Raw genomic sequence first — 88,380 nt, 5'->3', positions numbered from 1 at the left:
GACGCCGTTGACGCCGGAGACCTGGAGGTTGACCACGCCGTCGGGGCCGACCCGCTGGGCGGGGGCGCCGGTGCCGTCGCGGGTGTCCAGGAAGCGGACCGGGGTGGTCGGGGAGAAGGTCGAGCCGGTGGCCGCGTCGGTGTAGTAGCCGTTGACGTCTGCGATCAGGTCGACGTCGCCCGCGCTGTTGCGCAGGTTCACCTTGCCGTTGACGACCGGCACCGTCACCAGGTTCGGGACGGTCTGTCCGGCCTGGTAGTTGAGGTTGGAGACGTTCGGCATCGGCTGGCCGTCGGGGTGGACGGTGATGTGGCCGGAGCCGGTGGGGCTGACGGCGGTGACGTTCATGACGACGGCGGTGACGCCGGTCGCCGGGACGCCGTTGACGCCGGAGACCTGGAGGTTGACCACGCCGTCGGGGCCGACCCGCTGGGCGGGGGCGCCGGTGCCGTCGCGGGTGTCCAGGAAGCGGGCCGGATCGATCGGGACGAACCGGCTCCTGGTCGGGGCGGTTGCGGCGGTGACGGTGAAGGCGTCGGGGAGCGAGACCCCGTACACGCCGTCGAGTTCGATGCCGTAACTTCCGGGCGCCAGACTCCTGGTGTCGAACAGAACGTCGAGCGCGGTGCCGTCGGCGTTCACGGAGAGCGTCTCCATGAAGGGTGTGCCGGAGGAGCCGCCGCCCACCAGTTTCGCCTTGTTGCCCAGGTGCAGGCCGGAGCCCCGGATGACGGCCTGGACCCTTGTCCCGGCGGCGCCGGTGGACGGGCTGACCGAGGCCAGGGTGGGCCGCGGCGCCGGCCGCGGGCAGGACGAGTCGCAGGTGCCCTGCATGCTGTATTCGACTGGCAGGGCCGAGGTGCCGGGCCCGACGACCAGGACGGCCTGGCCGGCGTCGCCGGAGTTCGTCGTCTGGCACCGGGTGCCGAACCCACTGGAGTTGACGCACTGGTGGCCGAGGTAGCCGCGGTCCCAGTGGGTGCCGCTCAGCAGGTTGATGACGGGCTGCTGGCTGTAGGGGGTGCTGCTGTTGCCGACGACGTTGAAGGACTGCGAGGGCTTCATGTCGACCACCGCGCAGTAACCGGTCGAGTCCTCGGTGAACACCCCGCTGCGCTGCGGGAAGCCGTCGACCGAGATCGGGTGGGCGGTGCACTCCGGTGCCCAGCCGTCGGCGGTGCCGACCTTCCAGGCGTCGACGCTGGTGTGCAGGGGCTTGTCCTGGTACCCGGCCGCGAACAGGACCATGGTGTACGACTTGGAGCCGGTGACCAGGCAGCTGGGTCCCCACTGGGTGCAGACGTTCTTCCCGCCGGCGTCGAGCACGGCGGCGAGCACCCCGGGGCCGTACGAGTTCCTGCCCGGCCGCGAGCCGATCCAGAACTTGTCCGTGGCCGCGCCGTCGACCCGGACGCACCGGGCGTCCAGGGCCGAGGTCAGGTCGAACCGGAGCGACGGGCCGCCGACCGTCGTCGAGGACGGGGTGAGGCACGGCGCGCCCGGCGAGACGTCACGCCGGGTGAGCTTGTAGGTGTCGGTCTCCCAGGTCCGGATCGGTATCAGCAGCGCGGTGTACGGGACGCCTGCGGTCATGGTGCAGGACTTGGCCGAGTTGCCGGAGGCGATGAACGAGCACGCCGCGCCGCCGGCGCCGTCCACGACCGTGATCTCGGCGTTCAGCTGGTTCTTGAGGTTGCCGTAGTCGATCACCTCGGACGTGGAGTGCTGGCCGGCCGGCAGGCTCAGGCAGACGGCCTCCTGCGAGCCCTGGGGCATCGGGACCTCGACGCCCCAGGTGCCGTCGAACCCGCTCTGCGGCCAGGCGGTGCAGCCGGCGGTCTCCTCGGTCCGGTGGACCACCAGTCCGTAGGCCTTGGACGGGGCGCCGGTCAGCACCACGCGGAACGGGGCGGTGCCGGTCAGTCGGCAGATGCCGGTCGTGGCGCCGATGTCGCACTGCTTGGCACCCGAGGCGTCGGTGACCCGCCCGCCGACCGCCGCGCCGTCGGCGGGCGGCCGGTTGATCAGGTAGACGCCCTTGCCGGAGGCGGTCGGCAGGGTGAGGCAGAGCTGCTGGCCCGGCCCGCCGAAGGTGCCGGTGGCCGGCCCGGCCGCCAGACCGGTGTCGTTGGTCGCGACGCAGCCCCGGGTCTCCTTGGCCGAGTGGAACGCCATGCCGAACGCGCCGACGGAGACCGCGTACGGGTCGACGGCCCAGGTGTAGTCACCCGGCGTCAGGTCGCAGGACCCCTGAGGGCAGAGCCCGCCCTGCGGGGCACCGTCGGCGGCGTACAGCCGGCCGGGGACGGAGCCGACGTTCTGGACGACCGTCCCGAAGTCGTAACGCGCGGACTCCGGCACGCGCAGCGTGTGGCAGCGGGTGACGGAGGTCGGGTCCGGGGAGACGCCGAACGCCTGGGGCTCGACCAGCGTGCAGCCCTCCGGGCGGGACAGCCGCGCCGCGAAGAAGTCGTACGTCAGGGCGGTGCCGTTGTAGCGCTGCGCGGTGATCCGGAACGGGGCGGTGCCGGTGAGGCGGCAGTCGGGGGTGCTCCACTTGTCGCAGACCGGGGTGCCCGTGGCGTCGTAGACGACGGTGTCGGCGCCCCGGAGGGTGGCACCGGTGCGGAGCATGTCGCCGGCGGCGAGGCCGTTCACCTGGTAGCAGTCACCGGCCGAGCCGAGGGCCAGGGAACCCTGGAACACGGTCGGGGCGCCGAGGGTGAGGTCGGCGGGGCCGATCGTCCGGCAGGCCGTGGTGGACTGCAGCGGCAGGTACGAGAGCGCGAGTTCGGTCGGCGAGCTACTGGCGGTGCGGACCTTCAGCGTGTACGTGCCGGCCCGGGTGGTGGCGCACCGCAGGGCCTGGCTGCTGCCCCAGCTCGGGCCGACCGGGTCGTCGCAGGTCACGGTGGTGCCGTCGGGGGCGACCACGGTCGGGGTGACGGACCCCTGGGCGGCGGCGATCTGCACGAGCAGCAGGTCCTTCTGCTGTGGCAGGTCGATGCCGAAGGTCACGGTCGCGCTCTGGTCGACGGTGCAGCTCGCCACGGTGTTGGGCTGCAGCGTCGTCGGGCACGGGCCGTCCGGCTCGGCCTGCCGCAGCTCGTGGGTGAGGGCCTCCTGGTCGGCCTTCCGGTCCGGCTCGGCGGCCGCGGCACCCGCGGTCGAGGCACCCACGGTCGGGCTCGGGTCGGGCTTGGCGGCCGGGTCTGCCGAAGTGCCCGCCTGCTGCGAGGCGCCCGCCTGCGGCGAAGCGGCAGGTGTCGGAGCCGCCGCCACGGCCCGGGCCGGTGCGGCCTGGCCCATCAGCGAGGCCACGACGGCCAACAGGAGGGCCCCGGAGGCGGCTGCGCGGCCGCCTCCCCCTCGCCTTCGTCGTACTCGACTGCCGATCGGCAGTACGTTCATCTGCTCCCCCCACCTTGGACGGGTCGTGCTCACGGAAACCACACATGTGGTCGAGCGGGCGGAGTCTAGCGGGGCGCATACGGACGGTGCCACGGAAATCCAGCCCGCCGGCCAGGCATCCGCACGGTCTCGTCCTCGACAGCGGGTAGGGCTGAACTCGATTGCTCTTCAACGTCCATGACATCGCGGCAGCCCTGCCGTACCGTCCCTCCACGTGACCCTCGATCAGGCGTACGTGAACCAGCTCTTCCTCCCGGAGACCTACGCGCACGGCGTTCCGTACGGGCTCCTGCGGCGGCTCCGCGAGTCCGCGCCGGTCTGGTGGGTCGAGGAGCCCCCGGTCGGCGGCTGGCCGGGCGGGCCGGGGTACTGGGCGGTGCTGCGGCACGCGGACGTGAAGCACGTGCTGCGCAGTCCCGGGCTGTTCTCCTCGCACCTGGGCGCCACCCAGATCCGCGATCCCGACTCGCCGGCGGATCTGGAGTTCGCCCGGGCGATGATGCTCAACCAGGATCCTCCGGACCACTCCCGGCTGCGCCGGATCGTCGCTGCGGCGTTCACTCCGCGTGCGCTGGCGGAGTTGGCGGAGGCGGTCGACGGCCGGGTGCGGGAGCTGGTGGAGGAGGTGCGGCCGGATGGTGGGGCGGACTTCGTCCGGCTCGCCGCGGACCTGCCGGTGTGGACGCTGGCCCGGGTGATGGGTGTGCCGGAGCAGGACCGGGGGCTGCTGCTGGACTGGGCGAACCGGGTGATCGGCTACCAGGACGCCGACTACGCCCACTCCAGCACCGTCGAGCCGGCCGTGCTCACCGACCTCGGCCGGGCCGCCCTGGCCGACCGCCCCACCACCTGGACCACCCCGGAGGGCCGCCCGGTCAACCCCCGGTCCCGCGCCGCGCTGGCGGACATGTTCGCCTACGCCCACGGCCTGGCCCGGCGGCCCGACCCGGGCGGACTGCTCTCCCGGATGCTCGACGCGGGGCTGACGGTCGAGGAGTTCGAGACGATGTTCTTCCTCTTCGCGGTCGCTGGTAACGAGACCCTGCGCAACGGCCTGCCCGGCGGGCTGTATTCCCTCCTCACCCATGCCGACCAGTACCGCCTGCTGAGCCGACGGCCCGACCTGGCGGCTTCAGCGGTGGACGAGCTGCTGCGGTTCTGGCCGCCCGTACTGGACTTCCGGCGCACCGCCACGCGGGACGTCGTGCTCGGCGGGCAGCGGATCCGCCGCGGCGACAAGGTGGTTGTGTACCACGCCTCTGCCAACCGCGATGAATCGGTCTTCTCCGACCCGGACCGCCTGGACATTACTCGCACACCGAACGACCACGTCAGCTTCGGCTTCGGCCCGCATTTCTGCATGGGCGCACAGCTTGCCAAGATCCAGATGTCAGCCCTGATCCGGCGCGTCATCGCCGAGCTGCCCGACCTGGAGCTTGCTCCGGGCGCGGCGCCGATGCGGCTGGTATCCAACTTCCAGAACGGGCTGAAGAACCTGATCATCCGCTGGCGTTGAGGGGCGCCTTGAGGTGGTTCGATCCGTCGGGGTAGCCGTTCTCGCCATCGGGTAGCCGTAGCTCGCGCCGAGCCGGTCGCCGCCGCCCCATGCGTACGGCACCCCGATCTGCGCGGCCGGTCACCTCGGCGACCCGCCGCCCCGGCGCGGCGGTCGGCACGTGCGGCGCGGGGGCGTGCGGCGCTTTCGGGTTCGGCGTCTGCGCGTGCGGTGCGGGCTCCGCACTCGCGGCGGACCCGCCAGTGCGGGCGCCAGCCCCGCCCCCGAGGGCGATCCCCGGCATCCAGCCCGCCCCACGCCCGATCCCGCCTCGTGGTGCGGAAGTTGGGACTCCCTCATACGCCCTCCCGGCTTGTCGGCGTCTCGTCGGACCACCGGCATCCCGGTCCCGCACACCGGCCCGTCATCACCCGCGACGGCGAGTCGTGCACCGCATACGAAGCTGAACCCGTCCTGCGGACCGTCCCGTTCCTAGGGGAAAGGGCAGGGCCTGCGCGCTGCCTCCACCGCCGATTCCCTGGAGGACCGCAGTGCACCACCTCTCCCGCTCTTCCCGTGCTCCCCGCCCGGCGGCCAAGGCACTCGGCGCGGCCGCCTCGTTGAGCCTGGCGCTGACGCTCGTCCTGACCGCGTCCCCCGCCCTGGCCGCGCCGCCGGGCCCGACCGCGGATCCCGATCCCGTCCCCGGCCTGGTGGCGGGCGAGGACACCGCCACCCCGCAGCTGGTGACCGGGCTGTCCGAGGCGGCGCCCGGCGGTCCGGTCGAGGCGGCCCGCGCCCACCTCGCGGCCCACGTCGACCGGTACAGGATCGACCCGGGGCAGCTGACCGAACTCGCGGTCGAGAGCACGGCCGAGGGCCGGCACACCGTCAGGTTCCAGCAGTACCACGGCGGTGTACCGGTGCTCGGCGGGCAGTACCTGGTGCGCCTGGTCGGCGAGGGCGCCGATCAGCGGGTGGAGTCCGCCGGCGGCAAGTACTTCACCGGACTGACCGCGCCGACCACCTCCGCCGTACCGGCTGCGGCGCTGCGGGCAGCGGCGCTCGGCTCGCTCAAGGACCCGCGCACCCGGGCCGGGGCCACCGCGGAGGACCGCGGCCTGGTCGTCCTGCCGGGCGGCGCCGGGCGGCTCGCCCAGCACTTCACCGTGCGCACCACCGACCCGGCGACCGGCGGTCCGCTGATCCGCGAGGTCTACGTGGATGCCGCACTCGGTGTGGTCGCCCTCGCCCACAACGCCCCGGCGCCGTACCAGGTCGGCGCCGGAGCCGCCGGCGTCGCCGGTACCACGGCCGCTGCCACCGACGCCGCCCCTGGCGCAGCCGCTCCTGCCGCTGCTGATGCCGGGCCCTCGGGATCCGCCGCAGAGCCCGCCACCGGTACCGCCCCCAACCTCCGCGGCGGTACCGTCCCGGTGAACATCGCCCGTCAACCGGACGGGAGTTACCGGCTCGTCGACCTCACCCGGCCCACCACCATCAGCACATACGACGCGGCTGGGCAGGAGTTCTACCAGTTCATGGGCGGGCTGCCCGAGGGCAGCCTGCCGGTCGCCTCCCCGGGCCCGGACTTCCCAGCCTCGACCGGCGCCGGCGGCGCCACCGACGCCCACGTCAACGCCGCCGCCGTCTACGACTTCTACCGCAACCGGCTCGGCCGGGACAGCCTGGACGGCAAGGGCGGCCCGATCGTCTCCGTGGCGAACGCGAGCCACGACGGCAAGCCCTTCCCGAACGCCGCCTGGGACGGGGAGAAGATGGTCTACGGCAACGGCGACGACAAGCACCTCCCGTTCTCCGCGGCGCTCGACGTGGCCGGTCACGAGATGACGCACGGCGTCATCCAGCACACCGCCAACCTGGTCAACGCCGGGCAGTCCGGCGCGATGAACGAGGGGCTCGCCGACTACTTCGGCAACGCCATCGACGTGACCACCCGCGGCATCGCGATGGACGACCCGCGGGCCCCGCTGATGGGCGAGGCGCTCTGCCGCACCGGCACCCCGGAGGCCTGCGCCAACCGCCGGCTGGACGACCGCCGCACCACCGTGGACGACTACCTCGGCACCGGGCCCGACCTGGACAACGGCGGCGTGCACCTCAACTCCACCATCTTCAGCGGCGCGCTGTGGGACATCCGGCGCACCCTCGACCCGCTCACCGCCGACAAGCTGGTCTACCGCACGCTCACCGAGTACCTCACCCCGCTGGACGACTTCGTCGCCGGACGCAACGCGGTGCTCGCCGCCGGCCAGGCGCTCAAGCTCGGCAAGGCCGAACTGCGCAAGGTGGCAGCGGTGTTCGACGCGCACGGGATCAAGGCCGGCTGGCAGAGCCGGATCGCGACGGACAGCCACCCGCTGCTGCGCGACGCCACCGTCCTGACCGGACCGGCCGCGGCCGGCGGCCACTGGGTGATGGGCAACACCGAGAACAAGAACGGCCAGAGCACGACTGCTCTGTACACCGGCTCCACCACCGCCCCCGGCACCCCGACCCGGCTCAGCCCGGATGACGGGCGGATGCACAGCTGGGCCGCCACCGACGGCAAGTCCGCCGCCTGGCTGGCCATCGGGCCCGACGCCACCGGCACGTGGGGGACGGAGGTGCTGAGCAGCCCGCTGTCCGGCGGGCCGGTCCGCAGCGTGTTCCACTCGCCCAGCCAGTCGCCCACGAGCGTGCAGATATCCGGCGGGGACATCGCCTTCGTGGTGCGCGACAACAGCACCAACGTGGCCAGGGTCGTCCTCTCCCGCAACGGCGCCCCGCTGGTGGATCTCCCGCTGCCCGAGGGGCACTCCGTCGGCGGGCTCACGTTCAAGGACGGCCGGCTCGGCTGGATCGAGTCCTGGACGACCGGCGAGGCAGCCGTCCAGGCCCCGACGGTCTTCTCCCTCGCTACCGGTAAGGTCAGCGCGCAGTACCCGGTGAGCACCCCGAAGGGCGGCGCCGCGCCGTTCCTCGTGTCCCCGCGGCTCGCGGGCAGCCAGTTGCTCTGGCTGTCGCTCCCGGCCGACGACACCCAGGCGGCCAGCATCCGCTCCGGCGCAGTGGACGGCTCCGGAGCGACCGACCTCCTGCCCGCGGGCTCGAAGTACACCCCGGCGGATGTGGAACTCACCGCCTCCGACCAGGCGGTCACCTTCCTGAACCGCAGCCCCAAGCCGAGCAGCGGCTGGTCGAACGCCGCGCTCCCCAAGCTGTACCAGCTGCCGGTCACCGGCGGCACTCCCGTACGGGTCTCCTGCAACCGGGGCAGCCAGCAGCAGGCCGCCGCCGACCAGGGCAGGGGCGTGGTCTGGCTGGACGCCACCCTCGGCCGCACCGACGTCGTGGCCCGCGACCGCCCGGCTGGCTCCTGCTGATCCGGCCGTGGCCGGCGCCCGCGACGGCGGCATCCGCCGCGAGTGCGGGCGCCGGCCACGCCCAGCGGTCACCCGCACGCGCCGCCGTTGGAACGACCGGAGATCCGCCCAGAGATCGTTTGACGCTCCTTCGGATGCCGCCAACGATGGGCGCAGAAGCTCGACCGAAGTCCCCTGGAGGCCCTCGCGTGCCGCCCACGCACGGCCGGCGGCTTCCTGCGCATCCACGCACAGCAGGTCACGCGGATCGGTGTTGCGGGCGACCTGGGACTTTCGGAGATGGAGATCGACTTCCTGCACGGCAAACGGCCCTCCTCGAACCGGCCCCGTCTGGGGTTGGGGGGACATGTTTGCGTGTTTTCCCGGCCGTCGCTGGTAACGAGACCCTGCGCAACGGCCTGCCCGGCGGGCTGTATTCCCTGCTGTCCCACGCCGAGCAGTGCCGCCTGCTGTGTCGACGGCCGGACCTGATCGCTCCGGCAGTGGACGAGCTGCTTCGGTTCTGGCCGCCAGTTGTCGAATTCCGACGTACCGCGACCAGGGACGTGGTGCTGGCCGGGACAGTACCGCGACCAGGGACGTGGTGCTGGCCGGGACAGAGATTCGCGGTGGCGACAAGGTGGTCGTGTATCACGCCTCCGCCAACCGGGATGAGTCGGTCTTCCCCGACCCGGACCGCCTGGACATCACCCGCGCGCCGAACGACCATGTCAGCTTCGGGTTCGGAGCACACTTCTGCGTGGGAGCACGACTCGCCAGGATCCAGATGTCGGCCTTGATCGGCCGGGTCGTCGCCGAGCTGCCCGGTCTGGAGCTTGCCTCGGACGCGCCGCCGAAACGGCTGGTCTCCAACTTCCAGAACGGCTTGAAGGAACTGCGCATCCGCTGGGGGTAGGCAGGCGCCTCACGGGTTCCGACCGGACTCGGCGAGGTGGGCGGCGGTGGGTTCGGCGCGCCGGATGGCGATGGCGGCGGCGTCGTCGTTGAGGTGGTGGCCGACGTGAGCGAGGAGGTCGCGGCGGATGTGGTTGACGAGTGCCTCGGGGGAGCATCTGGTCCAGTGGGCGGCGCGATCGGCGAGCGGGTAGAACTCGCCGGTGTCGTCGCGTGCCTCGGTGACCCCGTCGGTGTACAGCAGCAGGGTGTCGCCTCTTTCGAACGGGAAGTTGTCGTTCGGGTAGCTCCCGTCGCCGAGGTCGTTCACGCCGAGGGGTGGAGCGGCCGGCACGGAGTCGACGGGCAGTGCGCGGCCGTCGCGCAGCAGGAGGGGCGGCGGGTGTCCGCAGTTGGTCATGCGGGCGACGGGCTCGTCGTCGGGCAGGTCGAGGAGGATCGCGGTGATGAAGTGCTCGACGATGTCGCCGCCCTCCTGGGCGAAGTCGGTGAGGTAGCGCCCCACGTTGTGGTCGAGCGTGGACGCCAGGTCCGCCAGGGTGTCGTGCTGTGCGGCGATGAGGCGGAAGGCGCTGACCAGCAGGGCCGACTCGCCGACGGCGGCCAGGCCCTTGCCCCGGACGTCTCCGATGACCATGCGGGTTCCGTCCGCAGTACGGGTGGCGGTGTAGAGGTCGCCGCCGATCTGTGCCTCCTTCTCGGCGGCGAGGTACATCGTGGCGATCTGAAGCGGCCCGATCTGTTCGGGCAGCGGGCGCAGCAGGGCGCGCTGGGCGGCCTCGGCGACCGACTGGGCGCGGGCGAGCTGTCTGGCCCGGCGTTCGCGGATGGCGGTGAACATGACGATCAGGACGCACAGGACGGTCAGCGCGGCGATCTGCGCGATGTGGTTGCTGGTGGTGAAGCCGCCGTGGAGGAAGGCGATGAGGACCTGGGCGGCGATGGCCAGGGCCGAGACGAGGGCGGTCGGGCGGGAGCCGGCGAACGAGGGGGTGAGGGCGGGGGCGATCACCAGGAGCGGGCCGAGGTGGATGGTGGTGGGGGAGTGGAGATCGACCACGGTGATCGCCGAGATGAGGGCGAGCGGGATCAGCAGCAGCGCCCCGCTCTGGTGCCCGCGCTGCTGGAGGCGGGCCGCGCGTGCTCGGACTTCCATGTCCCCACTGTGCTCCTGGGCGTCGGCGAGCGCAGCGTGTCGCACCGTGCGTGGTGACCGACGTGCCGGCCGTAGCCGCTCCGGCGCCGCCCCGGGTCGCTCCGCTGCACCGGACTTCGGCGGCGTGGAGTGGTGAACTCGATGTCACCGGTATGCGACACGTGCCGCGTGTTCACCTGGCTGGACTCATGGTGTCACACCTCGGACATGTCCGAAATGACGGTCAGCAAGGCTGTCGTTACGTTCATCGCAGGTCGGTCACCCGGCCGACGTCCGTGAGGCAGAGAGACGGAGAGGTAGTGACATGCGCACGCGCACATTGGTTGTGGCCGCCGCCGGAGTAGGCGCGGCGGCCCTTGCAACCACCGGCATCACCTACGCCCTGACCACCGGATCCACCCCGGCGTCCCCGCCTGTCCAGCGGGTGGCCCAGCCTGCCCAACCAGCCGCCCCGGCGCCCCCGGCTGTCCAGCCGGCGGCCGAGCCCGTCGAGCAGGCCGCCCCGGCCGCGGCCGCCCCGGGCGGCGGCGGCGAAAGCGGGGAGCAGCACGAGGGCGGCGACCGCCATGACGGCGGACGCGGCCACGGCCACGAGGAAGCGGGAAGGATCTACTTCAACGAACGCACGTACTCCGCCGACGCGGAGGGATGCATCACCGCCGCCAGCGGGCTGGGCTCCACCAGCTTCAGCATTTTCAACGACAGTCGGAAGATCGTCGAGGTCTACCGCGGCTTCTCCTGTGACAACGGCGGTCCGGTCGCCACCGTGGGCCCGTACGGCGCCACCAATGGCGTCGTGACCCGTACCGCCCACGGGGGCGTGTACGGGGGCCTGTTCGGTGGCGGCGCGGTGGGCAGCTTCCGGGTGATCGGCGACCGCTACGAGTGGTGACGACGCCGCCCGGAGCACGGCCGGCTCCCGGCCCCGCCGAGAAGACCGCGAGTGCTCAGAGGACCGCGAGCGGATTGACCGGGGAGCCGGTGCCGCGGGGGATGTTCAGGGGCGCGGCGACGAAGAGGAACTCCCATCGTGAGGTGCGCGCGCACGCCTCGGCCAGTGGTTCCAGGTCCAGGTTGTCGATCAGCGGCAGGCCCAGGGCGGTGATGGCCAGCACGTGGACCGGCGAGTGGACGCCGGCGACGGGGCTCGGGCGTACGTCGCTGTCGCCGTCGCTGCCCAGTGCCGAGGCCTGTGACTCGCTCGGCACGCGCATCGCGCCGGGATGCAGGCCCGCGCTGAGGTCGTCCGGGTCCCACGCGCCCAGCCGCCGCCGTCGGGCGAGGTGGCCCGTGCGGACCAGGAGGATGTCCTGGGGGCGGAGCGGGCTGCCCTGTTCCTCGGCGCAGGCCAGCAGCTCCGGGCCGCCGATCGGCTCTCCCGGCTCCAGCCAGGCACGGCCACGCAGGCGCGGCACGTCCAGCAGGACTCCTCGCCCCACCAGTCCGGGCAGCAGGTCGGTCACCGCGCCGTAGGCCGCACCCTGTGAGGAGAACACCTCCCGCGCCCGCACTCCCGCGAAGAGCAGTCCGCCGTACGCGATGTGGCAGAGCGCGTCCAGGTGTGTCTGCGCCTTGCCGTGGTAGTCGGAGGCGATGAAGTCCCGGTGGACGGTCGGCTCGGGGGCCGTGACGTCCGCCAGTTCGGTCATCTGGTGCAGTGCCGGCCTGCGGTTGTCGGGCCCCGGCACGCTGTCCCACGGCCGCCCCATGGCGACGACCTCACCCGTGCGTACGAGTCCGGCGGCCGCCACCCGTCGCCGCCCTTCGACCGGCCCGGGGAGACGGTCGCGGCGCAGCTGTCGGAACAGCGCGTCGAACTCGTCGCGGGTCATCGCCGGTCCGTCGGCACTGGTCATGGCGCTCCTCAACCCGTCCCCCGCTCTGCCGATGATGCGGTGACGGCCGCAATACCGCCACCGTGCTCGGGGGGTGTGAGCGGTCAGGTGAAAAACACCGCATAACGGGCAGAGTCCTAATATTGCATTGAAGGGTGCAGGTCCGCGGAAATGCGAGCGCTGTGGCGGTCATGACGGCTTCGGACGAGGCAGGGATCGGCCCCGTGCGGGCCCGTGAGCGGTTCATGCTCGGTGAACCGGTCGAGGGTGGCGTGCGGAACCTGATCCTGAGTTCCTGGCAACGCTGCCAGTCGATGGAGATCTCCCCGGAAGGGTCCGAGCTCCCGTACCGGCCGGACATCGATCTGGACGGCCGGCTGGTCCACGCGGCCAGGCCCGTGCTGGACCGGCTGGCATCCAGGTTCGCCGGCAGCCGGATGAACGTGGCCCTGACCGACGGGGACGGGGCGGTGCTGCAGCGCCGTTTCGGCGAAGCGTCCATGAGCAGGCAGCTGCCCGCGATCCAGAGCGTCCCGGGTTTCGTGTTCGCCGAGCGGTACGGCGGGACCAACGGCATCGGGCTGGCGCTCACGGAACGGCGGCTCATCCACATCTCCGGCGCCGAGCACTTCGCCGAGCGCGGCCAGTCGAACGCCTGTACGGCGATTCCCGTCCGCGACCCCCTCAGCGGACGGATCGAGGGTGTCCTCTGCTTCGCCTATCCGCCCGCCTACGCGGACCCGCAGATGGAGGACCTGATCCGCAGGGCCGCCATCGCCATCGAGCGGCGCCTGCTGGCGCAGACCTCGGCGCGAGAGCGTACCCTGCTGCACGCGTACCTCGACTCCAGGCGCCGCGCCCAGGCCGACCAGGCGGCCGGGGACGGGCGCGTGGTCGGGATGGGCGAGCTGCCCCGGAGCGGGCTGGACCGGCACGACCAGATGCTGCTCGAACAGATGGCCACCGAGCTGATCTCCTCGGCCCGCCGCACCGCGGTCGAGGTGGTCCTCTCCCAGGGCCGGCGGGCCACCCTGCTGAGCCGTCCGGTGACCAGCCCGTCCGGGGTGGAGGGCTTCGTCATCGAGGCGATCCTGTACGGCGACTCGCAGCCCCGGCTCGTCGCCCCCGACCAGGCCGACCAGGTTGACCAGGTCGACCAGGTCGGTCGGCCGGTCGGCCTCCCGGCGCCCGCAACGACCACCGCCGTCCCACCGCTCCGGACCTCCACGGGGGCAGCGGATCTCGAGGCCGAGGCCCCGTCCGCCCCCGCGCGCGGCGCAGCCACCAGGCTGCTGCTGCTGGGTGAGCCGGGCGTGGGACAGTACGCCGTCGCGGCTCGCCGCCGCCTGGAGCTGCTGTCCGAGGCCAGCACCCGCATCGGTACCACCCTGAACGTGACCCGCACCGCCTGGGAACTCGCCGAGATGGCCGTCCCGCGACTGGCCGACTACGTCACCATCGACCTGCCGGAGACCGTCCTGCGCGGCGAGGAGCCCACCGACGCCGCCAACGAGCTGCACCGCACGGTGGTCCACGGCATCCGCACCGACTGCCCCTTCTACCCGGTCGGCGAACGGATCGACCTCAGCCCCACCACGCCCCACCGCCGCTGCCTGGCCGACGGGCAGGCGGTGCTGGAACCCGATCTGCGCACGGCCGCCGGCTGGGCCTCGCAGGACCCCGAGGCGGCCGACCGCCTCCTCGCGCACGACGTCCACTCCCTCATCGCCGTCCCGCTGCTGGCCCGCGGCGTCCTGCTGGGCATCGCCGGCTTCTACCGCGCCCGGAACCCCGCCCCCTACGGGGACGACGACCGTTCGCTGGCCCAGGAGCTGGCCACCCGCGCCGCCATCTGCATCGACAACGCCCGCCGCTACACCCGCGAACACGCCATGGTCCTGGCCCTGCAGCACAGCCTGCTCCCGCGCGGCCTGCCCGAGCAGAGCGCCATCGAGGTCGCCCACCGCTATCTGCCCGCCGAGTCCGGGGTGCGCGGGGACTGGTTCGACGTCATCCCCCTCTCCGGTGCCCGGGTCGCCCTGGTCGTCGGCGATGTCGTCGGCCGCGGGTTGCACGCCGCCGCCACCATGGGCCGCCTGCGCACCGCCGTGCACAACTTCGCCGAACTGGACCTCTCGCCCGACGAGCTCCTCACCCACCTGGACAACCTCGTGGGGCGCCTGGACCGGGACGAGGACGGCGCGGAGCCCGCCGCCGGCAACGACGGCATCGTCGGCGCGTCCTGCGTGTACGCCGTCTACGACCCGACCTCGCAGCGCTGCACGCTGGCCCGCGCCGGTCACCCGCCACCCGCGGTGGTCCACCCGGACGGCACGGTCACCTTCCCCGACCTCCCCGCCGGGCCCCCGCTCGGCCTGGGCGGACTGCCGTTCGAAACCGCCGAGCTGCACCTCCCCGAAGGCAGCCAGCTGGTCCTCTACTCCGACGGACTCCTCGAAGACCACCGCCGCGACCCCGACGCGGCCCTCGACCGCCTGCGCACCGCCCTGGCCCACCCGAACCGCTCACCCGAGGACACCTGTCGCACCGTCATGGAGGCCGTGGTACCCGAGCACCCGGCCGACGACGTCACGCTGCTCGTCGCCCGCACCCACGCCCTCGACCCCGGCCGGATCGCCACCTGGGACCTGCCCGCAGACCCGTCCCGCGTCGCCGACGTCCGCGCCGCCGCCGCCCGCCGCCTGGACGACTGGGGGCTGGACGAGGTCGCCTTCGTCACCGAACTGCTGCTCAGCGAGCTGGTCACCAACGCCATCCGGTACGGCACCGAGCCCATCCAGGTCCGTCTGATTCACGACCGCGCCCTGATCTGCGAGGTCTCCGACGGCAGCAGCACCGCCCCCCACCTGCGCCACGCGGCGACCACCGACGAGGGCGGCCGCGGCCTGTTCCTCGTCGCCCAGCTCACCCAGGCCTGGGGCACCCGCTACACGGCCAGGGGCAAGGTCATCTGGGCCGAATGCGGTCTGGAGGCGTCCGACGGCGCCCCCGACCTCTTCGAGAGCCACTTCTTCGAGAACCACTTCGCCGACATTCCCGAAATCGAATGACCCGCCCTCCGGACACCAACGGCCACCGTGGCGTGTCAACACCCCGGCGGCCGGGCCGAGCTGGTAGGAACGGTGGTCCATGCACGACACCCCCGACCCCCTGGCGGGCCCACCCGCGCGCCGCGACCCACTCGTCCGCATCCGCGGTCTCGGCAAGCGGTTCGGCGGCACTTCCGCGCTGGCCGGGATCGACCTCGACATCCATCGCGGCAGCATCCTGGCCCTGCTCGGTCCGAACGGCGCCGGCAAGTCCACCCTCATCAAGACGCTCGCCGGGATCCACCACGCGGACCAGGGCGAGGTGACGGTGGCCGGGCACCCGCTCGGCACCGAGGCCGCTGCTCGCCGCATGGCCTTCATCCACCAGGATCTCGGTCTCGTCGAGTGGATGACGGTCGCTGAGAACATCGCCCTGGTCGCCGGCTACCCGCGCCGTCACGGGCTGGTCTCCTGGCGGCGGACCCGGGAGCGCTGCGCCGACGCCCTCGCCCTGATCGCCGGGCACCTCGACGCCGACGCGCGAATTGCCGACCTCGCCCCCGCCGAGCGCTCGCTGGTCGCGATCGCCCGCGCGCTGGCGACGCGGGCGGAGCTCATCGTCCTGGACGAGCCGACCGCCAGCCTCCCCGCCGCGGACTGCACCCGGCTCTTCGCCGTCCTGCGCACCCTGCGCGACCGGGGGCACGGCATCGTCCACGTCACCCACCGGCTCGACGAGGTCTACCAGGTCGCCGACACCTTCGCCGTCCTGCGCGACGGCCGTCTGATCAGCTCCGGCCCGCTCGCCGGTCACAGCCGCCGGCGCCTGGTCCACGACATCGTGGGCCGCGAACCGGTCAGCCACCGGGCCGCCCCGGTCGCCCCCGCCGAGGGCCCGGTGGTGCTGAGCCTCGACGCGGTGCGGACCCCGAACGCCGGGCCGGTCAGCCTCGGGCTGCGCGCCGGCGAAATCCTCGGCATGGTGGGCCTCACCGGCGCCGGCCACTTCGACCTGGGCCGCGCCCTCGCCGGAGCCCGTCGGATCGTCGGCGGGCGGGCCCTGCTCGACGGCCGACCGTACACCCCGCACACGGTGGCCGGTGCCGTCGACTCCGGCGTCGGCCTGGTCGGCGGAAACCGCCAGGAGGATGGCTGCCTCGCCGAACTGACGGTCCGGGAGAACTTCCTGGCGAACCCCCGGGCGGGCGGCCGGTCGGCGCTGCACTGGATCAGTCCCCGGCGCGAGCGGGCCCAGGCCGCCGCGCTGATCGAGCGGTTCTCGGTGCACCCCCGCGACAGCGAGGTGCCGATCGCCACGTTGTCCGGCGGGAACCAGCAGAAGATCATGGTCGGCCGGTGGCTCCGGGTGCACCGGCGGCTGTTGATCCTCGAAGAACCGACCGCAAGCGTCGACGTCGGCGCCAAGGCCGAGCTCTACCGCCTGCTCGACCAGGCGCGGGCCGACGGCCTCGCGGCCCTGCTCATCTCCACCGACTTCGAGGAGGTCGCCACCGTGTGCCACCGGGCCCTGGTCTTCGTCCGCGGGGCCGTGACCGCTGAGCTGGCCGGTGCGGCCCTCACCGTCACCGAACTCACCTCCGCCGCCTCGGCCATGCCTCCCGTCACCGGCGGTGACGGCGACGGGTGTGCGACAGGCCGATGACCGCGCCCCCCTTCCGTCGATTCCGGCCGGGCCGCCGGCGCGGGCACCTGATCGGCGGCTACGGCCTGCCGGCCCTCGCCGCCCTGCTGTTCCTGGTCTTCTCCGTCGCGCTGCCGAACACCTTCCCCACCCGCGACAACGTCTCCTCGATCCTGTCCAACCAGTCGGTCCCCGCCATCCTCGCGCTCGGTGCGACGATCCCCATCGCCACCGGCAGATTCGACCTGTCCATCGGCTACGGCCTCGGCCTCGCGCACGTCGCGGTGCTGTGGCTCATCGTCGACGGCGACTGGCCCTGGCCGCTCGCCTGCCTGGCCGTGATCCTGGGCGGAGCGGCCTTCGGGGCCCTCAACGGTGTCATCGTCGAGTTCGGGCGGATCGACTCCTTCATCGCCACGCTCGGCACCGGCAGCGTCCTGTACGCCTTCACCGGCTGGATCACCGGTGGCGCCCGGGTCCTCCCCGGCGCGGGCGGTCTGCCGGTCGCCTTCACCGACCTCTACGACTCCACGTTCCTAGGACTGCCGGTGTCCGCCTCCTACGTGCTCGCGCTCGCGGCCGTCCTGTGGATGGTGCAGGAGCGGCTGCCGCTGGGCCGGTACCTGTACGTCATCGGCTCCAACCCGCGCGCCGCCGAACTCGTCGGAATCCCCGTCCGCCGCTACAGCGTCCATGCCTTCGCCGGATCGGGCCTGGTCGTCGGTTTCGCGGGGGTCCTGCTCGCCGCGCAGCAGCAGATCGGCAACCCGAGCGTCGGCCTGGAGTACCTGTTGCCGGCGTTCGTCGGCGCGCTGCTCGGCTCCACCGCGATCAAACCCGGACGCGCCAACAGCCTGGGCACCGTGGTCGCCGTCGCCGTCCTCGCCATCGGTCTGGCCGGAATCGGGCAGCTCGGCGCCGACTTCTGGGCCGTGCCGCTGTTCAACGGCGCGACGCTGCTCCTCGCCGTCGGCCTGGCCGGCTACTCCGCACGCCGCCGGCTGCGCGCCGGTGGCGCCGGGCCCCACGGTCCGCTCACGCCGCCGTCGACGGACGTGGCATCCTCCCGGGACACACCATGAGGCGCGGCGCCGCGACCGTGCTGGCAGCAGTCGTGCTGACAACGGCCGGCACCGCCCTGGCCGGCTGCCAGCGAGGCCTGTCGACCGGGGCCGGGGGCCCCGTCGCAGGGCCGTCGGGGGTCGGCTGCCCGACCACCCTGGCCCGGGCGAAGGTGGACGTCCAGCAGGCCGAGCAGGCCACCACCGCCTGGAGCGGCCCCACCAGCGGCCCCGGGGCGGTCCCCGGCAAGTCCATCGTCTACGTCGCCCAGACCATGACCAACCCCGGCGTGGCGGGCGTCGCCAGGGGTGTCACGGAGGCCGCGACGGTCATGGGCTGGAGCGTGCGGGTGATCGACGGGCAGGGCACGCCCGCCGGAATCCAGGCGGCGCTCGGCCAGGCGGTGAACCTCGGGCCCTCGGGCATCGTCATCGGTGGCTTCGACCCGGGCCTGACCTCGCAACAGGTCGCGCAGGCCGGCACGGCACACATCCCGCTCATCGGCTGGCACGCGGTCGCGGCTCCCGGGCCGAGCACGAACCCGCCGCTCTTCAGCAACATCACCACCGACGTCGGGGATGTCGCACGGCTCAGCGCGGACTGGGTCATCGCGGAGTCCAACGGCAACGCCGGAGCCGTCGTCTTCACCGACGACTCCGTTCCGTTCGCCAGGACCAAGTCCCAACTGATCAAGGACGAACTCGCCACCTGCCCCGGCGTGAGACTGCTGGCCTACGAGAACATCCCCATCCCGGACGCGACCAGCCGTACTCCCCAGGAGGTCTCCGCCCTCCTCGCCCGCTTCCAGGGCCAGTGGACGCACTCCGTCGCCATCAACGACCTGTACTTCGCCGACGCCGCGCCCGCCCTGCGCGCGGCCGGCAGACCAGGCGACGCAGCCCCGTACAACATCGGCGCGGGCGACGGTGACCCCTCGGCCTTCCAGCGCATCAACAGCAGACAGTTCCAGGCCGCCACCGTCCCCGAACCCCTCACCGCACAGGGCTGGCAGATCGTCGACGAGTTCAACCGCGCCTTCGCCGGCCAGCCCGCCAGCGGCTACGTCGCCCCGGTCCACATCGCCACGGCCGCCAACAGCGGCGGAGCGACCTCCTGGGACCCGTCGGGCTACCGCGAGGCGTACCGGACGATCTGGGGCAGGTAGCGAGGGGGCGGTGCCCGACGGAGCCCATGTGATCAGTCCGAGTCAGGGCGGTCGTCGGGGAGCCGGTGGCCGAGAAGCACGGCGATGTCGTCGTCGAGGGTGGCATCGCTGTATGCGAGCAGATCCTGGTGCAGGCGGTTCAGGAGTTCGCGTGGCGGCAGGGCGGTCCAGTTGCGGACACGCTGGGTGAGCGGGTAGAAGGCTCCGGTTCGGTCGCGGGTCTCGGTCACGCCGTCGGTGTACAGCAGCAGCCGGTCGCCCGGACGGAAGGGCTCCACGTCGACGTGGTAGTCGCCGCCGAGCAGCACACCGAGGTTGAGAGGCGGCGACGGATCACACGGGGAAAGTTCGCTGACCCTGTCCCGGTTGATGAGCAGCGGCGGGGGGTGACCGCAGTTGACGATGCGGACCACGGGCTCGTCGCCGGGAATCTCGGCGAGCACGGTGGTGATGAAGCGTTCCTCGCTGTCGGGGAGCTGGGCGGCCCGGCGGCTCATGCTCCGCTCCAATCGACGCGCCACCGCGGGCAGATCGGGCTCGTCGTAGGCGGCCTCGCGGAAGGCGGCCAGCATCGCCGCGGCCGTCTCCACCGCGAGCAGGCCCTTGCCCCGGACATCGCCGATCAGCAGGCGCACACCGTGCGCGGTGCTCATCGCCTCGAAGAGGTCGCCGCCGATCTGGGCCTCCGCGGCTGCCGACACGTACAGGGTTTCGATGCTGACGCGGCCCAGGAGGTGGGGAACCGGACGCAGCAGCACGCGCTGCGCCGTCTCGGCCACCGAGCGCACGGTGGCCAGGGTGCGTTCCCGGCGCATTCGGTGGGCGGCCAGAAGGGCGCCCAGCCCCCCGACCAATGCCGTGGAGAGGTAGGTGGCCACGTAGTGGCGCTCCCACAGGTAACCCACGACGCGGCCCGCACAGCACGGAGTGCCCGCCAGCACGCCTTCGAAGATCACGGCGAAGACCGTGATGGCGCCGACGAAGGCGGGACCGTGGGCGAAAGCGGCGACGACGGGCAGGGCGATGAGCAGAAAGCTCACCGGCCACTGCACGGGAGTGATCGGTTCCAGCGCCAGGATGACCGCGACGTAGATGGCGGGCAGCCAGCGGATCCAGGCCGGCGGGGCGGGCGGCCGAGGCTCCGTCCCGCCCGGCTCCGGCGCATGGTGCCGAGCGGCTCCGCCGAAGCCCGGGAGCCTCACCGCGCGCTCCGGTGACGGTGTGCCCGGTCGAACGAGGAACCGCGGGGAACCGGCCGGGCACGGGCGGGAGAAGCGGACCGCCGAGGCCCCACGAACCGCGGATCCGTCAGCGTGCCGGGGAGCATCCGCCCGGACGGCGGCGGGAGTCCGACAGCCGCGGGGGGCATCGCGGCGCGCAGCGGTGTGACCCCGAACTCCCGGAGGCGGGCGTCATCCGGTTCGTGATCCGCCTGTGCATGCATACGTTCATCATCACGACATACCAGCCACTGCCGCCCGCCGACGGAGCCGAGCGCGCGACCGCATGGCGCCCGCGAAAGAGCCGGCGGGCCGACCCGTCCGGCGTCCGGCCGACCATCGGGCCGACTGCCGGGGCGATCAGCCCGCGCAGGTCGGGCACAGCCCCCGGTAGGTGACCTCCGCCTGCGACACGGCGAACCCGAAGCGCTGCTCGGCCGGCAGGTCGGCCAGCGGATTGCCCTGCGGCTGGACGTCGCGGATGGCGCCGCAACCGGTGCAGATCAGATGCTGGTGCGGGCGGTGCGCGTTCGGGTCGTACCGCTTGGCGCGCCCGTCGGTGGCCACCTCGACGACCTCGCCCAGGGTGACCAGTTCGCCGAGCGTGTTGTAGACCGTCGCCCGGGAGATCTCCGGGAGGCGCTCCGCCGCCCGGGCGTGCACCTCGTCGGCGGTCAGGTGCACGTGCTCGCCGTCCAGGACCTCGGCCACGACACGCCGCTGGGAGGTGAGGCGCCAGCCGCGCCCGCGCAGCCGCTCCAGCAGGTCACTCATATCGGTTCACCTATTCAGGTCAAGGGGAGGACCGGAGTTTACCAATTCACATCCGGTGCCTTCCGGATCCCGATCGGATATGTCTTTGGTGTCTTTCTTGACTTGGATTCCGTCCATCGTAGGATCGGCTCCGGCGCTAGCCTGGGTAGCAGCAGCACGTGACCACCGTCACTGCCGTGCGCAACGGCGAGCAGCGGCACCACGTGACGCGCCAGGACCAGACAGCAGCAGTAGGTGCCGTAGGTAGCAGAGAAGACACCGTGATCCGCCTTGTGAGGGAAGGATTCCCATGTCTGACAACCACGATGCAACCGGCGTAGAGGCGAACGCGGAGGGCTGCCCGGTGAACCACGGGCGGGCGTCGCACCCCACCCAGGGCGGCGGGAACCGCCAGTGGTGGCCGGAACGGCTCAATCTGAAGATCCTCGCGAAGAACCCCGCCGTGGCCAATCCGCTCGGTGCGGACTTCGACTACGCCGAGGCCTTCAAGACCCTCGACCTCCCGGCCGTCAAGCGGGACATCCAGGAGGCCCTGACCACCTCGCGGGAGTGGTGGCCGGCCGACTTCGGCTACTACGGCCCCTTCATCATCCGGATGGCCTGGCACAGCGCCGGCACCTACCGGATCAGCGACGGCCGCGGCGGCGCCGGCGGCGGCCAGCAGCGCTTCGCCCCGCTGAACAGCTGGCCGGACAACGCCAGCCTGGACAAGGCCCGCCGCCTGCTGTGGCCGGTCAAGAAGAAGTACGGACGCGCTCTGTCCTGGGCCGACCTGATCGTCCTGTCCGGCAACGTGGCCCTGGAGGGCATGGGCTTCCGGACCTTCGGCTTCGGCGGCGGCCGGGTCGACGAGTGGGAGCCGGACGAGGACGTCTACTGGGGCCCCGAGACCACCTGGCTCGGCGACGAGCGCTACACCGGCGACCGCGAGCTGGAGAACCCGCTGGCCGCCGTCCAGATGGGCCTGATCTACGTCAACCCCGAGGGCCCCAACGGCAACCCGGACCCGATTGCCGCCGCCCGCGACATCCGCGAGACCTTCTACCGGATGGCGATGAACGACGAGGAGACCGTCGCGCTGATCGCCGGCGGCCACACCTTCGGCAAGACCCACGGCGCCGGCCCGGCCGACAACGTGGGTCCGGCCCCGGAGGACGCCCCGATCGAGCAGCAGGGCCTCGGCTGGAGGAGTACCTTCGGCACCGGCGTCGGCGGCGACGCCATCACCAGCGGCCTGGAGGGCACCTGGACGCCCACCCCGGTCACCTGGGACAACAGCTTCTTCGAGACGCTGTTCGGCTACGAGTGGGAGCTCACCAAGAGTCCCGCCGGCGCGCACCAGTGGAAGCCCAAGGACGGCGGCGGCGAGGGCACCGTCCCCGACGCCCACGACCCGAGCAGGCGGCACGTGCCGATCATGCTCACCACCGACCTCTCGCTGCGCCTCGACCCGGTCTACGAGCCGATCTCCCGGCGCTTCCTGGAGAACCCGGAGGAGTTCGCCGACGCCTTCGCCCGCGCCTGGTTCAAGCTGACCCACCGCGACATGGGCCCGGTGGTCCGCTACCTCGGCCCGGAGGTTCCCGCCGAGCACCTGCTCTGGCAGGACCCGCTGCCGGAGGTCACCCACCAGCAGGTCGGCGCGGCCGACGTCGCCGACCTCAAGCGGCGGATCGCCGCCACCGGGCTGTCGGTGTCCGAGCTGGTCTCCACCGCCTGGGCCGCCGCCTCCTCCTTCCGCTCCAGCGACAAGCGCGGCGGCGCCAACGGCGGCCGCATCCGGCTCCAGCCGCAGGTCGGCTGGGAGGTCAACGAGCCCGACCGGCTCGCCACCGTGCTGCGCGCCCTGGAAGGCGTCCGGCAGGAGTTCAACGCGCAGGCCGGCGACAAGCAGGTCTCGCTCGCGGACCTGGTGGTGCTGGCCGGCGGCGTCGGCGTCGAGCAGGCCGCCAAGGCGGCCGGCCTGGCCGTCGAGGTGCCGTTCGCGCCCGGGCGGGTGGACGCGACGCAGGAGCTCACCGACACCGAGTCCTTCGCCGCGCTGGAGCCCAAGGCGGACGGCTTCCGCAACTGGGTCGGCAAGGGCAACCGGCTGCCGGCCGAGTACCTGCTGCTCGACAAGGCCAACCTGCTGGGCGTCAGCGCGCCCGAACTGACCGTGCTGGTCGGCGGCCTGCGCGTGCTGGGCGCCAACCACGGCAAGTCCACGCACGGCGTGCTCACCTCCACCCCGGGCGTGCTGACGAACGACTTCTTCGTCAACCTGCTGGACCTGGGCACCAGTTGGAAGGCCACCTCGGAGGACGCGCACACCTTCGAGGGTCGGGACGACTCGGGCCGGGTGCGGTGGACCGGCACCCGCGCCGACCTGGTGTTCGGCTCCAACGCCGAACTGCGGGCCGTCGCCGAGGTGTACGCGGCCGACGACGCCAAGGAGAAGTTCGTCGAGGACTTCGTCGCGGCCTGGGTCAAGGTCATGAACGCGGACCGCTTCGACCTCGCGTGATGCCGGTCGACTGACGGCGACGGCGGGAGCCCGGGGGCGCCACCCCCGGGCTCCCGCCGTCGCTACGGGCTCCCGCCGTTGCCACGGGTCCTTGCCGTCGCTACGGGGACTCCTCGCGCGGACTCCTCATCGGACCTCTGACGAGCCCACGCTCACCAACCCGGTCTCGTACGCCGCGACCACCACCTGGGCCCGGTCCCGCAGGCCCAGCTTGCCGAGGATCCGGGCCACGTGCGTCTTCACCGTCGCCTCGGACAGCCCCAGCCGGGCGGCGAGTTCGGCGTTGCTGAGGCCGCGGGCGAGCAGCGCCATCACCTCCAGCTCGCGCGGGGTCAGCGTGCCCAGCTCGCGGTGCGGGGCGACGGCGCCGGCCGGGTCGTCGGGGCGGGCGAAGCGCTCGACCAGGCGGCGGGTGATCGCCGGGGCGAGCAGCGCGTCCCCGGTGCGGACCAGCCGGACGGCGGCCGCCAGGTGCTCCGGGGTGACGTCCTTCAGCAGGAAGCCGCTGGCTCCGGCGGCCATCGCCGCGTAGACGTAGTGGTCGAGGTCGAAGGTGGTCAGCATGATGATCCGCGGCGGTTCCTGCGCGCCGTCCGCCAGGATCCGTCGGGCCGCCTCCAGCCCGTCCAGGCCGGGCATCCGGATGTCCATCAGCACCACGTCCGGGCGGCAGCGCCGGACGGCGGCGACGGCCCGCTCGCCGTCCTCGGCCTCGGCGACCACGTCGATGCCCTCCGACTCCAGGATCAGCCGGAACCCGGTGCGGACCAGGGCCTGGTCGTCGGCGACCACCACCCGCAGCGGCTGCTCGGTCATGAACTCTCCAGGGGTATCAGGGCCTTGACGCGGTAGCCGCCGCGCGGCCGGGGGCCGGTGTGCAGGGTGCCGCCGTAGACGGCGAGGCGTTCGCGCAGGCCGAGCAGGCCGCGTCCGTTGCCGGTGGCGGCCGCGCCGGTGGGGCGTCCGCCGGTGTCGCTGACCTCCACCAGCAGCCGGTCGGGGGCGTACTCGACGGTCACGGTGGCGTCGGCACCGCCCGCGTGCTTGACGGTGTTGGTGAGAGCCTCCTGGACCACCCGGTAGGCGGCCAGCTCGACCCCGGGCGGGACGGGCCGGCGCTCACCGCGGACGGTCAGCTCGACCGGCAGCCCGGCCTGCCGGACACCCTCGACCAGGGCGTCGAGGCGGCCGAGGCCGGGCTGTGGGCTGAGGTCGCCCTCGGCGGCCGGCGCGTCACCGGTGCCGGACCGGGTGGGGTCCGCGTCCACGGTCAACAGGCCCATCACCTGCCGCAGTTCGGTCATCGCCGCGCGGCCGCCGGTCTCCACCGCGGCCATCGCCTCGCGGGCCTTGTCCGGCGCGGTGTCCAGGATCTTGCGGGCGGCCCCGGCCTGGATCGTCATCATGCTCACGTTGTGGGTGACGACATCGTGCAACTCCCGGGCGATGCGCGCCCGTTCCAGCTCCACCGCATGCCGTAGCGCGGCCAGCTGCTCGCGCTCCAGGGCGGAGAGCCGCTCCCGCCCCTCGTCCACCCGGCGTCGCCACATCCGGAGTTCGTAGGCGACCGCGAACACCGGCACCAGGACCAGCACGGCCACCACGCCGTTGGGGAAGTGCGGCAGCTTGGCGTCCCCGAAGAGCACCACGAGGGCGGCGGTCGCGGCGGGCAGGCTCAGCAGCACGGCCGCCGGGCGGCGCCCGTACGCGGCGACGCTGTACGCGGCGACGATCACCGCCACGCCCGCCGAGTACGCGATGTCCTGCGACTGGTGCCGGACCAGCAGGGCGACCGGCAGCACCGTCCACAGCACCGCCACCGGGTGGCGGCGGCGCAGCACCAGCGGCAGCGGGACGAGCGGCACCAGCACCAACAGCCAGGACGGGGGCGTCCCGTGCGGGCCGCCAGCGATGGTGGCGTAGCGCCCGCCGGTGAGCGCCAGGAAGAGGGCCAGGGCGGCGTCGAAGACCTGGCCGTGCCGGGTCGGCCGGGGCGGGGGCGTCGGGTCCGGGCCGCCGCCCGGTCGGGCGGCGGCCGCGCGCAGCCGTCGCACCGTCGCATGGTTGATCACTGGGACATTGTGGGGGCCGCGAGCCCTTCGGGACAGCCCGGCGGGCGGCGGGCGGCCCGTACACCCGGCGACTACCTCGCAAGGATGACGGCACGCCAGGGTCCACCGGACGCGGTAGCGGGGTTGCCCCGGGCGGCGGACGCGCGGGCGTGCCGCCCGTTCGTACCGTCGTCCCCGTCATCAGGCGGGACGCGAGGAGGAGCAGGGACATGAGCAGCGATCCGGTGATCGGACTGGACGGGGTGAGCCGTCACTACGAGGGCGCCCGGGCGGCCCTGGACGGGGTCACGCTGAGTGTGCGGGCGGGGGAGTCGGTGGCCGTGCTCGGCCCGTCCGGCAGCGGGAAATCCACCCTGCTGAACCTGGTCGCCGGGCTGGACCGGCCGAGCACCGGGACGGTCACCGTGGCCGGGGTGCGGGTGGACGGGCTGGGCGAGGCCGCCTCGGCCCGCTACCGGCGGAGCACGATCGGCATGGTGTTCCAGTTCTTCAACCTGCTGGACGACCTCACCGTGGCCGACAACGTGGTGCTGGCCGGCGAACTGGCCGGCGTCCCGCGCGCCGAGGCCCGGCGCCGGGCGGGCGAGCTGCTGGAGGCCCTCGGCATCGACCGGCACGCCCGCGCCCACCCGGGCCGCCTCTCCGGCGGTGAGCGCCAACGCGTCGCGGTGGCGAGGGCGTTGATGAACCGGCCGACGCTGCTGTTGGCGGACGAGCCGACCGGAGCGCTGGACTCGGCCTCGGGCGAGGACGTCAAGGAGCTGTTCCGGGAGCTGCACGAGGACGGGCAGACCATCCTGCTGGTCACCCACGACCTGACGCTGGCCGAGGACTGCGCCACGCGTACGGTCCGGATGCGGGACGGCCGGGTCGAGTCGGACTCGGCCTCGGCGGTGACGGCATGAGAGAGCGGAGCGAGCTCATCATCGAGAGGTGCGCGTTGCGCGAAGCGCCTGCCGAGCGCAGCGAGGTGGGCGCATGAGCGCGCTGGGCAGGGTCGTGCGAGCGGGCGTGCGCAGGCGCCGGACCCAGTCCGTCGCGGTCGGGCTGGCCGCGCTGGTGGCCACCACCTGCTCCGTGCTCGGCGGCTCACTGCTGGTCGCCTCCCAGGCCCCCTTCGACCGGGCCTTCGACGGCCAGCACGGCGCCCACCTCACCGCGCGCTTCGACGGCGCCAGGACGGACGCCGCGCAGCTCGCCGCCACCGCGCACGCCCCCGGGGTGACGGCCGCCGCCGGGCCGTACCGCACCGTCACCGTCGACCCCGAGCCGGGCCCCGGCTACGACCTGCCGCCCGGGGCGAGGATGGCGCCGATGACGGTCACCGGACGCGCCACGGCCGCGGCCGGGGTCGACGACATCACCCTGCTCCAGGGGAGTTGGCCGCAGCGGCCGGGCGAGGTGGTGCTCGACGACAGGTACGGCGACCGGCCCCGGGACCTGGGCGGCAGCCTGCGCCTTCCCGGTCTGCCGGGCGCGCCGGCCCTGAAGGTCGTCGGCTTCGCCCGTTCCGTCAGCCGGACCTCGGACGCCTGGGTGGCGCCGGACGGCATCGCCGCCCTCACCGCCCCCGGCAGCACCCCCGGCTACGCGATGCTCTACCGCTTCACGGCCGCCGCGAGCGCCGACGCCATGGCCGCCGACCGGGCCGCCGTCGCGGCCGCCGCCCCCGCCGGGGCGCTCACCGGCGCGCAGTCCTGGCTCACCGCCAAGCAGGGCTCGGACCGCAACACCGCGCTGTTCCTGCCCTTCCTGGTCGCCTTCGGCCTGCTCGGCATGGCGATGTCGGTGCTGGTCGCGGGCAACGTGGTGGCCGGCGCGGTCGGCACCGCCACCCGGCGGATCGGCGTGCTCAAGGCGCTCGGCTGCACCCCCGCCCAGGTGGTGCGGGCGTACGTCGCCCAGGCGCTGGTCCCGGCCGGCGTCGGCACCCTGCTGGGGGTCGTCGCGGGCAACGCGCTGGCCGTCCCGGTGCTCGCCACCACCGGCTCGCTCTACGGCACCGGCACCTCCGGCCTCGCGCCCTGGGTGGACGTCGCCGTGGCGGGCGGGACCCTGGCCGCCGTCGCCCTGGTCGCCTGGGCGGCCGCCGCCCGGGCCGGCCGGTTGCGCACGGTGGACGCGCTCGCCGTCGGCCGTACCGGAGGCGGTACCCGGCGGGACGCCCTGGCCGCCCGCGCCGCCGCACTGGCCGCCCGGCTGCCGCTGCCCCGGCCGGTCGGCCTCGGCCTCGCCCAGCCGTTCGCCCGCCCGGCCTGGGCCGCCGGGATGCTGGCGGCGGTGCTGTTCGGCACGGCGGCGGCCGTCTTCGCGGTGGGCATGGGCGGGACGATGAGCTGGGTGCAGCAGGCGAAGACGCGGGACGCCGGGGACGTCACGGTGTACCCGACGCGCCCGGACGGCCCACCCGGGGCGGCGCCAGCGGCTGGGCTGCCCGTCCCGGCCGACCGGGCCGTCGTCACCGCGGCGCTGGACGCCCAGCCGGGCACGGCCGGCTACTTCGGCGTCGGCACCGAGGACGTCACCGTCCCCGGGGTGGCGGGCACCACCACGGTGACCGCCTTCGACGGCGACTCCTCCTGGGCGGGCTACCGGCTGGTCTCCGGGCGCTGGTACCAGGGCCCGGGCGAGGCCGTCGCCCCGTCCACCTTCCTGACCGAGGCCTCGGTCAGGCTCGGAGACCGGGTGACCTTCACGACCCACGGCCGGGCGGTCACCGTCCGGCTCGTCGGCGAGGTCTTCGACCCGCACACCCAGACCAACGAGCTCCTCACCGACGCAGCCGGCTACCCGCCGGGCACGGCCCCGGCGCCGGACTTCTGGACCGTCAGACTGAAGCCGGGCACCGACCGCGCCGCCTACGCCGGCGCCGTCGCCACCGCGCTCGCCCCCGAGCGCATGACCGCCGACACCGGCGGCCCGCACGGCTCCAGCGGTTCGATCGCCGCCCTGAACTCGCTCACCGCCACGCTCACCCTGCTGCTGCTCGTCGTCGCCGGCCTCGGGGTGTTCAACACCGTCGTCCTGGAGATCCGCGAGCGCACCCGGGACCTGGGCGTCACCAAGGCGCTCGGCATGACCCCGGCGCAGACCGTGGGCGTGGTGCTCGCCTCGGTCCTGCTGGTCGGGGCCGCCGGCGGCGTGATCGGCCTGCCGGTGGGGCTGCTGCTGCACGGCCTGACGGTGCCCGCGATGGGCCGCAGCGCCGGGCTGACCTTCCCGGCCTCCGCACTGGACGTCTTCGGCACCCCGGAGCTGGTTCTGCTCGGCCTCGGCGGTGTGCTGATCGCGCTGCTCGGCGCCCTGCTCCCGGCCGTACGGGCGGCGCGGGCGCGCACGGTGGAGGCGCTGCGGGCCGAGTGACGGCCGACGGGCGGGACCGGGTGGTGCTCACCCGGTCCCGCTCGTTCCGGGTGGTCCTTGCCCGTTCCAGGTGGTGCTGCGCCGTCCTTGGTGGGCTCAGGAGGTGTCCTCGTCCGCGCTCTGCTGCTCCGCGCGCTTCTCGGCGGCCCGGACCTGCTCGGTGAAGTCGTGGGCGTCGATCCGCTCGACCGAGGCCCCGTGCCGGGCGGCCAACTCGTCGGCCGGGCCCGGGGTGGACTCCTTGACCTCCAGGGCGAGCAGCGCGCCGCCGTCCGGCACCCGGGGCGAGAGCAGGATCAGCCCGGCGCCGCCCTCGCTCGCCTGGTGCTCCTCGGCCGCGTTGCCGATCACCGCACCCGCCGCGAAGCCCAGCAGCACCCCGACCGGCCCGCCGAGCAGTCCGATCAGGCCGCCCAGCGCGCCGGAGCCTACGGTGGTCAGGCCGGCGCCCCGGGTGAAGGTGTCCTTGACCTCCAGCAGGCCGTCGGCGCTGCGCTCCATCGCGGCCACCATCCGCAGGCCCGGCAGGCGTTGCGCCTCGTCGAAGGCGGGGCGCCAGGCACCGGCGTCCGGGAAGGTCAGCAGGACGACGTTGTGCTGCTCGCTCATCGCGCTCCGATCGGGGCCGGGGCCGGCTGAGGCCGGGCCTCCATCGTGGCCCGCGGTGCGGGGCGCTGCCACCCCGGCCTCCTCAGCGCTGCTCGTCGGCGGGGCGGTCGAACACCGGCCCGAGGCCCGCCGGGAGGCGTTCGACCAGCAGGGCGACGGCCTCCTCCGGGGTGGCGGCGCTGACGCGCTCGCCGGCTTCGTCCCACCGGTGGACGAGGTGGCCGCCGCCCTCCTGTGGATGGGCGTTCGGGAGGCCCTGGTCGGCCCAGGGGGTGTGGTCGACCGGCTGAAGTGCAGGTTGTGGTGGCTGGTCCAGGGGAACAGCCGGCGCAGCCGGGGCTCGGAGCGGGCGGCCCCGATGTGACGGCCCGTCAGGCCCCCGTGCGGGCCGCGTCGCGCAGCTTGCGCCAGGTGCGGCCGAGGGAGGACGGTCCGGTGCGTCCGGCGGCGGGCGCACCGGACTCCCAGGACCGGGCCGCCTCGGCGAGGGTCTCCGCGGACGGTGGGGTGGCCGGCGGGCCGCCCCGGTCGGGCCGGTCAGACCGGACCGACCGGGCGGCCCGGGCGGCGCGCAGGAGGTCCTCGGGACCGAGCGTGGCGAGCCGGGCCCGGGCGTGGTCGAGCAGGGTGGCGCAGGCGTCGGTGATCGCGGCCTCGCCGAGCGGGCGTGCCGGGAGGTCGAGGCCCTCGGCCAACTGCCGTTCCAGGGCGGCGCGCAGGTCCTGGACGGAGAGGTCGCGGACGGTCAGCGACAGGTGGGCGGAGAGGCCGCCGGCGCCGACCGCCCGGTGGGCGAAGCCGCGCGGGATGTAGAGCACGCCGCCGGGTTCGAGGACGCCGTGCAGCCGCAGTGGGGAGCGCTCGTCGTCCGGCAGTTCGCCGAGCTGCCAGTCGGCCGCGGTCGGCGCGTCGTGGACGTACCAGGTCTTGCGGCCGGCGGCCTGGAGGACGAACACGTCGGCGTCGTCGCGGTGCACCGCGAGGCCCTGGCCGCCGGCCGGGGTGACGAAGAAGAAGGCCTCTATCCGCCGGTCGAGCTCCTCGGAGAGCCGGGACACCAGGTCGCCGGTCGGGCGGTGCCACTGGTCGACGCAGCGCAGCAGCAGGGTCGCCCCGCGGCGCAGCTGGGCGAGGACCCGTGCCCGGTCGGCGAAGCCGTGGTGGGTGACGCCGTTGACCACGCGGGAGGTGGTGAAGGCCTCGGGCGGGATGGTGACCTTGTCGGAGCGGACCATCTCCAGGTAGGGCGTGCGCAGCAGCCCGCCGTCGAAGGCGGCGTCCAGTTCGTCGAGGTCGAACGGCGAGGCGGGGGCCGCGGGAGCCACCGGATCCTCCGGGGCCGCCGTGGCTTCCGCGGCCGCCGTGGCCTTCGGGGCCGCCGGGTTGTCCCGGGGGAAGAGCGCGGGCTCGCGCTGCCACTGGCGCTCGGCGAAGCTCCGGACGTCGCCGACCCAGTCGGCCAGCGTGGGCGATTCCATGGTGTGTCCCGTGGTGTCAGGGGTGTTCCGGGGCGCGGGAGCGCGGGGCCCCAGGGGTCCTCTACGAGCCGGGCGTCAGGCCCCGACCTGCGCCTCGAACCGTACGGAGAGCAGGGAGCGCAGCGGCACCTGCGCCTCCTGCTGCGGGCCGCGGACGGTGAGCCGGTTGTCCAGGGCGACGGTCAGCAGCCGCTCGGCCAGCGGCACGATCAGGTGCTTGGCCCAGCAGCGGGCGCCGTCGAAGCCGAAGGGCATGAACGCGGGCGCCTTCTCCGGGTCCGTGACGCCGTCCCAGCGTTCGGGGCGGAACTCCAGCGGGTCGGACCAGTAGTCGGGGTGGCGGTGCATCAGCAGGGGGAAGAGCGCGACGTCGTCCTCGGGGCGGATCTCGGGGTGCAGGGCGGTGTACGCCGCGCCGCCGTTGCGGTACAGCATCCACGCCGGTGGGAGCAGCCGCAGCGTCTCCCAGAGGATGGCGGTGAGGTCGGCGCGCTGCTCCGGCCGGTCCCGTTCCGGGCCCATCAGCCACAGGGCGTTGCCGGTCAGCGCGGCCACGCCGTCGCACAGGGTGGCCGTCGCCCGCCGGTACATCGCGACGGCCTGCCGGCGGTCCAGCGGGTCGTCGGCGTCGCGGATCAGCCCGGCCAGTGCGGTGCGCCCGTCCTGCTCGGCGGAGCCGGGCCAGCGGGTGGCGGCGCGGTCGACGAGCCGGGAGAGGGTGTCGGAGCGGGTCACGCCGCGCTTCGACAGCAGCGAGACGGGCAGCGGGTCGCCGGAGAACAGCCAGCGGCGCAGGTAGGAGGTGCCCGCGTAGGGCCAGGCGCCGGCCATCCCGCGGGCCGGGGGCGGCGGCTTGCGGCTGCCCGCCACGGCGTCCTGGCCCAGCGCCCGGATCGTCCGGGTCGCGCTGTCGTGGGGGATTTCGGCGCCCGCGGCGGGTTTGTAGACCGATCGCTCGGTGGAAAGCACGGGGCGGGCCGCGACGATTTCGGCCATCAGTCGGGAGTCCGAGACGCCGACCTTGGCCGGGTCGATCCGGAAGACCTTCTCGTCCCTGGCCAGCAGGTCCCGAATCGTCGGGGCGAACACGACGGTACGGCTGCGCGTGGTGGCCGTCGCCATTTCTTCCATGGGAATTCGGCCTCCAATGCGAAATACCCGGGAAATGCCTGGGAAGTGCGTTCGGTGCGGCGCGCGGGGAATTCCGGACGCGCCGCGGCGCCGGCGGGAGACGTGGCCGACCCTCGCTCCCGCCGGCGGCCGACCACGTCAGATGACGTGCAGCACCCACGCGTGGTTCGCGAGGTCCTCGTTCTTCTTGAACTTCTTGACGAGCGTCAGGATCATCTTCATGGTGAATCTCCATTCCGGTGATTGCGGGTGCGGCGAGAATGCCGCACCCGGGCCGTCCGAGTTATTCGGCATTCCGTTGCCGGGTGCCGAACGGGTTCATCTGTCATGGACCCTAACCGAAAGATCGCCGCTCGGACACCCCTTCGGCAGAGGATTATGCGATCTCTGCGCCTTGTTAGCGGTCTATTCGATGGTCGAATCGTTATAACCCGTGGAAATCAAGGTGGGCGCGGAGCGGGAACGCGAAAGGGCCCCGCGAAGCCGCGGGGCCCTGCTGCGCGTACGACGGGTACGGCGCGGTCGGTCAGGTGTCGAGCACGGTCAGGTGTCGAGCGCGGTGATCAGTTGTAGGTCGTGGTGACGGTCACGCCGCCGAAGCCCTGCTGGCCGTAGAGGCTGAAGTACACCCAGCCGGACGGCGGGTTGGCGATGGTGAGGGTCTCGCCGTTGTCGCCGTTGGTGGACTTGGCCTTGTAGGAGCCGGTGGTGGCCCAGGCGCCGCCGTTGTAGTACAGGTCGGCGTTGCCGGTGCCGCCGCTGGTGGTGATGGTCAGCTGCTGCACGCCGGCCGGCAGGTACAGGAAGCTGTAGCTGTAGTTCCCGGTGGTGGCGGCCACGCCGTCGCGGCGGCAGTTCTTGTCGAACTGCCGGGTGTCGGCGGCGGTGCAGAGCGGGGCCTTGGGCTGCTCGGTGGGCAGCGTGCCGCAGTTGTCGGCGGCGCAGGCCTTGAGCCAGGTGGCGAAGTCGGCGTCGTACTTGGTGCCGATGGTGGTCTTCAGGAGGGTGCGGGCGCCGTTCCAGTCACCGGCGCGGTACTTGGCGAGCACCGCGGTGACGTCGTCCGGGTGCGACTGGAGCATGTAGCGGACCGCCAGGTAGCCCCAGTTGTAGGTCCGGGTGGAGTCCGAGTTGTCGTAGGTGGTGTCGAACAGCGTGCTCAGCGCGTAGGTGCCCTTGCCGGCCTGGGCGACGGCGTCGTCGTAGTGCTGGCCGCGGTAGCTGTAGGAGACGTACTCGGCGAGGCCCTCGACCCACCAGATGGTCGGGGTGGTCATGCCGGCCTCGAAGTCGCCGTACATGTCGTAGCGGCCGTCGAGGTAGTGGGTGTACTCGTGGTTGAGGTTCCAGATCTGGAACTGGGGCCGCAGCCAGGAGGCCTCGTGGGCGATGAAGCGGGCCTGGTTGCCGGCCTTGGCCGGGTCGCCCTCCTCGTACATGCCGCCGTTGTCGACCTCGATCTTGTACATCTCCCAGGCGTACAGGCTGTAGTTGTAGTAGTCGTCGAAGACGACGACCTCGAGGTTGGTGTTGTTGTCGTTGGCGACCGGGCCGTTGTCCTTGACGATCTTGTGGAAGAACGCGTCCTGGTTGATCAGGCTGGTGCAGGTGTCGGCGAGCTGCTGCGCGGTCATCTCCTGGGCACGGATGCGCAGGTTGGCGTTGCAGGTGTGGTCGACGGTGAGCACCAGCGGGACGAGCTTGGCGGGCACGTCACAGGTGCCGTAGAGGGAGCAGTTGCCCTCGTCCTTCTTCTCCGTGAACCAGAGCAGGTTCATGGTGAGCGGACCGGTGTTGCCGACCAGCGGGTAGCGGTTGATCAGGTCCTTGAGGATCGGCCGGCCCTGGGCGCGCAGCTCGTCGTGGGCGACCAGGTTGCCGAGCTGGATGCCGATCCTGGTGACCAGGTCGCCGCCGTTGATCAGGCCGCTGTTGCGGGTGACGAAGGACGACGCGGTGGTGGCGAAGGACGGGTCGGCCTGGAGGGCGGAGACGAACTCCGGCAGGTCGAAGCCGCGCTCGATGACGGTCTCGGTGTTGGCGACGGCGGTGGTCATCGCCGCCGGCCAGCTGCCGGTGTAGTCGTTCAGCAGCCGCTTGACGACGCCGGTGTAGCGGGCGTTCTCCTGGGCGCTGTCGATCAGGGTGACGGCCTCGGCGAGGGTGGCGCCGTTGGCGTCGGTGACGTCCTTGCTGTGCGGGGCGGCGTAGAAGGCGTCCAGCGCACCGCGGATGGCGGTCTTGAGGCTGTCGCCGTACGCGCCCACGGCGTCCTTGTTGTACCACTGCGCGTAGTACCCGGCCCGCAGGAAGAGCACCAGCTGCCCGGCCGAGGTGGAGTTGTCGCCGGGGTAGGTGGCGGCGGTGTCGCGCAGGGCGTTGGCGACGGTGACCATCTGGGCCTCGTTGAAGGCGCCCTTGGCGTCGTTGCCGGTGAGCTGGAACAGCGTGTTGACGCAGTCGAGCCCGGAGCCCTTGACCTGCTGGACCAGCGCGGCACCGGACTTGCCGGTGAAGGCGGAGACGTCGCAGGCGGCGGCGGCCGCGAGCGACCGGGCCGACTTGGCGGCGCCGACGGTGCTGCCCGCCGTCGGGGCGGTCGCCTTGGCCTGCGGGTCCGAGGCGAGCGGGCGGTCGTCCTGCGGGGTGTCGGGCGACTTGGGCACGGGGATCGTGCGGGGTGTGGCCTTCCCGGCCGAGGTGGCGGGCTTGCCGGCCGGGGTGGCCGAGGGGGCTTCGGTGGCGTGTGCGGCCGACGCGAACAGGCCGAGTGAGAGGAGGAGGGCGGTGCCGAGCGCGGGGAGCCTGCGCACGCCGTCCTTCGCTATCGAGGAGGGACGCATCTGTGGGGGCCTCCGGGGCCGTTGAGGTGGGGGCGGCCGTGCTGCGTGGGGCGCACGGGCCTTGCTGTGTGACATGTAAAATGGCACAAGGCTGAACGCGGAGGGAAGCCCCCAAGAACGGATTGCCGGTCGGCGAGACCGAAACGTTGCCGGAGCGTGTCGGAACGCGTGTCAGAGCGCCTCGTCGTGGCGCGTCGTGGCGGGTCGTCGGGCGCGCCACCGGAACGCGTCGTCGGGCGGCGCGTCGCCGAAACGGACGGACGGACGGTCGGTCAGCCGCCCGACCGTGCCGACGGCGTGAGCGCCGCGAACTCCAGCGGCGCCGACGGATCCACCGACAGGTCCGCCGGAGCCGGCTCCGCACCCGCGCGGACCAGCAGGTCCCCGACCGCCGCCACCATCGCGCCGTTGTCGGTGCACAGCCGCAGCGGCGGCACCCGCAGCGCGATCCCCGCCGCCGCGCACCGCTGCTCGGCCAGCGCCCGCACCCGGGAGTTGGCCGCGACCCCGCCGACCACCACCAGGGTGCCGATCCCGTGGTCCAGGCAGGCCCGCACCGCCTTGCGGGTCAGCACGTCCGCGATCGCCTCCTGCAGCGCGGCCGCCGCGTCCGGCACCCGGGGCTCGCGCTGCGCCTCGACCCAGCGGGCGGCCGCGGTCTTCAGGCCGGAGAAGGAGAACGCGTACGGGTCGTCATGCGGCCCGGTCAGCGGGCGCGGCAGCCGGACGGCCGTCGGATCGCCCTCGCGCGCGGCGCGGTCGATCGCCGGACCGCCCGGGTAGGGGAGTCCCAGGATCCGGGCGACCTTGTCGAAGCACTCGCCGGCCGCGTCGTCCAGGGTGTCGCCGAGGTGGACGATCGGGTCCCGGGCCAGGTCGCGCACCAGCAGCAGCGAGGTGTGGCCGCCCGAGACGATGAGCACCACGCAGGGGTCGGGCAGCGGCCCGCCGTCCAGGGTGGCGGCGGCGACGTGCCCGGCGAGGTGGTGCACGCCGTACAGCGGGACGCCCAGCGAGAAGGCGTACCCCTTGGCGGCGGCCACGCCCACCTGGAGCGCCCCGGCCAGTCCGGGGCCGGCGGTCACCGCGACCGCGCCGACGTCCGCCAGGGTGAGTCCGGCCCGGTCCAGCGCCTCCCGGACCACCGGCGCCATCGCGTGCACGTGCGCCCGGGCGGCGATCTCCGGCACCACCCCGCCGTAGTGGGCGTGCTCGTCCATCGACGAGGCCACCGCCTGTCCGAGCAGCACGCCGTCGCGCACCAGGCCCGCGCCGGTCTCGTCGCAGGAGGACTCGATGCCCAGTACTACCGGCGACCCTGTCACAGTCACTCACCCTTGTCGGTCATTACACGGAACGACGACCATTGTGCCCGACGGGATGTGAGGAATAAGCAGGAGCCCATGCTTCGTTCTTGCAACTCATACGCAATAGTGTTGTTCCGGCACGATCACCACCTCCACCGCCGTCCAACGCGGTTCAACCCGCCGAAAGGGGCCGTGTCCTGATGGGCACCTACACGCTTCCCGACCTCCCGTACGACTACTCCGCGCTGGAGCGGGCGATGTCGGCCGAGATCCTGGAGCTGCACCACTCCAAGCACCACGCCGCGTACGTCAAGGGCGCCAACGACACCCTCGACCAGCTGGCCGAGGCCCGCGACAAGGAGCAGTTCGGCGGCCTGGTCGGCCTGCAGAAGACCTTCGCCTTCCACCTGTCGGGCCACGTGCTGCACTCGCTGTTCTGGCAGAACCTCTCGCCCGAGGGCGGCGAGCGCCCCGAGGGCGAGCTGGCCGACGCCATCACCGAGCACTTCGGCAGCTTCGAGGCCTTCAAGAAGCAGCTCACCAACGCCACCACCGGCGTCCAGGGCTCCGGCTGGGGCATCCTGTCCTGGGAGCCGCTCGGGCAGCGCCTGATCGTCGAGCAGGTCTACGACCACCACGGCAACGTCGGCCAGAACACCACCCCGCTGCTGGCCTTCGACGCCTGGGAGCACGCCTACTACCTGCAGTACCGCAACGTCCGCCCGGACTACGTCACCCGCCTGTGGGACGTCGTCAACTGGCAGGACGTGTCGGACCGCTTCGCGGCCGTCAAGAGCGCCTGATCCCCGTCGGGTGACAGCCGGCCCCGGCCCGGTCGGGCGGTCCGGGGCCGTCCCCTGCTGTGCTTGTCCTGTACGGGAGTTGACGCCCGACACAGCCGGTGCACCCCGCCGCAGGCCGTAAGCCACCCGCCGTTCGCCTGCCGGTCGCGTGCCCTCCCTACGCTCGCTCGGACCACCGCCGGTGACCGGCCGGCAACGGCCTCCCGGCCCTGTCCGCTGCTGTCGCCGCTGCTGCCGCCGCCACCGCCGTCGCCGCAGCCGCGGTTGCCGCCGCTGAGCGAAAGGGCGCCCGATGGCCCCGCGTCTCTCCCTCGTCGTCCCGATCTACAACGTCGAGCGCTACCTCCAGGAGTGCCTGGACTCGATCGCGGCGCAGACCTTCGGGGACTTCGAGTGCGTCATGGTCGACGACGGCTCGACCGACGACGGCCCGGCCATCGCCAAGGCCCACGCCGAACAGGACCCGCGCTTCCGGCTGGTCAGCCAGGAGAACCAGGGCCTGGGCGCCGCCCGCAACACCGGCTGGCGCCACCTCACCCCCGGCACCGAGTACCTGGCCTTCGTCGACAGCGACGACACCCTTCCGCCGCACGCCTACCAGCTGATGATCGACACCCTGGACGGGACCGGCTCCGACTTCGCCGCCGGCAACGCCCTGCGGCTGCGCACCACCGGCCTCACCCCCTCGCACGGCCACCGCCGCCCGTTCCACGAGACCCGGCTGCGCACCCACGTCAGCGAACTGCCCGCCCTGGTCACCGACCGCACCGCCTGGAACAAGGTCTACCGGCGCACCTTCTTCGACGGCGCGGGCCTGCTCTACCCCGAGGGCATCCTGTACGAGGACGCCCCGGTCAGCGTGCCCCACCACTTCCTCGCCGAGAAGGTCGACGTGCTCGCCGACCCGATCTACCACTGGCGCGTGCGCGAGGACGGCGACCTCTCCATCACCCAGAAGAAGACCGACCCGCGCGGACTGGTCGACCGGGTCCGCTCGATGGAACTCGTCCGCGAATGGCTGCTCGCCCGCCCCGAGCCCGTCTTCGCCGACCACCTGCACACCTACGACCGCAACTGCCTGGTCGAGGAGATCCCGATGTTCTTCTGGACCGTCCCCGACGGCGACCACGCCTACCGCGCCGCCTACCAGCAGCACGTCAGCCGCCTCCTGCGGGCCATCGGCCCCGGGCAGGTGGCCGGCCTCAGCCCCCAGCTGCGCCTCAAGTACCGCCTCACCCTGGCCGGCGCCATGCAGGGCTTCGTCGCCGTCCAACACGCCCACCGCCTCGCCCGCCGCACCCGGCAGGCCGTCTCCGCCCGCCGCTGAGCCGTCCTCCACTGGGCCGTCCTCCACTGGGCCGTCCTCCACGGGCGGGCAGGGGAGTCCGGCCGAGCCGCTCGGTGCCGCAGAGGCTGCGGTAGCCCGGGAACCACGGGGCCGCCGGGCCGGATCTGCCCGGCGGCCCCTGACCAGGGCTCTTCCGGCACGATGGTCCCGTACATTCGCCTGTTCGAGGGCGACCCACGACGTTCCGAGGTGCGAGACCCATGGGTGCGATGGCAAGGATTCTGGACGCGTTCCCCGGATCACTGAACGGGGCGGTCGGTCTGACCCCGGAGCAGATCGCCCTGATCGAGGAGGACCAGGGCGTTCCCCTCCCCGAGGACTACCGCGAATTCCTGGCCCTCGCCGGCGGCGGCGGGTTCCACGCGCTGCGGGGGGAGACGTACGCCTTCCCGGAGATCCTGGGCATCACGGAGAGCGCCCGCGAGATCCTGACGGAAGCGGCCCCCGGCGAGTCCCTCGACGGCTGCGTCGTCTTCATGGCCCACCAGGGCTACATCTACTCCTTCATCGCCCCGCCCGAACTGGGCGGCAAGACCTACGAGGTCGCCGAGACCCACGAGGGCGTCCACGAAGGCGCGGCCTCCTTCGCGGCCTTCATACACGGGATGCTGTCGGCCTCGTGCACCTGACGGTCGCCTATCCGGCGTCGAGGGGCCGCAGGAGTACGTTCCGGTGCCGCCAGGCCAGGCGAAGGAGCGCCGCACCGGCGGGCTGCATCGGCTCCGTGGTGGTGAGGCGATCCACCTGATCCGCGGTGAAGGGGATGCCGGTCGAGCGACCCGTGGCGTCGTCCAGCCCGACCCGACGGCCTTCTTCGTTGCTGGAGACGATCCGCCGGAACGTCTCGTCGAACAGCTCGGCGTCGAAGACGGCCACGGTGAGCATGTCGGTGACGTAGGTCAGCGGATCCATCCCGAGGCCCAGCCAGAACACGCGTAGGGTGCCGTCCTCGCGTGCAGCGGTGAGCTTCTCGCTGAGGGGCCAGGAGGCGTAGTCGATGGGGGACTTGTCGCTGCCGTAGTCCTCGCTGGCGCCGAGGAGTTCCTCGCTCAGCTCGCGGAGGATGGAACGCCACAGGTCGAAGTCGTTGGCCTCGTTCCATGGTGCGTCGTGCGAGGCCTGGAACATCCCGACTGGCATGACCTGGTAGAGGCCGCCGCCGCTGGCGACCTTCTCGGGGTCGCGCCAGTGGAGGACGAACTCCGCCTCGTCGGTGCGGCGATCGTGCCGGATGGTGAGCGTGCTGGTCGCGGCCATGACGGGGCGGCGCGTGAGGTCGGTCGGATCGGCGATGGCGGCCCGGAACGGCGTGTGCCGGTCCGGGCCTGCCAGAACGGCGGACGCGTATTCGTGGGCGACGGCCTCGCAGATGTTGATGACGTCGAAGTACTGCCCGCGCCCGAAGGTCAGCACGGGTTCGGCGGTGGAGGCATCGACGTCCAAGAGGCGGTAGCAGCCACGGTTTTCGAACACCTTGGGCTTGGCGAGATCCCGCAAAGCATCCGCGTAGTAGCGGTACGAGGCGCCGTCCGCCCGACGAGGCCGGATGTGGTCGAGCTCCGGCTCGCTCCCGTCCAGGAGGGCATTCGGCCCGTCCGGCTGCCACCGCAGCCGGACGCGCTCCAATGGCACCGGCTGCTCCGGGATCCAGTGGGGCCGGGCCAACAGGGGCGTTCCTGGGACCAGATTCTCCATAGTGCTCTCAGCCAGGAGTTGAATGGTCAAGGCGAAGCGTTGCTCGTTCAGGAAGCTTCGTACCCGGCGCCAGTCCTCTCTTGTGCCAGACGAGCTCGGTTGATCACCTGCCATGGTTTACTCCAGAGGTATGCGGCGCGTCCATCGAGTGCCTGGACGCCTGGAACGTTTCGGAGCCGGTAGAGAATGAGACCGCGGCACCGCCAGTTCCGCTCTCCTCCGACCGGCACTCGCCCTCGGGCCGCGCCGGGCGGCCCGAGGGCGATCACCTATTGCAGTGGCCACCCGTTCGCAGGGTGATCGAGCCAGGCGATATGCCCTTCGGGGGTAACGCTCAAGCCGAACCGATCCGGCCCGGGACGGTCGTTGTCGAGCCACCATTGGTGAGCGGCTTCGACTTCGTTCCAGACCTGCCGTGGGCCGTGCTGCCACACCGCGTACTGCTGGGCCTCCTCGGTGCCGTCCCAGTCGACGGCTGCCCAGGAGCCGCCGTCGGTCGTGGCCACCCAGAGGCGGGTCGCCACATTCTCGACGTCGGGGTTCTGGTGCCAGGCATACCAGAGGTCGCCGAGGCGGTGGCCGAGGGCGAACTGGGTCTCGAAGGCGGAGTCTGCGACGGCCCATGGGTTGAGCATGGTCGTGGATTCGGTCGGCACATGCTCTTCCAGGGCGACATCGCGGAAGAGCCGGAGGTCGAGGCGCTGGGTGCGCATCAGCATGAAGGCGCTCTCGGGGATGTAGCGACCGGTGCCGGTTCCATCGTCGTCGATGGTGAGACGGAGTAGGCCGCCGCAGATCCATGGGCTCTCCCACGGAACGAGTACGGTTCCACCGCTCTGGGTCTGGTTGATCCAGGCGTAGGGAATGCGTTTGACGGAGCACGTCGCCACAACGCGGTCGTAGGGCGCTTTGATGCTTCGCCCCAGGCTTCCGTCACCGTGGACGACGGTGGGGGCGTAGCCGTTCGCCTTGAGGTTTGACCGGGCGAGTTCGACCATGGCGGGGTCGATCTCGATCGTGGTGACATTGGCATCGCCCAGCCGGTGGGCGAGAAGAGCAGCGTTGAAACCGGTTCCGGTTCCGATCTCCAGTACTCGCATCCCCGGTGAGAGGTCCAGGAGTTCGAGCATTCGGAAGACGATCGACGGGGCGGAAGCGGAGGACGAAGGCAGGCCATCGGGGCCGTCCTGCTCCTCTCCGTCGTTGATCTGCGTTACCACCGGCTTGTCCGCATAGGCGGCGGCGAACCAACGATCCGGCTCGTGTTCACGATCGCACGAAGTGAGACGATTGTCGTCGCCGCTCAGCCAGATTCGGTTGGGGAGGAAACGGTGTCGAGGGGCCGCTTCGGCGGCCATGCGCCACTCCGCGGCCACCTCATGGCCGAGGAAGTGGGAGACCGTGTGGAGCAGGCCGCGCATGGCGGCCTGCTCACAGACACTCAGCTGAGGTGTCACTTGTCCTTTTCGCCGCCCTTGCCGTGCTTGCCGGTCTTCGACCCGGACGAGGTGTCCTGGCTCGACTTGCTCGTGCTGAAGTCCTTGTTGCCGCCGGCGTGCTTGCCCTGACCGCCGTCGTTGGCTCCGCTGCCGCCGCCGGAGCTTCCGCCGGAGTTTCCGCCCTTACCGAGGCCCCATCCCATGGGAGTCTCCTACTTGGTCGTGATGGTCGTCGTGGTGCTGCTGCCGGTCGGTCCGCTCACCGGCATGTCCGGCCCGGGCCCCGGCGGCGCCGGGGGACGCGGGGGCTTGGGGAACGGAGTGGCCATGGTTCTACTCCTCCTGCCTGTGACGGCTGGCGCAGAGCGGGAAGCTCTGTCATGACAGGACGGTAGGGGGAACCTCGCCGGTCCGTGGTTCGTGTTTCTCGCGGTTTCTCGGACACCGGCGGCTGGTTCCCGACGCTTCTCAGGCGGCCTCCAACGCATGGCGTGCCGCTGCGAGAACGTGGTACGCATCCGTTCCGGTTTCAGCCACCTGTTCGTATAGTTCCCATGCCCGGAGATAGAGCGCAACGTCCGCTTGTTCGTCGAGATGTAGCGAGGCATTGATCGTCTCGACGGTCACGAAGGACCGGTCGTGGATCCAGAAACCATGCCGAAGTGACAGCGGAAGTGTCGCGGAGAACGGGATGACGGCGATGCTCACCGTGTCCAGGCCGATCAGGCCGCAGAGCCTGTCGAGCTGTGACCGAAGTACCCCTGGAGGGCAGACGCGGGCGTGCAGCGCTCCTTTCCAGAGGATGAATCGAAAGCGTCGGCCCGTTTCGTACAGCAGCTCTTGGCGACGCATCCGTTCGCGGACGGCTTCGTCCGTGTCCCGGGGCGATTGATGCAGCGCGGCAGCGGCGAGCAGAACGTGTCGAGCGTAGTCGGGTGTCTGGAGCAATCCGGGCACCACGGTTGGCTCGTAGGCCCGGACGACCCGCGCGTTGCGTTCCTCCGTGCCGGCTTCCCGCTGGGCGTGTTGGTGACCACCGGACAGGCGGCGGCGCCAGGAGCGGTAGTGCGTCTCCAGACCGGAGAGGTCGTTCTGGAGCGAGACCACCAGTGCTGCGTGACCGGTTGCCTCGGCCCACGCGGCCAAGTCGGCGCCTGTGGCGGTCTGCCGACCGTTCTCCAGCTTGCTGATCTTCGAGTGGGGCCAGCCCAATCGGCCCGCCAGCTCCCGGCCGGTGAGCTCCGCATCGGCGCGCAGCCCTTGAAGCCGAGCGCCGAGCGCCTCGCGAGCCCGTTGGAAGTCGCTCACGCCTGGGACGGCACCTCGTCGGCGAACTCCGCCCGGGGGATGGCATGCTTCCAGGCTCGATCCCGGATTCGGCATGCTTCCAGGACCGCGCTGAGGTCTTCGATCAGCTCCGCCCCGAGGTAGTTGTCCTCCGCGTCGAAGTGCATCTCCAACAGCGATGCGGAGTCGAACAGCCAGAAGTCGCGGTCCGGAAGTTCGAGCTGCTGTGCTGTGGCGCGCTGTAGGTGTCGAATGTCCTCCCCTGCCTGGACGTTGGCCCATCCGACAGCGAGAAGGTAGGCCTGCCCGTCGGTCAGCGGGTCGTCCGCGATCCGCACCCGTTCGACACGCTTCCCGGCCGCGACCTGAGTCGTGATGTTCCGGCACCAGGGCCGCTGCGGATCCGTTTGAGGGTCCTCGCCACAGACCCACCGTTGGAAGCCGGGAGCCTGTCGATCCGAGGCGTAGCCCCGCCGGCTTTCCAGGCGCCATGCAGTGTGGGCGAATCCCTCGCCGAAGAAGTGGTCGAACTGTTCATCGCTGATGTAGGCCATGCTCAGTCCTTGGGGACGAAGCGGGTGAGGAGGTCACGGGGAACGACGACGAACGTCTCCCCGGGCAGGACGTCCCGCAGTTGGGCGAGGGCCTCGGGATCGGTCAGACGGTATCCCTGAACGACGATGTCACCCGTCTCCGTTTCATAGAGCGTCGGGCACTTCCCGTCTTCGCTGCTGGTGCCGAGGAACTTGAGTTGCATGGAGGGCTCCCTCTCGTTCGGCGGAGGACCAGGATGCAGCCTGAAGGGCAGCGTGCGGGGCCGTTCGGGGAGATTCCCAGGCCAGGGAGTGAACTGCGGCGGCGCGTCGTGGCGGAGGCCGTAGATCGGTTTGCGGAAGTCCCTCGGCGAGGAGGTGGTCAGCGGGCGGCCCCGAATGTGTTCACGGACGTACTGCGACGCGATGTGCTGCGCCGGTTGTAGTGCCTCTCCGGAGCAGGAGGAGGCTTTCGCTATGCGCCAATGAGGAGTTCGGCCAACTCCGTGAGCGAGTTCACGGTCCAGTCCGCCTCCGGGGCTCCAGTGGTGAGGCCGATCGGCCCTCGGCGGACGTGGGCAGTATGGAGGCCGGCCTTGTGTGCCGGGCTGATGTCGTTGGCGGGGTGGTCGCCGACGTAGACAATCTCGTGTGGGGCGCCTGGGGCCCACTCCTTCACTTTGTCGAAGAAGAACGGGCTCGGCTTGGCGACACCCCACTCGCCCGAGGTGGCGATGTCGTCGGCGGGCAGGGCGAGGTCTCGCAGCAAACGTGTGACCTGCGCGTTCTGGTTTCCCGCGATGCCGACCCACAAGCCGGCAGCCCGCAGCCGCGACAGCGCCGGCCGTACATCCGGGTAGAGGTCGGACTCGTCGAGGTAGTCGCCTTGACCCGCAGCCTGTCGGGCGCGCCACTCGGCGGCGATGTCGGCATCCGGCTTGATGAGTCGGATGGCGTCCGCGTTGTCCCGGCCTTCGGCCAACACGGCGCCGACGAGTGCCGACATGGTGTGGGGCGGAACGCCTAACCAATGGGCCCAGTCCGTCCAGTAGCGGGTGTCGCTGGTCAGGGTCTCGCCGATATCGAATACCACGGATCGGAGCATGAGGGCGAGCCTAGTCGTGGCGGTGGTGTGCTGGTCAGTTTCAAGCGCGTGATCTGGCGGTTGGAGTTGAAGAGGGGGAATTGACCGCCGAGTTGTGCATCGATGCGGCTGCTGCGGCGCGTCCCGTCTGACCCTCGCTATCGGCGCGCTCCCTTCGGCCAGATCACCTCGATCGGCACGCCGCGCTGCCGGGCGTACGCGACCACGTCCGCCGTGCCGCCCTGGCCGCGGGCCGGCAGGCCGTCCCACACGGCGAAGAGCTTGTCGATGTGGTCCACAAGGAGTTCACCTCCTGCCAGGTGGGCGGTTTCTTCGGACTCCAGGTGGCCGGTGCGATGGACGGCGGTGGCGCGGTCGAACAGCCGGTCATAGGTAGGGTGGTGCCACTCGGGGAGGCCATCCCGGTACTGGTCGGCCGGGACGATGACCTCCAGCTGTGCGCCTCGCTTGAGCGCGATCTCCGCCAGCCACGAGTCCGGCCCGTCTGCGATGCAGGACACGAGGGTGATGGTGGAGGAGGCCGCGTTCGGGAGCGCGTCTTCGAGGAGCTGCCGGACCTGTGCCTCCAGCTCGGTCGTCAGCCCTCGGTGGCCCGTGATGCCGATTCGCATCGAATTCCTTCCCTAGAGGTAGACGCCGTGAAGGCAGTCATCGAAGTCCCGCACTGCCTTGGGCGGTGAGGAGGAGCTGAACGACCGTCGAAGCGCGCGGCTCTTATCGACGATTCGCCCTGAGCGGTACTGGAGGCCGGTCTTCAGCGCCTCCGTCGCGATCGCGAATGCTGCTTCGACTTGTCCCGCGGCGAGTTGGCCTGCCGCGAGGTCCAACATCAGGAGCGCGCGCTGCTTCGCATGACCAGTGGCGAGAACGGGGCCAGAGTTACCCGAAACCCACCTGGGGAGCCCGAGGTGGGCGCTACAGGTCACTCTGAAGCTGTCAACCTTGGCCTCGTCGAAGGTGAAAACCCATGGCCAAGGAGGCGGTTCTCCATCGGCGTTGACATGAACCGCTGCTCGGCTGCGTGTCAATGCGCGATCGCAACTACGCTGATCACCTGAAGCTGCGTGTCCGAGGGCCTCCACTGAGGACAGCCACGCGTCGGCAACGGTGGGGGAGCCAGGTTGCAGGAGACCTCGAGCTCGCTCTACGAGGTTGAGAGCCATGGCCCCGTTGCCGGCGTGAGCCTCGAATTGTGCGAGGCTCCCCGTCTGATAGGCGGCAAGGAGCGGATGCGCTCCCGACCGGGCAGCCTTGATTGACGCCCCGTAGAACGAGCGTGCTGACCCGTTGTCTCCTGTGTCCCATGCCAGCCAAGCGGCCAGGCTCGCCGCTTCGCTCGCGACGGCGGCGAGCCTGATCCGATGGGCATCGGACGCGGCTGCACCGATGAGTCCCTGAATCAACCTCAAATGTGAGCGGACAGCCTGCGCGAGTTCCCGGGAGGACGTCGATCCGTCCAGTCGACGGTAGGACGTCGTGACAAGCCGAAGCGAGGAGGCCTGATGCTCGACCTCGTCGATACATCCGGTGGCGATGTCCAGCACAGGGGATACTGCAACTGCCGCGGCGGCTCCCAGGAATTGACGTCTCTCCACGCTCTCAGTTCCGATTCGTACATGGACCGGGGCTTCGGCGAGACCGAGGAGAGCCGCTGGGATCTCCAGGTGCTGCGAGACTCTCAGCAGCAAATCCATGGCGTAGGCGCCGACGGCTCGCTTCTCCAACCGGGAGATAGCTGATTGCGACAGCCCGCACGCCCGGCCCAACTGGGCTTGCGTCATGCGCTGGTGGGTTCGAGCCAGCTCGATGATCTTGCCGTAGTCCCTCGCTCGGGATGCTTCTCGGATGACTTCCGAATTCCAGTTCAACACTCCACCCAAGGCTACGAGCAATGTCACACCAGCTGAAGGGGCTTGATGCGGGGCTCGCATAGCCATATGCGAGCCCCGCATGATCGATGGTCTCATAGCTGTGATGGATTGTTTACTGAACGTGAGGAATTGGCTGTGTGTCGGCGTCTCGGCGGCTGCCGAGACGCCGACAAGAGGATATTTGCTGGCAGTTGTACGCCCAGCTGGCTTGGAGGGTGCACGTGGTGATCAGTCCATTGAGCAACGCACGGTTTCCGGTGCCGTTGGAGTGGGGGGAGTTGCCGGGGGCCGAAGCCGTGCCGGCGGCGCGGCGGTTGGTGGTGGCGATCGTGCGCGAGTGGGGGGTGCCGCTCTCGGATGATGCGCTTGAGGAACTGGAGTTGTGCGCGAGTGAGGTGATCGCGAATGCGCTGCTGCACACGGGGGAGCGGTGTGTCGTCACCGTTCGCTGGCGCAGCGGGCGGGTGCGGGTGGAGGTGGCTGACCGCGGGGCGGAACCGAAGACGGGGAAATGTGACGAGGAGGCGACGAGCGGGCGCGGCCTGTTGCTCGTGGAGGCGCTCGCGGATGTGTGGGGGTGGTACCCGGCGGAGACGGGCAAGGTGGTGTGGTTCGAGTATCCCGAAACCGGCGAAGCGCCGTGCCCCACGCATGGGTGGGGCACGGCGCACAGGCTTCGCTCGCTTGGTGAAGTAACCTCTGCCGTCAGGTAGTTCGCTGTTCCAGTGTCTCCTTCATGACCTGGGCTCCCCTGGCGACCCGAAATCGGACCTGCTCGGCCATGTCATGGGGCAGGACGTCCGTCGTCCACACGAGGCGGCACCGTCCGACCCCCTCCGGGAGGACCTGGAACGAAGCATGATGGTGGGTGAGCGGAATCTTGAAGCCCTCGACCGCCGAATAGGCGAGGCGGCGCAGATCATTGTCGATGCTGACGATCAGCTCGCGGATGACCGCGCCGCCGGGCATGGTCAGGTAGCGGACGTCGCCTTCGACCCGGGTGTCGAGGACGTAGCCGGGAATGAGGCGCCGGTGCACAGCGCCCACATCCCGTACGGCGTCCCAGACTTCGTCCGCGTCGGCCTCGATCGCGACGTCCTGCACGATGGTGGCGATGGTCCTGCGCTCCTGTCAGGAAGTGCCGAAGAAGGCGTCCAGCAGACGCTGTGCCGCCAACCCCGCCGGAAGGGTTCCGGCGCGGACCTGGGTTTCCAACTCGGAGGAGAGACGCCGAACTTCGGGATTTTCGTGCAACCGCGCGTACAACTGGTCGTGGACCATCGCCCATGTCCACTCCACCTGCTGCTCACGGCGCTTGGCGGCGAGTTCCCCTGTCGCGTCCAGCACCTTGCGGTGCTGCTGCAGCCGCTCCCACAGCACGTCCAGGCCTGCCCCGTCGCGCCCGCTGCAGGTGAGCACCGGCGGCGTCCACGCCGCGTCGGGTGCCTGCAACAGTCGCAGTGCGCCCGCGAGTTCGCGCGCCGCCGCCTTCGCGTCCCGCTCGTGCGGGCCGTCGGCCTTGTTGACGGCGATGACGTCCGCGAGTTCCAGTACGCCCTTCTTGATGCCCTGCAACTGGTCGCCGGTCCGCGCGAGGCTGAGCAGCAGGAAGGTGTCCACCATCCCGGCCACCGCCGTCTCGGACTGCCCGACGCCCACCGTCTCGATGAGCACCACGTCGTACCCGGCGGCCTCCATCACCACCATGGATTCCCGGGTGGCCTTGGCGACGCCGCCCAGTGTCCCCGAGGTCGGCGAGGGCCGGACGAAGGCGGCGGGGTCGACGGCGAGCCGCTCCATCCGGGTCTTGTCGCCCAGGATGGAGCCGCCCGTCCGGCTGGACGTCGGGTCCACGGCGAGCACCGCGACCCGGTGGCCCCGGCCGGTCAGCATCGTCCCGAAGGAGTCGATGAAGGTCGATTTGCCGACACCGGGCACGCCCGTGATGCCCACCCGGACCGCGCCGCCCGCGTGCGGCAGCAGCCGCTGGAGCAGCTGCTGCGCGAGCGCGCGGTGGTCGGGCCGGGAGGATTCGACGAGGGTGACGGCGCGAGCGATCCAGGCGCGCGAGCCGTCCAGTACGCCCGTCACGTAGCTGTCGAGGTCGATCGTCCGCGGAGGCATGGGATCAGGCGATCACAGCTCGTGGCCGAGGTCGGCCGCCAGGGACTTCAGCAGGTCGTACGCCGCGTCCGGGATGACCGTCCCCGGGGGGAAGACCGCCGCGGCGCCCGCCTCGTAGAGGGCGTCGAAGTCCTGCGGCGGGATCACCCCGCCCACCACGATGGTGATGTCCTCCCGGCCGGCTTCGGCGAGTTCGGCGCGCAGTGCGGGCACCAGCGTCAGGTGGCCGGCGGCCAGTGAGGACACGCCGACGATGTGGACGTCCGCCTCGACGGCCTGGCGGGCGACCTCGGCCGGGGTCTGGAACAGCGGGCCGACGTCGACCGTGAAGCCGAGGTCGGCGAAGGCGGTGGCGATCACCTTCTGGCCGCGGTCGTGGCCGTCCTGGCCCATCTTGGCGACCAGGATGCGCGGACGGCGGCCCTCGGCCTGCTCGAAGCGCTCGACCAGATCACGGGTGCGCTGGAGGGAGGCCGACGGGCCCGCTTCGTCTCGGTACACACCGGAGATGGTACGGATCTGGCCGGAGTGGCGGCCGTACACCTTCTCCAGGGCGTCCGAGATCTCGCCGACGGTGGCCTTGGCCCGGGCCGCGTTGACGGCCAGGTGCAGCAGGTTGCCGTCCAGCGAGCCGCCGCGCTGCGAACCGGCCTCGGCGGCCCGGGTGAGGGCGTGCAGCGCGTCGCGGCACGCGGCCTCGTCGCGCTCCTCGCGCAGCCGGCGCAGCTTCTCGATCTGCCGGGCCCGCACCGAGGAGTTGTCGACCTTGAGCACGTCGATCTGCTCGTCGCTGTCCACCCGGTACTTGTTGACGCCGATCACCGGCTGGCGGCCGGAGTCGATCCGCGCCTGGGTGCGGGCGGCGGCCTCCTCGACGCGCAGCTTGGGGATGCCCGCGTCGATGGCCTTCGCCATGCCGCCGGCCGCCTCGACCTCCTGGATGTGCTCCCAGGCCCGCGCGGCGAGGTCGTGCGTCAGCTTCTCGACGTACGCGGAGCCGCCCCACGGGTCGATCACCCGGCAGGTGCCCGACTCCTGCTGGAGCAGCAGCTGGGTGTTGCGGGCGATCCGCGCGGAGAAGTCGGTGGGCAGGGCGAGCGCCTCGTCGAGGGCGTTGGTGTGCAGCGACTGGGTGTGGCCCTGGGTCGCCGCCATCGCCTCCACGCAGGTGCGCGTCACGTTGTTGAACACGTCCTGGGCGGTGAGCGACCAGCCCGAGGTCTGCGAATGGGTGCGCAGCGACAGGGACTTGGGGTTCTTCGGGTCGAACTGCTTGACCAGCTTGGCCCACAGCAGCCGGGCCGCGCGCAGCTTGGCGACCTCCATGAAGAAGTTCATGCCGATCGCCCAGAAGAACGACAGCCGCGGCGCGAAGGCGTCCACGTCCAGGCCCACGTCCAGGCCCGCGCGCAGGTACTCCACCCCGTCGGCGAGGGTGTAGGCCAGTTCGAGGTCGGCCGTCGCACCCGCCTCCTGGATGTGGTAGCCGGAGATGGAGATCGAGTTGTACCGGGGCATCTTCTGCGAGGTGTACGCGAAGATGTCCGAGATGATCCGCATCGACGGCTGCGGCGGGTAGATGTAGGTGTTGCGGACCATGAACTCCTTGAGGATGTCGTTCTGGATGGTCCCCGCGAGCTTCTCCGGCGGTACGCCCTGTTCCTCGGCCGCGACGATGTACAGCGCGAGGATCGGCAGCACGGCGCCGTTCATGGTCATCGACACCGACATCTTGTCCAGCGGGATGCCGTCGAACAGCTGGCGCATGTCGTAGATCGAGTCGATGGCGACTCCCGCCATGCCGACGTCGCCGGTGACCCGCGGGTGGTCGCTGTCGTAGCCGCGGTGGGTCGGCAGGTCGAAGGCGACCGACAGGCCCTTCTGGCCGGCCGCGAGGTTGCGGCGGTAGAAGGCGTTGGACTCCTCGGCGGTGGAGAAGCCCGCGTACTGGCGGACGGTCCAGGGCTGGTTGACGTACATGGTCGGGTACGGCCCGCGCAGGTACGGGGCGACGCCCGGGTACGTCTCCAGGAAGTCCAGGCCGGCCAGGTCGGCGCCGGTGTACAGCGGCTTGACGCCGATGCCCTCGGGGGTGTCCCAGAGCAGCTCCTCGACGTCCTTGCCAGTGGACTGGCGCCAGGCGGCCCGCCACTGCTCCTCGGTGACGCCCGCGTTGTCGGTGGCGTCCGGGTTGACGGTGGCGCCGGCGGCGCCGCCGTCCAGCCCGATTCCGGTGAAGTCGGGGATCATCGAGCGGCTCCGATCTGGTCCAGCAGGGAGGTCAGGACGGCGACGGCGTCGCCTCCCGCGAAGATGAACTCGTCCACTCCGGCGGGTACTTCGCCGAGCCGTCCGGCCAGCAGCACCCTGGTGGCGCCGGCCGCCTTCAGGGCCTCGGCGACGGGCGAGGCGTGCTCGGCGTACAGGGCGTCGCTGGAGCAGAGGCAGGCGACGGTCGCGCCGGAGGCGCGGAACGCCTCGGCGAAGGCCGCCGGGTCGACGGACTCGGCCGAGACCGTCGCGATGCCGCCGGCCTGGAAGAGGTTGGCGGCGAAGGTGGTGCGCGCGGTGTGCGCGGAGGCGGTGCCGATCGAGGCGAGGAACAGGCTCGGTCGGGCGCCGTGCGCGGCGGCGTGGGCGTCCGAGCGGTTCCTCAGCGCCTCGAAGGCCTCGGCGCGGCGGACCTGCGGCAGCCCGCCGCCGAACCCGGCGGGGGCCGGTTCGCGGACCAGCGGCTGCTCGTCCAGGTGCGGGAACTCGCTGACGCCGGTGACGGGTTCGCGCCGCTTGGCGAGCCGTACGGACCGCTCCGCCCAGGTCGCGGCGATCCGCTCCTCGACCAGTCCGGAGGCGAGGGCGGCGCCCAGGCCGCCGGCCCGCTCGATCTCCTGGAACCAGGCCCAGGCGGCCCGCGCCAGCTCCTCGCTCAGCTGCTCGACGTACCAGGAGCCGCCGGCCGGGTCGATCACCCGGGCCAGGTGGGACTCCTCCAGCAGGATCGCCTGGGTGTTGCGGGCGATCCGGCGGGCGAAGGCGTCCGGCAGGCCGAGCGCGGTGTCGAAGGGCAGCACGGTGACGGAGTCGGCGCCGCCGACGCCGGCGGCCAGGCAGGCGACGGTGGTGCGCAGCATGTTCACCCACGGGTCGCGGGCGGTCATCATCACTCGCGAGGTGACGGCGTGCTGACGCTGCGCCGGGGCGGCCGCGCCGGCCCCCGAGACCTCGGCGACCCGGGCCCAGAGTCGGCGCGCGGCACGGAACTTGGCGATGGTGAGGAACTGGTCGGCGTCCGCGGCGTAGCGGAACTCCAGCTGGCCGAGCGCGTCGTCCACCGACAGCCCGGCGGCGGTCAGCGCGCGCAGGTAGGCGACGCCGGTGGCCAGCGAGCAGCCCAACTCCTGGGCGGGGGAGGCGCCGGCCTCGTGGTACGGCAGGGCGTCCACCGTGAGCGCCCGCAGGCCCGGGTACCCGGCGGCGCAGCGGGCGGCCAGCGCGGTGGCCTCGGCGAGCAGCGCGTCGGTGCGGGCGCCGTCGCCGGTGCGGGCCTGGAGGCCGAGCGGGTCGGCGCCGAGGTTGCCGGCGGCGGAGCCGGGGGAGACCTCGCGCTCCTCGTACAGCTTGAACAACTGCTCAGCGGCGTCGGTGAATTCGGGCCCGGCGTCGAGTGCCACGGCGGCCAGGTCCAGGTACACCCCGGTCAGTGCCTCGGGCAGGGCCGCCACCGGCAGGCCCGCACCGCCCAGCTCCAGCCAGAGCGAGCTCACGCCGTGCTCCAGGTCGGCCAGGACGGCCTCGTTGGTGCGCCGGCGGTCCGGGTCGGCGTGCCGCTGGCGGACGTCCCACCCGGCCACGGCGGAGCCCTGCGCCCGGCCGCCGCGCACGAACGGCGCGAAGCCGGGGTAGCCCGGGTCCGCGGCGGTGTCCTCGGCGGTGTACAGCGGGCGGGCGCTCAGCCCGTCCTGGAGCCGGGTGGTGAGCGTCTGCTCGGCGGCGGCGCCGTCCTCGGGCTGGGCACCGGACTTGCGCAGCACGCCCTGGACGAGCTGCTGCCACTGCTCGCGGTGCGCGGCCGGGAACTCGGAGGCAAGGGGGAGCCCTTCGGGCGGGACCTTCATGTGCGCAGGTTAGCGCCCGTTCGCGGGGCCGCAGGAGGGGGATTCCGTGTGACCTTGCCCTCGATCGGGCCGGGATCCGAGCACTCTCCGAGGTGGGGAGTGTCACGGCGGCCGGGGCGGCGGGTACCAGGAGTGGGAAGGGGGCCGTACGGGGGAGCTGAGGGGGGAGTGGAGGGATCTGAGGGGAGCCGGGGGAGCGGGAGCGGGACGGGCGCAGGTCGGCGGGGGTGGCGGCGGCCGTCGGCGGCGGGCGCGATGTCCGAGGTCAACACCGATGGCAGGGAACGCGATCGATGTTCCGTCATGCTGCCAAAACGTCATGATCAGGGGGATTGCGGAACCCGGGCCCTCATCTATTAAGTTACTTCGAAGAAGGTGGGCGGGGCGGTACCCCCCCGTTGCTCGCCCTGCCTGCCTTCGTCGTCCCCGGCCCCGGCCGAGCCGTCCCCCGGCTCCGTCCGGACCCTCCCCAGATTCCCCCGAAGGAGAGCGACCGCCATGGGAAAACGTCGCAAGCCCAGCCCGCCGAGCCGGGCCCGCATGGCGGTCGTCACCACGGCCATGGCGGCCGGCGGCGCGGTCCTCGCCTCCGGCACCGCCCACGCCGAGCCGACCCCGAGCCTGGCCTCCGTCAAGGAGCAGGTCGACCAGCTCAACGAGGCGGCCGAGCAGGCGATCGAGAAGCACAACGGCTTCCAGGCGAAGCAGCAGCAGCTCCAGGCCGACGCCAACGTGATCCAGGAGAAGGTCGCCCGCGGTCAGGAGGCGATGAACGAGCTGCGGACCCGGCTCGGCGCGGTCGCCGCCGACCAGTACCGCACCAACGGCATAGACCCGTCGGTCCAGCTGATGCTCGACTCCGACCCGTCCGCGTACCTGGAGCGCGCCGCGGTGCAGAACCAGGTCTCCGACTCCCAGGCGAACCTGCTCAAGCAGGCCCAGGACGAGCAGCGCAAGCTCGACCAGGACCGCGCCGAGGCCACCGCCACCCTGGCCGCGCTCGACTCGGTGGGCACCCAGCTGGCGGAGCAGAAGAAGGACATCCAGACCAAGCTGGCCCAGGCCCAGGAGACGCTGAACAAGCTCAGCGCCGAGGACCGTGCCAAGATCAACGCCCAGCAGAGCGCCGAGAAGGCCAAGGCCGAGGCCCAGCAGGCGGCCGCCGCCGCCGCTGCCGCCGCCAAGGACCGTGCCTCCCGCTCCGCCGACCGCCCGGACATGAACGCCCCGGTTCCGTCGGCCAGTGGCCGGGCCGGCGCCATCATCGGCTTCGCCCAGGCCCAGCTCGGCAAGCCCTACGGCTGGGGCAAGAACGGCCCCGCCAGCTTCGACTGCTCGGGCCTCACCAGCCAGGCCTACCGCGCCGCCGGCGTCACGATCTCCCGGACGTCCGAGGAGCAGTGGAAGGACGGCCCGCACGTCGACCGCGCCAACCTCCAGCCCGGTGACCTGGTCTTCTTCTACAACGACCTGCACCACGTCGGCCTGTACATCGGCGACGGCAAGATGATCCACGCCCCGCGCACGGGCAAGAACATCGAGGTCCTGCCGATCTCCGTGATGCCCTACATGGGCGCCGTCCGCCCGGCCTGACCGGGCGCCTCATGTGATCCACGAGGGTCGGCCCACGAGACCGGGCCGACCCTCGTGGACCGACCGCAGTGGACCCGGGGGCCGGTGCCCCCGGGTCCACCGCGTTCCGGGCGCCGTGCGGCGTCAGCGCAGCGGACGGCAGAGCAGCACGTCCGGGGCGCCGTAGTGGAGCCACTTCCAGGTGTCGGCGACACCCGCGACGTACTCGTCGTCGGCGCACTGGCCCTTGTAGAAGCCCGGCGCCCAGTCGCTGGCGGTGGAGCCGCCGGTCGCCGGCCGGTTGTCGCCGTGGTCGAACCACACGGTCCGGCCGGTGGTGGGCAGCGGGGTGGCGGACGGGGCGCAGAGCAGGGCGGCCATGGCGTTCCGATTGACGCTGTAGCCGACGGCGAACGTGTTGTCGGGGCACTGGAGCTTGTCGTAGCCGGAGGCCCAGTCGCCCCCGGTGACGTAGCGCTGGTCGGTGACGGTCACCCAGTTCCCGCCGCCGGTGACGGGCTGTCCGGCGTCGGTGCACAGGCCGCGGCTGTCGCCGCGGCCGAGGCCGATCAGCCGCTGGCCGTCGGGGCAGTTGCCCTTGCGGTTGCCGCTGCTCCAGTCCGGCAGGGCCAGCATGCGGGTGGAGACGTTCTGGTCCGCGTGGTCGAGGTCGAGCATGTTCCAGTGGTCCACCGGTGCGACCCGACCGGTGTACGAGGGCGCGTCGACCAGCTTGTGCCAGTCGGCGGCGCGCCAGTCGCCGGCGTCGTCGAGGCCGAGCAGTCGGCCGTCGGCGTCGTAGGAGAGCAGGGCCCAGTTGTCGTTCGGGACGCCGCCGGCCTGCCAGCCGACCACCGGCCAGATGGCGAAGTCGGTGTCGTTGCGGACGAGGATGTCGGTGAAGCGGTCGAACCAGGCCTGCTCCTTGGCGTTCGTGGAACCGCGTCCGGCGGCGCCGAACTCGCTGATCCACACCGGGGCGGTGAAGTGCTGGCCGGAGCGGGTGACGAACAGCGCCTGGTCGTTCACCACCTGGGCGAGTTGCTCGGGGGTGAAGTCCTGGTAGCGGGGGTCGCCGGTGGATCCGGGGCCGCTGCCCGCGCCGGTGTTGGCCGGGCCGGTGTAGGCGTAGAAGTGCGCGGCGTAGACCAGCTTGTCGGAGCGGACGAGCGTGTTCGACAGGGTGGCGACCGGGGTGAGCATCGGGCGGCCGTGGCTGAACCCGGCGGCGGGGACGCCGTACCAGTTGATGCCCTCCATGACGACCAGCATGTCCGGGTCGGCCTGGAGGATGCGGTTGCCGGCCTCCTCGAAGGCGGCGTACTCGTCGTGGGAGTCGCCCATCCCCCAGTTGGGGTCGTCCCAGACGTCCCGGCGGACCTCGTTGCGCAGGTCGGCGCCGACCACCCGCTTGTCGGCCTTGTAGCGGTTCACCATGAACAGCCAGTCGTCCTCCCACTGCGCGGTCGACTGGCCGCTGTTCCACCGTTCGTTGCCGTCGAGGCCGCAGCAGAAGCGGTAGCTGGTGGTGTGGTTGTTGAGGATCACCGCGAAGCCGTCGGCGGTAAGCGCGGCCACCACGGCGTCGAACACCTGGAGCGGGGTCTTGCCCCTGAGCTGCGGGTTGGCGGCGACGGCGGCGTCCGGGACGGGGGTGGTGTCGTGGATCATCGCGTTGGCGAACGGCAGTCGGACGCTGTTCAGGCCCAGGCCGTGGAAGTCGGCGATGATCCGGCTGATCGGCGCCCGGTCCAGGCCCAGCGGGATGTTGTACGAGACCTGGCGGGCCTGGTTGTTCGCCGGGTCGGTCGTCGAGCCGCTGCCCTCCCAAGTGCCCTGGGCACCCGCCCAGTTGCCGGCCTTCAGCTTGAACCGGTCGCCGTTCGCGTCGACGATGTAGCGGCCGCGGGTGCTCAGCGGGCCGGTCCAGGAGGCGGCGAGCCCGGCGCCGCTCTGGGCCGGTGCGGCGGTCACGGGAGCCGGCGGGCCGACGGGGGCCGGGGCTGCGGCGGCGGCCGGCCCGGCCAGGAGGGCCGCCGTCGCGACGGTGGCCACGAGGAATCGACGGTGTATCCGCGGTGGGCGGGATGGACTGCTGGGGTTCACGGGGTCTCCATGGTGCGGAGCGGGGGCAGGGGGGTTGACGGTACGTCGGATCGACGTCCGGGAACAGGGACCGAGCGGCCGGACGCGGATGGCGGTCCCGGGAGCGCGGGGGAATGCCGGAGGGGGCGCGGGTTTCGGATCGATGGATTCCGGAATTCGCGCCGAATGGCACCGGCGGACCCGGCGCGCCCAGCCAAGCATTCCCCGGCCGGTCCGGTCAATCCGGGGGCGTGCCCGGTTCCCTGGGTGCGGCAGGTGGGAAGAACGGGTGGTCGGGCGCGCTCCGGCGGGTCGTCCGCCACCTGGGTCATGCTGCCGGTTGTCCGCGCGGCCGACCGGATGTGACGGTGGGTCGGATGCTCCGGGGGTGCGGTTCATCGAATCCTCTCGGGCTCGGATCGCCGAGCGCCGCATTAACCGTGGGGAAAAGCCCAGTTCCGTGCTCGTGAAGTCCCGGTGATCGAGATCCGAGAACGCACGAACCATTCAGAAAGGCCGTCGGCGAATGCTAAGTTACCCGTCGGTCAGGAGTCGGTGCGACGGCTCCGGGCCATGCGCTCAGCCACAAGTCACCATCGTTCCAACATCGTTGACCCGAAGGGACCCTCCACGTGACCGTGCGCAAGCTGACGTCGTCAGCCGCCGCGACAACGACCGTGCTCCTCCTGTGCGGCGCCATCCTGAACGGAGCGGCGCTACCGGCCGCTGCGACCACGACCACGACGACCACGACGACCACCACCACGGCGACGCTGGCGCCCCCGGCGCCCGGCACCGCCGAGGCCGCGGTCGTCGTCGCGGCGCCGGCGCAGGGCAGCGCGCCGGCGACCGCCACCGCCGCCTCCGGCCTCGCGCTCTCCTCCTACGACGCGGCCACCGGCGCCGCCGTGCTCGCGCCGGCCGTCGCCGGTCAGCAGTCGCCGTCCGCCCGGGCAGCGGCCCCTGCGGCCGTCGCCGCGCTCCAGCCCGGGCAGCTGATCGACAGCCCGCCCACCCCGGCCGCCCCGCACGGCGCGTTGGTCGCCGTCACCGGCGTACAGCCGACCGCCGACGGGAAGGTCGCCGTCACCACCCGCCCGGCCACCCTCCCCGAGCTGCTCGGTGCGACCAGCACCAGCCTGCGCAGCGCCGTCAGCCCGAGCGCCTTCCAGGTCCAGCCCCAGATCGGCGGCATCGAGGTCACCACCGACCTCGGCGCGACCTCGGGCCAGGGCTCCGTCTCCGGGAGCCTGGGCCTCAGCGCCAACGCCACCGTCCCGCTCCCGAACGGCTCCTCGGCGACGCTCTCCGGCTCGGTCTCGATCACCCCGTCGGTGGACTTCTCCTACCAGGGCGGCCTCGGCCTGATCGACCCCCAGCAGGCCCGGATCGGCTTCTCCCTGGGCGCCCACGCCGACTGGCGCGTCAGCGCGGACCTCACCGCGAGCACCGGGGCCGTCCGGATACCGCTGGCCAAGTACAGCGCCAGCCCCGTGGTGATGGTGGGCCCCCTGCCCGTCGTCATCAACCTGAACTTCACCCTGTCCGCCGACATCGGCGCCGACGGCACCGTCACCCTCGACGCCGAGCAGTCGTACGACGGCCAGTGGGGCGTCCACTCCGACTACGTCAAGGGCCCGGGCTGGACCACCACGACCGAGCCCGGCACCTCCACCGTCGCCCCGCTGCGCCTCAACCTCAAGGGCTCCGCCTCGGCGAAGGCCGGCCTGCTCGCCGAAGGCTCGATCGCCCTGTACGACACGGTCGGCGTGAAGGCGTCGATCGAGCCGTACCTGCGCGCCGCCGTCAACGGCTCGATCGTGCTCAATGGTGCGGGCAGCACGCCGGACATCAACGGCACGGCCGCGCTCTACGGCGGAATCGACATCAACGGGGCACTGATGGCGCAGCTCGCCATCCTCGGCACCCCGATCCTCTCGGGCGACCTGCCCTTCCTCGCGTTCCACCGCGAGTGGCTGCTCGCCTCGGTGAGCACCGGCCCGAACCCGCCGCGCCTGGTGGACTGGACCTCGCTCAGCTCCGGCCTGTCCGACGACGCCCACTCCGCCTACCTGAAGACCCGGCCGGACTGGGACCCGTCGGGCCACAAGGCGTCCTGCCCGGACGGCAGCCGGCTGATCGGGCTCAGCCACGGCGGTGACGACGGCCTGTGCACGGACGTCACCAAGGCGGACCTCTGGGACGCCGGCCGTGGGTACGTCGTCGACCACGGCGGCACCTACGTGACCACCGACTGGGCGCCGGGCTACGCCAAGGCCCAGTGCCCCGCCGGCTCCTTCGTCTCCGGATACGGCCGCAACGGCCGGACGATGAGCGTGCTGTGCGCCAAGTCGGCCTCCCCGCTGGGGACGTCGGTCCGCACGCTCTGGTTCGACAAGGGTGACAACCGGCCCGTGATCGCCTCGGGCGGCGACTTCGCGTACGGCTTCGCCAAGGGCCAGTGCGCGAACGACGAGTTCGTCGCCGGTGTGGCCTACAGCCAGCCCTGGTGGCAGCTGTGGGCGGCGCGGCCGTACGCGCTGCTCTGCCAGAAGCTCGCCTGACCGACGGGCGGGTCGGCCGGGCGTCACCCCTCCCGGAGGGGTGACGCCCGGCTGTGCAACAGGGCCGTGCGGCAGGGGCCGTGCAGGAGAGGCCGACGGTCAGAGCGCGGCGAGCCGTTGCAGCAGGTGCGCGGGGTCGGTGAGGCCGCAGGCGCGGCGGACGGCGGCGTCGTGGGCGGCGGCGAGGGCGTCGAGGCGGGTCAGCCGGGTTCGGCCCTGGCGGGAGAGGTGGGCGGTGATCCGGCGGCGGTCCTGCTCGTCCTGGCGCCGGTAGACCCAGCCCGAGTCGGCCAGCGAGTCCACCAGTCGGCTCAGGCTCGCCTGTGGGATCAGCAGCGCCTGGGCCAGCTCGCCCATCGCGTGCCCCCGGCCGTCCGCGAGGACGCGCAGCAGCCGCCACTGGTCGACGGTGCAGTCCTCCTCGGCCAGGGCGGCGGCGAGGCCGCCGGAGAGCCTGCGGTGGGCCAGCGTGACCAGCTCGACCAGCAGCGGCTCCGCGGCGGCCGAGGCTCCGGTGGTGTCGGGGGAGCGGCCCTCGATCTGCGGTGCGGCACCAACTGCGGTCATCGGACCCTCCCGTTTCCGGCCTTTCCCGATATCGGCAGTACGACGATACTCGCACTGTGAGTGCCGAGGTGAGGTTGATCGATCCGCTCGACGCGCTGCACTCCGTGCGGGAGGAGCCGGTGTTTCGGGTGGGCCTCGTCGTGCCCCAGTCCGGCCCGCTCGGGCTCACCGGCCCGTCCGCGCTGGACGGCGCGCTGCTCGCCGCGCACGAGGTCAACGCGGGCGGCGGGGTCCTCGGCCGCGCCCTGGAGCTGGTGCTGGTGGACGGCGGCGGTGCGCCGGGCCCAGTCGCCGGCGAGGTGCGGCGGCTGCTGGACGCCGGGGCGCTGGACGCGCTCGCCGGGTGCCACACCAGCGACGTGCACCGGGCGGTCGAGACCGTCGCCGCGGGCCGCGTCGCGTACGTCTTCACCCCGCCGCACGAGGGCGGCTCCCGACTGCCCGGGGTGCTCTGCACCGGCATCGACCCTTCCCGTCAACTCGGCGTCGCCATAGCGGAACTGACGGGCCGTCATCACCTCTCCCGCTGGGCGCTGATCGGCAACGACTACATCTGGCCGCGCTCCGTCCACCGGGCCGCCGAAGGGCTGGCGGCGCGGGCCGGCGCCCGGGTGGTGCTGGAGCGGCGGATCCCCTTCGGGGCGGTCGAGGAGGCGCTCGAACCGCTGCTGGACGCGCTGCGCGCCGCGCGCGCGGACGCCCTGCTGCTCAGCCTGATCGGGCGGGACCAGGTGCACTTCAACCGGGCGCTGCGGCGCAGCGGGCTGGACCGCGGGCTGGTGCGGCTCTCCGGCGCCCTGGAGGAGAACGGCCTGCTCGCGCTCGGCGGCGACGACACCGGGACGCTGTACGCCGCGATGCCCTCCTTCGCGACGCTGCCCGAGGAGCGCCGGCAGAGCCTCGCCGAGCGGCACCGGGCGCTGTGCGGCCCGTGGGCGCCCGTCCTGGACGCCTACGCGGTGGGGCTGTACGAGGGCCTGCACCTGCTCGCCGACCTGGCGGCCCGTCGGGCCCTGGCCCCGGACGGTCTGCGGGCGGCCGCGGGCCGGCTGCTGCACCGCGAGGGCGCGGGCCGGGCGCCGGTCCACCTCGCCCGGGCCGAGGGCCTCGGCTTCGCCGTCCTGTCGCGGTAACCCGGGCCGCTCCTTCTCGCCAGTCGGGATGGCGCGACAAAACCCTTCCATCTGGAAATACTTGCCCCTACAGTCTCTCCACACACCCCGCAGGGTCGTCACGGAGAGAGAGCACCATGGCTGACACACCCGCACCCCAGGGCATCGAGAGCTACGGCTACCAGCAGGAACTGCGCCGTTCGCTCGGCTTCACCGACCTGCTCGTCTACGGGCTGGTGTTCATGGTGCCGATCGCGCCCTTCGGCATCTTCGGCGGCGTCTTCCAGGGCTCCGGCGGCATGGTCGCCCTGGCCTACGTCCTCGGCATGGTCGCGATGATGTTCACCGCCCTGTCGTACGCCCAGATGTCCCGGGCCTTCCCGATGGCCGGCTCGGTCTACACCTACGCCGGCCGCGGCATCGCCGCCCCGGTCGGCTTCCTGTCCGGCTGGATGATCCTGCTCGACTACGTGCTGGTGCCCGGACTGCTGTACCTGATCGCCGGCGTCGCGATGAACTCGCTGGTGCCGTCCATCCCGGTCTGGCTCTGGCTGATCGGCTTCGTGCTGCTCAACACCGTGGTCAACTACCTCGGCATCGAGACCACCAACCGGGTCAACAAGGCGATGCTGATCGGCGAACTCGTCGTGCTGGCCCTGTTCGTGGTGGTCGGCGTGATCGCCCTGGCCGACGGCAAGGGCCGGGGCTTCGACTTCACCCCGCTGTACGACTCGCACACCTTCTCGTGGAGCCTGGCGTTCGGGGCGGTCTCGATCGCGGTGCTCAGCTTCCTGGGCTTCGACGGGATCTCCACCCTCGCGGAGGAGAACCGGGACTCCGCCAAGGCCATCGGCCGGTCCATGGTGGCCGCGCTGCTGCTCGCGGGCACACTGTTCATCGTGCAGACCTGGGTCGCCGCGCTGCTGGTCGCCGACCCCGACGCGCTGATCCGGGACGGCGACCCGAACGGCACCGCCTTCTACGACGCGGCCCGCACCGCCGCCGGCGGCTGGCTCGCCACGCTGACCGCCGCCTCCACCGCCGTGGCCTGGGGCTTCGCCAACTCGCTGGTCGCCCAGGCGGCCACCTCCCGGCTGCTGTACGCGATGGCCCGCGACCGTCAGCTGCCCGCCTTCCTGTCCCGGATCCACCCCACCCGCCGGGTGCCCGTCAACGCGACCCTGCTGACCGCCGGGATCTCGCTGGTGCTCGGCCTCTACACGGCCTCGCGCGAGGACGGCATCACCCTGCTGAGCACCCTGGTCAACTTCGGTGCGCTGACCACCTTCCTGGTCCTGCACGTCGCCGTGGTCGTCCACTACCTGGTCCGCAAGCGCAGCAGGGACTACTGGCGGCACCTGATCGCCCCGGCGCTCGGCTTCGCGATCCTCGCGTACGTGGTGGTCAACGCCAACATCGCGGCCCAGCGGCTCGGCTTCGTCTGGCTGCTCGTCGGCGGGATCGTGCTCGCCGGGCTGATGGCGACCGGGCGCAAGCCCCGACTGGCCGTCGCCGAGGCCGAGTCGGGCCCCGAAGCCTCCGCCGCGAACGCCACGAACGCTACGAACCCCGCGAACGCCGCGAACGCCGCCACCACCCCCGAGGAGAAGCAGTGAGCCTGCCCGAGATCGTCAAGCTGAGCCCGACCCCGGAGGACTACGCCTACACCTTCGGCGGCCGCGCCCCGCTGGTCACCGTCCAGCCCGGCACCGTCATCGAGCTGACCACCGAGGACTGCTTCGGCGGCAAGGTGCGCGGCACCGGCGACCTGCCCAGCCAGGTGTGCGTCTTCCCCTACCTCAACCCGGTCACCGGTCCGATCGCGGTGGCGGGCGCCGAGCCGGGGGACGTCCTCGCGGTGCACTTCGTGGAGATCACCCCGGCCCGGGAGTACGGGATCTCCAGCACCTTCCCGCACTTCGGCGCGCTGACCGCGACCCATACCACCGCGATGCTGCACCCGGCGCTGGAGGAGCGGGTCTGGGTCTACGACCTGGACGTCAAGGCGGGCGTCTGCCGGTTCCGGGCCCGCAACAGCGAGTTCACGGCGGAGCTGCCGCTGGACCCGATGCACGGCACGGTCGGCGTCGCCCCGGCGGCCGGTGAGGTGCTGGCCTCGATCACCCCGGGCGCGCACGGCGGCAACCTGGACACCCCCGAGATGCGGGCCGGCACCACCGCCTACTTCGGGGTCAACGTCGAGGGCGGCCTGGTCGCCATCGGTGACGGCCACGCCCGCCAGGGCGAGGGCGAGGTGTGCGGCACGGCGGTGGAGGCGGCGATGCGCACCACCGTGATCGTCGACCTGGTCAAGGGCGGCGGCCCGGCCTGGCCCCGGCTGGAGAACGACGACTTCCTGATCAGCACCGGCTCCGCCCGTCCGCTGGAGGACGCGTTCCGGATCAGCCAGCACGACCTGGTCGGCTGGACCGGCGAACTGCTCGGCCTGGACCAGCTCGACGCCTACCAGCTGGTCAGCCAGGCCGGGCTGGCACCGGCGGCGAACGTCTGCGACACCAACTACACGATGGTCGCCAAGCTGCCGAAGAGCCTGCTGGGCCGGGCCCGCGCCTACGACGGGCTGCACGACCGGCTGCGCGAGACCGCCGGGGCGTACCTGCGGCACCGGTGACACGCGGCACCGGTGACACGCGGCGCCGGTGACAGCGCGGCCCGGTGACAGCGCGGCCCGGTGACAGTGCGACGCCGGGGACAACGCGGCCCCGGGCCCGCGCGTTCAGGCGCGCGGGTCAAGGTCCCGGCAAATCTCACGGACCCCCACCCCACCCCCACGGCGGGCCCGTCGGCACCCCCACGCCGACGGGCCCGCGGGCGTCTCGGCGGGCCTCCCGGCAGCTGTCCGGGCGCGGTGTCCCGCCGGGCGCCTCACGGGTGCGGCGCGCAGACCAGCAGGTACGGGAGCAGCGGCAGCACCGACACCCCGAAGCGCCAGGCCGGCCGGATCCGCCCGCTCCCCGGACGCGCCAGCCGCCGCACCCGGGCGAGCACCCCGGTGGACGTCGCACCCAGCGCGGCGCCGCCCGCCGGGGCTCCCCGGCCGGGAGCGCCGCCGGTCGCCAACGCGCAGAGCGCGGAGGCCAGTTCGCCCCGCGACACCTGCTCCAGCGCCGCGTCGTCCGCCGCCATCTCCAGCAGTAGCCCCACCTCGGAGCGCCCCAGCCGGGCCAGCGGCAGCGGCCCGAGCAGCAGCGCGAAGGTGTCGGCCGGCAGCCGGAACAGGTGGTGGCAGCCGCGGATGTGGCCGTGCTCGTGCGCGACGGCCGCGGCGAGCTGCCGCTCGTCCAGCAGCCGCAGCGCCCCACGCGACAGCACCACCCGGGAACGGCGCCCGGGCAGGCAGTAGACGGTCGGATGCGCGTGCTCCAGCACCAGCGCGTCCCAGCGCCGATCCCGTACGGCGACCACGTCCAGCACCGCCCGGTGCCGCCGCCTGGCCCGCCCGGCGCGCAGGCCGACGGCCGTCACCAGGGCGCCGAGCAGCGCCCCGCCGGCGGTGAGCAGCCACCAGTCGTGGGTGTGCGGCGGCACCGGCCCGGCCGGCGCGGCGCCCAGGAGGAGACCGGAGCGGCCGAGCAGACCGGACAGGTCGAGCAGCCCGGCCGGGCGGTGGGCGAAGGGTTCGACCGCGTGGTGGGCGGTGAGCAGCAGGCCCACCATGAACGAGGCCATCAGCGCGAGCCAGAGCGCCGCGCCCGCCAGCGGACGGGCCTGGAGCCGGGCGGAGCCGGCCAGTCGGCGGGGCAGCAGGACGCCGGTCACCACCAGGAGGAGGCAGAGCAGCGCGAGGGTCACTCGGCGCCCCGGGACTTCACCTGCTCCAGGGCCCTGAGCAGGGCCGATGCCTCGTCCCCGCTGATCCGGTCGACGAAGTGGAACAGCGCGCCCGCCCGGTCGGCGGTGGTCTCCAGCGCCTGGTGCATCAGCTGGGCGGTGTACTCCTCGCGGGTGCAGGTCGGCTCGTACACCCAGGCGCGGCCGACCTTGTCGCGGCGCAGCCAGCCCTTGGTGTGCAGGATGTCCGCGACCGTGGTGACGGTGGTGTACGCGACCGCCCGCTCCCGCTGGAGGTCGTCCACCACCTCGCGCACCGTGGCGGGCCGGCCCCAGGACCAGAAGCGGTTCATGATCTCGGCCTCCAGATCGCCGAACCCCCGTAGCACCGCCCTCTTCTCCCTCGCCGAGCCGACCGTCGGCGCCCTTCGCCCGCCGGAACGCGGCCCATGGTACGGCGAGCGCCGGGCGCCCGCCCCCGGGTGAAGGGGGGCGGACGCCCGGCTGGTGCCCGGGTGGTGGTCGGCCGGTGTCCAAGCCGTGTCCGAGGCCGGCCACCGGCGCCCGGGGCAGGTGCCGCCACTGCTCGGAGCACGTGCCGCCGGTGTCCAGCGCACGCGCAGCCGTTGGCCGGGGCGCGCGCCGCGCTCAGGACAGCCGCCGCCCGAGCGGGACGCGGGAGCGGGTGAGCAGCGCCGCGAGCAGCCCCGCGACCAGCGGCAGCGCCAGCACGATCAGCAGCAGCTCGCCCCAGGGCGCGGTGATCAGCGCCGGCTTGGCCCCGAACCCACTGGCCCGGGACTTCAGCAGCCCCACCGCCGGCACGAACCCGTTGACCGCCCCGAGCAGCGCGCCCAGCAGGGCGATCAGCGTGCACTGGAGGCCCGCCATGGTCCGCCGGATCCGCGGCGGCGCGCCCACGGCGGCCAGGGTGGCCTGGTCCTGCCGGGAGTCGGCGGCCGCCAGGCCGGTGGCGATCCCGGCCGCGCCGAGCACGACCAGCCCGGCGAAGCCGGTGAGCGCCAGGGTGAGCGCGTCGCCCTTCGGCTGGTAGCCGCGCTCCACGGTCAGCTGGGCGAGGCGGTCCAGCCGGATGGCGGCGGCCTCGGCGCGCTGCTGCGCCTTGCGGTCGGGCGGGGTGGCGGGCAGCCAGACCGAGCCGGTCGGCCGGGCGGCGAGCCCGAGCCCGGGCAGTGCGGAGGGAAGCACCAGGCCCTGGGCGAAGTCGGCGGCGGCCGGGTCGTCCACCAGCACCGCGTCGACCGGGACCTCCTGGAGCTCCGGCTTGGGCACCTGGCCCGGCTCCAGCGGCGCGCCGCCCCCGCCGCGCAGCAGCAGCACGGCCTTGCCGTCGGCGCCCACCAGGGCCCGGTCGAAGACCAGCAGCTTCCCGGCGGCCAGCGCCTGCTCCGCGGCCTGGTCGTGGACCGCGAACAGGTTGTGCAGCACGGTCACGTCACCGGCGGCCACCCGCGGCGGCGCGCCGAGGCCGCGCCGCTCGACCGGGCCCTTGAGCTGGACGGTGCTGGAGCAGTTCTCGCACCAGCGGTACTCCACCTGGCCGAGGTCGCCGCGCGGACCGAGCCCGCTCAGCTGCCCCTCCAGCTCGGTGCGCTCGTCGGCGAGCCGGGGCCCGTCGATGTGGCTGATCAACTGGACGGCGCCGTACGGGGCCTGTGGCCGGTAGTCGCGCCGGTTCTCGGCGTCGGTGCTGGTGGTGTAGACGCCGATGGCGACGGCGCCGGCCACCGCGGCCATCACCGCGGCCACCGCCGGGGCGGTGCGCGAGCGGTGCCGGGCGGAGTCGCGCAGGGCGAGCCGGGGCCCGAGCGGCAGCCGGCCGGCGGCCCGGCCGATCAGGGCGACCAGCATCGGGGTGCACAGCAGCAGGCCGAGTTCGGCGACCACCGAGCCGCCGAGCACGGTCAGCGTGCGGGTGTCGTAGCCGCCCACGCCCGGCTGGTCGCGCTGTACCGCGCCCGCCCCGTACATCGCGAGCACGGCGCCGAGGGCGAGCAGCGCCACACCGGCGACGGTGACCCAGCGGCTGGGCCCGCGGACGGTGTCCCGGCCGGTGAGCCCGGCGGTGACGCTGCGCCGGGCGGCCTGCAGCGCGGGCAGCGCGGCCGCGAGCAGCGCGGTGACCAGGCCGATCCCGGCGATCGCGAGCAGGTCCAGTGGCGGTACGGCGAAGTGGCCGAAGCGCGCCCCGCCGAACTGCTCGATCCACGGCCGCAGCACCGCGACCGCCGCGGTGCCGAGCACCACGCCGACCACCGCTCCGGTCGCGCCGAGGACCACACCGCCGCCGAGCACCACCGCGCCGACGTGGGCACGGCTGCCGCCGGCCGCGCCGAGCAGGGCGAGCTGGCGGCGCGAGCGGCGGGCGCCGACCGCGAAGGCGGGCCCGGCGAGCAGCGCGACCTCCAGCAGCGCCATGCCGCTGACGGTGGCGACGACCATTTTGGTGTTGTTGGCGGCCGTCGGGTCGCTGTAGCGGTACGCGTCGCGGTAGTAGGGGACGGCCAGCTCGGGCGGCGGGGTGAGCGCCACCGAACGAGCGGTCAGGGTGTAGCCGTGGGCGTTGAACCGCTGGACCGCGGCCCAGTCGAGGGCGGCCCCGGACGGCAGCCGGACCAGCCAGGCGGACCGGACGGCCGTGGGCTTCGCCGCCGCCGGCCCGCCGGCCTCCAGGGCGGTGCTCAGCGGGTCGATCAACTCGCCCGGCCGGGCGACGAGTTCGACCCTGCCCAGCTCGCCCGGGCGCTCCACCATGCCGGTGATGGTGTAGGTGGTGTGCTCCAGGCCCTGGAGGGTCGTGGTGGCGCCGGGCGCGAGTCCGGAGCGGTCCAGGAAGGCCCGGGTGACGGCCACTTCGTGCGGGGCTTCCGGGGCGCGGCCCTCGACCAGGTCGAGCCGGCCGCGCCAGACCGGGTCGGCGAGGTCGGCCTCGGTGGTGAGGGTGCGGACCAGGCCCTCGGGCGAGGTCGCGCCGGCCTCAGGGCCGGGCCGGGCCGGGGTGAGCGAGCTGCCGGGCGGCAGCAGCGAGGCGACCAGGACGGCCGGATCGGTGCTCGCGCCCTTCTGCTGTTCGGCGGTGGGCTGGTCCCCGGGGCGGGGCTGGACGGAGAAGGCGCCGTCCTCGGCGATCGGGGCCTGTTCGACCGGCCGGCCCGGATCGAGCGAGGTGACCAGGGCGTCCGCGCCGCCCACCACGCGCTCGACCCGTTCGGCCGGGGTCAGTTGACCGCTGCGGTGGACCACGTCGGCGCCGGTGACGCCGAGGACGGGCAGCGCGATCATGGCGGCGATCAGCGCGCTGCGGCCCTTGGCGCGCAGTGCGTCACGGCGGGCGATGCGCAGGGCGACCCGCCAGGCTCCGAGCCTCACCGCGCCACCTCGCCGGTCGGGCCCGACGGGAACGCCGCGCCGGACCTGTGCAGCGCGTCGGACGGCTGTACGGCCGTGAGGCGGGCGGAGGCGCGGCGGCCCGGGGTCTCCGAGGCGATCGCGCCGTCCCGCAGGCGGACCACCCGGTCCGCCCAACTGGCGTGGGCCGCCTCGTGGGTGACCATCATCGCGGCGGCACCGGCGTCGCACCGGGCGCGCAGTACGGCGAGCACCGCCTCGCCGGTGGCCGAGTCGAGGGCGCCGGTCGGCTCGTCGGCGAGGACCAGGCGGCGGTCGCCGATCAGGGCGCGGGCGATCGCGACGCGCTGCTGCTGGCCGCCGGACATGTCGTCGGGGAAGCGGTCGGCGAGCTCGCCGATGCCCAGTTCCTCCAGCGCGGCCAGCGCCTCCCGGCGGGCCCGGCGCCCCGGGACGCCGTCGAGTTCGCGCGGCAGGGCGATGTTCTCGGCGGCGGTGAGGGCCGGGATCAGGTTGTAGTCCTGGAAGACGTACCCGATCGAGCGTCGCCGCAGGTCGGCGAGCTTTCCGCGGCCGAGGCCGCCGAGCGCGACCCCCTCCACCAGCACCTCGCCGCCGCTGGGCTGGTCCAGCCCGCCGGCCAGGGTCAGCAGGGTGGACTTCCCGGAGCCGGACGGGCCCATGACGGCGACGAACTCGCCGGGGTGGACGGCCAGGTCGACGCCGCGCAGGGCGTGCACCTCGGCGGCGCCCCGCCCGTGCACCCGGGTGACGTCGGTCAGGTGCAGGACGGGTGCGGGCCGGGTCGGATCGGTGTGGGACACACTTCCCCCTCGTGAGCTGCTCAACTGCATATGTCGGTGAACTATATATGCCGGAGGACGTGATGCAAGGCGAGATGGTTCCTGGGGCTGGGTGGTCGGATTCGGTCAAACTTCTACAAAGCTGTCGAGGATGTGGGCGGAAGCCTGGGCCGGATCGTTCGGGGGCGGTCTATGCTCGGGAAGGTTCACGGCCCCGGGGGCGGGCCTCCCGCCGTGCCGGAAGGCGCGGCACTCGACGTGCGGTCAGATCCGGAGCGCGGCAGGCCTCAGGGCCCGTGCGGCCGTCGCGCGCGCCTCCCCGTCGGCCGCGGCGGCGATGGCCATCATCGAGGTCGTCAGACCGACCGCCACCTGTTCGTACCCTCCTCCCGCGAAGGAGGTGCCGTCGTGCACACCCTGACCACCGTCGAGTTCCTGGTCCGACTCGCCACCGGCGTCGCCTGCGGCGCACTGATCGGCATCGAACGCCAGTGGCGGGCCAGGATGGCCGGCCTGCGCACCAACGCCCTGGTCGCCGCCGGCGCCACCCTGTTCGTGCTGTACAGCGAGGCCGTCGGCGACACCGGCAGCCCCACCAGGGTCGCCTCGTACGTCGTCTCCGGCATCGGCTTCCTCGGCGGTGGCGTCATCCTGCGCGACGGCGCCGGCGTGCGCGGCCTCAACACCGCTGCCACGCTGTGGTGTTCGGCCGCCGTCGGGGTGCTGGCCGCCTCCGGCAAGCTGGAGTTCGCCGTCCTCGGCACGCTCGCCGTGCTCGGCGTCCACCTGGTGCTGCGCCCGGCCGGCCGGCTCCTCGACCGGGCCCCGCAGTCCGGCAGCGACCCGGACTCCACCTGCCGCGCCACCGTCCACCTGGAGTGCGACCGCAAGTCCGAGACCCACATCAGGGCCCTGTTGCTCCAGGCCCTCGCCGCCTCCGGCCTCGCCCCGACCGGCCTGCGCGCCCGCCGCACCGACAGCGGCGACGCCACCAGCCTGCGGGCCACCGTCGCGATCACCGGCCGGGTGGCCCCGGCGCTCGAACAGGTCGTCACCCGGCTGTCGTTGGAGCCCGGCGTGCGCGATCTGCACTGGCACCTGGACGAGGAGCCGGAGGAGCCCGGCAACCCGGCGCTCGCCTGAGCGGAGGGCCGTCACCCGCTCTCGTCGTCCGCCCGTCGTCCGCCGTCGTCCGCCCGCCGTCCGAACCCCGTCCGATCCCGCTGGAGGCCCGATGCCGACCCCCGACCCCGAACACGGGCCGCTGGTGCCGATGCTGCTGGCGCTGACCGTGGTCACCGGAGTGGTGGACGCGGTCAGCTACCTCGAACTCGGCCACGTCTTCGTCGCCAACATGACCGGCAACGTGGTGTTCCTCGGCTTCGCCCTGGCCGGTGCGGCCAACCTCTCCGCCACCGCCTCGCTGGCCGCCCTCGTCGCCTTCCTGCTCGGTGCCCTGGCCGGCGGCCACCTCGCCCGCCGGCTGCCCGGCCACCGCGGGCACCTGCTGACCGCTGCCGTCGCCGCCCAGTCGGCGCTGGTCGCGGCGGCCACGGTGCTGGCGGCCGTGGCCGGCCACACCTCCGACCCGGCCCGCTACACCCTGATCGGGCTGCTCGGCTTCGCCATGGGCGGCCAGAACGCGGTGGTCCGCGCCCTGAAGGTGCCCGACCTCACCACCACCGTGCTCACCATGACCATCACGGCCCTCGCCGCCGACCGCACCGGCCTCCGCCGCCTCGCCTCCGCCGTCTGGATGTTCGCCGGGGCCCTCCTCGGCGCCCTCCTCGTCCTGCGCACCAGTGTCCCCGTCGCCCTCGCCCTGGCCCTGGCCCTCCTCCTCGCCGTCGCCGTCCTCACCCACCGCGCCGCCCGAGCCACCCCCGCCCCCGCCTGGACCCACCCCCGCTGAGCCGCCTCGCCGGTGCGCCGTCGTCCCCTCTGCTTCTGGGGCGTCACCGGCGACTGACGGGCCGGGCCCCGGGCCCGGTCAGTCCTCGCTGCGGTGGCCGGCGCGGCCGCTCCAGCGGGGTTCGAGGCGCGCCCAGCCGGCGGTCCAGGCGGCCTCGCCGCGGCGGTCGAGGGTGTGGAGGCGCAGGCGGAGGGCGAGGACGAGCAGGGCCAGCAGTGCGAGGAGGGCGCCGGCGCCGGTGCAGGCGGCGGAGACGGCGAGGGCCACCCGGTCGGCCGGGGGAGCGGAGGCGGCGCCGGCCGGGTCGACCCAGACGGCGACGTGGCTGCCGGGGACGGCGGAGCGCGGGGCCTGGACGGTGCCGAGGTGCTGGGTGCCGTCGGGGGCGGTCCACGTCGCGTCGACGTCCACCCGGCTGCTGTAGCCGCCGGAGAAGCGGCTGCCGGCGGCGGTGGCGCGGTCGGGCAGGCCGCGGACCACGGCGTCGACCTGCCGCAGCCGTCCGCGGTCCGCGCCGACCTGGTGCTCGGTGCCGCGGTAGAGGAGCAGGGAGCCGCCCGTGGCCAGGACGAGCGCGAGCACCGCGCCGAGGACGGCGCAGAGCCAGGCGCGGGCCCGGGAGCGGTCGAGGGGGCGGGCGAGCGGCTCGTGCCGGGTGCCGACGGCCCGCCGCAGCTGTCGGCCGACACGTCGGGGGAGCGACGCGGGCCGGGCCGGACGGGGGGTGCTGGACACGGTGAGGGCTCCTCAGGGGCGCGGGGACGCGAGGCGGTTACGCCCAAATGTCCACCCGGCGACCCCTCGTGCACAAGACTCGTGCGCGCCCGTAGGACCGCCAGGGCCGCTCGGCCCCGCCGCCGGGACGTTCGGCCCTCGGCACCGACGGTGCGGACCGGGCAGGCTGGAGATCGGCGGCGTCCTCCCGGTGCTTGGGCGCGGCCGTGGCCCGGTTCGGCCGTGGGGGCGCCGGGTCGAGGTATGGGGCAGGGGGTGGTCGTGGGGTCACCCCCTGCCTGTTCCGTGCCGGTCCTCCGCCCGCTCTGCGCCCGTTCCCTGCGGCGAAGCTGACGAACTCCCAGGTCGGGGCCGTATTCTGCCCAGCTATACACTCGGGGTATACGCCGGGTGTATGTTTCCCCCATGAGTGTTCCCTTGACCCTCCTGGGGCTGCTGGAGCGTGAGCCGAGCCACGGCTACGACCTCAAGCGCGACTACGACTCCCTCTTCGGCCGCGGCAAGCCCCTTCCGTACGGCCAGGTCTACGCGACCCTCGGCCGACTGGCCCGCGACGGCAAGGTGGTGGCCGGCGAGGCGGAGCCCGGCGACGGGCCCGAGCGCAAGCGCTACGTCATCACCGAGACCGGGGCGACCGAGTTCGAGACCTGGCTCCAGGAGCCGGTCGCACCCGAGCCCAACCTCCAGTCCGTGCTGTTCACCAAGGTGGTGCTGGCCCTGATGCTGGGCCGCGACGCCGAGCACTACCTGGACACCCAGCGCGCCGCCCACCTGCGCCGGATGCGCGAACTCACCGAACTGCGCCGCACCGGCGCGCTGGTGGACGCCCTGCTCGCCGACCACGGCCTGTTCCACCTGGAGGCCGACCTCCGCTGGATCGACCTCACCGCCGCCCGACTGGACGCGCTCGCCGCGGAGGTGAAGGCATGACCACGATCCTGGAGGCCCGCGGCGTCGCCCTCTCCTTCGGCGAGACCCCCGCCCTGCGCGGGGCCGACCTGTCCGTGGAAGCCGGCGAGGTGCTCGCCATCATGGGCCCCAGCGGCTCGGGCAAGTCGACGTTACTCCACTGCCTGGCCGGCATCCTGGTGCCCGACGAGGGAGAGGTGCTGTTCGACGGGCAGCGCCTGGACACCATGCCGGAGGCCCGGCGCAGCGCCCTGCGCCGGGACCGGTTCGGCTTCGTCTTCCAGTTCGGCCAGCTGGTGCCGGAGTTGACGGCCGAGGAGAACGTCGCCCTGCCGCTGCTGCTGAACGGTGTACGCCGTGCCGCCGCGCTGGCCGAGGCCCGTCCGTGGTTCGCCCGGCTCGGCCTGGACGGCCTGGAGAGGCGCCGCTCCGGCGAGCTGTCGGGCGGTCAGGCCCAGCGGGTCGCCCTGGCCCGCGGCCTGGTGGCCCGTCCGCAGGTGCTGTTCGCCGACGAGCCGACCGGCGCGCTGGACTCGCTGACCGGCGAACAGGTGATGGAGCTGATGGTCGGTTCGGCCAGGGAGCAGGGCACCACCGTCATCCTGGTCACCCACGAGGCCAGGGTCGCCGCCTACGCCGACCGCGAGGCGGTCGTCCGCGACGGCCGGGCCCGCGCCCTCTCCGCCGGAACGGTGGCCTCGTGATCCCCTTCTCGCTCCGACTGGCCGTCAGCGGCGGCCGGGAGGCGGTGGCCCGGCTGCTGATGATCGCGGCGGCGGTCGCGATCGGGGTCGGGCTGCTGCTGTCGAGCCTCGCCAGCCTCAACGCGGTCGACCACTCCAACGGGCGGCTGCTCTGGATGAACACCGGCTCCAAGGGCTGGACCGGGACGGCCCGGGCGGACCCGCTCTGGTGGTACGGCCACGACCACTACTACCAGGGCAAGCGGATCGTCGAGTTCGACGTCGCCCCGACCGGCCCCACCTCGCCGCTGCCGCCGGGCCTCAGCAGGCTGCCGGCCCCCGGGGAGTACTACGCCTCGCCCGCCCTGGCGGAGCTGCTGCGCCAGGCCCCGGCCGTCGAACTGGGCGACCGCTTCGAGGGCCGGCCGGCCGGCACCATCGGGCCCGAGGCGCTGACCTCCCCGGACACCCTGGCCATGGTGGTCGGCCGCACCGTGGACGAGCTCAAGGGCAATCCGGAAGCCAGGCCGGTCACGGCGATCGCGACGGCGATGCCGACCGCGTGCGAGGCCGACTGCTTCGGCTTCGGCGTCCACGGCGACGCCGTGACCCTCGTCCTCAGCGTGGTGATCGGCGCGCTGATCTTCCCGGTGCTGGTCTTCATCGGCACCGCGACCCGCCTCTCCGCCGCCACCCGGGAGCAGCGCTTCGCCGCGATGCGGCTGGTGGGGGCGACGCCCCGGCAGGTGTCGGTGATGTCGGCGGTCGAGTCCACGCTCGCCTCGGTGATCGGTACGGTCGCGGGCTTCGGCGTCCACCTCGCGCTGCGCCCGCCGGTCGCCGACATGCGGCTCACCGGGGAGCGGTTCTACCTCGCGGACCTGGGCCTGCACCTGGACCAGGCGCTCGTGGTCGCGCTGGGCGTGCCGGTGGCGGCGGCGCTGGCCGCGCGGTTCGCGCTGCGCCGGGTCACCATCTCCCCGCTCGGGGTCAGCCGGAGGGTCACCCCGAAGCCGCCGCGGGCCTGGCGGCTGGTCCCGCTGCTGCTCGGCCTCGCCGAGCTGGGCTACTTCGTCGACAACCGGCCGTCGACCTCCGACGGGCAGGCCGCCGCCTACCTCACCGGGTTCGTGCTGGTGATGCTCGGCCTGGTGATCGCCGGGCCGTGGCTGACCATGGCGGCGGCCCGGGCGGTGGCCCTGCGCACCAGCCGGCCGGCCGCGCTGATCGCGGTGCGCCGACTGGCCGACGATCCGAGGGCGGGCTTCCGCGCGGTGGCGGGCCTGGTGGTGGCCCTGTTCGTGACCAGTGCGACCATCGGCATCATCGGGACCATCGACGCCAACCGGGGAGCCGAGCTGAGTGGCGACCCGGAAGTCCGCAAGTCGGTTGTCGACCTCCCGCACCGGCTGGACTCCGCGGAGACGCTCGGCGCCGTACCGGACTCCCTGGTGGCCTCCGCCCGGGCCGTCCCGGGCTTCCGGGGGCTGGTGTCGGCACACGACAACCCGACGCGGATCGGTGCCGACCCGGCCCGACCCCGCTTTCCCGCACCCGCGTTGGTGCTCTGCTCGGACCTGGCCCAGGTGCCGGTGCTGGGGCACTGCGCGCCCGGAGCGGCGGTGGCGGCCGTCCCCGTCCAGCAGTTCCTCGACCTCCGGGAGGGCGCGAACCAGGAGTGGCCGACCGCGCCGGTCCCGGCCGCGGAGGCCGCCGCGCTTCCGGTGAAGCTGCTCTACGCGACCACCGACGGCTCCTCCTCGGCCAAGGAACGACTGCGGACCCTGTTCGCCGAGGCCTACCCGAGGTACGAGGCCAGGATGGCCGAGGACTGGGGCACCGAGGCCCAGAAGCGGCTCCAGGCCTGGCGGCAGCTGGCGCACGTGGTGCTGCTGACCACCGTGCCGATCGCCGGGTGCAGCCTCGCGGTGAGCGTGGTGGCCGGGCTCTCGGACCGCCGCCGCCCGTTCGCGATGCTGCGGCTCACCGGGGCACCGCTGCGGCTGCTCCAGCGGGTGATCGGGCTGGAGAGCGCGCTGCCGCTGCTGGCGGTGTCGGCGATCGCGATCGGCACCGGCTTCGCGGCGGCGGCGATGTTCCTCAAGTCGCAGATGCAGTACGACCTGGTGTCCCCGGGCGCGGTGTACTACGGGCTGACCGGCTTCGGACTGGTCGCCTCGCTCGGGATCATCGCCTCGACGCTGCCGCTGCTGAAGCGGATCACCGGGCCAGAGGCGGCCCGTAACGGCTGATCCCGGCTCCGGCCGGCCCGCTGCCCGCTGCCCGCTGCCCCGTGCCGCCCCGTCGCCCGCCGTCAGCGGGCGACGGGGTAGCCGTGCGTCCCGTCCGCCCGCGCCACGTCCAGCCCGGGCAGCCAGCTGCCGAGGACCAGCGCGGACGGGTAGAACATCGGCTCCGGCAGCGCGTCCACCGGGAAGCGCTCCCAGCCGGCGCAGGCGTGCGGCTCGGTGACCAGCGCCTCGGCCAGGCTGGGCGGCGCCAGCACGGCGGCGGTCAGCCTGGGCCGGCCGAGCTCGTGGTCGAGGTGGACGGCGAGCACCCGCATCGCCGCGGCGGGCAGCACGATGCCGGTCTCCTCGGCGAGTTCGCGGGCCGCGGTCTGCTCGAAGGACTCGCCGAGGTCGACCTTGCCGCCGGGCAGGCTCCAGGTGGGCGGCTCGCCGGCGGTGATCCGGCGGCCGAGCAGCACCCGGCCGTCCCCGGTGGGCACGACGATCCCGGCACCGAGCAGTGGCGCGGTCGGCGGGGACGGTGCGGTGGGTACGGTCGGTGCTGTGCTCAACTCGCCATCTCCTTCAGTCGGTTACCAGTTGGCGCGCTCGTAGTCCTTGAGGAAGCAGCCGTACAGGTCCTCGCCCGCCTCGCCGCGCACGATCGGGTCGTACACCCGGGCCGCGCCGTCGACCAGGTCGAGCGGGGCGTGGAAGCCCTCGTCGGCGAGACGCATCTTGTCCGGGTGCGGGCGCTCGTCGGTGATCCAGCCGGTGTCGACGGCGGTCATCAGGATGCCGTCGGTCTGGAACATCTCCAGCGCGCTGGTGCGGGTGAGCATGTTGAGCGCGGCCTTGGCCATGTTGGTGTGCGGGTGGCCGGCGCCCTTGTAGCCGCGGGAGAACACGCCCTCCATGGCGGAGACGTTGACGACGTACTTGCGGCGGGAGCCGGAGGCGGCCATCGCCGGACGCAGCCGGCTGATCAGGATGAACGGCGCGGTGGAGTTGCAGAGCTGGACCTCCAGCAGCTCCATCGGGCCGACCTCCGAGACGGTCTGCACCCAGCTGTTGGTGTCGGCGAGGTCGGGCACCAGGCCGCCGGCGTCGATCGCGGTGCCGGCCGCGATCCGGGCGGGCGTGGCGGAGCCGGTGACCAGGGCGAGCGAGGTGACGTCCTCGGCGGCCATCCGCTGCGGGTCGCCGCTCGCCTGGTGGGGGAGGGCGGGCAGGTCGACGCTGCCGCTGCCGAAGCGGCCGATCGTGGTGGCCTGCGGCAGCTCGCCGGCCGGCAGCGGTGCGGACTCGGCGTTGACCAGCTCGCGGTAGGACTCCGGCGGGCGGCGCACGGTCTGCGCGGCGTTGTTGATCAGGATGTCCAGCGGGCCGTCGGCGGCGACCTCGTCGGCCAGCGCCATCACCTGGGCCGGGTCGCGCAGGTCGATGCCGACGATCTTGAGACGGTGGATCCACTCGGCGCTGTCCGGCATCGCCTTGAAGCGGCGGATCGCGTCGTTGGGGAAGCGGGTGGTGATGGTGGTGTGGGCGCCGTCGCGCAGCAGCATCAGCGCGATGTACATCCCGATCTTGGCGCGGCCGCCGGTGAGCAGCGCGCGCTTGCCGGTGAGGTCGGCGCGGGCGTCCCGGCGGGAGCGGTTCTTGACCGCGCAGTCCTGGCAGAGGTTGTGGTAGAAGGCGTCGACCTCGACGTACCGCTGCTTGCAGGTGTAGCAGGAGCGCGGGCGCTCCAGGATGCCGGCGATCTCGGTGGTGGTGACGGTGGTCAGGCCGAAGGCGCCGGCCGTCTCGTCGTCGATCCGGGTGGGCGCACCGGTGGCGGTGCGGGCGGTGACCGCGCGGTCGTTGGCGGTCTTGCGGGCACGGGTCTCCTGGCGGCGGCGCTGCTTGAGGGTGCGGAATATGCCGCCGACGGCCTGGCGGACGGTGATCGCGTCCGGGTGGTCCACGTGCAGCTCGTCCAGCTCGGCGAGCACCTCCAGGCAGAGCCTCAGCCGCTCGGGGTCGAGGCCGGGACCGTAGTCGATCTCCTCCTCGCCGCCCTCGATCCGGTCCTGCTCGATGTCCGTCTGCCCGATGTCGGTCTGCCCGATGCCCACGCCTGCTGTCGCTTTCCCGTTCGCCACGCCCACACGCGTGAAGCCATGCCCGTTACCGCGTGAATGCTACGGGAGCGCTCCGGACCGGGGCGAAAACCGGACGTCGGAGGGGGTCTTTGGATGATCCTCCATGTCTACGCGCGGAGCATTGATCACGGTTTGTGTACAGCCCCAGCAATGCTCCTCGAACTGGCTTTTGCCTCCACCCTCACGGAGAATCGAACGCTGGGTGCCGGGCGCCCGAGTGCGCTCCGGCGGCATCGCCGCAACCGCACCCGAGGTGTATCCCCCCAGCCAGAGAGCCCTTCTTCATGCGCTTCCTGAACGACCTCAAGCCCTCGTACGACCTCACGTACGACGACGTCTTCATGGTCCCCAGCCGTTCCGCCGTGGGCTCCCGGCAGGGCGTCGACCTCTCCTCCAACGACGGCACCGGCACCACCATCCCGCTGGTCGTGGCCAACATGACCGCCATCGCCGGCCGCCGGATGGCCGAGACCGTGGCCCGCCGCGGCGGCCTGGTCGCCATCCCGCAGGACATCCCCACCGAGGTCATCGCCGAGGTCGTCTCCTGGGTCAAGCAGCGCCACCTCGTCTTCGACACCCCGATCACGCTCGCCCCCGGCGCCACCGTGGCCGAGGCGATGTCGCTGCTGCCCAAGCGCGCGCACGGCGCCCTCGTGGTGGTCGAGGACGGCAGGCCGGTCGGCGTGGTCACCGACTCCGACTGCCAGGGCGTGGACCGCTTCACCAGCCTGGCCGACATCATGTCCCGCGAGCTGCTGGTGCTGGACGAGGGCATCGACCCGCGGACCGCCTTCGACAAGCTCACCGAGGCGCACCGCAAGCTCGCCCCCGTCGTGGACGGCGAGGGCCGGCTGGTCGGCATCCTCACCCGCAAGGGCGCGCTGCGCGCCACCCTGTACACCCCGGCCGTGGACGCGGCCGGCAAGCTGCGGATCGCCGCCACCGTCGGCATCAACGGCGACGTCGCGGGCAAGGCCAAGGCGCTGATCGACGCCGGTGCCGACGTGCTGGTCGTCGACACCGCGCACGGCCACCAGGAGTCCATGATCAGCGCGCTGCGCGCGGTGCGCGGCCTGGACCCGCAGATCCCGATCGTGGCCGGCAACGTGGTCTCCGCCGCCGGCGTCCGCGACCTGGTCGAGGCGGGTGCCGACATCCTCAAGGTCGGCGTCGGCCCCGGCGCCATGTGCACCACCCGGATGATGACCGGCGTCGGCCGGCCGCAGTTCTCCGCCGTCCTGGAGTGCGCCGCCGAGGCCCGCCGGCTCGGCAAGCACGTCTGGGCCGACGGCGGCGTGCGCCACCCGCGCGACGTCGCGATGGCGCTGGCCGCCGGCGCCTCCAACGTGATGATCGGTTCCTGGTTCGCCGGGACCTACGAGTCCCCGGGCGACCTCCAGACCGCCGCCGACGGCCGCCAGTACAAGGAGAGCTTCGGCATGGCCTCGGCCCGCGCGGTGAGCAACCGCACCGCCCAGGACTCCTCGTACGACCGGGCCCGCAAGGCGCTGTTCGAGGAGGGCATCTCGCACTCCCGGATGTTCCTCGACCCGGCCCGGCCGGGTGTCGAGGACCTGATCGACTCGATCATCGCGGGCGTCCGCAGCTCCTGCACCTACGCGGGCGCCGGCAGCCTGGAGGAGTTCCACGAGAAGGCCATCGTGGGCATCCAGAGCGCGGCGGGCTACGCCGAGGGCAAGCCGCTGCACTCCAGCTGGGCCTGATCGCCGCGGGCCGTCCGGTTCCTCGCCTCGGGGAGCCGGACGGTTGCGGCTGCGGTTGTGCTTGCGGTTGCGGCCGGTGCGGGGGAGGGGTGCCCGGTGCCCGGGAGGGTGTCCTGGCCGTCCTCCGGCCCGGTGTCCCCGGTGCCCGGCTCGGGTGGGAACAGGGACCGGAGCGGGAGCAGCAGGGCGCGGCCGAGCAGTCCGACCGAACCGTCCAGCGCGGTGGCGAAGGCCCGGGCGGCGCCCGGCAGGTGCCGCAGGCCCCACAGGGTCTCGACGGCGCCCCAGGCGCTCTCGCGGGCGGCCCCGACCGACCAGGCGCCGAGCAGGTGGGTGAGCGGCTCGGCGAGCTCCAGCAGGTCGGGCCCGGGCATCAGCTGCTCCCGGGCGGCCGTCTCCACCTCGGCCAGCACCCGGTTGATCCGGCGGTAGTCCTCCTCGACGTCGGCCGGCCCGCAGCCCCGGCGGCGGCAGGTGTCCACGACGGCCAGCGGCAGGTCGTGCTGGATGTGGGCGGTCATTCCGGCCAGCGCGAACTGCAGCGGGTGCACGCCCGGGTGGGCGCGCAGCGCGAACAGCGGCCGCCAGCAGGCGGGTGGCTCCTGCCCGGCCGCGTCGGCGGCCACGGCCCGCAGGTACCGCCCGGCGAACACCACGTCCAGCTCGGCCACCGCCGACGGGTCGGCGAAGTACCCGGTGCCCAGCCGTTCGAGGACCGCCTCCGTCACGGTGAGGTAGAGCCGGTCGAAGACCGCCACCCCGTCGGCCGGGGGCAGCGCCGCCCCGATCTCCCGCAGCCGGCCGACCACCTGCTCGATCGTCTCCGCCTCCGCGTTCACCGCCGTCGTACGATCCACCGCAGTGTCGGGCATGTGCCACCCTCCGATGTCGATCGTGCACTGATCGCATCATCGTGACAGCGTGGGCGGGCGCTCCAGCGGACGCGGCCCGCGTCCGTCGAGCCGGTGTCGCACCGTCAGGCCGATCCCGCCGTGACATGGCGTCGACTTGGTGACGGCGTTACGGGGTCTTTGCCTATCGCCCACCTCCTGTCATGATCCCTGACCGTGATCAATCGTCGAACCCTGATCGCCGCGCTCGCCGCGGCCCCGGCCCTCAGCACCCTCGGCGCCGCCGTGGGAAGCACCCCCGCGAGCGCCGCCGCCGACCTCTACCCCTCCAACACGGCCCTCTACGCCAGCTCGACCGTGGTCGAGGGCGTGGACTACGGCCGCCGCTACCGCAGGCACCTGATCGACGACCAGAGCCTGCAGAGCCGTACGCCGTTCGTCCGGACCACCGTCATCGCCCCGCACGGCGGCGGCATCGAGGTCGGCACCTCCGAACTGTGCCTGGCCATCGCCGGCTACCACCCGGCCGACCTCACCCCGACCCCGGCCGCCGGGCCGGTGCACGACTTCTGGATGTTCGAGGGCCTGCGCTCCTCCAACAACAGCGAACTGCACGTCACCTCGACCCACTGCGACGACGCGGTGGCCCGCGCCATGTGCGCCGGCAGCCGCAACGTGGTGTCGCTGCACGGCTGCACCGCCGCCCAGGCCGGCCTGGAGGCCGGCGCCCAGGCCGTGCTCGTCGGCGGCCTGAACGCCACCCTCCGGCAGTACCTGATGGAGGAGTTCGCGGCGGCGGGCATCCGGGCCGTGACCGCCTCCGGCGAGGAGGAGATCGCGGGCATCTCCCCGGACAACATCTGCAACCGCAGCCTGCTCGGTATGGGCGCCCAGCTGGAGATGACCACCGACCTGCGGGTCGCGATGTTCGCGCCGGGCAAGAACACCCGCGCCGAGCGGGCGACCAACACCCTGCCGCTGTTCTGGAGCTACACGAACGCGGTCCGGACCGCGATCCAGCGGCTGGAGGCGGGCCAGCCCGTCCTCTGACGGCTCGGGCAGCCGGCTGCGCGCGCCGCAGCCGGCGTCAGCCCAGCTCGTACTCCAGGACGTAGGTGTGGGTGCCGGACTCGTCGACGGTGAGCCGGAACTCCCCGGTGATCCCGGCCGGCTCGCCCGTGCCCGTGCCCGGCACCACGCGTATCGTCGTGCCGGTCGTGCCCCAGGCCGCGTGCTGGAGCACGAACGAGCCCTCGCGCCCGCCCAGTTCACCCGTTACGTGCTCCACCGCGACGTACGAGGCCGGGCTGCCGGTGGGGCCCGCGACCGAGAGCATCCGCACCTCGCTCGCCCCGCTCAGCCCGCCGGTGAAGGTCCTGGCGATGCCGACCCGCCCGAAGGACGCGCCCTCCCGCTCCTCCGTCTCCACCGGCTCGAACGCCGTCAACTCGAACGACCCGCTTGCCCTGCTCCCCATGACACCGTCCCCTCGTCGACCGTCGACATCCTGGGCGGCCGGCTCCCCGCCGACCGTGAACCGAGCCTTGCACACGGCACTGACAATCGCGTCCGGCCGCTTCCCGGAGCCGCCGGCGCGGCCCGGTCACGGCTCCCAGCGGATCGCCAGCACCGCCGCGTCGTCGGCCAGCCCGGCGTCCCCGACCCAGCCGCCGACGTCCGCCAGCACGGAGTCCAGCAGGTCCGCCGGGGTGCTGCCGTGCAGGCCGGGCAGCTGTTCCGTGATCGGGTAGAAGCGGCCCCCGGCGTCCCGGGCCTCCGACACCCCGTCGGTGTGCAGGAGCAGCAGGTCGCCCGGCTCCGGGTCGAACCGCCGGTCCGGGTACGCGTCGCCGGTGAGCCCGAGCAGCCCCAGCGGCGGCGCCGGGAAAGGGGGCCCCAGCTCGCTCACCCGGCCCGCCCGGCGCAGCAGCGGGGGCGGATGGCCGCAGTTCACCAGTCGCACGGGCCCCCGGTCCGGCGCCACGTCGAGCAGCAGCGCGGTGGCGAACCGTCCCTCGTCCCGCTGCCGGGCGGCGAGCGCCGCGTCCAGCCGCTCGGCGAGCCGCCCGGGGTCGGGCTCGGTCCGTGCGGCCTCCCGGAACACCCCGAGGACGTCCGCCGCCGTCTCCACCGCCGGGAGGCCGTGCCCCTGGACGTCCCCGAGCAGGATGCGCACCCCGAAGCGGGTCTCCTCCACGGCGTACAGGTCCCCGCCGATCCGGGCCTCGGCGGCCGCCGCCACGTACCGCACGGCCAGGCGCAGCGGCCCGATCCGCTCCGGTGGCGGGCGCAGCAGGGCCCGCTGCGCCGCCTCGGCCACCGTCCGGACCTGGAACAGCTCGCGCTCGCGGGCCGCCACCAGGACGACGCTGGCCGCGCTGGCCAGGGTCGCGGCGAGCACCGTGATCAGCGCGGTGACGTGCACCCCGGTCGGCAGATCGGTGTTGGTGGACTCCAGCAGCCCGACCGCGAGGACGGCGATCGCCCCGGCGATCAGCGGCACCCGGGCCGTGCGGGTGGCCGCTCCGGCCAGCACCGGCGCCACCGCGAGGACGGGGGAGAGCGTCGTGCCGGGGCCGGTCACCAGATCGGCCACGACGGCGCCGACCAGCAGCGCGAAGGAGGCGTACAGCAGCAGCCGGGCGCGTCGCGGCACGTGCAGCGGCGGCATACCGGCCGAGCCGTCGGCGGCGGTCACGCGTCCTCCAGAGCTGAGCGGCTGAGCGGGCCTACCGTCCACTCTGCTCTGCGCCCCCGCGGGCGGCACCTCGGACGAGGACGGCCGGGCGCACCCGACTAGGCTGGGCCGCGAGATGAGACGAAAGAGCCGCCGCCCGGCCTCCCCCCTCCCACAGCGCAACGGCGTGGACCCGGTGCACCTGCGGCTGCCGGCCGAGGGTCCCTGGCCGACCGTTCGCGCCCACCTGGTCGAGCGGCTGCCGGCCGTGGCGGCCGAGCGGATCGACGCGGCGTTGCACGGGCGGGAGATCGTCGGCGAGGACGGGCCGGTCGCGCCCGACGCGCCGTTCCGGCCCGGCGCGCACCTGTGGTTCTACCGGGACCTGCCGGACGAGGTCCGCGTCCCGTTCGACCTGGAGGTGCTGCACCGGGACGATCACCTGGTCGTCGTCGACAAGCCGCACTTCCTGGCCACCACCCCGCGCGGCAGGCACGTCGTCGAGACGGCCCTCTCCCGGCTGCGGCACGCCCTCGACCTGCCCGCGCTGAGCCCCGCCCACCGGCTCGACCGGCTCACCGCCGGCCTGGCCATGTTCGTGGTCAGGCCGGAGGACCGCGGCGCCTACCAGACCCTCTTCCACGACCGGCTGGTCCGCAAGGAGTACCGGGCCGTCGCCCCCTACGACCCGGCGCTGAGCCTGCCGCGCACCGTCCGCAGCCACATCGTCAAGGAACGGGGCGTGATCGCGGCCCGCGAGGTCGACGCCCCGCCGAACAGCGAGAGCCGGATCGATCTGCTCGACCACCGCGACGGCCTCGCCCGCTACCGGCTCCGCCCGCTCACCGGACGCACCCACCAGCTGCGCCTGCACATGTGCGGGCTCGGCGTGCCGATCCTCGGCGACCCGGTCTACCCGGTGGTGCTGCCCGAACCGGCTCCGGACGACTTCCGCCGCCCGCTCCAGCTCCTCGCCTCCGCTGTCGAGTTCACCGACCCGCTGACCGGCCGCGAGTGCCGTTTCGAGAGCCGCCGCACCCTGTCCGCCTGGACCGACCCGGAGGGCTGGGCTCTCGGCGCGTCCTAGGTTCGGCGAACGACGGGCCCCTGGGCCCGGTGGCCGATCCGCCGCCCGGCCCGTGGCGCGATCGCGGGGCCGTGAACGCGGCACTGCCCACCGCTCCGCACTCCTCGGGAGTCTCGCGGGCCCTGGGTGCCCGCGAGACCGGCTCACGACCGTGATCACAGGAAGTCGAACGCCGGGATGCCCGACAGGGTCAGGCCCGGACGCCGACGCGGTGCCCGTGGCGGTATCGACCGTGCTGCCGCTGCCGCCGCCGACCCGTTCCGGACGCCGACGATCCGGACCGGCCGGCTCCGAACCCGGAGGCATCCGAGGACGAGGACGAGTCGGTCTCGTCCGACTCCTGGTCGGAGTCTTCCGGCGCTGAGGCCAGCACGTCGATCCGGCCCATCTGGCCGTGCGAGGAATGCACCATGTGGTGGCAGTGATAGACGTACTGGCCCGGGTAGTCGCCCCAGGTCATGGCAATCCGGACGGTCTCGCCCGGATTGATCGGGACGGTGTCCTTCAGCCCGGCCTCGGCCGGGCCGACCGGCTCCCCGTCGCGGTCCAGCACCCGGAACCGCACCAGATGGGTGTGGAAGGAGTGGGGGGCGTGGAAGACCCCGGCCGGCTTGCGGGTGAGGTGGTTGTGGATCGTCCAGATCTCGCTGGAGCCGAGGGTGGTCCGCACATCGGTCCGGTCCGGGTCGTACTTGCGCCCGTTGATCCTGGTGTCCGGGAAGGTCGTCAGCCAGAACTCCCGATGCACCGTCGCCTCCGGGACCGGCGGCAGGGTGGCCAGGACGTCCGGGATCCGGCTACGGTCCTCGGCCTCCCGGGTGATGTCGAAACGCAGCACCTCGGACCGCTCGGTCTCCAGCGCGGCCGTGTTCTCCAGTACCACCGATTCGCCGACCGGGTAGCGGGCGAAGTCCACCACGATCTCGGCGCGTTCGGCGCCGGCCAGGGTCAGTTCCTCCAACTGCACCGGCCCGGCGAGCAGCCCGCCGTCGGAGGCGATCTGGGTGAACGGCTCGCCGTCGGCGAGGCGCAGCGATACGTGGCGGTTGGGTGAGACGTTGAAGACCCGCAGGCGGTACTTGCGCGCCGCCACCTCGAAGTAGGGCCGCTCCTTGCCGTTGACCAGCATGTGCGGGCACTCGTACGGGTCGGTGTAGACCAGCCTGCCGTCCGTCTCGATCCGGGCGTCCCGGATCAGCAGTGGGATGTCGAACTCGCCGCTCGGCAGCGGCAGGCCGCTCTCGTGCGGGTCGCTGAGCAGGTAGGCGCCGGCCAGACCGCGGTAGACGTTCTCGGCCTCCAGCTGGTGCGCGTGGTCGTGGTACCAGAGCGAGGCGGCCACCTGTTCGTTGGGGTAGCGGTACTCGCGGGTCTCGCCGGGCTCGACGAGGTCCATCGGCAGGCCGTCGTACCGCGACGGCACATTGCCGCCGTGCAGGTGGACGGAGGTGTGCACGCTCAGGTCGTTGGTCTGCTGGACCACCACCTCCCGGCCCTTGACCGCCCGGATGGTCGGACCGGGGAAGCAGTCGCCGTAGGTCCGGACGGTGGTCAGCAGCCCCTTGACGATCTCCACCTCCGTCTCGGCCATCCGCAGCCGGTACAGGTCCGAGGAGTCTGTCCGCGACACCGGACTCAGCACCGGGGGCACCCGCATGGCGTGTTCGAAGGGGACGATCCGGGCGGCCCGCCTCCTGGGCCCCGACCTGGCCGGACCGGCCAGCAGTGCGGCCGGCGCGGCATGGGCCGGGCTCGGTGTGAGGCCCCATGGGAAGAGGGCGACCACAGGGCCGCCTATGGTGGCGGCCCTGAGGAGGTCTCGTCGGTTCAGCATCCTCGGTTTCTCCGTCCAGGACTCGGCGGTCGGTACGCCGCCAAGCGGGTGGTCGCCGGTCGTGGCCTCCGTCCGCCCCGCCCAGCGGCTGCTGCGCCCACGACGGCGCACGGCCGGGCGTTGCGGATCGTGGCAACAGTGCTGCGCTCCGTCACCGCCCATCGGGCTCAGTATCAGTGAGCTTCGTGCGCTCCGCATCGCGACCGAACCTGCCGGGAACCAGGGCGCCCCCCTCGGGACGGCCGGCGGCCACTTGGCGCGGGGGCGGGGGGAGTCCCGGGTGCGCTCCCGGCAGCCGGCCGCGCTCGTCGGACATGGCCGAGGCTTGCCACCGGCGCCGGTCGGTCAGGCGGTGGCCGGCACGACATTGGTGGCGGCGACCGCGGGGCGGACCGCTCTGGCCAGGGCCACGGCATCGCCCTCGGCCCAGATGTGGGTGAAGAAGAGGCGCGGTTCGTCCGTCAGACCGTGGTTGTGGAGTTCGACCAGGTCGATACCGCCCCGCCGCAGCGCCGCGTGCGCCTCCTGGACCTCGGCGGCGACCATGGAGAGGTCGCCGCTGAGCGCGGCCCGTCCCCCGCCGAGCGGCTGGAAGTTGAAGGCCGAGGTCGCGCCCAGGCCGGCCGGCAGGACGTGCCCCTCCTCCATGATGGTCTCGCGGCGGACGAAGACGCAGGCGTAGACGTCCTCGCTGCTCGTGCCCTTGGCGCCCAGCGCGGCATCGATGCCGGCGGTGTCCAGATCGAGGGGGCAGGGCGGGTGGGGCCGGTACGGGTGGGGCGGTGGAGTGCCGGTGGAGTCGAGCGCGGTCCGCAGCCCGCGGGCCAGTGCCGCGGCATCATGGCCGTGTGCGCAGACATGGGTCCACCAGACGTCAGGAGTCTGGGCCGGCAGGTGTTTGTGGATGGCGGTCTGGGCGATCCCGTGGGCATGGAGGGCGTCGGTCAGGGCCGGCAGTTCATCTGCGGTGACCACCAGATCGCCCATCAGCAGCGTGCCGCCGTCGTCGTACCGGGCGAAGGAGACGTGCGAGCCCAGTGCGAGCCCGGGGCTGACGACGACGCCGCGGCTGACCACGTGCAGGTCGTGCCGGGGGAAGGGCGTGTGGTGGTAGGTCCCGCGGATGAGCCTGCCCGGCCGGCCGAGAGCCCGCACGACGTCGACCCAGTCCGCCTCGGTGGTGGGCACCGGGGTGGGCACCGGCACGGCCGGCTGACCACCGCCGGGAGCACGGGCTGTAGCCGACTGTGCGGCGGTGTCACATCCCAGGCCGACCAGCACCGGCGCCAGCCCGGCCACCGCCAGCAGCGGCCGTCGTGGGACAGTGGGGGGAATACTCTTCCCGGGCGTTCCGTCTCCGATCTTCACAGGCACACCTCCAGAGCCGAAGGCAAACACAGGAGTCGGTCCCCGCGTTGTTGCCACGGCGGTGCGCCGGCACCGACCCCCGTCCGGATCGACCGGTCGGAGTACGCCGGCGGCCGGACGGGCGGCCGGATGGAGGAGCGGGGGCACGGGACGGTAGCCACCCGACAGCGCCACCCGGCACCCTGGGCGACCGGACCCACGACGGCCTCGACCGGCCCGGCCCCGGAAGGTGGAGCGCTCTCCTTCGCGCGTCAGGAATCGGGCGATGCCCAGGTGCCCAGGGACATCTCGGCGGTGATACCCGGGCCGAACCCGGCCAGCAGCCCGTGGTGGCCGTCGAGAGCCGACCTCTCGTCGAACATCCGGGCCAGGGCGTCGAGCACGACCGCACTGGCGATGTTGCCGTACTCGGTGAGGGTGGCCCGGCTGAAGCGGAACGCCTCGGACGGCACCTCCAGGAAGTGGCTCAGGTCGTCCAGGATCCGTGGGCCGCCGGCGTGGACGATGTAGAAGTCCAGCATGCCCACGTCCCAGTGGTGCTGCTCCGCCACCGCACGCAGGGCCGGGCTGAGGGGCTCCATCGTCCCCGGCACCCGTCTGTCCAGCTGGAAGTGGAACCCGGTGGAGCGGACCGCGTAGGAGATCCACTCCTCGGTGTGCGGGATGAGGTAGGAGCCGTTACGCTCCAACCGGATCCCGGTCCCGCCCTCGCCCCGGACCACGGCGGCGGCGATCCCGTCGCCGAACAGGCCGTTGGACAGCAGCGATCCCACGCCCAGGTCGGTGGGCTGGTAGCACAGCGAGCAGAACTCGCAGGCGACGATCAGCACGTTGGCGCCCGGGTAGGCCGAACAGAAGTCATGGGCCCGGTTCACCGCCGCACCTCCGGCCGCACAGCCCAGTTGTGCGATCGGCAGCTGCCGGGTCTCCGGCCGGAAGCCCAGCTTGTTGATCAGCCACGCCGTGAGCGACGGCATCATGAAACCGGTGCACGACACATAGACGATCAGGTCGATCTGTGACGGCTCCACTTGGGCATGTTCGAGGGCCCTGAGCACGACCGTCGGGACGCGGGCCCTGGACTCGGCCTCGAAGACGGCGCTCCGCTCGTCCAGCCCCGGGTGCTTCAGCACCACGTCGATGGGTTGGATCAGATGCCGCTTCCGCACTCTGGTGTTCTTGATGAGGCGCAACGCCAGATCGAGCTGGGGATGGTCGGGGTGGAGTCGGCGTGCCAGTTCGAGGGTTTCCTCGTTGGTGATGACGTGCTCTGGCACAGCTATCGCCGGTCTGCACAGAACGGCCATGGGACTGCCTCCTGACGGGCGGAGTTCCCGGTGCGACCCCGGCCGGGCGGGGAGTTCATCACTCGACGGCAGCCGCCGCGAGCCGGACGCGTCGAGACGGCGAGGCGGCGGGACTCACCGGGCGGGGCCCAACAGCACGGCGGACGAGCCGGCAGGGCGAGGATCGGATGCTCGCCGTGCGGGCGGTCGTGTCGGCCGCGAGTTGGTTCGAGCCACGTCATCCCAATGTACGGAAGGTGGGTTCGGCGCGGCCCGGGGGGCGCCCCCCCCCCCCCGGGGGGGGGCCCCCGGGGGGGCCCCCCCGGAGACGGCCGGGGGGCCGCCCCCCCCCGCCC

At 72.8% G+C, this 88,380-nt stretch carries 69 protein-coding genes and 1 pseudogene; 28 read left to right on the top strand and 42 right to left on the bottom strand.

From position 1 onward, the window contains the following. The coding region (locus tag ACGF13_RS27975) for a hypothetical protein (protein ID WP_392880114.1) at positions 1-3,321 on the bottom strand (3,321 nt) is incomplete at its 3' end. Between the two features lie 304 nt (positions 3,322-3,625). Here ACGF13_RS27975 and ACGF13_RS27970 point away from each other — a divergent pair. The 3 genes from ACGF13_RS27970 (at position 3,626) to ACGF13_RS27960 (ending at position 9,187) form a co-directional block, all read left to right on the top strand. Then, the gene (locus ACGF13_RS27970) at positions 3,626-4,927 is read left to right on the top strand and encodes a cytochrome P450 (RefSeq protein ID WP_392880111.1); all 1,302 of its coding nucleotides are present in this window, start codon (positions 3,626-3,628) and stop codon (positions 4,925-4,927) included. A gap of 530 nt (positions 4,928-5,457) precedes the next feature. After that, on the top strand, positions 5,458-8,292 hold the full coding sequence (locus ACGF13_RS27965; RefSeq protein WP_392880108.1) for a M4 family metallopeptidase: 2,835 nt from the start codon (positions 5,458-5,460) through the stop codon (positions 8,290-8,292). Between the two features lie 580 nt (positions 8,293-8,872). Then, positions 8,873-9,187, top strand: a complete 315-nt coding sequence (locus ACGF13_RS27960; RefSeq protein ID WP_392880105.1) for a cytochrome P450 — start codon at positions 8,873-8,875, stop codon at positions 9,185-9,187. 9 nt (positions 9,188-9,196) lie between these two features. Here ACGF13_RS27960 and ACGF13_RS27955 read toward each other — a convergent pair whose 3' ends face one another. Next, positions 9,197-10,342 (bottom strand): PP2C family protein-serine/threonine phosphatase, encoded by a 1,146-nt coding sequence (locus tag ACGF13_RS27955; protein ID WP_392880102.1) that lies wholly within the window; start codon positions 10,340-10,342, stop codon positions 9,197-9,199. Positions 10,343-10,646: 304 nt separating this feature from the next. Here ACGF13_RS27955 and ACGF13_RS27950 point away from each other — a divergent pair, with 304 nt between their 5' ends. Next, positions 10,647-11,234, top strand: a complete 588-nt coding sequence (locus ACGF13_RS27950) for a hypothetical protein (protein ID WP_392880099.1) — start codon at positions 10,647-10,649, stop codon at positions 11,232-11,234. 55 nt (positions 11,235-11,289) lie between these two features. Here ACGF13_RS27950 and ACGF13_RS27945 read toward each other — a convergent pair whose 3' ends face one another. Further along, positions 11,290-12,198, bottom strand: a complete 909-nt coding sequence (locus tag ACGF13_RS27945) for a cyclase family protein (RefSeq protein ID WP_392880096.1) — start codon at positions 12,196-12,198, stop codon at positions 11,290-11,292. A 170-nt stretch (positions 12,199-12,368) separates the two neighbouring features. Between ACGF13_RS27945 and ACGF13_RS27940 the strand changes: the two genes are divergently transcribed. From ACGF13_RS27940 to ACGF13_RS27925, 4 genes are all read left to right on the top strand, one after another. After that, positions 12,369-15,248: a SpoIIE family protein phosphatase gene (locus ACGF13_RS27940; RefSeq protein WP_392880094.1), complete on the top strand. Its 2,880-nt coding sequence runs from the start codon at positions 12,369-12,371 to the stop codon at positions 15,246-15,248. Positions 15,249-15,327: 79 nt separating this feature from the next. Beyond that, on the top strand, positions 15,328-16,890 hold the full coding sequence (locus ACGF13_RS27935) for a sugar ABC transporter ATP-binding protein (protein WP_392880092.1): 1,563 nt from the start codon (positions 15,328-15,330) through the stop codon (positions 16,888-16,890). Then, a complete protein-coding gene (locus ACGF13_RS27930) occupies positions 16,887-17,951 on the top strand; it encodes an ABC transporter permease (RefSeq protein WP_392880089.1) in 1,065 nt (354 codons plus the stop codon). Before ACGF13_RS27935 ends, ACGF13_RS27930 begins: the two co-directional genes overlap by 4 nt. Continuing rightward, on the top strand, positions 17,948-19,096 hold the full coding sequence (locus tag ACGF13_RS27925) for a substrate-binding domain-containing protein (protein WP_392880086.1): 1,149 nt from the start codon (positions 17,948-17,950) through the stop codon (positions 19,094-19,096). Before ACGF13_RS27930 ends, ACGF13_RS27925 begins: the two co-directional genes overlap by 4 nt. 32 nt (positions 19,097-19,128) lie before the next feature. On the opposite strand, the gene ACGF13_RS27920 is transcribed toward ACGF13_RS27925, so the two are convergent. After that, positions 19,129-20,148 carry a PP2C family protein-serine/threonine phosphatase gene (locus ACGF13_RS27920; RefSeq protein ID WP_392880084.1) on the bottom strand — a complete coding sequence of 340 codons (1,020 nt, stop codon included), beginning with the start codon at positions 20,146-20,148 and terminating at the stop codon, positions 19,129-19,131. 528 nt (positions 20,149-20,676) lie between these two features. Then, entirely contained in the window at positions 20,677-21,090 is a 414-nt protein-coding gene (locus ACGF13_RS27915) for a Fur family transcriptional regulator (RefSeq protein ID WP_392880082.1), read from the bottom strand. 289 nt (positions 21,091-21,379) lie between these two features. Here ACGF13_RS27915 and katG point away from each other — a divergent pair, with 289 nt between their 5' ends. Continuing rightward, positions 21,380-23,596 carry a catalase/peroxidase HPI gene (gene katG, locus ACGF13_RS27910; protein WP_392880079.1) on the top strand — a complete coding sequence of 739 codons (2,217 nt, stop codon included), beginning with the start codon at positions 21,380-21,382 and terminating at the stop codon, positions 23,594-23,596. Positions 23,597-23,722: 126 nt separating this feature from the next. Here katG and ACGF13_RS27905 read toward each other — a convergent pair whose 3' ends face one another. Both ACGF13_RS27905 and ACGF13_RS27900 read right to left on the bottom strand, forming a co-directional pair. Beyond that, the gene (locus tag ACGF13_RS27905) at positions 23,723-24,412 is read right to left on the bottom strand and encodes a response regulator (protein WP_392880076.1); all 690 of its coding nucleotides are present in this window, start codon (positions 24,410-24,412) and stop codon (positions 23,723-23,725) included. Continuing rightward, on the bottom strand, positions 24,409-25,668 hold the full coding sequence (locus ACGF13_RS27900; RefSeq protein WP_392880073.1) for a sensor histidine kinase: 1,260 nt from the start codon (positions 25,666-25,668) through the stop codon (positions 24,409-24,411). Before ACGF13_RS27900 ends, ACGF13_RS27905 begins: the two co-directional genes overlap by 4 nt. Positions 25,669-25,877: 209 nt before the next feature. Here ACGF13_RS27900 and ACGF13_RS27895 point away from each other — a divergent pair, with 209 nt between their 5' ends. Next, complete coding sequence (locus tag ACGF13_RS27895) at positions 25,878-26,573, top strand: ABC transporter ATP-binding protein (protein WP_392880071.1); 696 nt, start codon at positions 25,878-25,880, stop codon at positions 26,571-26,573. A gap of 73 nt (positions 26,574-26,646) precedes the next feature. Next, positions 26,647-29,031 (top strand): FtsX-like permease family protein, encoded by a 2,385-nt coding sequence (locus ACGF13_RS27890; RefSeq protein ID WP_392880069.1) that lies wholly within the window; start codon positions 26,647-26,649, stop codon positions 29,029-29,031. A gap of 96 nt (positions 29,032-29,127) precedes the next feature. Here ACGF13_RS27890 and ACGF13_RS27885 read toward each other — a convergent pair whose 3' ends face one another. The 7 genes and pseudogenes from ACGF13_RS27885 to tsaD all read right to left on the bottom strand — a co-directional run bounded on the left by ACGF13_RS27885 (position 29,128) and on the right by tsaD (position 36,417). Then, positions 29,128-29,640 (bottom strand): histidine kinase, encoded by a 513-nt coding sequence (locus tag ACGF13_RS27885; RefSeq protein WP_392880067.1) that lies wholly within the window; start codon positions 29,638-29,640, stop codon positions 29,128-29,130. A gap of 82 nt (positions 29,641-29,722) precedes the next feature. Then, a pseudogene (locus ACGF13_RS27880) lies at positions 29,723-29,964 on the bottom strand (DUF6193 family natural product biosynthesis protein). A 47-nt stretch (positions 29,965-30,011) separates the two neighbouring features. Then, entirely contained in the window at positions 30,012-31,118 is a 1,107-nt protein-coding gene (locus tag ACGF13_RS27875; RefSeq protein ID WP_392880065.1) for a JmjC domain-containing protein, read from the bottom strand. Between the two features lie 75 nt (positions 31,119-31,193). Further along, on the bottom strand, positions 31,194-32,240 hold the full coding sequence (locus ACGF13_RS27870) for a cytochrome P450 (protein ID WP_392880063.1): 1,047 nt from the start codon (positions 32,238-32,240) through the stop codon (positions 31,194-31,196). A gap of 147 nt (positions 32,241-32,387) precedes the next feature. Continuing rightward, the gene (locus ACGF13_RS27865; protein ID WP_392880061.1) at positions 32,388-32,543 is read right to left on the bottom strand and encodes a hypothetical protein; all 156 of its coding nucleotides are present in this window, start codon (positions 32,541-32,543) and stop codon (positions 32,388-32,390) included. Positions 32,544-32,812: 269 nt separating this feature from the next. Next, on the bottom strand, positions 32,813-35,062 hold the full coding sequence (locus tag ACGF13_RS27860) for a collagenase (RefSeq protein WP_392880059.1): 2,250 nt from the start codon (positions 35,060-35,062) through the stop codon (positions 32,813-32,815). 302 nt (positions 35,063-35,364) lie between these two features. Beyond that, the gene (tsaD, locus tag ACGF13_RS27855; protein ID WP_392880057.1) at positions 35,365-36,417 is read right to left on the bottom strand and encodes a tRNA (adenosine(37)-N6)-threonylcarbamoyltransferase complex transferase subunit TsaD; all 1,053 of its coding nucleotides are present in this window, start codon (positions 36,415-36,417) and stop codon (positions 35,365-35,367) included. Between the two features lie 182 nt (positions 36,418-36,599). Between tsaD and ACGF13_RS27850 the strand changes: the two genes are divergently transcribed. The 3 genes from ACGF13_RS27850 (at position 36,600) to ACGF13_RS27840 (ending at position 39,179) form a co-directional block, all read left to right on the top strand. Next, complete coding sequence (locus ACGF13_RS27850) at positions 36,600-37,202, top strand: superoxide dismutase (RefSeq protein WP_392880054.1); 603 nt, start codon at positions 36,600-36,602, stop codon at positions 37,200-37,202. 292 nt (positions 37,203-37,494) lie between these two features. Then, positions 37,495-38,529, top strand: coding sequence for a glycosyltransferase family 2 protein (locus tag ACGF13_RS27845; RefSeq protein WP_392880052.1), 1,035 nt, complete (start codon positions 37,495-37,497; stop codon positions 38,527-38,529). Between the two features lie 230 nt (positions 38,530-38,759). Then, complete coding sequence (locus tag ACGF13_RS27840; RefSeq protein ID WP_392880049.1) at positions 38,760-39,179, top strand: SMI1/KNR4 family protein; 420 nt, start codon at positions 38,760-38,762, stop codon at positions 39,177-39,179. 7 nt (positions 39,180-39,186) lie between these two features. Here ACGF13_RS27840 and ACGF13_RS27835 read toward each other — a convergent pair whose 3' ends face one another. The 9 genes from ACGF13_RS27835 to ACGF13_RS27795 all read right to left on the bottom strand — a co-directional run bounded on the left by ACGF13_RS27835 (position 39,187) and on the right by ACGF13_RS27795 (position 46,480). Next, positions 39,187-40,245, bottom strand: a complete 1,059-nt coding sequence (locus ACGF13_RS27835; RefSeq protein WP_392880046.1) for an XRE family transcriptional regulator — start codon at positions 40,243-40,245, stop codon at positions 39,187-39,189. 269 nt (positions 40,246-40,514) lie between these two features. Continuing rightward, positions 40,515-41,666, bottom strand: a complete 1,152-nt coding sequence (locus ACGF13_RS27830; protein ID WP_392880043.1) for a methyltransferase domain-containing protein — start codon at positions 41,664-41,666, stop codon at positions 40,515-40,517. Positions 41,667-41,698: 32 nt separating this feature from the next. After that, positions 41,699-41,887, bottom strand: coding sequence for a hypothetical protein (locus ACGF13_RS27825; protein WP_392880040.1), 189 nt, complete (start codon positions 41,885-41,887; stop codon positions 41,699-41,701). A 265-nt stretch (positions 41,888-42,152) separates the two neighbouring features. Beyond that, entirely contained in the window at positions 42,153-42,992 is an 840-nt protein-coding gene (locus ACGF13_RS27820; RefSeq protein WP_392880037.1) for a helix-turn-helix domain-containing protein, read from the bottom strand. Further along, a complete protein-coding gene (locus ACGF13_RS27815; RefSeq protein WP_392880034.1) occupies positions 42,989-43,525 on the bottom strand; it encodes a DUF6879 family protein in 537 nt (178 codons plus the stop codon). Before ACGF13_RS27815 ends, ACGF13_RS27820 begins: the two co-directional genes overlap by 4 nt. A 2-nt stretch (positions 43,526-43,527) precedes the next feature. Further along, entirely contained in the window at positions 43,528-43,728 is a 201-nt protein-coding gene (locus ACGF13_RS27810; protein WP_392880032.1) for a hypothetical protein, read from the bottom strand. 251 nt (positions 43,729-43,979) lie between these two features. Further along, complete coding sequence (locus ACGF13_RS27805) at positions 43,980-44,609, bottom strand: HAD family hydrolase (RefSeq protein WP_392880030.1); 630 nt, start codon at positions 44,607-44,609, stop codon at positions 43,980-43,982. A 137-nt stretch (positions 44,610-44,746) separates the two neighbouring features. Beyond that, positions 44,747-45,220, bottom strand: coding sequence for a hypothetical protein (locus ACGF13_RS27800; protein ID WP_392880027.1), 474 nt, complete (start codon positions 45,218-45,220; stop codon positions 44,747-44,749). Positions 45,221-45,232: 12 nt separating this feature from the next. Further along, positions 45,233-46,480: a helix-turn-helix domain-containing protein gene (locus ACGF13_RS27795; RefSeq protein ID WP_392880025.1), complete on the bottom strand. Its 1,248-nt coding sequence runs from the start codon at positions 46,478-46,480 to the stop codon at positions 45,233-45,235. Between the two features lie 191 nt (positions 46,481-46,671). Between ACGF13_RS27795 and ACGF13_RS27790 the strand changes: the two genes are divergently transcribed. Next, the gene (locus ACGF13_RS27790; protein ID WP_392880023.1) at positions 46,672-47,193 is read left to right on the top strand and encodes an ATP-binding protein; all 522 of its coding nucleotides are present in this window, start codon (positions 46,672-46,674) and stop codon (positions 47,191-47,193) included. Here the strand turns inward: ACGF13_RS27790 and ACGF13_RS27785 are convergent. Genes ACGF13_RS27785 through ACGF13_RS27770 form a run of 4 tightly spaced genes read right to left on the bottom strand, consistent with a single transcriptional unit; the run spans position 47,186 to position 52,719 of the window. Next, on the bottom strand, positions 47,186-47,584 hold the full coding sequence (locus ACGF13_RS27785; RefSeq protein WP_392880020.1) for an SRPBCC family protein: 399 nt from the start codon (positions 47,582-47,584) through the stop codon (positions 47,186-47,188). The two genes, ACGF13_RS27790 and ACGF13_RS27785, sit on opposite strands and share 8 nt — an antisense overlap. 27 nt (positions 47,585-47,611) lie before the next feature. After that, positions 47,612-48,604 carry a methylmalonyl Co-A mutase-associated GTPase MeaB gene (gene meaB, locus ACGF13_RS27780; protein ID WP_392880018.1) on the bottom strand — a complete coding sequence of 331 codons (993 nt, stop codon included), beginning with the start codon at positions 48,602-48,604 and terminating at the stop codon, positions 47,612-47,614. 12 nt (positions 48,605-48,616) lie between these two features. Beyond that, positions 48,617-50,854, bottom strand: coding sequence for a methylmalonyl-CoA mutase (gene scpA / locus ACGF13_RS27775; protein WP_392880015.1), 2,238 nt, complete (start codon positions 50,852-50,854; stop codon positions 48,617-48,619). After that, the gene (locus ACGF13_RS27770) at positions 50,851-52,719 is read right to left on the bottom strand and encodes a methylmalonyl-CoA mutase family protein (RefSeq protein ID WP_392880012.1); all 1,869 of its coding nucleotides are present in this window, start codon (positions 52,717-52,719) and stop codon (positions 50,851-50,853) included. Before ACGF13_RS27770 ends, scpA begins: the two co-directional genes overlap by 4 nt. Positions 52,720-53,217: 498 nt before the next feature. Between ACGF13_RS27770 and ACGF13_RS27765 the strand changes: the two genes are divergently transcribed. Then, positions 53,218-54,312, top strand: a complete 1,095-nt coding sequence (locus tag ACGF13_RS27765; RefSeq protein WP_392880011.1) for an NlpC/P60 family protein — start codon at positions 53,218-53,220, stop codon at positions 54,310-54,312. 123 nt (positions 54,313-54,435) lie between these two features. Here the strand turns inward: ACGF13_RS27765 and ACGF13_RS27760 are convergent, their stop codons facing one another. After that, positions 54,436-56,346 carry a glycoside hydrolase family 5 protein gene (locus tag ACGF13_RS27760; protein WP_392880009.1) on the bottom strand — a complete coding sequence of 637 codons (1,911 nt, stop codon included), beginning with the start codon at positions 56,344-56,346 and terminating at the stop codon, positions 54,436-54,438. A gap of 662 nt (positions 56,347-57,008) precedes the next feature. Between ACGF13_RS27760 and ACGF13_RS27755 the strand changes: the two genes are divergently transcribed. Then, positions 57,009-58,940, top strand: a complete 1,932-nt coding sequence (locus ACGF13_RS27755) for a hypothetical protein (protein ID WP_392880007.1) — start codon at positions 57,009-57,011, stop codon at positions 58,938-58,940. A 99-nt stretch (positions 58,941-59,039) separates the two neighbouring features. On the opposite strand, the gene ACGF13_RS27750 is transcribed toward ACGF13_RS27755, so the two are convergent. Further along, complete coding sequence (locus ACGF13_RS27750) at positions 59,040-59,507, bottom strand: MarR family winged helix-turn-helix transcriptional regulator (protein ID WP_392880005.1); 468 nt, start codon at positions 59,505-59,507, stop codon at positions 59,040-59,042. Positions 59,508-59,563: 56 nt separating this feature from the next. On the opposite strand from ACGF13_RS27750, the gene ACGF13_RS27745 reads away from it, so the two are divergent. The 3 genes from ACGF13_RS27745 to ACGF13_RS27735 all read left to right on the top strand — a co-directional run bounded on the left by ACGF13_RS27745 (position 59,564) and on the right by ACGF13_RS27735 (position 63,251). Then, the gene (locus ACGF13_RS27745; protein ID WP_392880004.1) at positions 59,564-60,640 is read left to right on the top strand and encodes an ABC transporter substrate-binding protein; all 1,077 of its coding nucleotides are present in this window, start codon (positions 59,564-59,566) and stop codon (positions 60,638-60,640) included. Between the two features lie 116 nt (positions 60,641-60,756). Then, positions 60,757-62,235 carry an APC family permease gene (locus ACGF13_RS27740; RefSeq protein WP_392880001.1) on the top strand — a complete coding sequence of 493 codons (1,479 nt, stop codon included), beginning with the start codon at positions 60,757-60,759 and terminating at the stop codon, positions 62,233-62,235. After that, positions 62,232-63,251, top strand: coding sequence for an acetamidase/formamidase family protein (locus ACGF13_RS27735; RefSeq protein ID WP_392879999.1), 1,020 nt, complete (start codon positions 62,232-62,234; stop codon positions 63,249-63,251). The genes ACGF13_RS27740 and ACGF13_RS27735 overlap by 4 nt, the downstream gene beginning before the upstream one ends. 254 nt (positions 63,252-63,505) lie before the next feature. Here the strand turns inward: ACGF13_RS27735 and ACGF13_RS27730 are convergent, their stop codons facing one another. From ACGF13_RS27730 to ACGF13_RS27715, 4 genes are all read right to left on the bottom strand, one after another. Further along, positions 63,506-64,432, bottom strand: coding sequence for a M56 family metallopeptidase (locus ACGF13_RS27730; RefSeq protein ID WP_392879996.1), 927 nt, complete (start codon positions 64,430-64,432; stop codon positions 63,506-63,508). Beyond that, a complete protein-coding gene (locus ACGF13_RS27725) occupies positions 64,429-64,800 on the bottom strand; it encodes a BlaI/MecI/CopY family transcriptional regulator (protein WP_392879993.1) in 372 nt (123 codons plus the stop codon). Before ACGF13_RS27725 ends, ACGF13_RS27730 begins: the two co-directional genes overlap by 4 nt. Positions 64,801-65,059: 259 nt before the next feature. After that, a complete protein-coding gene (locus ACGF13_RS27720) occupies positions 65,060-67,801 on the bottom strand; it encodes an FtsX-like permease family protein (protein ID WP_392879991.1) in 2,742 nt (913 codons plus the stop codon). After that, positions 67,798-68,604 carry an ABC transporter ATP-binding protein gene (locus ACGF13_RS27715; RefSeq protein ID WP_392879989.1) on the bottom strand — a complete coding sequence of 269 codons (807 nt, stop codon included), beginning with the start codon at positions 68,602-68,604 and terminating at the stop codon, positions 67,798-67,800. Before ACGF13_RS27715 ends, ACGF13_RS27720 begins: the two co-directional genes overlap by 4 nt. A 387-nt stretch (positions 68,605-68,991) precedes the next feature. Between ACGF13_RS27715 and ACGF13_RS27710 the strand changes: the two genes are divergently transcribed. Together ACGF13_RS27710 and ACGF13_RS27705 are read left to right on the top strand one after the other, a co-directional pair. Continuing rightward, positions 68,992-69,726, top strand: a complete 735-nt coding sequence (locus ACGF13_RS27710) for an MgtC/SapB family protein (RefSeq protein ID WP_392879987.1) — start codon at positions 68,992-68,994, stop codon at positions 69,724-69,726. A 91-nt stretch (positions 69,727-69,817) separates the two neighbouring features. After that, positions 69,818-70,495: a YoaK family protein gene (locus tag ACGF13_RS27705; RefSeq protein WP_392879985.1), complete on the top strand. Its 678-nt coding sequence runs from the start codon at positions 69,818-69,820 to the stop codon at positions 70,493-70,495. 78 nt (positions 70,496-70,573) lie between these two features. Here ACGF13_RS27705 and ACGF13_RS27700 read toward each other — a convergent pair whose 3' ends face one another. Then, complete coding sequence (locus ACGF13_RS27700; protein ID WP_392879983.1) at positions 70,574-71,230, bottom strand: DUF3592 domain-containing protein; 657 nt, start codon at positions 71,228-71,230, stop codon at positions 70,574-70,576. Between the two features lie 405 nt (positions 71,231-71,635). Between ACGF13_RS27700 and ACGF13_RS27695 the strand changes: the two genes are divergently transcribed. From ACGF13_RS27695 to ACGF13_RS27685, 3 genes are read left to right on the top strand one after another with little or no spacing between them, the layout of a single operon-like run. Next, positions 71,636-72,160 (top strand): PadR family transcriptional regulator, encoded by a 525-nt coding sequence (locus ACGF13_RS27695; protein WP_392879981.1) that lies wholly within the window; start codon positions 71,636-71,638, stop codon positions 72,158-72,160. Then, positions 72,157-72,843, top strand: coding sequence for an ABC transporter ATP-binding protein (locus tag ACGF13_RS27690; RefSeq protein ID WP_392879978.1), 687 nt, complete (start codon positions 72,157-72,159; stop codon positions 72,841-72,843). Before ACGF13_RS27695 ends, ACGF13_RS27690 begins: the two co-directional genes overlap by 4 nt. Continuing rightward, a complete protein-coding gene (locus ACGF13_RS27685; RefSeq protein ID WP_392879977.1) occupies positions 72,840-75,074 on the top strand; it encodes an FtsX-like permease family protein in 2,235 nt (744 codons plus the stop codon). The genes ACGF13_RS27690 and ACGF13_RS27685 overlap by 4 nt, the downstream gene beginning before the upstream one ends. A gap of 62 nt (positions 75,075-75,136) precedes the next feature. Here ACGF13_RS27685 and ACGF13_RS27680 read toward each other — a convergent pair whose 3' ends face one another. Both ACGF13_RS27680 and ACGF13_RS27675 read right to left on the bottom strand, forming a co-directional pair. Beyond that, positions 75,137-75,625: an NUDIX hydrolase gene (locus tag ACGF13_RS27680; protein WP_392879974.1), complete on the bottom strand. Its 489-nt coding sequence runs from the start codon at positions 75,623-75,625 to the stop codon at positions 75,137-75,139. A 21-nt stretch (positions 75,626-75,646) separates the two neighbouring features. Further along, a complete protein-coding gene (locus tag ACGF13_RS27675) occupies positions 75,647-77,134 on the bottom strand; it encodes an SDR family NAD(P)-dependent oxidoreductase (RefSeq protein WP_392880291.1) in 1,488 nt (495 codons plus the stop codon). A 347-nt stretch (positions 77,135-77,481) separates the two neighbouring features. Between ACGF13_RS27675 and ACGF13_RS27670 the strand changes: the two genes are divergently transcribed. Continuing rightward, on the top strand, positions 77,482-78,921 hold the full coding sequence (locus ACGF13_RS27670) for a GuaB1 family IMP dehydrogenase-related protein (RefSeq protein WP_392879972.1): 1,440 nt from the start codon (positions 77,482-77,484) through the stop codon (positions 78,919-78,921). Here ACGF13_RS27670 and ACGF13_RS27665 read toward each other — a convergent pair. Then, complete coding sequence (locus ACGF13_RS27665; protein WP_392879971.1) at positions 78,882-79,793, bottom strand: DUF5995 family protein; 912 nt, start codon at positions 79,791-79,793, stop codon at positions 78,882-78,884. The genes ACGF13_RS27670 and ACGF13_RS27665 overlap by 40 nt on opposite strands. 189 nt (positions 79,794-79,982) lie before the next feature. Here ACGF13_RS27665 and ACGF13_RS27660 point away from each other — a divergent pair, with 189 nt between their 5' ends. Further along, positions 79,983-80,822, top strand: coding sequence for a poly-gamma-glutamate hydrolase family protein (locus ACGF13_RS27660; RefSeq protein WP_392880289.1), 840 nt, complete (start codon positions 79,983-79,985; stop codon positions 80,820-80,822). Positions 80,823-80,859: 37 nt separating this feature from the next. Here ACGF13_RS27660 and ACGF13_RS27655 read toward each other — a convergent pair whose 3' ends face one another. Continuing rightward, the gene (locus tag ACGF13_RS27655; protein ID WP_392879970.1) at positions 80,860-81,249 is read right to left on the bottom strand and encodes a DUF3224 domain-containing protein; all 390 of its coding nucleotides are present in this window, start codon (positions 81,247-81,249) and stop codon (positions 80,860-80,862) included. Between the two features lie 126 nt (positions 81,250-81,375). Beyond that, on the bottom strand, positions 81,376-82,470 hold the full coding sequence (locus ACGF13_RS27650) for a PP2C family protein-serine/threonine phosphatase (RefSeq protein WP_392879968.1): 1,095 nt from the start codon (positions 82,468-82,470) through the stop codon (positions 81,376-81,378). Between the two features lie 115 nt (positions 82,471-82,585). On the opposite strand from ACGF13_RS27650, the gene ACGF13_RS27645 reads away from it, so the two are divergent. Continuing rightward, complete coding sequence (locus ACGF13_RS27645; RefSeq protein ID WP_392879966.1) at positions 82,586-83,536, top strand: RluA family pseudouridine synthase; 951 nt, start codon at positions 82,586-82,588, stop codon at positions 83,534-83,536. A 190-nt stretch (positions 83,537-83,726) separates the two neighbouring features. Here ACGF13_RS27645 and ACGF13_RS27640 read toward each other — a convergent pair whose 3' ends face one another. The 3 genes from ACGF13_RS27640 to ACGF13_RS27630 form a co-directional block, all read right to left on the bottom strand. Further along, on the bottom strand, positions 83,727-85,370 hold the full coding sequence (locus ACGF13_RS27640) for a multicopper oxidase family protein (RefSeq protein WP_392879965.1): 1,644 nt from the start codon (positions 85,368-85,370) through the stop codon (positions 83,727-83,729). A gap of 345 nt (positions 85,371-85,715) precedes the next feature. Beyond that, complete coding sequence (locus tag ACGF13_RS27635; protein WP_392879964.1) at positions 85,716-86,576, bottom strand: DUF1259 domain-containing protein; 861 nt, start codon at positions 86,574-86,576, stop codon at positions 85,716-85,718. 413 nt (positions 86,577-86,989) lie between these two features. Then, positions 86,990-88,045, bottom strand: coding sequence for a type III polyketide synthase (locus ACGF13_RS27630; RefSeq protein WP_392879962.1), 1,056 nt, complete (start codon positions 88,043-88,045; stop codon positions 86,990-86,992). Positions 88,046-88,380 lie beyond the last annotated feature (335 nt).

The sequence above is a fragment of the Kitasatospora sp. NPDC048286 genome, assembly GCF_043201735.1.
Taxonomy (GTDB): Bacteria; Actinomycetota; Actinomycetes; order Streptomycetales; family Streptomycetaceae; genus Kitasatospora.
Note: the sequence above shows the minus strand (reverse complement) of the source record. Positions and strands in the feature narration are given on the sequence as shown.

What these genes read in the sequence shown, in the direction of transcription:
- ACGF13_RS27955 (WP_392880102.1), bottom strand. Translation starts at nt 10,342, where the DNA reads ATGGAAGTCCGAGCACGCGCGGCCCGCCTCCAGCAGCGCGGGCACCAG.
- ACGF13_RS27950 (WP_392880099.1), top strand. Translation starts at nt 10,647, where the DNA reads ATGCGCACGCGCACATTGGTTGTGGCCGCCGCCGGAGTAGGCGCGGCG.
- ACGF13_RS27945 (WP_392880096.1), bottom strand. Translation starts at nt 12,198, where the DNA reads ATGACCAGTGCCGACGGACCGGCGATGACCCGCGACGAGTTCGACGCG.
- ACGF13_RS27940 (WP_392880094.1), top strand. Translation starts at nt 12,369, where the DNA reads ATGACGGCTTCGGACGAGGCAGGGATCGGCCCCGTGCGGGCCCGTGAG.
- ACGF13_RS27935 (WP_392880092.1), top strand. Translation starts at nt 15,328, where the DNA reads ATGCACGACACCCCCGACCCCCTGGCGGGCCCACCCGCGCGCCGCGAC.
- ACGF13_RS27930 (WP_392880089.1), top strand. Translation starts at nt 16,887, where the DNA reads ATGACCGCGCCCCCCTTCCGTCGATTCCGGCCGGGCCGCCGGCGCGGG.
- ACGF13_RS27925 (WP_392880086.1), top strand. Translation starts at nt 17,948, where the DNA reads ATGAGGCGCGGCGCCGCGACCGTGCTGGCAGCAGTCGTGCTGACAACG.
- ACGF13_RS27915 (WP_392880082.1), bottom strand. Translation starts at nt 21,090, where the DNA reads ATGAGTGACCTGCTGGAGCGGCTGCGCGGGCGCGGCTGGCGCCTCACC.
- katG (WP_392880079.1), top strand. Translation starts at nt 21,380, where the DNA reads ATGTCTGACAACCACGATGCAACCGGCGTAGAGGCGAACGCGGAGGGC.
- ACGF13_RS27905 (WP_392880076.1), bottom strand. Translation starts at nt 24,412, where the DNA reads ATGACCGAGCAGCCGCTGCGGGTGGTGGTCGCCGACGACCAGGCCCTG.
- ACGF13_RS27895 (WP_392880071.1), top strand. Translation starts at nt 25,878, where the DNA reads ATGAGCAGCGATCCGGTGATCGGACTGGACGGGGTGAGCCGTCACTAC.
- ACGF13_RS27890 (WP_392880069.1), top strand. Translation starts at nt 26,647, where the DNA reads ATGAGCGCGCTGGGCAGGGTCGTGCGAGCGGGCGTGCGCAGGCGCCGG.
- ACGF13_RS27885 (WP_392880067.1), bottom strand. Translation starts at nt 29,640, where the DNA reads ATGAGCGAGCAGCACAACGTCGTCCTGCTGACCTTCCCGGACGCCGGT.
- ACGF13_RS27875 (WP_392880065.1), bottom strand. Translation starts at nt 31,118, where the DNA reads ATGGAATCGCCCACGCTGGCCGACTGGGTCGGCGACGTCCGGAGCTTC.
- ACGF13_RS27870 (WP_392880063.1), bottom strand. Translation starts at nt 32,240, where the DNA reads ATGGCGACGGCCACCACGCGCAGCCGTACCGTCGTGTTCGCCCCGACG.
- ACGF13_RS27865 (WP_392880061.1), bottom strand. Translation starts at nt 32,543, where the DNA reads ATGCCGAATAACTCGGACGGCCCGGGTGCGGCATTCTCGCCGCACCCG.
- ACGF13_RS27850 (WP_392880054.1), top strand. Translation starts at nt 36,600, where the DNA reads ATGGGCACCTACACGCTTCCCGACCTCCCGTACGACTACTCCGCGCTG.
- ACGF13_RS27845 (WP_392880052.1), top strand. Translation starts at nt 37,495, where the DNA reads ATGGCCCCGCGTCTCTCCCTCGTCGTCCCGATCTACAACGTCGAGCGC.
- ACGF13_RS27840 (WP_392880049.1), top strand. Translation starts at nt 38,760, where the DNA reads ATGGCAAGGATTCTGGACGCGTTCCCCGGATCACTGAACGGGGCGGTC.
- ACGF13_RS27835 (WP_392880046.1), bottom strand. Translation starts at nt 40,245, where the DNA reads ATGGAGAATCTGGTCCCAGGAACGCCCCTGTTGGCCCGGCCCCACTGG.
- ACGF13_RS27830 (WP_392880043.1), bottom strand. Translation starts at nt 41,666, where the DNA reads ATGCGCGGCCTGCTCCACACGGTCTCCCACTTCCTCGGCCATGAGGTG.
- ACGF13_RS27825 (WP_392880040.1), bottom strand. Translation starts at nt 41,887, where the DNA reads ATGGGATGGGGCCTCGGTAAGGGCGGAAACTCCGGCGGAAGCTCCGGC.
- ACGF13_RS27815 (WP_392880034.1), bottom strand. Translation starts at nt 43,525, where the DNA reads ATGGCCTACATCAGCGATGAACAGTTCGACCACTTCTTCGGCGAGGGA.
- ACGF13_RS27810 (WP_392880032.1), bottom strand. Translation starts at nt 43,728, where the DNA reads ATGCAACTCAAGTTCCTCGGCACCAGCAGCGAAGACGGGAAGTGCCCG.
- ACGF13_RS27805 (WP_392880030.1), bottom strand. Translation starts at nt 44,609, where the DNA reads ATGCTCCGATCCGTGGTATTCGATATCGGCGAGACCCTGACCAGCGAC.
- ACGF13_RS27800 (WP_392880027.1), bottom strand. Translation starts at nt 45,220, where the DNA reads ATGCGAATCGGCATCACGGGCCACCGAGGGCTGACGACCGAGCTGGAG.
- meaB (WP_392880018.1), bottom strand. Translation starts at nt 48,604, where the DNA reads ATGCCTCCGCGGACGATCGACCTCGACAGCTACGTGACGGGCGTACTG.
- scpA (WP_392880015.1), bottom strand. Translation starts at nt 50,854, where the DNA reads ATGATCCCCGACTTCACCGGAATCGGGCTGGACGGCGGCGCCGCCGGC.
- ACGF13_RS27770 (WP_392880012.1), bottom strand. Translation starts at nt 52,719, where the DNA reads ATGAAGGTCCCGCCCGAAGGGCTCCCCCTTGCCTCCGAGTTCCCGGCC.
- ACGF13_RS27765 (WP_392880011.1), top strand. Translation starts at nt 53,218, where the DNA reads ATGGGAAAACGTCGCAAGCCCAGCCCGCCGAGCCGGGCCCGCATGGCG.
- ACGF13_RS27750 (WP_392880005.1), bottom strand. Translation starts at nt 59,507, where the DNA reads ATGACCGCAGTTGGTGCCGCACCGCAGATCGAGGGCCGCTCCCCCGAC.
- ACGF13_RS27740 (WP_392880001.1), top strand. Translation starts at nt 60,757, where the DNA reads ATGGCTGACACACCCGCACCCCAGGGCATCGAGAGCTACGGCTACCAG.
- ACGF13_RS27705 (WP_392879985.1), top strand. Translation starts at nt 69,818, where the DNA reads ATGCCGACCCCCGACCCCGAACACGGGCCGCTGGTGCCGATGCTGCTG.
- ACGF13_RS27695 (WP_392879981.1), top strand. Translation starts at nt 71,636, where the DNA reads ATGAGTGTTCCCTTGACCCTCCTGGGGCTGCTGGAGCGTGAGCCGAGC.
- ACGF13_RS27690 (WP_392879978.1), top strand. Translation starts at nt 72,157, where the DNA reads ATGACCACGATCCTGGAGGCCCGCGGCGTCGCCCTCTCCTTCGGCGAG.
- ACGF13_RS27670 (WP_392879972.1), top strand. Translation starts at nt 77,482, where the DNA reads ATGCGCTTCCTGAACGACCTCAAGCCCTCGTACGACCTCACGTACGAC.
- ACGF13_RS27665 (WP_392879971.1), bottom strand. Translation starts at nt 79,793, where the DNA reads ATGCCCGACACTGCGGTGGATCGTACGACGGCGGTGAACGCGGAGGCG.
- ACGF13_RS27655 (WP_392879970.1), bottom strand. Translation starts at nt 81,249, where the DNA reads ATGGGGAGCAGGGCAAGCGGGTCGTTCGAGTTGACGGCGTTCGAGCCG.
- ACGF13_RS27645 (WP_392879966.1), top strand. Translation starts at nt 82,586, where the DNA reads ATGAGACGAAAGAGCCGCCGCCCGGCCTCCCCCCTCCCACAGCGCAAC.
- ACGF13_RS27640 (WP_392879965.1), bottom strand. Translation starts at nt 85,370, where the DNA reads ATGCTGAACCGACGAGACCTCCTCAGGGCCGCCACCATAGGCGGCCCT.
- ACGF13_RS27630 (WP_392879962.1), bottom strand. Translation starts at nt 88,045, where the DNA reads ATGGCCGTTCTGTGCAGACCGGCGATAGCTGTGCCAGAGCACGTCATC.